Annotated in this window: 104 protein-coding genes and 4 tRNA genes (2 of these 108 only partly in view); 58 read left to right on the plus strand and 50 right to left on the minus strand. The window is 72.4% G+C overall.

Features of this window, described 5'->3' with window-relative positions; genetic code table 11:
* Nucleotides 1-389 carry the 3' portion of a ribonuclease Z gene (locus ACFUJY_RS25590; RefSeq protein ID WP_383303827.1) on the plus strand. The gene continues 520 nt to the left of window position 1, outside the view, so only the last 389 of its 909 coding nucleotides appear in the window; the start codon falls outside the window, past its left edge; its stop codon occupies nt 387-389.
* A gap of 41 nt (nt 390-430) precedes the next feature.
* Entirely contained in the window at nt 431-1,423 is a 993-nt protein-coding gene (locus ACFUJY_RS25595) for an adenosine deaminase (RefSeq protein ID WP_383303829.1), read from the plus strand.
* Here ACFUJY_RS25595 and ACFUJY_RS25600 read toward each other — a convergent pair.
* Nucleotides 1,387-2,742: an MFS transporter gene (locus ACFUJY_RS25600; protein ID WP_383303831.1), complete on the minus strand. Its 1,356-nt coding sequence runs from the start codon at nt 2,740-2,742 to the stop codon at nt 1,387-1,389. The genes ACFUJY_RS25595 and ACFUJY_RS25600 overlap by 37 nt on opposite strands.
* A gap of 301 nt (nt 2,743-3,043) precedes the next feature.
* Between ACFUJY_RS25600 and ACFUJY_RS25605 the strand changes: the two genes are divergently transcribed.
* The 7 genes from ACFUJY_RS25605 to era all read left to right on the plus strand — a co-directional run bounded on the left by ACFUJY_RS25605 (nt 3,044) and on the right by era (nt 8,964).
* Entirely contained in the window at nt 3,044-4,150 is a 1,107-nt protein-coding gene (locus tag ACFUJY_RS25605; RefSeq protein WP_383303834.1) for a PfkB family carbohydrate kinase, read from the plus strand.
* 122 nt (nt 4,151-4,272) lie between these two features.
* Nucleotides 4,273-5,325, plus strand: a complete 1,053-nt coding sequence (locus tag ACFUJY_RS25610) for a PhoH family protein (protein WP_143615732.1) — start codon at nt 4,273-4,275, stop codon at nt 5,323-5,325.
* Between the two features lie 9 nt (nt 5,326-5,334).
* The gene (gene ybeY, locus ACFUJY_RS25615) at nt 5,335-5,832 is read left to right on the plus strand and encodes an rRNA maturation RNase YbeY (RefSeq protein WP_383303838.1); all 498 of its coding nucleotides are present in this window, start codon (nt 5,335-5,337) and stop codon (nt 5,830-5,832) included.
* Nucleotides 5,829-7,121, plus strand: coding sequence for a hemolysin family protein (locus tag ACFUJY_RS25620; protein WP_383303840.1), 1,293 nt, complete (start codon nt 5,829-5,831; stop codon nt 7,119-7,121). The genes ybeY and ACFUJY_RS25620 overlap by 4 nt, the downstream gene beginning before the upstream one ends.
* A complete protein-coding gene (locus tag ACFUJY_RS25625) occupies nt 7,118-7,471 on the plus strand; it encodes an MmcQ/YjbR family DNA-binding protein (RefSeq protein ID WP_383303843.1) in 354 nt (117 codons plus the stop codon). The genes ACFUJY_RS25620 and ACFUJY_RS25625 overlap by 4 nt, the downstream gene beginning before the upstream one ends.
* A 61-nt stretch (nt 7,472-7,532) precedes the next feature.
* Complete coding sequence (locus ACFUJY_RS25630) at nt 7,533-7,895, plus strand: cytidine deaminase (protein ID WP_383303846.1); 363 nt, start codon at nt 7,533-7,535, stop codon at nt 7,893-7,895.
* Between the two features lie 94 nt (nt 7,896-7,989).
* Nucleotides 7,990-8,964, plus strand: a complete 975-nt coding sequence (gene era, locus ACFUJY_RS25635) for a GTPase Era (protein ID WP_383303849.1) — start codon at nt 7,990-7,992, stop codon at nt 8,962-8,964.
* A gap of 192 nt (nt 8,965-9,156) precedes the next feature.
* On the opposite strand, the gene ACFUJY_RS25640 is transcribed toward era, so the two are convergent.
* Nucleotides 9,157-9,423, minus strand: coding sequence for a protealysin inhibitor emfourin (locus ACFUJY_RS25640; RefSeq protein WP_383303852.1), 267 nt, complete (start codon nt 9,421-9,423; stop codon nt 9,157-9,159).
* A gap of 14 nt (nt 9,424-9,437) precedes the next feature.
* Nucleotides 9,438-10,514 (minus strand): M4 family metallopeptidase, encoded by a 1,077-nt coding sequence (locus ACFUJY_RS25645; RefSeq protein ID WP_383303855.1) that lies wholly within the window; start codon nt 10,512-10,514, stop codon nt 9,438-9,440.
* A 315-nt stretch (nt 10,515-10,829) separates the two neighbouring features.
* Here ACFUJY_RS25645 and leuA point away from each other — a divergent pair, with 315 nt between their 5' ends.
* From leuA to ACFUJY_RS25680, 7 genes are all read left to right on the plus strand, one after another.
* Entirely contained in the window at nt 10,830-12,617 is a 1,788-nt protein-coding gene (gene leuA / locus ACFUJY_RS25650; protein WP_383303858.1) for a 2-isopropylmalate synthase, read from the plus strand.
* A gap of 209 nt (nt 12,618-12,826) precedes the next feature.
* Nucleotides 12,827-13,504, plus strand: coding sequence for a TerB family tellurite resistance protein (locus tag ACFUJY_RS25655; RefSeq protein ID WP_383303861.1), 678 nt, complete (start codon nt 12,827-12,829; stop codon nt 13,502-13,504).
* A gap of 150 nt (nt 13,505-13,654) precedes the next feature.
* Nucleotides 13,655-15,754, plus strand: a complete 2,100-nt coding sequence (locus ACFUJY_RS25660) for an MMPL family transporter (protein ID WP_383303864.1) — start codon at nt 13,655-13,657, stop codon at nt 15,752-15,754.
* Between the two features lie 42 nt (nt 15,755-15,796).
* On the plus strand, nt 15,797-17,119 hold the full coding sequence (locus ACFUJY_RS25665) for a sensor histidine kinase (RefSeq protein ID WP_383303867.1): 1,323 nt from the start codon (nt 15,797-15,799) through the stop codon (nt 17,117-17,119).
* Nucleotides 17,116-17,787 carry a response regulator gene (locus ACFUJY_RS25670; protein ID WP_383303870.1) on the plus strand — a complete coding sequence of 224 codons (672 nt, stop codon included), beginning with the start codon at nt 17,116-17,118 and terminating at the stop codon, nt 17,785-17,787. The genes ACFUJY_RS25665 and ACFUJY_RS25670 overlap by 4 nt, the downstream gene beginning before the upstream one ends.
* A gap of 59 nt (nt 17,788-17,846) precedes the next feature.
* Nucleotides 17,847-18,593 carry a DNA repair protein RecO gene (gene recO / locus ACFUJY_RS25675; protein WP_073965270.1) on the plus strand — a complete coding sequence of 249 codons (747 nt, stop codon included), beginning with the start codon at nt 17,847-17,849 and terminating at the stop codon, nt 18,591-18,593.
* A 19-nt stretch (nt 18,594-18,612) separates the two neighbouring features.
* Nucleotides 18,613-19,431: an isoprenyl transferase gene (locus ACFUJY_RS25680; RefSeq protein ID WP_383303874.1), complete on the plus strand. Its 819-nt coding sequence runs from the start codon at nt 18,613-18,615 to the stop codon at nt 19,429-19,431.
* A gap of 42 nt (nt 19,432-19,473) precedes the next feature.
* Here ACFUJY_RS25680 and ACFUJY_RS25685 read toward each other — a convergent pair whose 3' ends face one another.
* The 4 genes from ACFUJY_RS25685 to ACFUJY_RS25700 all read right to left on the minus strand — a co-directional run bounded on the left by ACFUJY_RS25685 (nt 19,474) and on the right by ACFUJY_RS25700 (nt 22,665).
* On the minus strand, nt 19,474-19,908 hold the full coding sequence (locus ACFUJY_RS25685) for a Fur family transcriptional regulator (protein ID WP_383303877.1): 435 nt from the start codon (nt 19,906-19,908) through the stop codon (nt 19,474-19,476).
* 65 nt (nt 19,909-19,973) lie between these two features.
* Nucleotides 19,974-20,867, minus strand: a complete 894-nt coding sequence (locus ACFUJY_RS25690) for a metal ABC transporter permease (protein ID WP_383303879.1) — start codon at nt 20,865-20,867, stop codon at nt 19,974-19,976.
* Nucleotides 20,868-20,869: 2 nt separating this feature from the next.
* Entirely contained in the window at nt 20,870-21,652 is a 783-nt protein-coding gene (locus ACFUJY_RS25695) for a metal ABC transporter ATP-binding protein (RefSeq protein ID WP_383303882.1), read from the minus strand.
* Between the two features lie 56 nt (nt 21,653-21,708).
* Nucleotides 21,709-22,665, minus strand: coding sequence for a metal ABC transporter substrate-binding protein (locus ACFUJY_RS25700; protein WP_383303885.1), 957 nt, complete (start codon nt 22,663-22,665; stop codon nt 21,709-21,711).
* 143 nt (nt 22,666-22,808) lie between these two features.
* Here ACFUJY_RS25700 and ACFUJY_RS25705 point away from each other — a divergent pair, with 143 nt between their 5' ends.
* Both ACFUJY_RS25705 and ACFUJY_RS25710 read left to right on the plus strand, forming a co-directional pair.
* Nucleotides 22,809-24,191: a glycine--tRNA ligase gene (locus tag ACFUJY_RS25705; protein WP_383303888.1), complete on the plus strand. Its 1,383-nt coding sequence runs from the start codon at nt 22,809-22,811 to the stop codon at nt 24,189-24,191.
* A 236-nt stretch (nt 24,192-24,427) separates the two neighbouring features.
* Entirely contained in the window at nt 24,428-24,655 is a 228-nt protein-coding gene (locus ACFUJY_RS25710; RefSeq protein ID WP_383303892.1) for a DUF6243 family protein, read from the plus strand.
* 188 nt (nt 24,656-24,843) lie between these two features.
* Here the strand turns inward: ACFUJY_RS25710 and ACFUJY_RS25715 are convergent, their stop codons facing one another.
* Nucleotides 24,844-26,316 (minus strand): MFS transporter, encoded by a 1,473-nt coding sequence (locus ACFUJY_RS25715; protein ID WP_383303895.1) that lies wholly within the window; start codon nt 26,314-26,316, stop codon nt 24,844-24,846.
* Nucleotides 26,317-26,428: 112 nt separating this feature from the next.
* Here ACFUJY_RS25715 and ACFUJY_RS25720 point away from each other — a divergent pair, with 112 nt between their 5' ends.
* The gene (locus tag ACFUJY_RS25720; protein WP_383303898.1) at nt 26,429-27,319 is read left to right on the plus strand and encodes a helix-turn-helix domain-containing protein; all 891 of its coding nucleotides are present in this window, start codon (nt 26,429-26,431) and stop codon (nt 27,317-27,319) included.
* On the opposite strand, the gene ACFUJY_RS25725 is transcribed toward ACFUJY_RS25720, so the two are convergent.
* Together ACFUJY_RS25725 and bla are read right to left on the minus strand one after the other, a co-directional pair.
* Nucleotides 27,289-28,770: an MFS transporter gene (locus ACFUJY_RS25725; protein WP_383303901.1), complete on the minus strand. Its 1,482-nt coding sequence runs from the start codon at nt 28,768-28,770 to the stop codon at nt 27,289-27,291. The two genes, ACFUJY_RS25720 and ACFUJY_RS25725, sit on opposite strands and share 31 nt — an antisense overlap.
* Before the next feature lie 15 nt (nt 28,771-28,785).
* Nucleotides 28,786-29,703 (minus strand): class A beta-lactamase, encoded by a 918-nt coding sequence (gene bla, locus ACFUJY_RS25730; protein WP_383303903.1) that lies wholly within the window; start codon nt 29,701-29,703, stop codon nt 28,786-28,788.
* A gap of 154 nt (nt 29,704-29,857) precedes the next feature.
* Here bla and dusB point away from each other — a divergent pair, with 154 nt between their 5' ends.
* From dusB to ACFUJY_RS25745, 3 genes are all read left to right on the plus strand, one after another.
* On the plus strand, nt 29,858-31,006 hold the full coding sequence (dusB, locus tag ACFUJY_RS25735) for a tRNA dihydrouridine synthase DusB (protein WP_383303905.1): 1,149 nt from the start codon (nt 29,858-29,860) through the stop codon (nt 31,004-31,006).
* 417 nt (nt 31,007-31,423) lie between these two features.
* Entirely contained in the window at nt 31,424-34,135 is a 2,712-nt protein-coding gene (ppdK, locus tag ACFUJY_RS25740; RefSeq protein ID WP_383303908.1) for a pyruvate, phosphate dikinase, read from the plus strand.
* A gap of 446 nt (nt 34,136-34,581) precedes the next feature.
* Nucleotides 34,582-35,568 carry a transcriptional regulator gene (locus ACFUJY_RS25745; RefSeq protein ID WP_383303911.1) on the plus strand — a complete coding sequence of 329 codons (987 nt, stop codon included), beginning with the start codon at nt 34,582-34,584 and terminating at the stop codon, nt 35,566-35,568.
* Nucleotides 35,569-35,605: 37 nt separating this feature from the next.
* Here the strand turns inward: ACFUJY_RS25745 and ACFUJY_RS25750 are convergent, their stop codons facing one another.
* The 3 genes from ACFUJY_RS25750 to nirB all read right to left on the minus strand — a co-directional run bounded on the left by ACFUJY_RS25750 (nt 35,606) and on the right by nirB (nt 39,556).
* Complete coding sequence (locus ACFUJY_RS25750) at nt 35,606-36,529, minus strand: oxidoreductase (protein WP_383303913.1); 924 nt, start codon at nt 36,527-36,529, stop codon at nt 35,606-35,608.
* 73 nt (nt 36,530-36,602) lie between these two features.
* Nucleotides 36,603-36,962: a nitrite reductase small subunit NirD gene (gene nirD, locus ACFUJY_RS25755; RefSeq protein ID WP_018103288.1), complete on the minus strand. Its 360-nt coding sequence runs from the start codon at nt 36,960-36,962 to the stop codon at nt 36,603-36,605.
* Complete coding sequence (nirB, locus tag ACFUJY_RS25760; RefSeq protein ID WP_383303916.1) at nt 36,962-39,556, minus strand: nitrite reductase large subunit NirB; 2,595 nt, start codon at nt 39,554-39,556, stop codon at nt 36,962-36,964. The genes nirD and nirB overlap by 1 nt, the downstream gene beginning before the upstream one ends.
* Before the next feature lie 282 nt (nt 39,557-39,838).
* Here nirB and ACFUJY_RS25765 point away from each other — a divergent pair, with 282 nt between their 5' ends.
* Entirely contained in the window at nt 39,839-40,627 is a 789-nt protein-coding gene (locus ACFUJY_RS25765) for a sulfite exporter TauE/SafE family protein (RefSeq protein WP_383303919.1), read from the plus strand.
* 7 nt (nt 40,628-40,634) lie between these two features.
* Here the strand turns inward: ACFUJY_RS25765 and ACFUJY_RS25770 are convergent, their stop codons facing one another.
* The 4 genes from ACFUJY_RS25770 to ACFUJY_RS25785 form a co-directional block, all read right to left on the minus strand.
* Nucleotides 40,635-41,258 (minus strand): class F sortase, encoded by a 624-nt coding sequence (locus ACFUJY_RS25770; protein ID WP_383303921.1) that lies wholly within the window; start codon nt 41,256-41,258, stop codon nt 40,635-40,637.
* 99 nt (nt 41,259-41,357) lie between these two features.
* Entirely contained in the window at nt 41,358-42,164 is an 807-nt protein-coding gene (locus tag ACFUJY_RS25775) for a hypothetical protein (protein WP_383304149.1), read from the minus strand.
* A 381-nt stretch (nt 42,165-42,545) separates the two neighbouring features.
* A complete protein-coding gene (locus ACFUJY_RS25780) occupies nt 42,546-43,025 on the minus strand; it encodes a DUF5990 family protein (protein ID WP_383303924.1) in 480 nt (159 codons plus the stop codon).
* Between the two features lie 3 nt (nt 43,026-43,028).
* Complete coding sequence (locus ACFUJY_RS25785) at nt 43,029-43,829, minus strand: aminotransferase class IV (protein WP_383303925.1); 801 nt, start codon at nt 43,827-43,829, stop codon at nt 43,029-43,031.
* 95 nt (nt 43,830-43,924) lie between these two features.
* Between ACFUJY_RS25785 and ACFUJY_RS25790 the strand changes: the two genes are divergently transcribed.
* Complete coding sequence (locus ACFUJY_RS25790) at nt 43,925-44,548, plus strand: NADPH-dependent FMN reductase (protein ID WP_383303927.1); 624 nt, start codon at nt 43,925-43,927, stop codon at nt 44,546-44,548.
* A gap of 67 nt (nt 44,549-44,615) precedes the next feature.
* Nucleotides 44,616-44,957 (plus strand): divalent-cation tolerance protein CutA, encoded by a 342-nt coding sequence (gene cutA / locus ACFUJY_RS25795; RefSeq protein ID WP_383303930.1) that lies wholly within the window; start codon nt 44,616-44,618, stop codon nt 44,955-44,957.
* Between the two features lie 7 nt (nt 44,958-44,964).
* Here the strand turns inward: cutA and ACFUJY_RS25800 are convergent, their stop codons facing one another.
* The gene (locus ACFUJY_RS25800; protein WP_383303933.1) at nt 44,965-45,726 is read right to left on the minus strand and encodes a vancomycin high temperature exclusion protein; all 762 of its coding nucleotides are present in this window, start codon (nt 45,724-45,726) and stop codon (nt 44,965-44,967) included.
* Between the two features lie 131 nt (nt 45,727-45,857).
* Between ACFUJY_RS25800 and ACFUJY_RS25805 the strand changes: the two genes are divergently transcribed.
* The 6 genes from ACFUJY_RS25805 (at nt 45,858) to ACFUJY_RS25830 (ending at nt 53,473) form a co-directional block, all read left to right on the plus strand.
* Nucleotides 45,858-46,661: a Cof-type HAD-IIB family hydrolase gene (locus tag ACFUJY_RS25805; protein ID WP_383304151.1), complete on the plus strand. Its 804-nt coding sequence runs from the start codon at nt 45,858-45,860 to the stop codon at nt 46,659-46,661.
* 106 nt (nt 46,662-46,767) lie between these two features.
* On the plus strand, nt 46,768-47,556 hold the full coding sequence (locus ACFUJY_RS25810; protein WP_383303934.1) for a sirohydrochlorin chelatase: 789 nt from the start codon (nt 46,768-46,770) through the stop codon (nt 47,554-47,556).
* 36 nt (nt 47,557-47,592) lie between these two features.
* Nucleotides 47,593-48,915 carry a deoxyguanosinetriphosphate triphosphohydrolase gene (locus ACFUJY_RS25815; protein WP_383303937.1) on the plus strand — a complete coding sequence of 441 codons (1,323 nt, stop codon included), beginning with the start codon at nt 47,593-47,595 and terminating at the stop codon, nt 48,913-48,915.
* A gap of 89 nt (nt 48,916-49,004) precedes the next feature.
* A complete protein-coding gene (locus tag ACFUJY_RS25820; protein WP_383303940.1) occupies nt 49,005-50,264 on the plus strand; it encodes an NAD(P)/FAD-dependent oxidoreductase in 1,260 nt (419 codons plus the stop codon).
* A gap of 106 nt (nt 50,265-50,370) precedes the next feature.
* Nucleotides 50,371-52,278, plus strand: coding sequence for a DNA primase (dnaG, locus tag ACFUJY_RS25825; RefSeq protein ID WP_383303942.1), 1,908 nt, complete (start codon nt 50,371-50,373; stop codon nt 52,276-52,278).
* A gap of 151 nt (nt 52,279-52,429) precedes the next feature.
* Complete coding sequence (locus ACFUJY_RS25830; RefSeq protein ID WP_383303945.1) at nt 52,430-53,473, plus strand: RNA polymerase sigma factor; 1,044 nt, start codon at nt 52,430-52,432, stop codon at nt 53,471-53,473.
* Nucleotides 53,474-53,519: 46 nt separating this feature from the next.
* On the opposite strand, the gene ACFUJY_RS25835 is transcribed toward ACFUJY_RS25830, so the two are convergent.
* From ACFUJY_RS25835 to ACFUJY_RS25850, 4 genes are all read right to left on the minus strand, one after another.
* Entirely contained in the window at nt 53,520-55,451 is a 1,932-nt protein-coding gene (locus ACFUJY_RS25835) for an ABC transporter ATP-binding protein (protein WP_383303948.1), read from the minus strand.
* A complete protein-coding gene (locus tag ACFUJY_RS25840; protein WP_383303950.1) occupies nt 55,451-57,184 on the minus strand; it encodes an ABC transporter ATP-binding protein in 1,734 nt (577 codons plus the stop codon). Before ACFUJY_RS25840 ends, ACFUJY_RS25835 begins: the two co-directional genes overlap by 1 nt.
* A gap of 135 nt (nt 57,185-57,319) precedes the next feature.
* The gene (locus ACFUJY_RS25845; protein WP_383303952.1) at nt 57,320-58,765 is read right to left on the minus strand and encodes an FGGY family carbohydrate kinase; all 1,446 of its coding nucleotides are present in this window, start codon (nt 58,763-58,765) and stop codon (nt 57,320-57,322) included.
* 72 nt (nt 58,766-58,837) lie between these two features.
* Nucleotides 58,838-59,137: a YtxH domain-containing protein gene (locus ACFUJY_RS25850; RefSeq protein WP_383304153.1), complete on the minus strand. Its 300-nt coding sequence runs from the start codon at nt 59,135-59,137 to the stop codon at nt 58,838-58,840.
* Between the two features lie 180 nt (nt 59,138-59,317).
* Here ACFUJY_RS25850 and ACFUJY_RS25855 point away from each other — a divergent pair.
* The 4 genes from ACFUJY_RS25855 (at nt 59,318) to ACFUJY_RS25870 (ending at nt 61,228) form a co-directional block, all read left to right on the plus strand.
* Nucleotides 59,318-59,390 (plus strand) — tRNA-Asn (locus ACFUJY_RS25855).
* 5 nt (nt 59,391-59,395) lie between these two features.
* A tRNA-Asn gene (locus ACFUJY_RS25860) sits at nt 59,396-59,468 on the plus strand.
* A 166-nt stretch (nt 59,469-59,634) separates the two neighbouring features.
* Nucleotides 59,635-59,708, plus strand: a tRNA-Ile gene (locus ACFUJY_RS25865).
* Nucleotides 59,709-59,941: 233 nt separating this feature from the next.
* Nucleotides 59,942-61,228, plus strand: coding sequence for an MFS transporter (locus ACFUJY_RS25870; RefSeq protein WP_383303955.1), 1,287 nt, complete (start codon nt 59,942-59,944; stop codon nt 61,226-61,228).
* Nucleotides 61,229-61,233: 5 nt separating this feature from the next.
* Here the strand turns inward: ACFUJY_RS25870 and ACFUJY_RS25875 are convergent, their stop codons facing one another.
* From ACFUJY_RS25875 to ACFUJY_RS25890, 4 genes are all read right to left on the minus strand, one after another.
* Nucleotides 61,234-62,040 (minus strand): VOC family protein, encoded by an 807-nt coding sequence (locus tag ACFUJY_RS25875; protein WP_383303958.1) that lies wholly within the window; start codon nt 62,038-62,040, stop codon nt 61,234-61,236.
* 50 nt (nt 62,041-62,090) lie between these two features.
* Nucleotides 62,091-63,446 carry a carboxyl transferase domain-containing protein gene (locus ACFUJY_RS25880; RefSeq protein WP_383303960.1) on the minus strand — a complete coding sequence of 452 codons (1,356 nt, stop codon included), beginning with the start codon at nt 63,444-63,446 and terminating at the stop codon, nt 62,091-62,093.
* Entirely contained in the window at nt 63,439-64,899 is a 1,461-nt protein-coding gene (locus ACFUJY_RS25885; protein WP_383304154.1) for an acyl-CoA synthetase, read from the minus strand. The genes ACFUJY_RS25880 and ACFUJY_RS25885 overlap by 8 nt, the downstream gene beginning before the upstream one ends.
* Nucleotides 64,900-65,016: 117 nt before the next feature.
* The gene (locus ACFUJY_RS25890; protein WP_383303963.1) at nt 65,017-66,228 is read right to left on the minus strand and encodes a nitrate/nitrite transporter; all 1,212 of its coding nucleotides are present in this window, start codon (nt 66,226-66,228) and stop codon (nt 65,017-65,019) included.
* Between the two features lie 106 nt (nt 66,229-66,334).
* On the opposite strand from ACFUJY_RS25890, the gene ACFUJY_RS25895 reads away from it, so the two are divergent.
* Nucleotides 66,335-66,766, plus strand: coding sequence for an Lrp/AsnC family transcriptional regulator (locus tag ACFUJY_RS25895; RefSeq protein WP_383303965.1), 432 nt, complete (start codon nt 66,335-66,337; stop codon nt 66,764-66,766).
* Between the two features lie 9 nt (nt 66,767-66,775).
* Here ACFUJY_RS25895 and ACFUJY_RS25900 read toward each other — a convergent pair whose 3' ends face one another.
* From ACFUJY_RS25900 to ACFUJY_RS25915, 4 genes are all read right to left on the minus strand, one after another.
* Nucleotides 66,776-68,359 carry a GAF domain-containing protein gene (locus ACFUJY_RS25900; RefSeq protein WP_383303967.1) on the minus strand — a complete coding sequence of 528 codons (1,584 nt, stop codon included), beginning with the start codon at nt 68,357-68,359 and terminating at the stop codon, nt 66,776-66,778.
* Nucleotides 68,360-68,378: 19 nt separating this feature from the next.
* The gene (locus ACFUJY_RS25905) at nt 68,379-69,416 is read right to left on the minus strand and encodes a rod shape-determining protein (RefSeq protein ID WP_383303969.1); all 1,038 of its coding nucleotides are present in this window, start codon (nt 69,414-69,416) and stop codon (nt 68,379-68,381) included.
* A gap of 168 nt (nt 69,417-69,584) precedes the next feature.
* Nucleotides 69,585-70,160, minus strand: coding sequence for a hypothetical protein (locus ACFUJY_RS25910; protein ID WP_383303972.1), 576 nt, complete (start codon nt 70,158-70,160; stop codon nt 69,585-69,587).
* A gap of 26 nt (nt 70,161-70,186) precedes the next feature.
* A complete protein-coding gene (locus tag ACFUJY_RS25915) occupies nt 70,187-70,612 on the minus strand; it encodes a MarR family winged helix-turn-helix transcriptional regulator (protein WP_383303975.1) in 426 nt (141 codons plus the stop codon).
* Nucleotides 70,613-70,743: 131 nt separating this feature from the next.
* On the opposite strand from ACFUJY_RS25915, the gene ACFUJY_RS25920 reads away from it, so the two are divergent.
* From ACFUJY_RS25920 to ACFUJY_RS25930, 3 genes are all read left to right on the plus strand, one after another.
* Entirely contained in the window at nt 70,744-71,763 is a 1,020-nt protein-coding gene (locus tag ACFUJY_RS25920) for an NADP-dependent oxidoreductase (protein ID WP_383303978.1), read from the plus strand.
* A gap of 86 nt (nt 71,764-71,849) precedes the next feature.
* Nucleotides 71,850-72,278: an organic hydroperoxide resistance protein gene (locus ACFUJY_RS25925; protein WP_383303981.1), complete on the plus strand. Its 429-nt coding sequence runs from the start codon at nt 71,850-71,852 to the stop codon at nt 72,276-72,278.
* Nucleotides 72,279-72,331: 53 nt separating this feature from the next.
* Nucleotides 72,332-73,114, plus strand: a complete 783-nt coding sequence (locus ACFUJY_RS25930; RefSeq protein WP_383303984.1) for an EI24 domain-containing protein — start codon at nt 72,332-72,334, stop codon at nt 73,112-73,114.
* A gap of 12 nt (nt 73,115-73,126) precedes the next feature.
* Here the strand turns inward: ACFUJY_RS25930 and ACFUJY_RS25935 are convergent, their stop codons facing one another.
* Nucleotides 73,127-74,119: an aldose epimerase family protein gene (locus ACFUJY_RS25935; protein ID WP_383303987.1), complete on the minus strand. Its 993-nt coding sequence runs from the start codon at nt 74,117-74,119 to the stop codon at nt 73,127-73,129.
* 11 nt (nt 74,120-74,130) lie between these two features.
* Nucleotides 74,131-75,045 carry an SGNH/GDSL hydrolase family protein gene (locus tag ACFUJY_RS25940; protein WP_383303990.1) on the minus strand — a complete coding sequence of 305 codons (915 nt, stop codon included), beginning with the start codon at nt 75,043-75,045 and terminating at the stop codon, nt 74,131-74,133.
* A 278-nt stretch (nt 75,046-75,323) separates the two neighbouring features.
* Between ACFUJY_RS25940 and ACFUJY_RS25945 the strand changes: the two genes are divergently transcribed.
* The gene (locus tag ACFUJY_RS25945) at nt 75,324-75,818 is read left to right on the plus strand and encodes a DUF3145 domain-containing protein (protein ID WP_147972615.1); all 495 of its coding nucleotides are present in this window, start codon (nt 75,324-75,326) and stop codon (nt 75,816-75,818) included.
* A 132-nt stretch (nt 75,819-75,950) separates the two neighbouring features.
* Here ACFUJY_RS25945 and fabF read toward each other — a convergent pair whose 3' ends face one another.
* From fabF to ACFUJY_RS25970, 5 genes are all read right to left on the minus strand, one after another.
* A complete protein-coding gene (gene fabF, locus ACFUJY_RS25950; protein ID WP_383303993.1) occupies nt 75,951-77,213 on the minus strand; it encodes a beta-ketoacyl-ACP synthase II in 1,263 nt (420 codons plus the stop codon).
* Between the two features lie 77 nt (nt 77,214-77,290).
* A complete protein-coding gene (locus ACFUJY_RS25955) occupies nt 77,291-77,539 on the minus strand; it encodes an acyl carrier protein (RefSeq protein WP_164402572.1) in 249 nt (82 codons plus the stop codon).
* 62 nt (nt 77,540-77,601) lie between these two features.
* The gene (locus ACFUJY_RS25960; protein WP_164402573.1) at nt 77,602-78,633 is read right to left on the minus strand and encodes a ketoacyl-ACP synthase III; all 1,032 of its coding nucleotides are present in this window, start codon (nt 78,631-78,633) and stop codon (nt 77,602-77,604) included.
* 13 nt (nt 78,634-78,646) lie between these two features.
* Nucleotides 78,647-79,561, minus strand: coding sequence for an ACP S-malonyltransferase (locus tag ACFUJY_RS25965; protein WP_383303998.1), 915 nt, complete (start codon nt 79,559-79,561; stop codon nt 78,647-78,649).
* 89 nt (nt 79,562-79,650) lie between these two features.
* Entirely contained in the window at nt 79,651-80,850 is a 1,200-nt protein-coding gene (locus ACFUJY_RS25970; RefSeq protein ID WP_383304000.1) for a PucR family transcriptional regulator, read from the minus strand.
* Between the two features lie 173 nt (nt 80,851-81,023).
* Between ACFUJY_RS25970 and ACFUJY_RS25975 the strand changes: the two genes are divergently transcribed.
* Nucleotides 81,024-81,680 carry a pirin family protein gene (locus tag ACFUJY_RS25975; protein WP_383304003.1) on the plus strand — a complete coding sequence of 219 codons (657 nt, stop codon included), beginning with the start codon at nt 81,024-81,026 and terminating at the stop codon, nt 81,678-81,680.
* A 27-nt stretch (nt 81,681-81,707) separates the two neighbouring features.
* Here the strand turns inward: ACFUJY_RS25975 and ACFUJY_RS25980 are convergent, their stop codons facing one another.
* Nucleotides 81,708-81,887: a hypothetical protein gene (locus tag ACFUJY_RS25980; protein WP_383304005.1), complete on the minus strand. Its 180-nt coding sequence runs from the start codon at nt 81,885-81,887 to the stop codon at nt 81,708-81,710.
* 104 nt (nt 81,888-81,991) lie between these two features.
* A complete protein-coding gene (locus ACFUJY_RS25985) occupies nt 81,992-82,573 on the minus strand; it encodes a GNAT family N-acetyltransferase (RefSeq protein WP_383304008.1) in 582 nt (193 codons plus the stop codon).
* Between the two features lie 251 nt (nt 82,574-82,824).
* Between ACFUJY_RS25985 and ACFUJY_RS25990 the strand changes: the two genes are divergently transcribed.
* On the plus strand, nt 82,825-84,903 hold the full coding sequence (locus ACFUJY_RS25990; protein WP_383304011.1) for an alkaline phosphatase family protein: 2,079 nt from the start codon (nt 82,825-82,827) through the stop codon (nt 84,901-84,903).
* Nucleotides 84,904-84,915: 12 nt separating this feature from the next.
* Here ACFUJY_RS25990 and ACFUJY_RS25995 read toward each other — a convergent pair whose 3' ends face one another.
* Nucleotides 84,916-85,731 (minus strand): serine hydrolase domain-containing protein, encoded by an 816-nt coding sequence (locus ACFUJY_RS25995; protein WP_383304014.1) that lies wholly within the window; start codon nt 85,729-85,731, stop codon nt 84,916-84,918.
* 91 nt (nt 85,732-85,822) lie between these two features.
* On the opposite strand from ACFUJY_RS25995, the gene ACFUJY_RS26000 reads away from it, so the two are divergent.
* Genes ACFUJY_RS26000 through ACFUJY_RS26010 form a run of 3 tightly spaced genes read left to right on the plus strand, consistent with a single transcriptional unit; the run spans nt 85,823 to nt 87,795 of the window.
* Complete coding sequence (locus ACFUJY_RS26000; RefSeq protein WP_383304017.1) at nt 85,823-86,284, plus strand: MerR family transcriptional regulator; 462 nt, start codon at nt 85,823-85,825, stop codon at nt 86,282-86,284.
* The gene (locus ACFUJY_RS26005; RefSeq protein ID WP_383304020.1) at nt 86,284-87,300 is read left to right on the plus strand and encodes an aldo/keto reductase; all 1,017 of its coding nucleotides are present in this window, start codon (nt 86,284-86,286) and stop codon (nt 87,298-87,300) included. Before ACFUJY_RS26000 ends, ACFUJY_RS26005 begins: the two co-directional genes overlap by 1 nt.
* 48 nt (nt 87,301-87,348) lie before the next feature.
* Nucleotides 87,349-87,795 carry a VOC family protein gene (locus ACFUJY_RS26010; RefSeq protein WP_383304023.1) on the plus strand — a complete coding sequence of 149 codons (447 nt, stop codon included), beginning with the start codon at nt 87,349-87,351 and terminating at the stop codon, nt 87,793-87,795.
* Here the strand turns inward: ACFUJY_RS26010 and ACFUJY_RS26015 are convergent.
* The 5 genes from ACFUJY_RS26015 to ACFUJY_RS26035 all read right to left on the minus strand — a co-directional run bounded on the left by ACFUJY_RS26015 (nt 87,792) and on the right by ACFUJY_RS26035 (nt 93,190).
* Nucleotides 87,792-88,865 (minus strand): alpha/beta hydrolase, encoded by a 1,074-nt coding sequence (locus ACFUJY_RS26015; protein WP_383304025.1) that lies wholly within the window; start codon nt 88,863-88,865, stop codon nt 87,792-87,794. The two genes, ACFUJY_RS26010 and ACFUJY_RS26015, sit on opposite strands and share 4 nt — an antisense overlap.
* Nucleotides 88,866-89,009: 144 nt before the next feature.
* Complete coding sequence (locus tag ACFUJY_RS26020) at nt 89,010-89,693, minus strand: response regulator (protein WP_383304028.1); 684 nt, start codon at nt 89,691-89,693, stop codon at nt 89,010-89,012.
* A gap of 13 nt (nt 89,694-89,706) precedes the next feature.
* Nucleotides 89,707-90,936: a sensor histidine kinase gene (locus tag ACFUJY_RS26025; protein WP_383304031.1), complete on the minus strand. Its 1,230-nt coding sequence runs from the start codon at nt 90,934-90,936 to the stop codon at nt 89,707-89,709.
* 16 nt (nt 90,937-90,952) lie between these two features.
* Nucleotides 90,953-91,891: a DUF4429 domain-containing protein gene (locus tag ACFUJY_RS26030; protein ID WP_383304034.1), complete on the minus strand. Its 939-nt coding sequence runs from the start codon at nt 91,889-91,891 to the stop codon at nt 90,953-90,955.
* Between the two features lie 87 nt (nt 91,892-91,978).
* The gene (locus ACFUJY_RS26035; protein ID WP_383304037.1) at nt 91,979-93,190 is read right to left on the minus strand and encodes an alpha/beta hydrolase; all 1,212 of its coding nucleotides are present in this window, start codon (nt 93,188-93,190) and stop codon (nt 91,979-91,981) included.
* 307 nt (nt 93,191-93,497) lie between these two features.
* Between ACFUJY_RS26035 and ACFUJY_RS26040 the strand changes: the two genes are divergently transcribed.
* Nucleotides 93,498-93,881, plus strand: coding sequence for a peptidase inhibitor family I36 protein (locus ACFUJY_RS26040; RefSeq protein ID WP_383304039.1), 384 nt, complete (start codon nt 93,498-93,500; stop codon nt 93,879-93,881).
* Between the two features lie 80 nt (nt 93,882-93,961).
* Here ACFUJY_RS26040 and aceE read toward each other — a convergent pair whose 3' ends face one another.
* Nucleotides 93,962-96,703, minus strand: a complete 2,742-nt coding sequence (gene aceE, locus ACFUJY_RS26045; protein WP_383304042.1) for a pyruvate dehydrogenase (acetyl-transferring), homodimeric type — start codon at nt 96,701-96,703, stop codon at nt 93,962-93,964.
* 540 nt (nt 96,704-97,243) lie between these two features.
* Here aceE and ACFUJY_RS26050 point away from each other — a divergent pair.
* From ACFUJY_RS26050 to ACFUJY_RS26075, 6 genes are all read left to right on the plus strand, one after another.
* Nucleotides 97,244-97,681 (plus strand): DUF3052 domain-containing protein, encoded by a 438-nt coding sequence (locus ACFUJY_RS26050; RefSeq protein WP_018103344.1) that lies wholly within the window; start codon nt 97,244-97,246, stop codon nt 97,679-97,681.
* A gap of 213 nt (nt 97,682-97,894) precedes the next feature.
* Entirely contained in the window at nt 97,895-98,353 is a 459-nt protein-coding gene (locus ACFUJY_RS26055; protein ID WP_164402589.1) for a peroxiredoxin, read from the plus strand.
* 149 nt (nt 98,354-98,502) lie between these two features.
* Nucleotides 98,503-99,078 (plus strand): TerD family protein, encoded by a 576-nt coding sequence (locus tag ACFUJY_RS26060; RefSeq protein WP_164402590.1) that lies wholly within the window; start codon nt 98,503-98,505, stop codon nt 99,076-99,078.
* Nucleotides 99,079-99,237: 159 nt separating this feature from the next.
* On the plus strand, nt 99,238-99,813 hold the full coding sequence (locus ACFUJY_RS26065; protein ID WP_383304047.1) for a TerD family protein: 576 nt from the start codon (nt 99,238-99,240) through the stop codon (nt 99,811-99,813).
* A gap of 69 nt (nt 99,814-99,882) precedes the next feature.
* Nucleotides 99,883-101,010 carry a DUF475 domain-containing protein gene (locus tag ACFUJY_RS26070; protein ID WP_383304050.1) on the plus strand — a complete coding sequence of 376 codons (1,128 nt, stop codon included), beginning with the start codon at nt 99,883-99,885 and terminating at the stop codon, nt 101,008-101,010.
* A gap of 155 nt (nt 101,011-101,165) precedes the next feature.
* Nucleotides 101,166-101,900 (plus strand): Tellurium resistance, encoded by a 735-nt coding sequence (locus ACFUJY_RS26075; protein ID WP_383304053.1) that lies wholly within the window; start codon nt 101,166-101,168, stop codon nt 101,898-101,900.
* Between the two features lie 6 nt (nt 101,901-101,906).
* On the opposite strand, the gene ACFUJY_RS26080 is transcribed toward ACFUJY_RS26075, so the two are convergent.
* Nucleotides 101,907-102,722: a TerD family protein gene (locus tag ACFUJY_RS26080; RefSeq protein WP_383304055.1), complete on the minus strand. Its 816-nt coding sequence runs from the start codon at nt 102,720-102,722 to the stop codon at nt 101,907-101,909.
* 221 nt (nt 102,723-102,943) lie between these two features.
* Between ACFUJY_RS26080 and ACFUJY_RS26085 the strand changes: the two genes are divergently transcribed.
* The 4 genes from ACFUJY_RS26085 to ACFUJY_RS26100 all read left to right on the plus strand — a co-directional run bounded on the left by ACFUJY_RS26085 (nt 102,944) and on the right by ACFUJY_RS26100 (nt 108,162).
* On the plus strand, nt 102,944-104,107 hold the full coding sequence (locus ACFUJY_RS26085) for an HpcH/HpaI aldolase/citrate lyase family protein (RefSeq protein WP_383304057.1): 1,164 nt from the start codon (nt 102,944-102,946) through the stop codon (nt 104,105-104,107).
* Between the two features lie 62 nt (nt 104,108-104,169).
* Entirely contained in the window at nt 104,170-106,650 is a 2,481-nt protein-coding gene (locus tag ACFUJY_RS26090) for a phosphoribosyltransferase (protein ID WP_383304059.1), read from the plus strand.
* The gene (locus tag ACFUJY_RS26095) at nt 106,647-107,537 is read left to right on the plus strand and encodes an HAD family hydrolase (RefSeq protein ID WP_383304062.1); all 891 of its coding nucleotides are present in this window, start codon (nt 106,647-106,649) and stop codon (nt 107,535-107,537) included. The genes ACFUJY_RS26090 and ACFUJY_RS26095 overlap by 4 nt, the downstream gene beginning before the upstream one ends.
* Complete coding sequence (locus ACFUJY_RS26100) at nt 107,503-108,162, plus strand: O-methyltransferase (protein ID WP_383304065.1); 660 nt, start codon at nt 107,503-107,505, stop codon at nt 108,160-108,162. Before ACFUJY_RS26095 ends, ACFUJY_RS26100 begins: the two co-directional genes overlap by 35 nt.
* Before the next feature lie 124 nt (nt 108,163-108,286).
* Here the strand turns inward: ACFUJY_RS26100 and ACFUJY_RS26105 are convergent, their stop codons facing one another.
* The 3 genes from ACFUJY_RS26105 to ACFUJY_RS26115 form a co-directional block, all read right to left on the minus strand.
* Entirely contained in the window at nt 108,287-108,514 is a 228-nt protein-coding gene (locus ACFUJY_RS26105; protein ID WP_383304068.1) for a zinc ribbon domain-containing protein, read from the minus strand.
* A gap of 111 nt (nt 108,515-108,625) precedes the next feature.
* Nucleotides 108,626-110,077, minus strand: coding sequence for a hypothetical protein (locus ACFUJY_RS26110; RefSeq protein ID WP_383304071.1), 1,452 nt, complete (start codon nt 110,075-110,077; stop codon nt 108,626-108,628).
* 107 nt (nt 110,078-110,184) lie between these two features.
* A complete protein-coding gene (locus ACFUJY_RS26115) occupies nt 110,185-110,952 on the minus strand; it encodes a DUF4097 family beta strand repeat-containing protein (RefSeq protein ID WP_383304074.1) in 768 nt (255 codons plus the stop codon).
* A gap of 176 nt (nt 110,953-111,128) precedes the next feature.
* Between ACFUJY_RS26115 and ACFUJY_RS26120 the strand changes: the two genes are divergently transcribed.
* Together ACFUJY_RS26120 and ACFUJY_RS26125 are read left to right on the plus strand one after the other, a co-directional pair.
* Nucleotides 111,129-111,200 (plus strand) — tRNA-Val (locus ACFUJY_RS26120).
* A 92-nt stretch (nt 111,201-111,292) separates the two neighbouring features.
* Nucleotides 111,293-111,733: the start of a threonine/serine dehydratase gene (locus ACFUJY_RS26125; protein ID WP_383304156.1), read on the plus strand. The gene runs 534 nt beyond the window's last position; the window shows 441 of its 975 coding nt (coding positions 1-441); it begins with the start codon at nt 111,293-111,295; the stop codon falls past the right edge of the window.

The following is a 111,733-nucleotide window of genomic DNA, read 5'->3' on the forward strand; positions in this document are numbered from 1 at the left end:
GACGCCTCCAGCGCGAGGGCCACCTCGGCGGGACCACGCTCGCCGACGTGTCCGAGCCCAGGCGCGGACAGCGGTTCGCGTTCATCATGGACACCAGGCTCTGCGACGGCGTGTACGCCCTCGCCGAAGGCTGCGACCTGCTGGTCATCGAGTCGACGTTCCTCGACGCCGACCGGAAGCTGGCCGCCGACCACGGCCACCTGACCGCCTCCCAGGCGGCCCGGGTCGCCCGGGAGGCCGGCGTACGGCACCTCGTCCTGACGCACTTCTCGCAGCGCTATCCGGAACCGGAGGCGTTCGAGGCCGAGGCCCGGGCGGCCGGTTACGAGGGCGAGCTGACCGTCGCCCGGGATCTCATGCGCGTACCGGTCCCCAGCCGGCACGCGTAGCACCACGCACCACGCACCACCCCCACACGATTGAGACCACTGTGCACCTCCCCAAAGCCGAACTCCACCTCCACATCGAGGGAACCCTCGAACCGGAACTGGCCTTCGCGCTCGCCGCGCGCAACGGCGTGACCCTGCCCCACGCGGACACCGAAGCCCTGCGCACCGCGTACCTCTTCGAGGACCTCCAGAGCTTCCTGGACCTCTACTACGCGCTGATGGCCGTGCTGCGGACCGAGGACGACTTCGCCGAACTCGCCGACGCCTACCTCACCCGCGCCGCCGCCCAGGGCGTCCGCCACGCCGAGATCTTCTTCGACCCGCAGGCCCACACCGCGCGCGGCGTGCCCATCGGCACCGTCGTCGAGGGGCTGGGGCGGGCGCTGGAACGCAGCGAGGAGAAGCACGGCATCTCCACCCAGCTGATCATGTGCTTCCTGCGCGACCAGTCCGCCGAGTCGGCCCTGGAGACCCTGGAGGCGGCCCGGCCGCACCTGCACCGGATCAGCGCCGTCGGCCTGGACTCCGCCGAGGTCGGCCACCCGCCCGTGAAGTTCCGCGAGGTGTACGAACGGGCCGGCGAGCTCGGCCTGCGCAAGGTCGCCCACGCGGGCGAGGAGGGGCCGCCCTCGTACATCCGCGAGGCGCTCGACGTGCTGGGCGTGGAGCGGATCGACCACGGGCTGCGCTGCATGGAGGACCCGGACCTGGTGAAGCGGCTGGTCGCCGAGCGCGTCCCGCTCACGCTGTGCCCGCTGTCCAACGTACGGCTGCGCGCGGTCGACACCCTGGAACAGCACCCGCTGCCCGCGATGCTGGAGGCCGGGCTGCTCTGCACGGTCAATTCCGACGACCCCGCCTACTTCGGCGGGTACGTCGGAGACACCTTCCACGCGGTCCACGAAGCGCTCGGCCTGGACCGCGAGCAGCTGCGCACCCTGGCCCGCAACTCCTTCCGGGCGGCCTTCCTCGACCACGACGAGGAGCGCAGGGCGCGCTACCTGTCCGAGGTCGAGGCGTACGCGTTCGACTGACCGCCGCCCGCCGGGCCGGCCGTCCGGAAGGCGTTCCGGCCGAGCCGGCGGCGGCGCAGGGCCGGGATGCTGATCTCCGCGACGGCCTGCTCGGGCGCGCCCACCTTGGGGACCGCGCCGGGCACCGCACCCGTGGTGACCGCCAGCAGGGCCGCCGGCGCACCGCCCCGGCGGCGGACCGAACCCGGCACCAGCGGACGGCCGCCGACGTGCAGGGCGACGGCCGTCACCGGCAGCGCGACCAGCAGGGTCGCCGCGCCCAGGATCAGACCCATCCCCGGGAACTTGGCCTCCTCGGACAGCACACTGCCGAGCACCGGTCCGCAGGCGACGCCCACGGAGGAGGCGGACCCGGCGAGGACCGCCCAGCGGCCGCGTACGTCGAGGGAGGCGGCCAGACCGATCAGGTACGACAGGACCACCGGGTAGACGGTGTTCCACAGGATCTCGCCGGTCGCGAAGGAGCTGAGGCTCCCGGCGGACGAGCTGAGCACGATGCTCCCCGCGATGACGGCGGTGCCCACCCCGATCGGGACCGCGCGCCCCAGCTTCGAGCCCAGCACCCCGGCGCCCATCACACCGAGCAGCCCGGCGCCCAGCGCGGCGGCGAACACCGCGCCGATCGTCACCTCGGACAGCCCGACCTGGTCCACGCCGATCCGGCTGCTGACGCCCCACAGCGCGTTCTGCGCCATCGACCAGACGAGCATGCCGCCCGCGAGGACCAGTCCGGAGCGGCGGTGCGGCAGCCGGCCCGCCGAGGGGGTGGCCGGCCCGGCCGGGGACGAGCCGCCGAGCCGGGAGGTGGCCGGCCAGACCAGCAGCGCGACCAGAGCGATCGAGGCGAACGGCAGCCGGTGGCCGCCGCCCAGGTGCGGGACCGTCAGGTACAGGGCGCCCGCGGTCGCCGAGACGCTCAGCAGCCCCAGGGACGAGGTGCGGTGCGGGTCGCTCTGGGCGGCGATGCCCGCCGCCGCGACGGCGGTCGCCGTGCCGGAGCCGAAGCCGCCGACCACCGCGCCCGCGACCACCAGCGGCACGGTGCCGGCCAGTGCCGCACAGCCGTACCCCACCGCGCACAGGATCAGTCCCACGCGCGCCGGTCTGCACGGCCCGTACGTCTCCACGCGTCCCGCCAGGGAGAAGCCGGCGGAGGCGGAGCTGAGCAGCAGCGCGCTGCCGACCAGCCCGGCCTGGGCCGTGCTCAGGCCCAGATAGACGGAGAGCCGTCCCACGATGGTGGGGAGGAGATAGGCGGCGAGGTAGCCGGCGGTGAACACGGCGACCAGGGGCCACGCGGCGCGAGGGCGCGAGGACATGGGCGTTCCTGAGGACATGCCGAGAAGAGGCAGAAGGGAGGGGGGAAATACGAGAAATCGGCGCTTCCGTCGGGTACGTCTCCAACGGTGCTCGCGGGCCAATTTGTATCAAGTGCTCCCGGCTCACCGAAAGCCGGTCTTCTGTGATCTGGATCACTTTTGTGTTTACGTGGTTCATGGATGGGTAACCGCGCATGTTTACGCAGGTCAGCGACCGTGAACACACGCGCGGCGCGCACTCGTCCATCACCGCCGCGTATCGGGCACACTGGCCGCAACCGCCGCGACCGGGGAGTGCAAGGTGAGCGCTGACATTCCGCAGATCGACCCGCTGGACGGACTGCGCGCCCCGCAGGACCCCGACTGCGACGTCTTCCTCACCGGCACGGTCTTCCTGGACATCATCTTCACCGGCCTGGACAGCGCCCCCGTACGCGGCACCGAGTCCTGGGCGCGCGGCATGGGCTCCAGCCCCGGCGGCGTCGCCAACATGGCCACCGCGCTGGCCCGCCTGGGCCTGCGCACCTCCCTGGCCGCCGCGTTCGGCGACGACCACTACGGCGAGTACTGCTGGGACGCGCTCGAACAGGGCGAGGGCATCGACCTCTCCCGTTCGCACACGGTCCGCGGCTGGCACTCCCCGGTGACCGTCTCCATGGCGTACGAGGGCGAGCGGACGATGGTCTCGCACGGCCACGAGGCCCCGTCGCTCCCCACCACCGCCTCGCCCGAGGCCCCCGCCTTCCCCCGCTGCCCGCCCAGGGCCCGGGCCGCCGTCACCTCGCTGGTGCCCGGCCGCACCGAACCCTGGGTCGCGGAGGCCGCCGGCCGGGGGGCCCTGGTCTTCGGGGACGTCGGCTGGGACGAGACCGGGCGCTGGGACCTGGACTCCCTGAGCGGCCTGGAGCACTGCCACGCCTTCCTGCCCAACGCCGAGGAGGCGATGCGCTACACCCGCACCGACTGCCCCCGGGCCGCCGCGCACGCCCTCGCCGAACGCGTACCGCTCGCCGTCGTCACCCTCGGCTCCGACGGGGCCTACGCGGTCGACGCCGCCACCGGCACCGCCGCCGAGGTCCCGGCCATCGAGGTCGAGGCGCTGGACCCGACCGGGGCCGGCGACGTCTTCGTGGCCGGCTTCGTCACCGGCACGCTGGCCGGCTGGCCCCTCGCCGACCGCCTCGCGTTCGCCGGGCTGACCGCCGCCCTCTCCGTCCAGGAGTTCGGCGGCTCGCTCTCGGCCCCCGGCTGGGCGGAGATCGCCGCCTGGTGGCAGCAGGTGCGCACCTGCGCCGGGCAGGACCCGGCCGCGCTGCGGCGCTACGCCTTCCTGGACGCCCTGCTGCCGGCCGCCGCCCGGCCGTGGCCGCTGCGCCGGGCCCTGCCCACGATCGGTTTCCGCGCGTAGTCCCACCGCCCCGGAAAACCCTCTGGTGTTGTCGGTGCGGAGTCGTAGGCTTGAGGCACACGAGGTTTTCGAGCAGCGAGAACCCTGCAACGGGAGGTATGCGCAGGCCCGAGGGCCGGCCCATGACTCAGTCACCCACACAGCCGCAGGCGCGTGCCCACATCAGCATCCCGGCCGCTCACCCGATGGTGATGCTCCTGGGAGCGGGCGACTCGCTGCTGCGCGTGATCGAAGCGGCGTTCCCGGCGGCCGACATCCACGTCCGGGGAAATGACATAAGCGCGACGGGCAACGCGGCGGACATCGCCCTGATCCAGCGCCTGTTCGACGAGATGGTGCTGGTGCTCCGCACCGGGCAGCCGATGACGGAGGACGCCGTGGAACGGTCGATCGCGATGCTCAAGGCCACCGACAACGGCCAGGCGGACGGCACGGAGACGCCGGCCGAGGTGCTGACGCAGAACATCCTCTCCAGCCGGGGCCGCACGATCCGCCCCAAGACGCTCAACCAGAAGCGGTACGTCGACGCGATCGACAAGCACACGATCGTCTTCGGCATCGGCCCCGCCGGTACGGGCAAGACCTACCTGGCCATGGCCAAGGCGGTCCAGGCCCTCCAGTCCAAGCAGGTCAGCCGGATCATCCTGACCCGCCCGGCCGTCGAGGCGGGCGAGCGCCTGGGCTTCCTCCCCGGCACGCTGTTCGACAAGATCGACCCGTATCTGCGCCCGCTCTACGACGCCCTGCACGACATGCTCGACCCCGACTCGATCCCGCGCCTGATGGCGGCGGGCACCATCGAGGTCGCGCCCCTGGCCTACATGAGGGGCCGGACCCTGAACGACGCCTTCATCATCCTGGACGAGGCGCAGAACACCAGCGCCGAGCAGATGAAGATGTTCCTGACCCGGCTCGGCTTCGACTCGAAGATCGTCGTCACCGGTGACATCACCCAGGTCGACCTGCCGACCGGGACCAAGAGCGGTCTGCGCCAGGTGCAGGAGATCCTGGAGGGCATCGACGACGTGCACTTCTCCCGGCTCACCTCGCAGGATGTCGTCCGGCACAAGCTGGTCGGCCGTATTGTCGACGCGTACGAGAAGTACGACAGCAGCAAGGGCGAGCAGGACGGCGGGGGCCACCGGGGCCGCGGCCGTCACAACGGGAAGCAGTAGCAGCGCACCATGTCGATCGACGTCAACAACGAGTCCGGAACCGAGGTCGACGAGCAGGCGATCCTCGACATCGCCCGCTACGCGCTCGCGCGCATGCGGATTCACCCGCTCTCCGAACTCTCGGTGATCGTGGTGGACGCAGCGGCCATGGAGCAGCTGCACATCCAGTGGATGGACCTGCCGGGCCCGACCGATGTCATGTCCTTCCCGATGGACGAACTGCGTCCGCCGGCCAAGGACGACGAGGAGCCGCCGCAGGGGCTCCTCGGTGACATCGTGCTCTGCCCCGAGGTCGCGAAGAGGCAGGGCGAGGAAGCCGAGACCCGGCACTCCATGGACGAGGAGCTCCAGCTGCTCACCGTCCACGGGGTGCTGCACCTGCTGGGTTACGACCACGAGGAGCCGGACGAGAAGGCCGAGATGTTCGGCCTCCAGGCGGCCATCGTGGACGGCTGGCGCGGTGAGCGCGGCCTGACCGGCCCGTCCCCCGCCCCCACCGTCTCGTGAGCCTGCCCCTGATCTTCGGCGTCGTCCTGCTGGTCGTCGTCGGCTGGCTGGCCGCCTGCGCCGAGGCCGGGATCGCCCGCACGTCGAGCTTTCGGGCCGCCGAGGCGGTCCGTTCGGGCCGGCGTGGCAGCGCGAAGCTGGAACAGGTCGCGGCCGACCCGACGCGCTATCTCAACGTCGCCCTGCTGGTGCGGGTCGCCTGCGAGATGGCCGCCGGGGTGCTCGTCACGTACGCCTGCCTGAAGGAGTTCCCGGAGACCTGGGAGGCGCTGGCCGTCGCCATCGGCGTGATGGTCCTCGTCTCCTACGTCGCGATCGGCGTCTCGCCGCGCACCATCGGCCGCCAGCACCCGCTGAACACGGCGACCGCGTCGGCGTACGTGCTGCTGCCGCTGGCCCGGATCATGGGGCCGGTCCCGCAGCTGCTGATCCTCATCGGCAACGCGCTGACCCCCGGCAAGGGGTTCCGCAAGGGCCCGTTCGCCAGCGAGGCCGAGCTGCGGGCCATGGTGGACCTCGCCGAGCAGGAGTCGCTGATCGAGGACGAGGAGCGCCGCATGGTGCACTCCGTCTTCGAGCTCGGCGACACGCTCGTGCGCGAGGTGATGGTCCCGCGCACCGACCTCGTCTGCATCGAGCGCTACAAGACGATCCGGCAGGCGCTCACCCTCGCGCTGCGTTCCGGCTTCTCGCGGATTCCGGTCACCGGCGAGAACGAGGACGACGTCGTCGGGATCGTCTACCTCAAGGACCTGGTCCGCAAGACGCACATCAACCGGGACTCGGAGGCCGACCCGGTCTCCACGGCGATGCGCCCGGCCGCGTTCGTGCCGGACACGAAGAACGCCGGCGACCTGCTGCGCGAGATGCAGCAGGAACGCAGCCACGTCGCCGTCGTCATCGACGAGTACGGCGGCACGGCGGGCATCGTCACCATCGAGGACATCCTGGAGGAGATCGTCGGAGAGATCACCGACGAGTACGACCGCGAGCTGCCGCCCGTCCAGGAGCTGGAGAACGGCTGCTTCCGGGTCACCGCCCGCCTCGACATCGGCGACCTCGGCGACCTGTTCGGCCTCGACGAGTACGACGACGAGGACGTGGAGACGGTCGGCGGGCTCCTCGCGAAGGCGCTGGGCCGGGTCCCGATCGCCGGCGCGTCCTCCGAGGTCGAGCTGCCCGACGGGCGGCGGCTGCGGCTGACCGCGGAGTCCCCGGCGGGCCGGCGCAACAAGATCGTCACGGTGCTGGTGGAGCCGGTGGCTTCCGAGGAGGAGACGGCGGAATGACCCCGCAGCAGCTGAGGACCTTCTGCCTGAGCTTCAACGCGAGCACCGAGGAGTTCCCGTTCGGGCCCGAGGCGTCCGTCTTCAAGGTGCTCGGCAAGATGTTCGCGCTCAGCGCGCTGGACGCCCGGCCGCTGACGGTGAACCTCAAGTGCGACCCCGACGAGGCGGTCCGGCTGCGCGAGGAGTACGAGGCGGTGGTGCCCGGCTGGCACATGAACAAGCGCCACTGGAACACCGTCACCGTCTCCGGACTGCCCGACGCGAAGCTCCGCGAGCTGATCGAGGACAGCTACGACCTGGTGGTGGCGGGGCTGCCGAAGGCGGAGCGGCTGCGGCTCGACCGCCCCTGAGGCGCACCGGACCGGGGCTCCCGCCCGCCCCGGTCCGCGCCGGGCTTCGTATGCTCGGCACATGACTGAGAGCACCGGCACCACCGACCTCGGCGCCGAGGACCGCAAGATCGTCACCCTGGCGCGCAGCGCCCGCGCCCGCAACGGCGTCCCCGAGGGCGCGGCCGTCCGGGACGAGACCGGGCGCACCTATGTGGCGGGGACCGTGGAGCTGGAGTCGCTGAAGCTCAGCGCGCTGCGGACGGCCGTCGCGATGGCGGTGGCCAGCGGGGCGAAGTCCCTGGAGGCCGCCGCGATCGTCTCCGAGGCGGACGCCCCCTCCGACGAGGACCGGGCCGCCGTACGGGACCTGGGCGGACCCGGCACGCCGGTGCTGCTCGCCGGGCCGGACGGCCTGCTCCGGCTCAGCGTCACGGCCGGCTGACCCCCGTACGGGGCGGGGGCCGGGGCCCGTCCGGACCGGGCCCGGAGGCGGTGGCGGGCGCCTCGGTGCCCCGCCGCCCCCGCGATCGGGGACAATGGGCGCCATGAGCGTTCGACCTAACCCTGAAGCCGCCGCGCGGCAGGCCGAGAACCCCGCCCCCCACCGGGCCGGCTTCGCCTGCTTCGTGGGCCGCCCCAACGCGGGCAAGTCCACCCTGACGAACGCTCTGGTCGGCAGGAAGGTGGCCATCACCTCCAACCGTCCGCAGACGACCCGGCACACCGTGCGCGGCATCGTGCACCGGCCGGACGCCCAGCTGATCCTGGTCGACACCCCCGGGCTCCACAAGCCGCGCACCCTGCTGGGCGAGCGGCTCAACGACATCGTGCGCACCACCTGGGCCGAGGTCGACGTGATCGGCTTCTGCCTGCCCGCCGACCAGAAGCTCGGCCCCGGCGACAAGTACATCGTCAAGGAGCTCGCGGGCATCAGGAAGACGCCCAAGATCGCGATCATCACCAAGACCGACCTGGTCGACTCCAAGCAGCTCGCCGAACAGCTGCTGGCCGTCTCCCGGCTGGGCGAGGAGCTGGGCTTCGAGTGGGCGGAGATCATCCCGGTCTCGGCCGTCAAGGACCAGCAGGTCGATCTGCTCTCCGACCTGATCGCCCCGCTCCTGCCCGAGAGCCCGCCGCTCTACCCCGAGGGCGACCTCACCGACGAGCCGGAGATGGTGATGGTCGCGGAGCTGATCCGCGAGGCCGCGCTGGAAGGCGTACGCGACGAGCTGCCGCACTCCATCGCGGTGGTCGTGGAGGAGATGCTGCCGCGCGAGGACCGGCCGGCGGACAAGCCGCTGCTGGACATCCATGCCAACGTCTACATCGAGCGCCCCAGCCAGAAGGGCATCATCATCGGCCCGAAGGGCAAGCGGCTGAAGGACGTCGGCACCAAGTCCCGCAAGCACATCGAGGCCCTGCTCGGCACCCCCGTCTTCCTCGACCTGCACGTCAAGGTCGCCAAGGACTGGCAACGCGACCCGAAGCAGCTGCGCAAGCTCGGGTTCTGAGCGGCACCGCGAACCGGCGGCCGGAGGCCGACGCAGCCGCCCGAAGCCGCTGAGGCCCCCAGGGGCCGAAGGGTGCGAGGGGGGCCGTGGAGACGGGTCCCGAAGCAGCTGCGCAAGCTCGGGTTCTGAGCGGGGGGCTCCTCAGCCTCCCGTCTCAGGACTCCCCGACCCGCACCCGGCAGCCTCCCGGTCTCACGCGCCCTCCTTCAGGACGCGTGAGATCAAGGCGCGCTGGGCCTCGGTCAGGCGGGGGTCCGCGCAGTGCACGGTCCTGCCGTCGACCGTTATCCGGTAGCTGAAGCCGTCAGGGACGCCCCGGGACGCGGCGGCCTGGCCGTCGGCGAGCGCCGAGTCGGCCAGGGCCTCCCACTCCTGGGCGTCGGCCCGCCCGGAGGTGTCGATCTCGCCGTGGCGCGCGATGCCGGCGAAGCCGCCGGTCCTGCTCACCCGAATCCGCATGCGGTGTGTCCCTCCTAGTCGGTCGGAACGCCCACCTCCGACCACGCCTTGAGGACGGCCTCCACCTCGTCGCCCTCGCCGAAGCGGCTGCGCGCCGCCGCCACGGTCAGCCGGGCGAAGTCCGCGAATTCCGCGTCCACCGCCAGTTCACCACCTGTGAGCACATCGAACCAGAGCTGGCCCGCCCGCTCCCAGGAGCTGCCGCCCAGCGCGGTCGCCAGGAGGTAGAACGCGCGGTTGGGGATGCCGGAGTTGATGTGGACGCCGCCGTTGTCGTCGCCGGTGTGGACGTAGTCGTCCATGGACGCCGGCTGCGGGTCCTTGCCGAGCACGTCGTCGTCGTACGCCGTGCCGGGGGCCTTCATCGAGCGCAGCGCCACGCCCTGGACCCGGGGTGCGAGCAGCCCCTCGCCGATCAGCCAGTCCGCCTGGTCGGCGGTCTGGCCCAGTGAGTACTGCTTCACGAGGGAGCCGAAGACGTCCGAGACCGACTCGTTGAGCGCGCCGGACTGGCCGTAGTAGCTCAGGTTGGCCGTGTACTGCGTGACACCGTGGGTCAGTTCGTGGGCGATCACGTCGAGGGCGACGGTGAAGTCGAGGAAGATCTCCCCGTCCCCGTCTCCGAAGACCATCTGTTCGCCGTCCCAGAAGGCGTTGTTGTACTTCTCGTCGTAGTGGACGGACCCGATCAGCGGCAGTCCGTGACCGTCGATGGAGCGCCGGCCGTAGGCGGTGAGCAGCAGGTCGAAGGTGGCGCCGAGGCCCGCGTACGCGCGGTTGACGCTGGCGTCCTTCGTGGGCGGCTCGCCCTCGCCGCGCACCTTGGTGCCCGGCAGGTCCGTGCCGTGGCGGCAGTCGTACAGCGTGCGGTCGGGCTTGGCGGTGCCCTCGTCGTCCGGCTCGGCGGGGGCGGTGGGCCGGGCGACGGTCGTCATCTGGCGACGGGTGCGGCGGGTCGCGTCGGACTCCAGGGTGCGGCGGGCCGGATCGGCGAGGACGGGGTCGTCGGACTGGGACAGCTTGTCGAGGACGTGGGGCGGGACGATGGTGCAGAAGACGGGGTGGAACCCCTGCTGTGAACGAGGCTGCATACACACGACTGTGGCACTCCGTAAGTGCGCTGTCACTGCTTGCTATCGGGGTTGATGAAATGGAGTGATTGGTCACTGTTGAGCGTTTAGGTCGTCTCGTACGGGTAAGAGCGGCTGTCGATCCCGCATACTGGAACGGCACCCACGTCTCGGGCGCCCCTCGGCTAGTCTCGGCGCATCATGCGTTTCGGGCTGCTTCTTCTTAGCTGCCGCGGCGAGGGCCTGTAGTCGAGGCCGACCCCCTCCCCGCGGAGTCTGGTGTTGCAGTAACACAGTCGGCCGTCCCGGAGAAGGACACCCGAGGAGCCCCGCGCCATGACCGAAGTCAATCCCGCCCAGACCCCCGCCTCGCACGCCGTCGGCCGTCCCACGCCGATCACCAACGCCACGGTGCTGCAGAAGCCGTCCGGGATGCCGGTCCACAAGTACGGCCGCTACGAGGCCGTGGACATCCCCGACCGCACCTGGCCCGAGCAGCGGATCACCAAGGCGCCCCGCTGGCTCTCCACCGACCTGCGCGACGGCAACCAGGCCCTGATCGACCCGATGTCGCCGGCCCGCAAGCGCGAGATGTTCGACCTGCTCGTACGCATGGGGTACAAGGAGATCGAGGTCGGTTTCCCGTCTTCCGGCGAGACCGACTTCGCCTTCGTCCGCTCCATCATCGAAGAGGGCGCGATCCCCGAGGACGTGACGATCTCCGTCCTGACGCAGGCCCGCGAGGAACTGATCGAGCGGACCGTCGAATCACTGGTCGGCGCTCGACGCGCCACCGTCCACCTGTACAACGCGACCGCCCCGACCTTCCGCCGCGTGGTCTTCCGCGGCTCCCGCGAGGAGGTCAAGCAGATCGCGGTGGACGGCACCCGGCTGGTCATGGAGTACGCCGACAAGATCCTGGGCGACGAGACGATCTTCGGCTACCAGTACAGCCCCGAGATCTTCACCGACACCGAGCTGGACTTCGCCCTGGAGGTCTGCGAGGCGGTCTGCGACGTCTGGCAGCCCGAGGAGGGCCGCGAGATCATCCTCAACCTGCCCGCCACCGTGGAGCGTTCGACGCCGTCCACGCACGCGGACCGGTTCGAGTGGATGTCGCGCAACCTGACCCGCCGCGAGTTCGTCTGCCTGTCCGTCCACCCGCACAACGACCGCGGCACCGCCGTCGCCGCCGCCGAACTGGCCCTGATGGCCGGGGCGGACCGGATCGAGGGCTGCCTGTTCGGCCAGGGCGAGCGGACCGGCAACGTCGACCTGGTGACGCTGGGCATGAACCTGTTCTCGCAGGGCGTCGACCCGCAGATCGACTTCTCGCAGATCGACGAGATCCGCCGTACCAGCGAGTACTGCAACCAGATGGAGGTCCACCCGCGCCACCCCTACGCGGGCGACCTGGTCTACACCGCCTTCTCCGGCTCCCACCAGGACGCCATCAAGAAGGGCTTCGACGCCATGGAGGCCGACGCCGCCGCCCAGGGGAAGACCGTCGACGACATCGAGTGGGCCGTGCCCTACCTGCCGATCGACCCGAAGGACGTCGGCCGCTCCTACGAGGCGGTCATCCGGGTCAACTCGCAGTCCGGCAAGGGCGGCATCGCGTACGTCCTGAAGAACGACCACAAGCTGGACCTGCCCCGCCGGATGCAGATCGAGTTCTCCCGGATCATTCAGGCCAAGACCGACGCCGAGGGCGGCGAGGTCACGCCGACGCAGATCTGGAGCGTCTTCCAGGACGAGTACCTGCCCAACCCCGAGAACGCCTGGGGGCGCGTGCAGATCCGCTCCGGCCAGAGCACGACCGGCTCCGACGGCCGCGACACGATCACCGTCGAGGCGACCGTGGACGGCGCGGACACCGTGCTGACCGGCACCGGCAACGGCCCGATCTCCGCTTTCTTCGAAGCGCTGCAGGCCATCGGCATCGACGCCCGGCTGCTGGACTACACCGAGCACACCATGAGCGAGGGCGCGAGCGCCCAGGCCGCCTCGTACATCGAGTGCGCGATCGACGGAAAGGTGCTGTGGGGCATCGGCATCGACGCCAACACCACCCGTGCCTCGCTGAAGGCGGTCGTCTCGGCCGTCAACCGCGCCGCCCGCTGACCCGGCGCTCGAAAGGGCCCGGAGCCGTACGGTCCGCGAACCCCGCCCACCCGCTTCCGGGGGGCGGGGTTCGGCCATTCTCCGGGCGGTTGTGACCGGCGGGGTGCTGACGGCGCAACGGGGATGTGGTTAACATCACGTCGACACGGCAGTGTTGCCGGAGTGTTACGGAGGTGTGCGACGTGCGGTCAGCCCTGGGACAACGCGCCATGAAGCTGCGTATCTGCGGCATCCGTACGCTGTGGGACACCACCGGCGACGGGGAGTTCTTCTGCCCCGGCTGCGGCGGTGACCGCAATTACCGCCGTCTCACCGGCCGCCGCCGCTTCGCCGTGCTGGGCGTGCCCCTGCTGCGCCGCGGCACCACGGGCCCGGTGGTCGAATGCGCCGCCTGCCACCAGCACTTCGACCCGGAAGCGCTCGACCACCCCACCACCACCCGGTTCTCCGCGATGCTCCGGGACGCCGTGCACACCGTGGCCCTCGGCGTCCTCGCGGCCGGCGGCAGCACCTCCCGTACGGTCCTGGAGAGCGCCGCCGAGACCGTGCGCGGCGCCGGGTACGAGGACTGCACGCCCGAACAGCTCGCCACCGTCGTCGAGGTGCTGTCCGCCGACATCGGCCAGGGCTCCGCGTTCGACCCGGCGGCCGAGGCGTGCGGCGCGGCCCTCGCCATCGAGCTGCACGAGGCGCTGGAACCGCTCGCCCCGCACCTCGCCCCCACCGGGCGCGAATCGATTCTGCTCCAGGGTGCCCGCATCGCCCTCGCCGACGGCGCGTACAGCACCGCCGAGCGCGAGGTGCTGACCACCGTCGGCGGGGCGCTGAGGCTGTGCGCCGAGGACACCGCCCGGCTGCTCGCCGAGGCGGCGCGTACGCCCTCCTGAGCCGCTCCCGCCCGGTACTCCCCAGGGAGTAACGGGCCCGTCCCGCCTACCCGGGCAGTAGCCGGGAAGTCGGCCCCGGGCGCGACGAAGTTCCCCCGCCCCCACGGGAGTCTGGACCCGACCGGACACCCGTACGGAAGGGGCGCGCCCATGAGGACCGCGGAACAGGACAGCGGCACACGCACACGAACGGTGAGCCGGTGGCGGCTGCTGCCCTGGGCGGTCGTCGCGCTCTGGGCCGCCGTCCTGGCCGTCGCCGGGCCGTTCGCGGGCAAGCTGGCGGACGTACAGGTCGACCGGGCCGTCGACTATCTCCCGGCGAGCGCCGACTCCACCCAGGTCGCGAAGATCCAGGACGCGCTGCCCGGCGGCGAGTCCACCGACCTGGTCCTCGTCTACCACCGCGACGGCGGCCTCACCCCCGGCGACCGGGCGCGCGCGGCCCGCCAGACCGCCGAAGTGGCGAGCGGCCACACCCTCACCGCGCCCCCGCGCGCCGTGCCCTCCGAGGACGGCACCACGCTGATGTACCCGGTCTCCACCACCGAGCCCGGCCAGGACGACGAGGCCCGCACCGCGTTCGTGGACGACGTCCGCGAGACCGTACGCGGCGGCGACGGACTGGGCGTCGAGGTCGGCGGGCCCGGGGCGCTGTACGTGGACTCCAAGAAGGTCTACGACTCGCTGGGCGGGCCGCTGCTCTACACGACCGTCGGCGTCGTCGCGGTCCTGCTGATCCTCATCTACCGCAGCCCGCTGCTGTGGCTGGTGCCGCTCGCCGTCGCGGGCGTCGCCGACGCCCTGTCCATGGCCGTGGTCTACGGGGTGAACCAGGGCTTCGACGTCACCGTCACCGGCCAGAGCTCCGCCGTGATGACCATCCTCGTCTTCGGCGCCGGCACCGACTACGCGCTGCTGCTGGTCTCCCGCTACCGCGAGGAGCTGGTCCGCGCCGAACGCCCCCGCGACGCCATGGCGGCGGCGCTGCGCGGCTGCGGGCCCGCCGTCCTCGCCTCCTCCGGGACCGTCGCCGCGGGCCTGCTGTGCCTGCTGGCGGCCGATCTCACCAGCAGCCGGGGCATGGGCCCCATCGCCGCCGTCGGCGTGCTGTGCGCCCTCCTGGCCATGCTGACGCTGCTCCCGGCCGTCCTGGTCCTGCTGGGCCGCCGCGTCTTCTGGCCGCTCGTCCCCGTGTACGGCTCCGAGCCGCGCCGCCGCCGTTCGCTCTTCGCGGCCATGGGCGGCTCCGCCGGGCGCCGGCCGGTCGCGGTCCTCGTCACCGGCGGGGTGCTGCTGGGCGCGCTGTCGCTCGGGGTGTTCAACCTGCCCGGCGACCTCAAGCTGGAGGACTCCTTCACCACGAAGCCGGACTCGGTCACCGCGATGAAGACCCTCGCCGACGCCTACCCAGGCCGCTCCAGCCAGCCCGTCATCGTGACCACGCCCACCGGGGAGGCCCCCGGCGCGCTGGCCCGGGCCCGTACCACCGAGGGCGTCGCAGCCGTCGAGCGCGGACGCAGCGGCGGCGGGTGGACCGAAATCTCCGTCACCCCGGAGGCCGCCCCCGAGTCGGCCGGCGAGCGGGCCACCATCCTCGCCCTGCGCGAACGCCTCCCCGGCAGCCATGTCGGCGGGCCCAGCGCCCAGCAGATGGACCTGGAGAAGGCCGGAACCCGGGACCTGCGGACCGTCGTCCCGCTCGTCCTGCTCTCCGTCCTCCTCATCCTGATCGCCCTGCTGCGCAGCCTCGTCGCCCCGCTGCTGCTCGTCGCCGCCGTCGTCGCGGTCTGGGGCGCGGCCCTCGGCATCGGCGGCCTGCTCTTCGGACCCGTCCTCGGGCTGGAGGGCACCGACCCCGGGCTGCCGCTGCTCACCTTCGTCTTCCTGGTGGCCCTCGGCGTCGACTACGGCATCTTCCTGATGCACCGGGTCCGCGAGGAGGCCCGGGGCGGCGCGGAGCCCACCGACGCCGCGCTCACCGCCCTGCGCACCACCGGCGGAGTCATCGCGTCGGCCGGCCTCGTGCTCGCCGCCACCTTCGCCGTGCTGACGAACATGCCGATGACGGCCCTGGTCGAGATGGGCTTCGTGATCGCCGTCGGCGTCCTCCTCGACACCTTCCTGGTCCGCACCTACCTGGTGACATCGGCGAGCGTGGCCCTCCAGCGCCGGATCTGGTGGCCGGGCGCGCTCAGCCGCCCCGCCCCCGCCGGAGCGTCCAGGGAGCCCGAACTCGTCAGTGCCCCCTGACAGGCGCTGACAGAGCCCCGTCCCGTACCGGAGGATGGCTACGTGCCCCCAGCCACCGCCCCGGCCGCCCCCGCGGCCACCAGCCGCCGGGACCGCGTCCTGGCCGTCGTCAACCGCGACCCGATGCTCGCACCGCACCGGACGCGCAACGACGCCCTGACCGCCGCGGGCGCGGCGGCACTCGCCGCCGCCCTCGCCCTGTCCACCGGCGACGCCGGCACGCTCGGGGCGGCCGGCTGGGCGCTGCTCCTGGGCAGCGCCGTACCGCTCGCCTGGCGGCGGCGCGCCCCGGTGTGGATTCTGTGCGCCATGGTGCCGCTGCTGGCGGTCTACCACGGCACCCAGGACCTCCACTCGGCGCCGATGCCGCAGACCTGGATCGTCCTGTACACCGTGGCCGTCACCGGCCGCCCGCTGCGCACCCTGCTCGTCGGCGTGGGCGTCACCTCCGTGATGGTGACGGTCGTGCTCGCCCTCAGCGCCCACGACGTCCTCGAACTGCTGCGGATCTCCGGCTGGATCGTCGCGGTGCTGCTCTGCGGGGTCGACGTGCGCATCTACCGCCAGTACGTCGCCTCGGTGCTGGAGCGCGCCGAACGCGCCGAGCGGACCCGGGAGGAGGAGGCGGCCCGCCGGGTCGCGGAGGAGCGGCTGCGGATCGCCCGCGATCTGCACGACCTCCTCGCGCACAGCATCACCGTCATCGGGGTGCGGACCTCGGTCGCCTCGCACATCCTGACCGTCGACCCGGACCGGCTGGACCGGCGGGCCGTGGCCGCCGCGCTGGACGACATCGCCGACACCTGCCGGGAGGCCAGGGCCGAGCTCCGGACCACCCTCCAGGTGCTGCGCGGGTCCGGGCAGGAGGCCGGGGGAGCGGAGGCCGAGGGCCCGCTGCCCGACCTGGCCGCCCTGCCCGGCCTCGTACGGGCCGCCGAGGCGGCCGGGGCGCGGGTCGAGCTCGACACCACCGGCGTCCCGGCCGGCCGCCTCGCCCCGGCCGTCGGCGCGGCCGCCTACCGGATCGTCCAGGAGTCCCTGACGAACGCGGTACGCCACGCGGGCGCCGGGGCCCGGGTGCGCGTCCTCGTCGCCCCGGCGGCCGGGGCACTGCGGGTCTCGGTCACCGACGACGGCACCGGCCCGGTGGAGGACGGCACCGCGCCCGGGTTCGGGATCGTCGGAATGCGGGAACGCGCCCGCTCCACCGGCGGCACCCTCACGGCGGGCCCCCGCCCCGGCGGCGGCTTCGAGGTGTCGGCCCTGCTGCCTCTCCCGCCGGCGCCCCCGGGAAACCGGGCGGACGAGCCCGGCACGTACGCGCGTGAACACCCAACGGCACGGGAAGCGGAGACCACACCATGATCCGGGTACTGCTCGCGGACGACCAGACGCTCGTCCGGGCGGCCTTCGCGATGCTCGTCGGCTCCGACCCGGAGATGGAGGTGGTCGGCGAGGCCGCCACCGGCCTGGAAGCGGTCGCGCTCGCCCGCTCGGCCCGCGCCGACCTCGTCGTCATGGACATCCGGATGCCGGAGCTCGACGGCATCGAGGCCACCCGCCGGATCGCCGCCGACGAGGACCTGGCCGGGGTGAAGGTGCTGGTCCTCACCACCTACGACACCGACGACCACATCGTCGAGGCGCTGCGCGCCGGTGCCTCCGGCTTCCTGGTCAAGGACACCCGGCCCGCCGACCTGCTGGCCGCCATCAGAACGGTCGCGGCCGGTGAGTCCCTGCTCTCGCCCGGCCCGACCGCCCGCCTCATCGCCCGGGTGCTCAGCGCCCCGAGCGCCCCCGCCGGGCCCGGCCCCGAGGCCCTCGGCATGCTCTCCGAGCGGGAGTGCCAGGTCCTGGCCCTGGTCGCGCGCGGGCTCAACAACACCGGGATCGCCGAGAGCCTGGGCCTCAGCCCGCTCACCGCCAAGACCCACGTCAGCCGGATCATGGGCAAGCTGGGCGCCCGCGACCGGGCCCAGCTGGTCATCGCCGCCTACGAGTCGGGGCTCGTGGTGCCCGCCGGGGGAAGCTGACGGGCCCGCCTCACGGGGGCGGGCCCCGGGTGTCGGTGGCGTACCGGACAATGGGACGCATGAGCTTGTTCCGGGACGACGGCGTGGTGCTGCGCACGCAGAAGCTGGGCGAGGCCGACCGGATCATCACGATACTGACCCGGGGCCACGGCCGGGTGCGGGCCGTCGCGCGCGGGGTGCGGCGCACCAAGTCGAAGTTCGGGGCCCGGCTCGAACCGTTCTCCCATGTGGACGTGCAGTTCTTCGCGCGGGGCAGCGAGCTGGTCGGGCGCGGGCTGCCGCTGTGCACCCAGAGCGAGACGATCGCCCCGTACGGCGGCGGGATCGTCACCGACTACGGGCGCTACACCGCCGGGACCGCGATGCTGGAGACCGCCGAGCGCTTCACCGACCACGAGGGCGAACCCGCGGTACAGCAGTACCTGCTGCTGGTGGGCGGGCTGCGCACGCTGGCCCGGGGCGAGCACGAGCCGCATCTCATCCTGGACGCCTTCCTGCTGCGCTCCCTCGCGGTCAACGGCTACGCCCCCAGCTTCGACGACTGCGCCCGCTGCGGACTGCCGGGACCGAACCGTTTCTTCTCGGTGGCGGCGGGCGGGGTCGTATGCGGCGACTGCCGGGTGCCCGGCAGCGTCGTACCCTCGGCTGAGGCCGTCGCCCTGCTGAGCGCCCTGCTCACCGGCGACTGGGAGACGGCGGACGCGTGCGAGGCGCGTCATGTCAGGGAGGGGAGCGGGCTGGTGTCCGCGTATCTGCACTGGCATCTGGAGCGCGGGCTGCGTTCACTGCGGTACGTAGAGAAGTGACACAGGGAGACTGAAGCTCATGGCAGTACGCGGGATGCTCGGCGGCCGTAACCGGCGCGACTACAAGACCCCGGAACCGCACCCGTCCGGTGCCGTGCCCCCGAAGATCCCCGGTGAGCTGGTGCCCAAGCACGTCGCCATCGTGATGGACGGCAACGGCCGCTGGGCGAAGGAGCGCGGTCTGCCGCGCACCGAGGGGCACAAGGTCGGCGAGGGCGTCGTCATGGACGTGCTCAAGGGCTGCATCGAGATGGGCGTCAAGAACCTCTCGCTGTACGCCTTCTCGACGGAGAACTGGAAGAGGTCCCCGGAAGAGGTGAAGTTCCTGATGAACTTCAACCGGGACGTCATCCGCCGCCGCCGGGACGAGATGGACGAGCTCGGCATCCGCATCCGCTGGGTGGGCCGCATGCCCAAGCTGTGGAAGTCCGTCGTCCAGGAGCTCCAGGTCGCGCAGGAGCAGACCACGGACAACGACAAGATGACGCTGTACTTCTGCGTCAACTACGGCGGCCGGGCCGAGATCGCGGACGCGGCGCAGCGGATCGCGCAGGACGTCGCCGCCGGGCGGCTCGACCCGTCGAAGGTCAACGAGAAGACGTTCGCGAAGTACATCTACTACCCGGACATGCCGGACGTGGACCTGTTCGTGCGGCCCAGCGGCGAGCAGCGCACCTCGAACTACCTGATCTGGCAGAGCGCGTACGCCGAGATGGTCTTCCAGGACGTGCTGTGGCCGGACTTCGACCGCCGGGACCTGTGGCGCGCCTGTCTGGAATTCGCCCAGCGCGACCGCCGGTTCGGCGGCGCCGAGGAGGTCGCGGCCTCGGGGAGCTGAGCGGCCGGGCCGGCCGGGGACCCACCCCGGCCGGCCCGCCTGCTACTTCTCGCCGCCGGCGCAGTCCGCGCAGGTGCCGAAGACCTCGACCGTGTGCGCCACGTTGACGAAGCCGTGCTGGGCGGCGATGGTCTCCGCCCACTGCTCGACCACGGGCCCCTCGACCTCGACCGCCTTGCCGCACATGCGGCAGACCAGGTGGTGGTGGTGCTCGCCGGTCGAGCAGCGCCGGTAGACGGACTCGCCCTCCGTGGTGCGCAGGACGTCCACCTCGCCGGCGTCGGCGAGGGACTGAAGGGTGCGGTAGACGGTCGTCAGGCCGACCGAGTCCCCCCGGTGTTTGAGCACGTCGTGCAGCTCCTGGGCGCTGCGGAACTCGTCCACCTCGTCGAGTGCCGCCGCGACGGCTGCCCGCTGCCGGGTCGAGCGGCCGCGTACCGGAGCCGCATTCGTACCACTGATCGGCGCCGTCGCCACAGGAGCCTCCTCGTGTCGCCCGTACATCTGTCGGGCCATTGTGCCAGCCCGCCCCGTCCGGGGGGTCAGACCCGGACGTCGTCCGGCGCCGGGCGGGCCGCCGGTACTTCCAGGGTGCACCGCTCCGCCTCGGTCTCGCCGCGCCGGGCGCGGAGGCGGGCGAGCGGGGCGGCGAGCAGCGTCAGGACGACGAAGACCCCGATGGCCAGCAGCACGATCGTCGCGCCGGGCGGGACGTCCTGGTAGTACGAGGTGATGGTGCCGGACAGGGTGACGCCGACGCCGATGACGACGGAGAGCACGAACGTCACCTTGAAGGACCGGGTGATCTGCTGCGCGGCGGCGACCGGGACCACCATCAGGGCGCTGACCAGCAGCAGCCCCACGACCCGCATCGCGACCGTGACGGTCACCGCGGCGGTGACCGCGACGAGCAGGTTCAGCAGCCGCACCGGCAGGCCGGTCACCCGGGCGAACTCCTCGTCCTGGCTGACGGCGAACAGCTGCCGCCGCAGCCCCACCGTCACCAGCAGCACGAACGCGGCGAGCAGCGAGATCGCGGTGATGTCCTCGGACGAGACCGTGGACAGCGAACCGAAGAGGTACGAGGTCAGGTTGGCGTTCGAGCCGGTGTCGGAGAGGTTGATCAGCAGGACGCCGCCCGCCATGCCGCCGTAGAAGAGCATGGCCAGCGCGATGTCGCCCCGGGTGCGTCCGTACCAGCGGATCAGCTCCATGACGACCGCACCCGCGACGGCGACGGCGGTGGCCATCCAGACCGGGCTGGTGGAGAGCAGGAAGCCGAGGCCGACGCCGGTCATCGCGATGTGGCCGATGCCGTCGCCCATCAGGGCCTGCCGGCGCTGCACGAGGTAGATGCCGACGGCGGGCGCGATGACACCGACCAGTACGGCGGCGAGCAGCGCCCGCTGCATGAAGGGAGGGTCGAGGAATTCCATGGTCAGCTCAGCAGTCCCGTCCGGACGGGCTCGGAAGCCGCGTGGGGGTGTACGTGGTCGTGGCCGGGCAGGGCGTGCTGCCCGACGGCCTTCGGGGGCGGCCCGTCGTGCATCACACAGCCGTCGCGCAGGACGACCGCCCGGTCGATCAGGGGCTCCAGCGGGCCCAGCTCGTGCAGGACGAGGAGCACGGTGGTGCCGGCCGAGACCTGCTCGCGCAGGGTGGCGGCCAGGATCTCCTGGCTGGCCAGGTCCACGCCCGCCATCGGCTCGTCCATGATCAGGAGCTCCGGTTCGGCGGCGAGCGCGCGGGCGATGAGCACCCGCTGGTGCTGGCCGCCGGAGAGGGCGTTCACCGAGTCCTTCGCGCGGTCGGCGAGGCCGACGAGCTCGATGGCCCGGTCGACGGCGGCGCGGTCCGCCTTGCGGGGGAGGCCGAGCCGGGTGCGGGAGAGCCGCCCGGCGGAGACGACCTCGCGGATCGTGGCGGGCACGCCGCCGGCCGCCGTGGTGCGCTGCGGTACGTAGCCGACCCGGGCCCAGTCGCGGAAGCGGCGCAGCGGGGTGCCGAAGAGCTCGACGGTGCCGCCGGTCAGGGGGACCTGGCCGATGACGGAGCGGACGGCGGTGGACTTGCCGGAGCCGTTGGCGCCGAGCAGGGCGACGACCTCGCCCCGGCGCACGGTCAGGTCGACGCCGCGCAGCACGGGGCGCGCCCCCAGGACGGCGGTGGCGTCGCGTACGGCGATCACGGGTTCGCTGGCGGGGTGCTGGGGCTCGGGCATGAGCGCCTCCGGTGCTGCTGCGCGGGTCGGGCCGACGGGTGCGGTGGGGTCGTCGCTCACTTCGCGCCGAGCGCTGTGCGCAGGGCGGCGAGGTTGGACTTCATGACCCCGATGTAGTCATCGCCCTGGGAGCTGTCGGTGATTCCCTCCAGCGGGTCCAGGACGTCGGTCTTCAGGCCGGTGTCGCGGGCGACGGTCTTCGCGGTCTTGTCGCTGGCGAGCGTCTCGAAGAAGACGGTGGTGACCTTCTTCTCCTCGGCGATGGAGTGCAGGGCGCTGATGCGGGCGGGGCTGGGCTCGGCCTCGGGGTCGATGCCGGCGATGCCCTCCTGGACGAGGCCGTAGCGCTCGGCGAGGTAGCCGAAGGCGGAGTGCGTGGTGATGAACGTCTTCGTCGCGGTGTTCTTCAGCCCGGTCCGGTACGCGGTGTCGAGCGCACCCAGCTCCTCGACCAGGGCGTCGGTGTTCTTCCGGTAGTCCGCCGCGTGGTCCGGGTCGGTCTTCTCCAGGGACTTGCCGACGCCCTTGGCGACCTCGGAGTACTTCACCGGGTCCAGCCAGATGTGCGGGTCGGCGCCGGCCTCGTCGCCCTCGTGCTCGTGGCCGTGGTCGTGGCCGTGCTCCTCGCCGCCGGTCTCGGTGCCGTGGTCCTCCAGCGTGGTCAGCGTCGCGGCGTCGAGGGTGTGGGAGGCGCCGGACTGCTTGATGGCCTCGTCGACGGCGGGCTGGAGGCCCTTGAGGTAGAGGATGAAGTCCGCGTCGCCGAGCCTGCCGGTCTGCCGGGGGCTCAGCTCCAGGTCGTGGGGCTCCACGCCGGGCTTGGTGAGCGTGGTGACCGAGACGTGGTCGCCGCCTATGCGTTCGGCCAGGAACTGCATCGGATAGAAGGACGCCACCAGGTCCAGCCGGCCGTCGTTCTTGCGGTCGGCGGTGTCGGACGACGAGCAGGCGGTGAGGCCGAGGGCGACCGCGCCGGTGAGGGCGGCGGCCGGTATGAGGCGACGTATGTTCATGACTCTCATTTTCAACAAAAGTGGAAACGATTGTCAACAAGCGGGGTTCGCGGCCGGGACCGGTACCGATTTGATCGAAGGGGAGTGGCCGCCGGTAATCTGGGCCATTCGCCCGCCCGTTCCGTCGTAATGAAGAGAGCACCGTGGCCGCCGACAAGATCGACACCATCGTCAGCCTGAGCAAGCGCCGTGGCTTCGTCTACCCCTGCAGCGAGATCTACGGTGGTCAGAAGGCCGCCTGGGACTACGGGCCGCTGGGCGTCGAGCTCAAGGAGAACCTGAAGCGCCAGTGGTGGCGCTACATGGTCACCTCCCGCGAGGACGTCGTCGGCATCGACTCGTCGGTCATCCTGGCCCCCGAGGTGTGGGTGGCCTCCGGCCACGTCGCCACCTTCTCGGACCCGCTGACCGAGTGCACCTCCTGCCACAAGCGCTACCGCGCGGACCACCTGGAGGAGGCGTACGAGGAGAAGCACGGCAAGGCGCCCGCGAACGGTCTCGCCGACCTCAACTGCCCCAACTGCGGCAACAAGGGCACCTTCACCGAGCCCAAGCAGTTCTCCGGCCTGCTCTCCACGCACCTCGGCCCGACCCAGGACTCCGGTTCGGTCGCCTATCTGCGCCCGGAGACGGCCCAGGGCATCTTCACCAACTTCTCCCAGGTGCTGACCACCGCGCGCAAGAAGCCTCCGTTCGGCATCGCGCAGATGGGCAAGTCCTTCCGCAACGAGATCACTCCGGGCAACTTCATCTTCCGCACGCGCGAGTTCGAGCAGATGGAGATGGAGTTCTTCGTCAAGCCGGGCGAGGACGAGCAGTGGCAGGAGTACTGGATGGAGCAGCGCTGGAACTGGTACACCGGCCTCGGCATGCGCGAGGAGAACATGCGGTGGTTCGAGCACCCGCAGGAGAAGCTCTCCCACTACTCCAAGCGCACCGCTGACATCGAGTACCGCTTCCGCTTCGGCGGCAGCGAGTGGGGCGAGCTGGAGGGCGTCGCCAACCGCACCGACTACGACCTCACCGCCCACTCCAAGGCGTCCGGCACGGACCTCTCCTTCTTCGACCAGGAGAAGAGCGAGCGCTACACCCCGTTCGTCATCGAGCCCGCGGCCGGTGTCGGCCGCGCGATGCTGGCCTTCCTCCTCGACGCGTACAGCGAGGACGAGGCGCCGAACGCCAAGGGCGTCATGGAGAAGCGCGCCGTGATGCGCCTCGACCCGCGCCTGGCGCCGGTCAAGGTCGCGGTCCTCCCGCTCTCCCGCAACCCGCAGCTCTCGCCCAAGGCCAAGGGCCTCGCCTCGGATCTCCGGCAGAACTGGAACATCGAGTTCGACGACGCCGGCGCCATCGGCCGCCGCTACCGCCGCCAGGACGAGATCGGTACGCCGTTCTGCGTCACCGTCGACTTCGACACCCTGGACGACAACGCGGTCACCGTCCGCGAGCGCGACACGATGAAGCAGGAGCGCGTCTCCCTGGACCAGATCCAGGGCTACCTCGCCACCCGCCTGCTCGGCTGCTGACGCCCGCACCGCCGACCGGGGCCCCCGCTTCCGCGCCCGCCGCGGAACCGGGGGCCCCGTGCGTCCGGGGGCGGAAAACCGGGTGAGCCGGGCGCCCGGGGTGGGTACCGTCTTGCCCATGTATTCGTTCTTCCAGATCTACGAGTGAGAGCGCGGCGGGCCCGACCACCCGCCGCCCCCCGGATCGATCCGAGGTCGCACGAGACCTCACCCAGACCACACATTGGGAGAACCCCATGGCCAAGAGCCGCAACAACCTCCTCGGCGTCGGCGGACAGCGCAAGAAGCTGTCCCGCGCCGGGGCGCAGGGCGCCGGTCCGGCGCGCGACGCGGACCGCAAGTCGGCCGCCGACCAGAAGCAGGAACTGCTCCGCAAGATGCGGGAACGGGCCGCCGGCACCGGACAGCCCGACACCGCGAAGGCCGAAGAGGCGCAGGCCCCGGAGGCCCCGGAGCAGAGCTGACGCCCAGGCCCCAGGGCCCCGGCGGACGGACCACCAACGCCGGGCCCCGGGGGGGGGGGGGGGGCGGGGGCCCGGGGGGGCGCGGCCCGGGGCGCCCCGGCAGGTGGGGCCCCCCCCCGCCCCGGGCCCGCGGGGGCCCCCCCCCCGTGGCCGGCCCCCCGGGGCCCGGGTGCTTCCGGCTGCCGCCCCTACCCCACGGTGCGCGGCAGCCGCAGGCTCAGCGCGGCGGTCAGGGCGACCGCCGCCAGCTGGACGAGCAGCGTCACGATCAGGGCGTCCCGCATCCCCGACCCCGGCACCAGGGCCAGGAACAGCGAGCCGAGCGTCGCCACCCCCAGCGTCAGGGTCGCCTGCTGGGTCGTCGTCATCACACCGCCGCCCACCCCGGCCCGCTCCGCCGGCACGTCCGACAGGATGATGCGGAAGATGACGGGCAGCTGGAGGCCCTGGCCGAAGCCGGCGACCGCCATGCCGGGCAGCAGGCCCGCCAGACCCAGGTCCGGCCAGCCCCGCCACACGGTGAGCGCGAGCACCGCCACGCCCGCCGCCTGGATCAGCCCGCCGGCCGTCACGACCCGGCTGCCGTACCGCCGCACCAGCCGGGGACCGGCCAGCGACGCCGCGAAGAAGGCCACCGCCATCGGGGCCATCGACAGGCCGGACCGCGCCGGGCCCAGCCCCAGGCCCTGCTGGAGCGCGACCGCGATGACGAACATGAAGCCGCCGAAGCCCACCGAGAACGGCACCACGAGGGCGAGGCCGCGCCGCAGCGACTCCAGGCGCAGCAGGCTCGGCGGCACCAACGGGATGAGCCCGCGCCGGTCCGCCCGCCGCTCCACCCGGTAGAACGCCGCCGCCGCGAACGGGAACAGCGCGAGGGACACCCAGGTCCACAGCGGCCAGCCCGCGGCCCGTCCTTCGGTGAGCGGGGCCAGCAGCGTCAGCAGCGACACCGCGAGCAGCAGCGTGCCCGGTACGTCGACGGGTGCGGGGCGGTCCGCCCGGGTCTCCGGGACAGCGCGCGCCGCCAGCACCAGACCGATCGCCGCGACGGGCACGTTGACCAGGAACACCGACCGCCAGCCCGCGCTCTCGCCGAACACCGAGGAGAGCGGCGCGGCGGCGACCAGCGCCCCGCCCAGGATCTGGCCCGCGACCATGGAGAGCCCGGCCGTCGCCCCGTACAGGCTCATCGCCCGGGCCCTGCGCTGCCCGGAGGTGGCCGCCTGGATGGTGGCGAGGACCTGCGGCAGCATCAGCGCGGCCGCGGCGCCCTGGGCCACCCGCGCCCCGACCAGGGACCAGGCGTTCGGGGCGAGCCCGCAGGCCAGCGAGGTGAGCCCGAAGGCCGCGATCCCGGCCAGGAACAGCCGGCGCCGGCCGGCCATGTCGCCGAGCCGCCCGCCGAGGACGAGCAGCACGGCGTAGGCGAGCCCGTAGCCCGCGACGACCAGTTCCAGCAGGGCGGGGCCCGCCGCCAGGTCGTGGTCGATGGTGGGCAGGGCCACGTTGACGATGAAGAAGTCGATGAGGGGAAGGGCCGCGCCCAGCAGCACGGTGAACAGCCCCAGCGTGCCGAGCACCGGGGCGGGATGGTCGTGCCGCACCACCGGGGAGGCGGTGGCGCTGGCCGTTGTCGTGCGTACAGAGGATTCACTCACGCCACCGACGATCGCTCCGCCCGTAGCCTGGTACCAGAGTGTCTTTATCCTGGTACAAGTACCACCAGGCACCGGCCGTCCGGTGCCCGTGCCGGGCCCGCACCCTGGAGGAATGACGACGATGGCGACGCCCCTGACGCAGACGGCCGCCCCCGGCGGGAGCGAGCCCGATATCCGGCGGCACGAGCTCGCGAACTTCCTGCGCAGCCGCCGCGAACGGATCACCCCCGAGCAGGTCGGCCTCGCCCGGGGGCGCCGCCGGCGCACGCCGGGGCTGCGCCGGGAGGAGGTCGCCCAGCTCTCCGCGGTCGGCGTCACCTGGTACACCTGGCTCGAACAGGCCCGGGACATCCAGGTCTCACCCCAGGTCCTCGACGCCCTCGCCCGCGCCCTGCTCCTGGACCGCAGCGAGCGCAGCCACCTCTTCTCGCTCGCCGCGGCCATCGACCCGGCCCCCGGCACGGACTGCCCGCACCTCACCCCGGCCCTGCGGACCATGCTCCGGCAGCTGGAGCCGATCCCCGCCTGCGTGCAGAACAGCCGGTACGACATCCTCGCCCACAACCGCACGTACGGGCGGCTGCTCTGCGACCTGGAGGCGGTCGCTCCCGAGGACCGCAACGTCATGCTGCTCGCCCACACCAACGAGCAGTGGCGCGCCTCCGTCATGGACACCGCCGAGGTCACCCGCTACATCACCGCCAAGTTCCGCGCGGCGATGGCGGAACACCTCGCCGAGCCCGCCTGGAAGGAGCTGCTGGGCCGCCTGGAGGCGGCATCGGAGGAGTTCCGCGAGAACTGGGCCCGGCACGAGGTCGTCGGCGCGGGCAGCCGGTCCAAGGTCTTCCGCAACGCCTGGGTGGGGCTGCTCCGGGTGGAGGCCACCGACCTCTGGCTCGGCCCCTCGGCCGGACCACGCCTGGTCAGCTACGCGCCCCGGGACGACGAGACCTACGAGCGGCTGGCGCGCCTTCAGGAGCTGGTGCGCGCCGCCGAGGACTGAGCGGCCGGCGCGGCGGACGGCCCCTCCGCCGCCGGTTCCGCCAGCCGTTCCGCCGTCCGGCGGGCGGTGGACCGCGCCCACCGGCCGCTGCTCAGGGCGCCGATCAGCAGGACGGCGAGCCCGCAGCCGGTGACGATCCACCAGCCGGGCCGGCTCGCCGCCACGAAGCCGTCCGACCCGCCCGGGTCCGCCATCCCCGCCGCCAGGACCGCGCCGATCACGGCGACCCCGAGGGTCTGCCCGATCTGCCGGCTGGTGGAGGCGACGGCGGCCGCCACGCCCGCCTGGGAGCGCGGCATGCCGGAGACGGCGGTGTTGGTGATGGGCGCGTTCACCGAGCCGAAGCCCAGGCCGAACAGCACATACGCGGCGAACATCGAGACCGTCCCGGTCTCCGCGTCGAACGCCGCCAGCATCAGCCCGCTCATCGCCATCGCGCCGCCCGCTACCAGCAGCGGTATGCGCGGCCCGCGACTGGCCACGAGCCGCCCGGACAGCGGTGAGAGCAGGCACACCACGGCCGCCATGGGCAGCGTGTAGAGACCGGCGTCCAGGGCGCTCAGACCCCGGACGTCCTGGAGGTAGAGCGTGTTGAGGAAGAGGAAGCCGCCGAGCGCGGCGAAGGCGCTGACCGCGATGACGGTGGCCCCGCTGAACGGGACGCTGTGGAAGAACCGCAGGTCGATCAGGGGATCGGCGCGCCGGGGCTCGTACACCAGCAGCCCCGCCAGGGCCGCCACCGCGAGCCCCGCGAAGAGCAGGATCTCGGCGGAGGCCCATCCTTTCTGCGGGGCCTCGATGATCGCGTACGTCAGCGAGCCCAGCAGCGTGATCACCAAGAGCTGGCCCAGCGGGTCCGGGCGGCGGGCCCGCCGGGCGCGCGACTCGGGGACGTGACGCCAGGTCAGGAACAGGGCGGCGAGGCCCACCGGGAGGTTGACCCAGAAGATCGACCGCCAGCCCACCGAGTCGACCAGGCCGCCGCCGACGACCGGTCCGGCCGCCATCGAGATGCCGACGACCCCGCCCCAGACTCCGATCGCGCGGGCGCGCTCGCGGGGGTCGGTGAAGGTGTTGGTGATGATCGACATCGCGACCGGGTTGAGCATCGAGCCGCCCACGGCCTGCACCATCCGGAAGGCGATCAGCGCCTCCAGGCTCGGCGCCAGCGAGCAGAGCGCCGAGCCCAGGGTGAACAGGACCAGGCCCGCCATGAAGACCTTCCGCCGGCCGATCCGGTCGGCGGTGGAACCGGCGAGCATCAGCAGGGACGCGAGGACGAGCGTGTACGCGTCGATCGTCCACTGCATCCCCGCGACGCTCGCGTCCAGCTCCCGGCGCATGGCGGGCAGGGCGACGTTCAGGGCGGTGGTGTCGAGGCTGACGATCAGCAGGCTCATGCAGCAGATCGCCAGCACCAGCATCCGTCCCCGGTGGCTGAGCTCAGGCATCCATCGATAGTACGACTAACTAACGACTGCCGCCGCCAGGGCCTTCGCCACGTCCCGGACCAGCGGGTGGTCGCCCGCCGCGTCGGAGGCGCCCGCCGGCTTCGTCGTCAGCACCGCCAGGACCACCGGCGCACCCTCCGGCGTCCACGCGACGCCCACGTCGTTGCACGAGCCGTACGAGCCGCCGCCCGTCTTGTCGGCGACCGTCCACTCCGGCGGCAGCCCGGCCCGGAACCGCGTACCGCTCGTCCGGCAGTTCAGCAGCCAGTGGGTCAGCAGCTCGCGGTCCCGGCGCTCCAGCACGTCCCCCAGCACCAGCCGGGCGTAGTCGCGGGCGATCGCCGAGGGGGTCGTGGTGTCCGTGACCCGGCCCGGCTCGGCGGAGTTCAGCACGGGCTCCCAGCGGTCCAGCCGGGTCACGCGGTCGCCCAGGGAGCGGGCGAAGCGGGTCACGGCCTGCGGGCCGCCGAGCTCGCGCAGCAGCAGATTGCCCGCGGTGTTGTCGCTGTCGCCGATGGCGGCGTCGCAGAGCCGGGCGACGCTCAGCCCGCTCGCGATGTGCTCCGGGGTGTCGGTGACCGGGGAATCGGAGACGCAGTCCGCCTCCGTGTAGTGGATCACCTTCTCCAGGACCTCGCCGTCCCGGTCCAGATCCCGCAGGACGGCCGCCGCGGCGAGCGTCTTGAACGTGGACAGCATCGGGAAGCGCTCGTCGGCCCGGTGCCGCACCGCGACCCCGGTCGCCACGTTGTACGCGAACGCGCCGACGCGGGCGCCGTGCGTCCGCTCCAGCTCCCGCAGCCGGGCCGTCGTGGAGCCGGCCGCGGCGCGGGCGGTCCCCGCGCCGGTGAGCAGGACCCCCGCGGCGCCGAGCGCGAGCAGTCCGCGACGGCTGGGGGAGCCGAGAGTTAAGCGGGACATGGGCGTGGTCATGATGCATGTCTCCTTGATTCGCCAAGAACGTGTACCGGCCCGTCGCCGGAATCCCCACGCTACGGCGCGGGTCGGACAACGCCCCCTCCTTCCCCGCCCCGGCGGGGCGCGACCGCCCCCGGAGCAGTCTCCGGGGTACGGGACAATGGGAGCCATGACCACGCTCGCCCCCTCGCCCTCGCTGCTCCGCATCGGCCCGCACACCGTGCAGCCGCCGGTGGTCCTCGCACCCATGGCCGGCATCACCAACGCCCCCTTCCGCACGCTGTGCCGGGAGTTCTCGGGCGGCAAGGGGCTGTTCGTCAGCGAGATGATCACGACGAGGGCCCTGGTCGAGCGCAACGAGAAGACCATGCAGCTCATCCACTTCGACGCGAGCGAGACCCCGCGCTCGATCCAGTTGTACGGAGTGGACCCGGACACGGTCGGCAAGGCGGTCAGCATGATCGTCGACGAGAACCTCGCCGACCACATCGACCTCAACTTCGGCTGCCCGGTCCCCAAGGTGACCCGCAAGGGCGGCGGCTCGGCCCTCCCGTACAAGCGGCCGCTGCTGCGCGCGATCCTGCACGAGGCGGTCTCCCGGGCCGGGGACCTGCCCGTGACGATCAAGATGCGCAAGGGCATCGACGACGACCACCTGACCTATCTCGACGCCGGCCGCATCGCCGTCGAGGAGGGCGTCACGGCGGTCGCCCTGCACGGCAGGACCACCGCCCAGCACTACGGCGGCACCGCCGACTGGGACGCCATCGCCCGGCTCAAGGAACACGTCCCGGAGATCCCGGTGCTCGGCAACGGCGACATCTGGTGCGCGGACGACGCGCTGCGCATGATGCGCGAGACCGGCTGCGACGGCGTGGTCGTGGGGCGCGGCTGCCTGGGCCGCCCCTGGCTCTTCGGTGACCTGGTCAGCGCGTTCGAGGGGACGGGGACGCGGCAGGCGCCCACGCTGCGCACCGTCGCCGACGTCATGCTGCGCCACGCGACGCTGCTGGGGGAGTGGATCGGTGACGAGGCCCGGGGCGTGATCGACTTCCGCAAGCACGTCGCCTGGTACCTCAAGGGCTTCGCGGTGGGCTCCGAGATGCGCAAGAAGCTGGCGATCACCTCCTCGCTGGAGGAGCTGGGCTCCCAGCTCCGGGAACTGGACCTCGACCAGCCCTGGCCGGACGGCGCCGACGGGCCGCGCGGGCGTACCTCGGGCAACAACCGGGTGGCCCTCCCGGACGGCTGGCTGAAGGACCCGTACGACTGCGCGGGTGTCGGCGCCGACGCGGAACTGGACACCTCCGGAGGCTGACGAAGCGACCGACGAGTGGGGGCACTGCGTGCCCCCACTCGTCGTTTTCGCTCATCTGAGCGTCACCACCATCGAGTGATTCTCGCCACCTTGAGAGGTCCGATGCTCAGATGAGCGCGAAAACCGGGGTTGCACTTCTCAAAGGGTGGCACTGAGTGCCAGGTGTCCTTACTTTGATCGATCGACGCATCGATCACTTTCAGCCACCGAAACCCGGGTCCTGGTGTGCGCTGCGTCATCCTGCGTACGACTTCTGAACACGCCCTTCCGGAGGGCTATCGGGCTGCCGACTTTCGATCTGCTGGCGGACGGGTGGTTACGGCCGTACGACGCGCAAGTGGACGTACCCAGGCACCTTCGATCTGGGTATGTTCCTCGCCGTCAGGGCAGCCACCGCGTCTTCGAGGAGTCGAGACCGTGTCGGAAAACAAAGCTGTGCAGAAGTTCGTCTACGACTTCACCGAAGGCAACAAGGATCTGAAGGACCTCCTCGGCGGGAAGGGGGCCAACCTCGCCGAGATGACCAACCTCGGGCTCCCCGTCCCGCCCGGCTTCACCATCACCACCGAGGCGTGCAAGGTCTACCTGGACAGCGGTGAGGAGCCGGCCGCCCTCCGCGACGAGGTGAGTGCGCACCTCGACGCCCTGGAGGGGCGGATGGGCAAGAAGCTCGGCCAGGCCGACGACCCGCTGCTGGTCTCCGTGCGCTCCGGCGCCAAGTTCTCGATGCCCGGGATGATGGACACCGTCCTCAACATCGGCCTCTCCGACGCCTCCGTGGTGGGCCTCGCCGCCCAGGCCGGCGACGAGCGGTTCGCGTGGGACTCCTACCGCCGGCTGATCCAGATGTTCGGCAAGACCGTGCTCGGGGTGGACGGCGAGCTCTTCGAGGAGGCGCTGGAGGCCGCGAAGGAGGCCAAGGGCGTCAAGGTCGACGTGGACCTCGACGCGGGCGACCTGAAGAAGCTGGTCAAGGAGTTCAAGAAGATCGTCGCGCGGGACGCCGGCCGTGACTTCCCGCAGGACGCGCGCGAGCAGATGGACCTCGCCATAAAGGCGGTCTTCGACTCGTGGAACACCGACCGGGCCAAGCTCTACCGCCGCCAGGAGCGCATCCCCGGCGACCTCGGCACCGCCGTCAACGTCTGCTCGATGGTCTTCGGCAACCTCGGCCCCGACTCCGGCACGGGCGTCGCCTTCACCCGCGACCCGGCCAGCGGCCACCAGGGCGTCTACGGCGACTACCTCCAGAACGCGCAGGGCGAGGACGTCGTCGCGGGCATCCGCAACACCGTGCCGCTCGCCGAACTGGAGGCGATCGACAAGCAGTCGTACGACCAGCTGCTGAAGATCATGGAGACGCTGGAGACCCACTACAAGGACCTGTGCGACATCGAGTTCACCATCGAGCGCGGCCACCTGTGGATGCTCCAGACCCGGGTCGGCAAGCGCACCGCCGGTGCCGCCTTCCGGATCGCGACCCAGCTGGTGGACCAGGGGCTCATCGACGAGGCCGAGGCCCTCCAGCGGGTCAACGGCGCCCAGCTCGCCCAGCTGATGTTCCCGCGCTTCGACGACACCGCGAAGACCCAGCGGCTCGGCCGGGGCATCGCCGCCTCGCCCGGCGCGGCGGTCGGCAAGGCGGTATTCGACTCGTACACCGCCGTCAAGTGGTCCCGGTCCGGCGAGAAGGTCATCCTGATCCGCCGCGAGACCAACCCGGACGACCTGGACGGCATGATCGCCGCCGAGGGCATCCTCACCTCGCGCGGCGGGAAGACCTCGCACGCGGCCGTCGTCGCCCGGGGCATGGGCAAGACCTGTGTCTGCGGCGCCGAGGAGATCGAGGTCGACACCAAGCGCCGGCGCCTGACGGTCGGCGACATCGTCGTGGAGGAGGGCGACGTCGTCTCCGTCGACGGCTCCACCGGCAAGGTGTACCTGGGCGAGGTCCCCGTCGTGCCGTCCCCGGTGGTCGAGTACTTCGAGGGCCGGATGCACGCGGGCGCCGACGACGCCGACGAGCTGGTCGCCGCCGTGCACCGGATCATGGCGTACGCGGACCGGGTGCGCCGGCTGCGGGTGCGGGCCAACGCGGACAGCGCGGAGGACGCCCTGCGCGCCCGCCGCTTCGGCGCCCAGGGCATCGGCCTCTGCCGCACCGAGCACATGTTCCTCGGCGAGCGCCGCGAGATGGTCGAGAAGCTGATCCTGGCCGACACCGACCAGGAGCGCGAGACGGCCCTGGCGCAGCTGCTCCCGCTCCAGAAGGCGGACTTCATCGAGCTGTTCGAGGCGATGGACGGACTGCCGGTCACCGTACGGCTGCTGGACCCGCCGCTGCACGAGTTCCTGCCGGACATCACGGAGCTGTCGGTACGCGTGGCCCTCGCCGAGGCCCGCAAGGACGCCAACGAGAACGACCTCAGGCTCCTCCAGGCGGTGCACAAGCTGCACGAGCAGAACCCGATGCTGGGGCTGCGCGGGGTGCGGCTCGGCCTGGTCATCCCCGGCCTGTTCGCCATGCAGGTGCGGGCCATCGCCGAGGCGGCCGCCGCCCGCAAGAACGCCAAGGGCGACCCCCGCGCCGAGATCATGATCCCGCTCGTCGGCACGGTCCAGGAGCTGGAGATCGTCCGCGAGGAGGCGGACCGGGTCATCGCCGAGGTCCAGGCCGCCACCGGCACCGACCTCAAGCTGAAGATCGGCACCATGATCGAGCTGCCGCGCGCCGCGCTGACCGCCGGGCAGATCGCCGAGGCGGCGGAGTTCTTCTCCTTCGGCACCAACGACCTGACCCAGACGGTGTGGGGCTTCTCCCGCGACGACGTGGAGGCGTCGTTCTTCACCGCTTACCTGGAGAAGGGCATCTTCGGGGTGTCGCCGTTCGAGACGATCGACAAGGACGGCGTCGGCTCGCTGGTCAAGAACGCCGTCGCGGCCGGCCGGGCCACCCGGCCCGACCTGAAGCTGGGCATCTGCGGGGAGCACGGCGGCGACCCCGAGTCCGTGCACTTCTTCCACGAGGCCGGTCTCGACTACGTCTCCTGCTCGCCGTTCCGCATTCCCGTGGCGCGGCTGGAGGCCGGCCGGGCGGCGGCCGGGGCCCGGGCCAGCGACAGCCGCTGACGCGGAATTCCGGAGGCGGCGGCACCCTGTGCGGGGGTGCCGCCGCCTTGTCGTGCGCGACCGGGCGGCCAACGTTGTCATGTCCCGGTAAATGCGATGAGTGGCGCCCATGAGCGGCGCCCATTGCTTCGTTTAATGCGCAAAGAAATCGAGTTGAACGGACCGGGGTGCGGCCCGTGGATCCCCATCCACGGGCCGCACCCGGCTTACCCCCATCGAGTGCGGAGCCGCACCTTTGCCAACCGCCGCCGAACGAGCAAAACCCCCCACGGCCTTCACTCGCTCTTCCGGTGGCTCCGGAATCGCACCCGACGCCGTACAGCTTTTCGTCCGGCGGCCGGTCCCGGCGAGGCGTTTCACCTCTGGCCGAAACCCCGTGGTGACGTGCTGTTACGATTCGCATACTCTTGCGAGGGGGAATTGCAGGTGCAAGGGGTGGGAGTTCGGTGCTGCGTATCCATGTCTCCGGATGGGACCTTTCCCGGGTTCGGATGGCCTCCGGGCCGGACGCGCTGTGGGAGACCATTCTCAGCTTTCACCGGCTGAGGGACCGGAGGGCTTCCGCGGTCTTCGGGAAATGGCGCACCGAAACCCGCCCACGGTTGAGCGGTGAAGTACGTCTGCTGTCCGCGGTGGTCCCGCAGCGCGGCTATTTCCCCGACTTCCTGACGCCTTCTCAGGAAAACTCCGACCCGCTCGGGCTCGATGCCGGAATGGAGGCCGTGCGCGCCACTCCGCCCGACCGGCTGCGCGCCGAGATCGCCCTCCTGGGGGACCCGGGCGCCCGGCGGGCCGCCCGCCTCGGCCCCCTGCGCGAGGGCGCCGCCGAGCCCCTGGCGCGCCTCGTCGGCGCCTTACGGGACTACCACCGCGCCGCCGTGGAGCCGTACTGGCCGCACATCCGCTCGGCCGTCGAGGCCGACCGGGCGATCCGGGGCCGCGCCCTCCTGGACGGCGGCGCCGAGGAACTGCTCGCCACGCTGCCCCCGGTCATCCGGTGGCGGGCGCCCGTCCTGGAGGCGGACTACCCCGTGGACCGCGACCTCCACCTGGACGGGCGCGGGCTGCTCCTCCAGCCGTCCTACTTCTGCCGGGGCACCCCCGTCGTCCTGCGCGACCCGCTGCTCCCGCCGGTCCTGGTCTACCCGGTCGCGCACCCCGCCGCGCCCGCCTTCGCCGACCCGGGCCCCTCGCTCGGCCGGCTCCTCGGGCAGACCCGCTCCACGGTCCTGCGGGCCATCGGCAACGGCTGCACCACCAGTGAGCTGGCCCGGCGCGCCGGGGTCTCCCTCGCCTCGGCCAGCCAGCATGCCTGCGTCCTGCGCGAGGCGGGGCTCGTCCACACCCTGCGGCACGGCAGCTCCGTCCAGCACACCCTGACCCCGCTGGGCGGCTCGCTGCTGAGGGGCGGGGCGCCGGTCGCGGTCCCGTGACCCCTCCGCCGGTGAGGGCCGAGCCGGACCAAGGGCGCTACAGCCCCGGGTAGGTCACCCCGGTCAGCTGCTCCGAGGCCACCCACAGGCGCTCGCCCGCCACGTCCCCGCGCGTCCAGCCCGCCCGCCAGGACGGCCCGGGCGCGCCGCGCCAGCCCAGCACCCGGGGGCCGGTGAACGAGTCGGGGCGCACGCCCGGCGCGGTCGCCGCGTACAGCGTGGGCAGGGCGCCCGCCGACGCCGGCTGCGCGACGACGCGGTTGGCGATCCCCATGACCCGCTCCGCCGTCCTGCGTTTCTCCATCCGGGCCGCCGCCGTCTGGAGGTTGGTCGAGGCGTAGCCGGGGTGCGCGGCGGCGGCGACCAGTGCGCTGCCGGCCGCCGTGAGCCGCCGGGCCAGCTCGTGGACGAAGAGCAGGTTCGCGGTCTTCGAGCGGCCGTAGGCGGTCCAGCGGCGGTAGTTCCGCTCGCTGTTGAGGTCGCCCATGTCGATGTTGCCCAGGGCGTGCAGCCCGCTGGAGACGGTCACCACCCGGGCGCCCCCGGTGGCCAGCAGCTTCGGCAGCAGCAGCCCGGTGAGCGCGAAGTGCCCCAGGTGGTTGACGCCGAACTGGGTCTCGAAGCCGTCGGCGGTGCGCCCGTAGGGAAGGGCCATCACCCCCGCGTTGTTGACCAGCAGGTCGAGCCGGTCCGCCCGGAAGTCCTCGGCGAACGCGCGCACGGAGGACAGGTCGGCCAGATCGAGCGGGGCGAACTCGACGTCCGCGCCGCGCACCGCGTACCGGATGCGGGCCGCGGCCTCCTCGCCGCGCCGCTCGTCGCGGCAGGCGAGCAGCACCCTGGCTCCGCAGCGGGCCAGTTCGCGGGCGGTGACGAGCCCGATCCCGCTGTTGGCCCCCGTCACCACGGCCGTGCGGCCGCTCTGGTCGGGTATGTCGCGCGCGCTCCAGCCGTGGGTCATGGATCAAGCGTACGGCCGGGCGCGCGGACGGCCGGAAGCACCCGTTCGGGGTTCTCCCGGCCGGTGCGGCGCGTCAGTCCGCGCGTACCTCGAAGACCGGTACGGAGACCTCGTCGTCGTCCAGGCAGGCGCCCGTCGCCAGGTCGAAGCGCTGCTTGAGCAGGGGCGACGCGACGAACGGCTGTCCGCCGTCCGAGCCGACCAGGCCGCGCGAGAGGACGTAGGCCCCGGTGAACGGGTCGCGGTTGTCGATGGCGTACGTCCGCCCCGCCCGGTCCAGGAAGAGCGCGACCTGCCGGCCGTCCGGGAGGAGGGCGGCGACCCCGCGGCCGGGGGTGAGCAGCGAGCGGTCGCACACCGTGAGCCAGCCGTCCCCGGCGGCGAGCCGGACGGTCCGGGTGTCCTGCGCGGTCTCCAGCGTCTGCGTGGTCATCAGGAGGCGGTCCCTTCAAGAGTGCGGATGGCGAGAACCGGGCCCGCGAGGATGTCCAGGTCCGGCTTGACCTGGTCGCGTTCCGGGACGAACTTCACCGACGGGTCGGGGGCGTCGGGCGCGTTGACGAAGGTGACGAACCGGCGCAGCCGCTCGGGGTCGTTGATGGTCTCGGCCCACTCGTCGCGGTAGCCGCGGACGTGGTCGGCCATCAGCCGCTCCAGCTCCTCGCAGAGCCCCAGCTTGTCGTGCACGACGACGTCCCGGACGTGCTCCAGGCCGCCCTCGATGCGCTCCAGCCAGGCCGAGGTGCGCTCCAGCCGGTCCGCGGTGCGGATGTAGAACATCAGGAACCGGTCGATCAGCCGGACCAGTTCGGCGTCGGACAGGTCCTGGGCCAGCAGGTCGGCGTGGCGCGGGGTGGCGCCGCCGTTGCCGCCCACGTACAGGTTCCAGCCGCCGGCCGTGGCGATGATCCCGAAGTCCTTGCCCCGGGCCTCCGCGCACTCCCGGGCACACCCCGAGACCGCCGACTTCAGCTTGTGCGGGGCGCGCAGGCCCCGGTAGCGCAGCTCCAGGTCGATCGCCATCTTCACGGAGTCCTGCACGCCGTAGCGGCACCAGGTCTGCCCGACACAGGACTTGACCGTGCGCAGCGACTTCCCGTACGCGTGGCCGGACTCGAAGCCGGCGTCGACGAGCCGGGTCCAGATCAGCGGCAGCTGGTCGACGCGGGCGCCGAAGAGGTCGATGCGCTGACCGCCGGTGATCTTCGTGTAGAGCCCGAAGTCGCGGGCCACCTCGCCGATCACGATCAGCTTCTCCGGGGTGATCTCGCCGCCGGGTATGCGCGGCACGATCGAGTACGAGCCGTTGCGCTGGAGGTTGGCCAGGAAGTGGTCGTTGGTGTCCTGGAGGGCCGCCTGCTCGCCGTCCAGGACGTAGCCGCTGGCGCCGACCGTCGGGGCGAGCGAGGCGATGACCGAGCCGACCGTCGGCTTGCAGATCTCGCAGCCGTCGCCGCCGCGTGCCTCCTCCCGGCCGTGCGAGTCCAGCAGATCCGCGTACGAGGTGATCCCCAGGGTGCGCACGATCTCGTACAGCTCGCTGCGGGTGTACGCGAAGCAGCCGCACAGGCCCGCGTCGGCGCTCTGCGGGAGCAGCTGGCCGATCACCTTGACGCAACTGCCGCAGCCGGTGCCCGCCTTGGTGCACTTCTTCACCTCGGGCAGCGTGGTGTGCTCGCAGATCGCGCCCTTGGTGACGTTGTGGCAGGAGCAGATCACCGCCTCGTCGGGCAGCGCGGACGGGCCGAGCGCCACCGGGCCGCCCGCCCCGGCCGGGAGCACCAGCTGCTCCGGGGCCACCGGCAGCACGCTCCCGGTCATCGGGCGCAGCGTGCCGTACTGGTCGGCGTCGCCGACGAGGACCCCGCCCAGCAGGGTGCCGTCCGCCGCCATCACCAGCTTCTTGTAGACGCCGGAGCGCGCGTCCGCGTACACCACGTCCAGGCAGCCCTCGGTGGTGCCGTGCGCGTCGCCGAACGAGGCCACGTCCACGCCGAGCAGCTTCAGCTTGGTCGACAGGTCGGCACCGGTGAACGCGGCCTCCTGCCCGGCGATCACCTCGGCGGCCGTCAGCGCCATCTCGTAACCCGGCGCCACCAGCCCGTACACCCGGCCGTCCGAGGCGAGCGCGCACTCCCCGATGGCGAAGACCGCCGGGTCGGAGGTCCGGCACTCCTCGTCCACCACGATCCCGCCGCGCTCCCCGACCGCGAGCCCGCACTCCCGGGCCAGCTGGTCGCGCGGACGGACCCCGGCCGAGAACACCACCAGGTCCGTGGCCAGCGCGGACCCGTCGGAGAGCGCCATCCCGGTCACCGCGCCGTCCTCGTCCGCGGTCACCTCCTGCGTCCCGACCCCGGTGTGGACGGTCAGGCCCATGTCCTCGATGGTGCGCAGCAGCGCGGCGCCGCCGCCCTCGTCCACCTGGACCGGCATCAGCCGGGGCGCGAACTCCACCACGTGCGTGTCCAGGCCGAGGCCCTTCAGCGCACCGGCCGCCTCAAGGCCGAGCAGCCCGCCGCCGACCACCGCGCCGGTCGTCGCGTCCTTGGCGTACTCCTCGATGGCGAGCAGGTCCTCGATCGTCCGGTAGACGAAGCAGCCGGTGCTGTCCTTACCGGGGACGGGCGGCACGAACGGGTAGGACCCGGTCGCGAGGACCAGCGTGTCGTAGGCGAGGACCTCGCCGGACCGCGCGGTGACCGTACGGGCCGAACGGTCCACGGCCACCGCCGGGTCCCCGAGCCGCAGCTCGAAGCCGTGCCGCTCCATGAAGCCGTCCTCGACCAGCGACAGCTCGTCCGGGGTCCTCCCCGCGAAGTACGAGGTCAGCTGGACCCGGTCGTAGGCGGCGCGGGGCTCCTCGCACAGGACGACGACCCGGGCGGTCCCGGCGGCGCCGGTCAGACCGCGCTCGGCCAGGGCCTCCAGGAAGCGCTGGCCGACCATCCCGTGCCCGACGACCACGAGCGTCGGCACGGCGGCAGGGCCTGAGGTGGGGGCGGTCGGGGGAGTGGACACCGGCATCTCGGGGCCTCCGTCGTCGGGGAGCAGATTCGGCAGGGCCACAGGCGCCGGGCCTGTGTGCTCATGACCGGAAGCGTGGCCCGGCGGTGTTACCCGGCCGGTTCCCCGCTGTTTCCCGGGAGGAACCTTGCGCTCAGCACCCGCCGGAAAGCTCTGTGAGGCGGTCGCCGGAGGCCGGAAAAGGGGCCGTGTCCTGCGGAAACCTCAGAGTTGGCTCAACTTTCCGGGCACGGCCCCGGGACGGTTGGACGGTGCACGCGTCGGCTCCATAGGGTCGTGCTCATGCCGGACATCACTCTGACCACCCTGGTCGTGCTGTGCCTCGCCGCCGCCGCGGCGGGCTGGGTCGACGCCGTGGTCGGCGGCGGCGGACTGCTCCTGCTGCCCGCGCTGCTGCTCGGCCTGCCGCACCTGCCGGCCGCGCAGATCCTCGGCACCAACAAGGCGGTCGCCATCGTCGGCACCTCGGGCGCCGCCGTCACCTACGCCCGCAAGGCGCCCGTGAAGGTGGGCACGGCGGTCCGGATAGGGCTCGCGGCCCTGGCCGGGTCGATGACCGGGGCCTTCTTCGCGGCCGGGATCAGCAGCGAGGTGCTGCGTCCGGTGATCATGGTGGTGCTGCTCGCCGTCGCCGCCTTCGTGATGCTGCGGCCCCAGTTCGGCCGGGCCGCCGGGGACGGTGTCCCGCCGCCGGTCACCCGGGCCCGCAGGATTACCGCGATCGTCCTGGTGGGCGGCGGCATCGGCCTGTACGACGGGCTGTTCGGCCCCGGTACGGGCACCTTCCTGGTGCTCGCCCTGACCGCCGTGCTCCACCTCGACCTGGTGACCGCGTCGGCCACCGCGAAGATCGTCAACGTCTGCACCAACGCCGGGGCGCTGGCGATGTTCGCCTACCAGGGCAACGTGCTGTGGCAGCTGGCGGCGCTGATGGCGGTGTTCAACCTGGCGGGCGGTCTGCTGGGCGCGCGGATGGCGCTGCGCAAGGGCAGCGAGTTCGTCCGCGGGGTGCTGCTGGTGGTGGTGTTCTCGCTGGTGGCGAAGCTCGGGTTCGACCAGTGGCAGAGCTGAGCACCAACTAGCGCACGTCCGTGAGGTGGGCGTACGCCACCACGTTCCCCTGGTAGCCCGTGGCCTCGGAGTACCCGCCGCCGCAGGTGATCAGCCGCAGCGAGGCGTGCTCGGAGGCGCCGTAGACCCGCTGGTCGGGGAAGTCGTCGCTCTCGTACACCTCGATCGCGTCGAGCGTGAAGACGGCGGTGCGGCCGTCCTGCCGGTCCACCTCGACGGTGCTGCCCTTCTTCAGTGAGCCCAGGTCGTAGAAGACGGACGGGCCGTCCGCGTTGTCGACGTGGCCGGCGACGATCGCGGTGCCCTTGGCGCCCGGCGGCGTGCCGCCCTCGTACCAGCCGACGATGTCCGTGTTCCCGGCCGGCGGCACGTCCAGGCTGCCGTCCGCCCCGAGCCCGAGCCGCATCATCGGTGCGTCGACCCGGATGGCGGGAATCCGCAGCCGGACGGGCGCGGAGGGGCGCAGCGGCTCGGCGACCGGGGAGCCGGGCAGCAGGGCGGGCCCGGCGGCGAACGCCTGGGCGGCGGCCGGGCCGGGCGGGGTGAGCCGGGTGCCCGCGCCGTTCTGGATCAGCCAGACACCGGCCAGCGCCACGACGACGAGCAGCCAGCCCTTGGCCTTCTGGGACACGGTGGTCCTCCGGGGTACGGAAGCGGGAAACGGTCCCGTCCCGGTGGCGCGGGGCCACCGGGACGGACACCGGGCGGTACGGAGGGGTGGATGCCTCCGTCAGCCGGCGTCCCGCGTGCCGCTCGCCCGGCGACGCAGGAGCCAGGCTCCGCCGACGGCGGCAGCGGCGAGTACGCCGGCTCCCGCCGCGATCTGGGTGGTGTCCGGGCCGACGCTGCCGCCGACACCGGTCTTCACGTGCCCCGAGGGGGCGGTGGGGGCGGCCGAGGTGCGGTGCCCGGAGGGCGTCTCACGCCCGGACCCGGTCTCGTCACGCCCGGACCCCGTCTCGTCGCGGCCGGACCCGGCCGGGCGCTCGGTGGGCGTGGTGCGGCCGGCCTCGGCGGGGGCGTCCGGGACGAGACCGGAACCGGCGGCCTCGGCATCGAGACCGTCGAGACCTTCCGGGCCCACCGTGTCCTCGTCGCCGCCCAGGCCGTCGAGGTCGGAGAAGTCGTACGCGGGCGAGTCGGCGGTCCCGGCGGTTTCGGCGGGGTCCTCGGTGCCCGCCGCCCGGTCCGCGGCCTTCACCTCGATCTCGCCGGTGGCCTTCTTGCCGTTCGCGCAGTCCACGCCGATGCCGTACGAGCCGGGCGCGATGCCGCCCGGCACCCGGAAGGAGCCGGCCAGGGCCTCTTCGAGGGAGGCGGGCGCCAGCGGGAACTCCGGGGCGTCCAGCGCGCTCGCGTCGCCGGTGGCGGCGCCGGCGACGCCGCAGGCGGTGGTGTCCACGGTCACCGTGGCGCCCGGCGCGGCGCTGGCCGGGGTGATCCGCAGGGGTGCCGGCTCGTCCCCGTACGCGGACGGGGCGGCGGCGCCGAGGCCGAGCGCGGCGGCGGCCAGGGCCGCGGCGGCGGTGCCGGTCACGAGTCGGGCAGGACGGCGCATGGGGTTTCCTCCGAACCGGGGGCGCTGGCAGGTGTGTCCTGGCTCCGAGCCAACAGCCGGACCGGCCCCCATGCCTGCTGACACCGAGTCAGCTGTCACCCGACCGGCCCGGCGCGGCCTCCTTGCCAACCGGTTTCGTCGCAGGTCACAGGGGTGGCGGTGGGTGAGGTGCACGGCCTGCCCCGCCCTGGTGCCGTTCGGGTGACGGACCCGCCGGGCAATGTGGCGTACGTCACATGCGTGAGGCGAGGCTGAGCGGGAACACGCATCACAACCCCCCACGGGACGGTGTGCGCAGCCGCCCCCGGCCGACGCCCCCTCCGGACCCCTCCCCCCTGGGTCCGGAGGGGGCGGACTGCGTCAGGGGCGCTCCGGTGCGGCGGCCGACCACTCGACCACCGGCGGCCGGACGCGGGCGCAGAGCGGCCGCCCCCCGTCGTCCGAGAGCGGGAGCCGGGCGGTGAGGTGCCCCGAGCGCACGGCCGCCGCCAGGACGGCCGGCTCGACGTCGGCGAACATCAGCTTGGCCCGCCGGAACATCGTGAACAGGCCGTCCGCGTCGACCGTCCCCCAGGACAGGTACACGAAGCGCCCGCCGAGCCGGTTCTGCACGTATGGCCCCCGGACCGCGATCCCGTCCGCTTCCGCGGTCGCCGTGCACTCCAGGGTCCAGCGGGCACCGGGCGCGTCCCCCGGTGTCGGACCGAGGAGTTCGCCGGGGCGGTCCTTGCGCTGGACGCCCAGGTGGATGTTCTCGTAGCCGGGGAAGCCGGGCCCGGCCGGGCAGGAGCGGCCGGGCAGGCGTGATCCCTCGATGTGGAGCAGCAGAGGAGCCTCCATCGGTCAGAGCGCCTCGTCCGGCGCGCCGTCGTACGCCGCCGCCAGCCGTCGCATCAGCTCCGCGTCGACCGTGAACACGGTGTCGTCGATCCGGGCGACCGGGGCCATGCCCAGCGAGTTGGTGAGGAACGCCGACCGGAACGCCCCGAGGCCGTCCAGGGTCACGGTCCGGCGCGAGGACCGCAGCCCCGCGCCCGGGAGTTCGCGTTCCAGGACGCCCATGGTCACGCCGGACAGGGCCGGGGCCTGCGGCCAGGTGATCGCGGTGCCGTCCCAGAACCCGATGTTGGTGAACGCGCCCTCGGTCACCGAGCCGTCGGGCAGGGTCAGCAGCGCGTCGTCGAAGCCCGCGCGACGGGCCAGGTCCGCGTGGTACGTCTGGCCGAACTCGCCGGGCCGCTTGAGGTGCGCCGCGGTCCGGGCGAACGGGACGGACATCAGGGCCTTGGGCCCCGGGGGCATCCCGCCCGCCTCCCGCACCGTCACCATGACGGTCGTCGCGGTGCTCCCCGGCGGCAGATACGCGTGCACCCGCACCGAGGCGTCCGCCAGGCCCGCGCTCCGCCACGCGTGCCGGATCAGCCGGCGCACCAGGTCCCCGTCCAGGGGGAGCCCGAACAGCTCGCGGTTGGCGGCGTCCAGCCGGGCCAGGTGCAGATCCAGACCGCGCACCCGGCCCTCGCGTACCTGCATCGCCGTGAAATGGCCGTAGTTGAAGAAGAGCGCCCGGCGCAGATCGTCCTCGGTGGCGGGCCGGCCGTCGAACTCGGCGTACGGGAGGGCCGCCGCTGCTGGAGTCGTCATGCGGCCACGGTATGCGGCGGCCACCACCCGGCGGGAGGGCCCGGTTTCCCGCCGCGCTTGACCTCAACCATGGTTGATGTACGAACGTCTTCGCCATGGACCTCAAGACCGCGGAATCCACCGCCACCACCCTGCCCGCGACCGCCCCCCTGAAGGTGGCCGTCATCCTCGCCAGCAACCGCGAGGGCCGGTTCGCCCCCGTCATCGCCGACTGGTTCCTCGCCCACGCCGACGCCCATCCCGCGATCGGCACGGACGTGCTCGACGTCGCCGCCCTCGATCTGCCCACCGCCCTCTCCTACCGCCTGGAGCCCGGGGCCAGGGAGGTGCTGGCCGGCGTCTCCGCCCGGCTGGCCGAGGCGGACGCCTTCGTCGTCGTCACCCCCGAGTACAACCACTCCTACCCGGCGCCCCTGAAGAACCTCATCGACTGGCACCGCGACGAGTGGCAGGCCAAGCCCGTCGCGTTCGTCTCCTACGGCGGGGTCTCCGGCGGACTGCGCGCGGTCGAGCACCTGCGGCAGGTCTTCGCGGAACTGCACAGCGTGTCGATCCGCGACACCGTCTCCTTCCACAACGCCGGCGCCCAGTTCGACGACGAGGGCAGGCACCGCGACCCCGCCGGGCCGGACGCCGCCGTGAAGACGCTGCTCGACCAGCTCGTCTGGTGGGGCCGCGCGCTGCGGGACGCGAAGAGGGCCCACCCGTACGGCGGCTGATGGCGCGGCGGGCGGCGGGCCCCCACAATCGTGGGGGAACCACATACCGCTGCGAGGGGACGCCGAAGTGACCACGACACCGGCCTGGCTGACCGTACTGACCACGACGGACAGCGAGGAGAAGGCCAGGGCGCTGGCGCGGGGAGTGGTCGAGGCGCGGCTCGCCGCGTGCGTGCAGATCTCCGCGCCCGTCACCTCCGTCTACCGCTGGCAGAACGCCATCGAGGCCACCGAGGAGTGGCAGCTCTTCTGCAAGACGACGGCCGAGCGGTACGAGGAGCTGGAGGCCCACCTCCAGGAGGCGCACGACTACGACACCCCGGAGATCATCGCCCTGCCGGTTCTCCGGGGCAGCGCCCGCTACCTGGGCTGGGTCTCCGCCGAGACGGCCCCGGTCACCTCGGTCTGAGCCCGGGTCAGCGGCCGGCCGCCGCCAGCGCGTCGGCCACGCCCGGTTCCCGGGGGCCCAGGAAGTGCGGGTCCGGCTCGAACAGGGCGTCGAGCGCCGCCTTCCCCGCCGCGAACACCTCCCGCGTCCCGCCGTAGTACCAGGTGACGTCGTGCTTCGCGTCCACCTCGACCCCGTACGCGTCGATCCCCGCCGCCCGGCACAGCGCGATGGCCCGGCGGATGTGGAAGCCCTGGCTCACCAGCACCGCCCGGTCGACGCCGAAGATCTTCTTCGCCCGCACGCAGGAGTCCCAGGTGTCGAAGCCCGCGAAGTCGCTGACGATCCGGTCGTTGGGCACGCCCTTCCCGACCAGGAACGCCCGCATCGCGTCCGGCTCGTCGTACTCCACGCGGCTGTTGTCCCCGGTCACCAGGACGACCTTCACCTTGCCGTCCCGGTAGAGCGTGGCGGCCGTCCGCAGCCGGTTCGCGAGATACGGGGACGGCTTCCCGTCCCACAGCCCCGCCCCGAACACCACCGCCACCTGCCGGGCGGGCACGTCCTCGACGGTCCTGATCCGGGCATCGGCCACCACATGCAGCCAGGTCGCCGGCGCGAGGGCCAGCACACACGCGGCCATCAGCCCCTGCACGGCCCGCCGCCGTCCCCGACGGGTCCTAGGGCCTGTCGTCACACGACAGACCCTAGGCAGCCGGGGCCGCAGCCGGCGGACGGCCCTCGGCAGCCGGGCACCCCGCGTCCGTTCGCTTCCCGGTGTCCGCCGCATCCGTGCCCTCACTCGTCCGCCCCTGCTCCCGGGGCCGACCGCCCCTGCCCTACTGGACGATCCGACGGCCGAAAGGGTTCTCCACCCGGCCCGCGCGGTCCGCGTACCATCGGGCGATGTCACTCCCACGGTTGATCGCCTCCGATCTCGACGGCACCCTGCTGCGCGGTGACGGCTCGCTCTCGCCCCGCACCCTGCGCGCCCTGCGCACCGCCGAGGAGGCCGGGGCGGAGATCGTCATCGTGACCGCCCGGCCGCCGCGTTTCGTGGACCGGCTGGCCGGGGCCAACGGCCTCGTGGGCACGGCGGTGTGCAGCAACGGCGCCCTCGTCTACGACATGGCGAGCCGCAGCGTCGTCTCCTCGCAGGTGCTGCCCCTGACCGTGGCCCGCCAGGTCGCCACCGCGCTCGCCGCGGCCGTCCCCGGCGTCGGCTTCGCCCTGGAGACCGGCAACCAGGTCTACTACGAACCCGCCTACCGGCTGCGCCTGTCCGAGGACGAGGGCGCCGAACTCCCCGTCGCCTCCCTCGCCGAGCTGTGGCTCACCGACGCCCCCGTCACCAAGCTGCTCGCCTGGTCCGAACAGCTCGACGCGGACACCCTGCTCGCCGCCGCCCGTCAGGGGGCCGGCGACACCGTCCAGGTGACCCACTCCGGCGGGCGCGGGCTGCTGGAGATCAGCGCGCCCGGCGTCACCAAGGCCGGCGCGCTCGCGGTGCTCTGCGCGGAGCGGGGCATCGACGCGGCGGACGTCATCGCGTTCGGCGACATGCCCAACGACCTCACCGTCCTGGCCTGGGCCGGTACGGGCTACGCCATGGCCAACGCCCACCCGGCGGTGCTGGCCGCCGTGCCGACGCACGCCCGGACCAACGAGGAGGACGGCGTGGCCCAGGTCATCGAGCACCTGTTCGCGGTACGGGGGAAGGGCTGAGGGGCGCCGGTCTCCCGGCCGCCGGCCCGCTTCCCCGTGAGCCGCCGGAAAATCCCCGTGACCGGCACGCAACGCCCCGGCAACGTCCGTCCGCCACCATCACCCCATGCACCGCATCCGGCACCTCCCCGCGCACCCCCCGGCGCCCGCCGCCCCTGCCCTCGTCGCCGTCGCCCACGGCAGCCGGGACCCGCGCACCCCGCGCGCCGTGGCCGCCCTCCTGGACCGGGTCCGCGAACTGCGCCCCGGGCTCGACGTCCGCCTCGGCCACATCGAGCTCAACGCGCCGCTCCTGCCGGACGCCCTGCACGCCCTCGGCGCCGGCGAGGCCGTCCTCGTACCGCTGCTGCTCGGGCGCGGGCACCACGTCAAGCACGACATCCCCGCGTCCGTCGCCGCCGCCCCCGCCCTGCGGGCCCGGGTCGCCGCGCCGCTCGGGCCGCACCCGCTGCTGGTGGAGGCGCTGCACGACCGGCTCACCGAGGCCGGGTGGCACGCGACGGACCGGGGGAGCGCCGTCGTCCTCGCCGCCGCCGGGTCGCGCGACCCCGAATCGGCCGCCGACGCCCGGCACACCGCGCGGCTCCTGGGGGAACGGCTCGGCGGCGTGCCCGTCGTGCCCGCCTACGCCTCCGCCGCCTCGCCCACCGTGCCCGCCGCCGTGCGGGCCCTCGCCGCCCGGGGCCACCGCAGGATCGCCGTCGCCTCCTACTTCACCGCGCCGGGCCGCTTCGCCTCGGCCGCCGCCGCCCACGCGCCCTGGATCGCCGCCGCCCCGCTCGGCGCCCACCCCGCGCTGGCCCGGCTGCTCCTGCACCGCTACGACCAGGCGCGCGCGGCCGGAGCCGCCGCGTACGACATACCCATGAACACACGTTTCCCGGCCTCCGCCTGACCCGTCCTGTCGGTGCGGCGGATTACTGTCGGACCCATGAACGGCACGGACGGCACACAGCACCCCGGGACGGCGCCCTACGGCCCCGCCGACGCCGAGCGCTGGGACCCCGAGCCGGACAAACGCCCCGGCCGCACCGCCTTCCAGCGCGACCGCGCCCGCGTGCTGCACTCCGCGGCGCTGCGCAGGCTCGCCGGGAAGACCCAGGTCGTCACGCCCGGCACCCGGAGCCCCGCCTGGGACGCCAGCCCGCGCACCCGGCTCACCCACTCCCTGGAGTGCGCCCAGGTCGGCCGCGAGCTGGGCGCCGCCCTCGGCTGCGACCCCGATCTGGTGGAGGCCGCCTGCCTCTCGCACGACATGGGACACCCACCTTTCGGCCACAACGGGGAACAGGCGCTCAACGACTTCGCCTCCGACTGCGGCGGCTTCGAGGGCAACGCCCAGTCGCTGCGGCTGCTCACCCGCCTCGAACCCAAGCGCTTCGTCCCCGACACCCGCACCGGCGACCTGGTCAGCGTCGGACTCAACCTCACCCGCGCCGCCCTCGACGCCGCCACCAAGTACCCCTGGCCCCGGGACGCCCACCCCACCGACCCCGGCTCGCCCAAATTCGGGGTCTACGAGGACGACCTGCCGGTCTTCCACTGGTTCCGCCAGGGCGCCCCGCGCCACCGCACGTGCTTCGAGGCCCAGGTCATGGACTGGTCCGACGACGTGGCGTACTCCGTGCACGACTTCGAGGACGGGCTGCACGCCGGGCACATCGACCCCAACTGCCTGGAGGCCGAGCCGGAGCGCCGGGACATCTGGGACGTGGCCGTCGGCCGCTACGTCCCCGCCGACACCGACCCGCAGGAACTCGCCGACGCGCTCGACCGGCTCATCGCCCAGGAGTGGTGGCCGCACGGCTACGACGGGTCCGCCGTCGCCCAGGCCCGGCTGAAGGACGCCACCAGCCAGCTGATCGGCCGCTTCTGCCTCGCCGCCGAGACCGCCACCCGCCAGGGCCACGGCACCGGACGCCTCACCCGTTACGCCGCCGAGCTGGTCGTCCCGCGCGCCACCCGCAACGAGTGCGCGGTGCTCAAGGCCATCGCCGACCGCTACGTGATGCAGCGTGCCGAGCAGGAGGAGATCCGCGCCGACCAGCGCGTCGTCATCGCCGAGCTGGCCGCCGCGCTCACTGCCCGCGCCCCCGAGGGGCTCGAACCGCAGCTGCGCGCGCTGTACGAGGCGGCGCCCGACGACCGCGCCCGCAAGCGGGTCCTCGTCGACCAGATCGCCGCCCTCACCGACGCCTCCGCCCGCGCCCTGCACGCCCACCTCACCGGAGCGGGCGCCCGCCACCGGGAGTGACCTGATCGGGCCACACCCCCTTCCCCCACTACGCTGCGTGCGGGACGCTCGCAGTTGGCGCCGCGCAGCAAGCACCGAGGAGGCATCACGTGGTCGACGCACATCGGACGTTCGTCATCGTCGGCGGAGGGCTGGCCGGGGCGAAGGCAGCCCAGACGCTCCGCTCGGAAGGGTTCAGCGGCCGGGTCATCCTGATCGGCGACGAGCGCGACCATCCGTACGAACGCCCGCCCCTGTCCAAGGGCTACCTCACCGGGAAGGAGGACCGCGACAGCGTCTTCGTCCATGAGACCGCCTGGTACGCGAGCGCCGAGATCGAACTCCACCTCGGCCAGACCGTCACCGCCCTGAACCGCGAGGCGCGCACCGTGGAGACGGGCGACGGCACCGTCATCCACTACGACAAGCTGCTCCTCGCCACCGGCGCCGAACCCCGCCGCCTCGACGTCCCCGGCACCGACCTGGCCGGCGTCCACCACCTGCGCCGCCTCGCCCACGCCGACCGGCTGCGCAACGTCCTCGCCGCCCTCGGCCGCGACAACGGCCACCTGGTCATCGCCGGGGCCGGCTGGATCGGCCTGGAGGTCGCGGCGGCCGCCCGCGGCTACGGCGCCGAGGTCACCGTGGTCGAGCCGGAGGCGACCCCGCTGCTCCGGGTCGTCGGACCGGAGGTCGGCCAGATCTTCACCGAGCTCCACAGCGACCACGGCGTCCGCTTCCACTTCGGCGGCCGGCTCACCGAGATCGTCGGCCAGGACGGCATGGTCCTCGCCGTGCGCACCGACGACGGCGAGGAACACCCCGCCCACGACGTCCTCGCCGCGATCGGCGCCGCCCCCCGCACCGCGCTCGCCGAGGCCGCGGGGCTGGAGATCGCCCCGCGCGAAGCGGGCGGCGGCATCGCCGTCGACGCCTCGCTGCGCACCAGCGACCCGCACGTCTACGCCGCCGGCGACGTCGCGAGCGCCGCCCATCCGCGGCTCGGGACCCGGCTGCGGGTCGAGCACTGGGCCAACGCGCTGAACGGCGGCCCGGCCGCGGCCCGCGCCATGCTCGGCCAGGACGTCTCCTACGACCGGGTGCCCTACTTCTTCTCCGACCAGTACGACCTGGGCCTGGAGTACTCCGGCTGGGCCCCGCCCGGCAGCTACGACCAGGTGGTCATCCGGGGCGACGCGGGCAAACGCCGGTTCATCGCGTTCTGGCTGAAGGACCGCACCGTGCTCGCCGGGATGAACGTCAACGTGTGGGACGTCACGGATCACGTGCAGAAGCTGATCAGGGCCGGCAGGCCGGTCGACCCGGACGCCCTGGCCGACCCCTCGGTGCCCCTGGAATCCCTGGTCTGAGGGGCCCCGGGCCGGTGTGCGGGCACCCCCTCCCGCACCCCGCGCCGGCCCGGGACCACCCCCGCCCGCGCCGTTCCTGTCCGAGCTCACCCGTAGACTTCAACGCGTGGCAGGCAGGATCAATGACGACGATGTGAAGGCGGTGCGGGACGCGGTCCCGATCGACGCCGTCGTTTCCGAGTACCTCCAGCTGCGCAACGCGGGCGGGGGCAACCTCAAGGGCCTCTGCCCCTTCCACGACGAGAAGTCCCCCTCCTTCCAGGTCAGTCCGAGCAAGGGCCTCTTCCACTGCTTCGGCTGCCAGGAGGGCGGCGACACGATCGCCTTCGTGCAGAAGATCGACCACCTGACCTTCGCCGAGGTGGTCGAGCGGCTCGCCGCCAAGGCCGGCATCACCCTGCGCTACGAGGAGGGCGGCTACAACCCCTCCCACCAGCGCGGCGAGCGGATCAGGCTGGTCGAGGCGCACAAGGTGGCCGCCCAGTTCTACGTGGACCAGCTCAACGGCCCCGAGGCCGAGATCGGCCGCGCGTTCCTCGCGGACCGGGGCTTCGACCAGGCCGCCGCCGCCCACTTCGGCGTCGGCTACAGCCCGGCCGGCTGGGACCACCTCACCCGCTTCCTGCGCGGCAAGGGCTTCAGCGACAAGGAGCTGATCACCTCCGGCCTCTCCCAGGACGGCAGGCGCGGCCCCATCGACCGCTTCCGGGGCCGCCTGATGTGGCCCATCCGCGACACCGCGGGGGACGTCGTCGGCTTCGGCGCCCGCAAGCTCCGGGACGACGACAACGGCCCGAAGTACCTCAACACCCCCGAGACCCCGATCTACAAGAAGTCCCAGGTGCTGTACGGCATCGACCTGGCCAAGAAGGACATCGCCAAGTCCAGCCGGGCCGTCGTGGTCGAGGGCTACACCGACGTGATGGCCTGCCACCTCGCCGGGGTCACCACCGCCATCGCCACCTGCGGCACCGCCTTCGGCGGCGACCACATCAAGATCCTCCGCCGCCTCCTCATGGACAACGGCAGCGCCCGCGTGATCTTCACCTTCGACGGCGACGCGGCCGGCCAGAAGGCCGCCCTGCGCGCCTTCGAGGACGACCAGAAGTTCGCCGCCGAGACCTACATCGCCATCGCCCCGGACAACATGGACCCGTGCGACCTGCGCCTGGTCAAGGGCGACGACGCCGTCCGCGACCTGGTCGAACCGCGCACCCCGCTCTTCGAGTTCGCGCTGCGCCAGATCGTCGGGCGGTACGACCTGGAGACCCCGGCCGGCCGCGCCGCCGCGCTGGACGAGGCCGCCCCCGTCGTCGCCAAGATCAAGACGGGCAGCGTCCAGCGCGAGGTCGCCGTCCAGCTGGCCGGCTTCATCGGCATCCTGGACCAGGAGTACGTCGTCCACCGGATCAACCAGCTCGCCCAGTGGGCCCGCGGCCGGGGCGGCGACCGGCGCGGTCCCGCCCCCGCCGCCCGCGGCGGCGCCCGCCACCAGCAGGTCCAGGCCGCGCCCGTCCCCTCGGGACCCGCGCTCAACCTCCGCAGCCCCGCCCACCGCACCGAACGCGAACTGCTCAAGCTCGCCCTCCAGCGCCCCGAGCTGGTCGCACCCGCCTTCGACGCCTACGGGGCCGACGAGTTCACCGCACCCCCCTACACCGCCGTGCGCCAGTGCATCGAAGAGGCGGGCGGCGCCGAGCAGGGCCTCGCCGACAGCCGCGAATACCTCGTCCGGGTCCTCGACGCCACACCCAACGAGTCCGTCCGCAAGCTGATCACCGAGCTCGCGGTCGAGGTCTTCCACGGCAAGTCCATCGACGAGACCTACGCCGGGGAACACCTGGTCAAGGTCCGCCTGCGCGCCGTCGACCGCCGGATCAACGACGTCCAGAGCAGCCTGGCCCGCCTGGGCAGCAACGTGGCCCCCGACCACCTCGCCGCCGCGCAGAACGAGGTCTGGGTCCTCCAGCAGTACGCCCAGACCCTGCGCAACCACGGAGCCGCCGCCCTCTGACGCGGGGCTGTAACGGAACGGACTCAGAAAGTCACCGCACGCCCCTCGTGGCGGCTGTGTGTCGTACCCCACACTGGATGGCGGTGCCCTGAGTCATCGGAGCGCGGCCCCACCCCCGCGGTCCGGCAGCGATCACCTGGAGGTCGCCCCCGTGCAGACCCGGACCGTCACCGAAGCCGAGCGCGCCCCGGCCATCCCCCTACAGGCGCGGGCCGCGAACCACCCCGACGTGGTCATGGAAGAGCCCGACGAGCCCCCGGAGCCGCGCGGGAGACCGGAGGCCGGGCCCACCTCGGACCTGTTCCGGCAGTACCTGCGCGAGATCGGGCGCATCCCGCTGCTCACCGCCGCCGACGAGGTGGAGCTCGCCCGGCGCATCGAGGCCGGTCTGTTCGCCGAGGAGCGCCTCGCCCGCACCCCGGACCCCGACACCCGCCTCGCCGTCGACCTGGACCGGCTCGTCGTCATGGGCCGCACGGCCAAGCGCCGCCTCATCGAGGCCAACCTGCGCCTCGTCGTCTCCGTCGCCAAGCGCTACGTGGGCCGCGGCCTGACCATGCTCGACCTCGTCCAGGAGGGGAACCTCGGGCTGATCCGCGCCGTCGAGAAGTTCGACTACGCGCGCGGCTACAAGTTCTCCACGTACGCGACCTGGTGGATTCGGCAGGCCATGTCCCGCGCCCTCGCGGACCAGGCCCGGACCATAAGAGTCCCGGTCCACGTCGTGGAGCTGATCAACCGCGTCGTCCGGGTCCAGCGCCGGATGCTCCAGGAACGCGGCTACGAGCCCACGCCCGAGGAGGTCGCCGTCCACCTGGACCTGACGCCCGAACGGGTCGGCGAGATCCTGCGCCTCGCCCAGGAACCCATCTCGCTGCACGCCCCGGTCGGCGAGGAGGACGACGTCTCGCTCGGCGACCTCATCGAGGACGGCGACGCCGCGTCCCCCGTGGAGTCCGCGGCCTTCCTGCTGCTGCGCCGGCACCTGGAGGACGTGCTCTCCACCCTCGGCGAGCGCGAACGCAAGGTGGTCCAGCTGCGCTACGGGCTGGTCGACGGACGGCCCCGCACGCTGGAGGAGATCGGCCGTCTCTTCGGCGTGACCCGCGAACGCATCCGCCAGATCGAGTCCAGGACCCTCAACAGACTCCGCGACCACGCCTCCGCCGACCAGCTCCGCGGCTACCTCGACTGACGCGCGGGCGCGTCCCCCCGGGGCAGCCGCGGAGCGGCCGTACCGCTCAGTCGACCTCGGCGACCGCCTGGGCGAACTGCGCCGCGTACAGCCGGGCGTAGGCGCCCTTCGCGTCCAGCAGCTCGTCGTGCGTGCCCTGCTCCACGATCGAGCCGTTCTCCATGACCAGGATGACGTCGGCGTCCCGGATGGTGGAGAGCCGGTGCGCGATCACGAAGCTGGTGCGGCCGTGCGCCAGGCCCGCCATCGCCTTCTGGATCAGCACCTCGGTCCGGGTGTCGACGGAGCTGGTCGCCTCGTCCAGCACGAGTATCACCGGGTCGGACAGGAACGCCCGGGCGATGGTGATCAGCTGCTTCTCGCCCGCGCTGACCCCGGAGCCCTCGTCGTCGATCACCGTGTCGTAGCCGTCCGGCAGGGTCCGGATGAAGCGGTCGGCATGGGCCGCCCGCGCCGCCTCCTCGATCCGCTCCCGGGGGACGTCGCCGGAGGCACCGTAGGCGATGTTCTCCGCGATGGTCCCGCCGAACAGCCAGGTGTCCTGGAGGACCATGCCGATGCCCGAGCGCAGGTCCGCCCGGGACATCTTCGCGATGTCCACGCCGTCCAGCGTGATCCGGCCGCCCGTCACCTCGTAGAACCGCATCAGCAGGTTGACCAGCGTCGTCTTGCCGGCCCCCGTCGGGCCGACGATCGCGACCGTGTGGCCCGGTTCGACGTTCAGCGACAGGTCCTCGATGAGCGGCTTCTCCGGGTCGTAGCGGAACGACACGTGCTCCAGCGCGACGCTGCCGCGCAGGACGCCGGGGTGCTCGCCCTCGCCCTTCGCCGGGTCGGCCGCCTGCTCCTCGGCGTCCAGCAGCTCGAAGATCCGCTCCGCCGACGCCACCCCGGACTGCACCAGGTTGGCCATCGAGGCGACCTGGGTCAGCGGCATCGAGAACTGCCGCGAGTACTGGATGAACGCCTGCACATCACCGATCGACAGCGACCCGGACGCGACCCGGAGCCCGCCGACCACGGCGATCAGCACGTAGTTCAGGTTCGACACGAACATCATCAACGGCTGCATGATCCCGCTGTTGAACTGCGCCTTGAACCCTGCCTCGTACAGCGCCTCGTTCTGCTCGGCGAAGTCCCGCGCGGACTCCTCCTGCCGGCCGAAGACCTTCACCAGGGTGTGCCCGGTGTACATCTCCTCGATGTGGGCGTTGAGCTTGCCCGTCACCTTCCACTGCTGCACGAACTGCGGCTGCGAGCGCTTGCCGACCCTCGTCGCCACGACCACCGACAGCGGCACGGTCACCAGCGCGACCAGCGCCAGCAGCGGCGAGATCCAGAACATCATCACCAGCACGCCGATGATCGTCAGCAGGGAGTTGATGAGCTGGCCCATCGTCTGCTGCATCGTCTGCGAGATGTTGTCGATGTCGTTCGTCGCCCGGCTCAGCACCTCGCCGCGCTTGGCACGGTCGAAGTACGAGAGCGGCAGCCGCGACAGCTTGGTCTGGATGTCCTCGCGCAGCTGGAACACGACCCGGTTGATGATCCGGATCGACAGCCGCGTCGACACCAGCATCAGCAGCCCCGCGCCGACGTACACCGCCAGCGCCATCAGCAGGACGTCGCCGACCGCGCCGAAGTCGATGCCCTGCCCCGGCGTGAAGTCCACCCCGGACAGCATGTCGGCCAGGCCGCTGTTGCTCCTGCGCAGACCCTCGACGGCCTGCTCCTTGGTCGTCCCCGCGTCCATGGACCGGCCGATGACCCCGGCGAAGACCAGGTCGGTCGCCTTGCCGAGGATCTTCGGGCCGACCACGGAGAGCCCGACGCTGAACGCCACCGCGACCAGCATCACGTACAGGGTGTTCTTCTCGGCGGCGAAGCGCTTGAGCAGCCGCTTCGAGGACCCCTTGAAGTCCATGGACCGCTCGGTCGGCGCCCCGCCCGCCATCATGCGTCCGCCAGGCCCGGCCATTACGCGGCCTCCGCTTCCGTCAGCTGGGAGAGCACGATCTCCCGGTACGTGTCATTGCCGTCCATCAGCTCGTGATGGGTGCCGGTCCCGACGACCCGCCCCTCGTCCAGCACGATGATCCGGTCGGCCTCCCGGATGGTGGAGACCCGCTGGGCCACGATCACCACGGTCGCCTCGGCGGTCTCCCGCCCGAGCGCCGTGCGCAGCGCCGCGTCGGTCGCGTAGTCCAGCGCCGAGAACGAGTCGTCGAAGAGGTAGATCTCGGGGCGCTGCACCAGCGTCCGCGCGATCGAGAGCCGCTGGCGCTGACCGCCGGACACGTTGGTGCCGCCCTGCGCGATCGGCGCGTCGAGCCCCTGCTCCAGGCCCTGGACGAACTCCTTCGCCTGGGCCACCTCCAGCGCGTGCCACAGCTCCTCGTCGGTCGCGTCCGGATTCCCGTACCGCAGGTTCGTCGCGACCGTCCCGGAGAACAGGTACGGCTTCTGCGGGACCAGGCTCACCGTCTTCGCCAGCAGCGCCGGGTCCAGCGTCCGTACGTCCGCCCCGTCGACGAACACCTGGCCGTCCGTCACGTCGAACAGCCGGGGTACGAGCCCGAGCAGCGTCGACTTCCCGCTGCCCGTCGACCCGATGATCGCGGTCGTCTCGCCCGGCCGCGCCACCAGGTCCACCGCCCTCAGCACCGGCTCCTCGGCGCCCGGGTACCGGAAGTCCGCGCCGCGCACCTCCAGGTGCCCGTGGGCGCGCAGCTCGCGCACCGGCTCGACGGGCGGGACGACGCTGGACTCGGTCTCCAGGACCTCCTGGATGCGCTCCGCGCACACCTCGGCGCGCGGCACCATCATGAACATGAAGGTCGCCATCATCACCGACATGACGATCTGCATCAGATAGGCGAGGAACGCGGTCAGCGCGCCGATCTCCATGCCGCCGCTGTCGATGCGGTGCGCACCGAACCAGACCACGGCGATGGACGACACGTTCACCACGGTCATCACCGTCGGGAACATCAGCGCCATCAGCCGGCCCGTCGACAGCGCCACGTCGGTCAGCTCGGTGTTGGCGCCCCGGAAGCGCCCCTCCTCGTACGTGTCGCGCACGAACGCGCGGATGACGCGGTTGCCGGTGATCTGCTCGCGCAGCACCCGGTTCACCGTGTCGAGCCGCTTCTGCATCTGGCGGAACAGCGGGCGCATCTTCCGCACGATCAGGCTGACCGCGATCCCGAGGACCGGCACCACCGCGAGCAGCACCGCCGAGAGCGGCACGTCCTGGCCCAGCGCCATGATGATGCCGCCGACACACATGATCGGCGCCGACACCATGAGTGTGAACGTCATCAGGACCAGCATCTGTATCTGCTGGACGTCATTGGTCGTACGGGTGATCAGCGACGGGGCGCCGAACCGCCCGACCTCGCGCGAGGAGAAGGACTGCACCCGGTCGAAGACCGACGCCCGCACGTCCCGTCCGAGCGCGGACGCGGTGCGGGCGCCGATGTAGACGGCCCCGATGTTGCAGACCACCTGGGCGACGCTGACGACGATCATCACGCCGCCGTACTGGAGGATGTAGCCCGTGTCCCCGCGCACGACACCGTTGTCGATGATGTCCGCGTTGAGGGTCGGCAGGTAGAGCGTGGCGCAGGTCTGCAACAGCTGGAAGACGACCAGCACCGCGAGTGGTTTCTTGTACGGACCGAGATAGGCCCGCAGGATTTTTATGAGCACGCGTGTCTCTCGGAGTCGGCGTAGGGCGGGGGAGCCGACCCATCTTCCGGCACCGCTCGCCGGGACCGCGAACGTTTTTATTCAAGTCCAGGTCAAAAAACGGACCCGGTCCATAATTCCGCGGCCCCTCCGCACTCACCGTGTCGGGTCGAACGCTCCCGGGTGGATCTGGTCCCGCGTCGCGATGTACTGCTGGCGCACCGCCTGCCCCACGGCCAGTTCCTCGCCGGGCTCCAGCACCTGGGCCGCCGCGCCCTGCCAGGCCGGGGGAGTGCGCCCGTCGAGCGCCCCCTGAGAGACCCCGAGCGCCCAGGCGGCCTGCCGGGCCGCGCCCCGCGCCGCGTACTGGGCGGGCTGCGGCACGACCACCTGGGTGCCCAGCAGCGCGGGTGCCAGCTGCTGTACGGCGGGCAGCTCCGCCGCCGCGCCCAGCAGGAAGACCCGCCGCACCTCCACGCCCCGGCCGCGCAGCACGTCGAGCGCGTCCGCGAGGGAGCACAGCATCCCCTCGAACGCGGCCCGCGCCAGATGCTCCGGCTTCATCGACTCCCGCCGCAGCCCGCACAGCGTTCCGGCGGTGTGCGGCAGCTGCGGGGTGCGCTCGCCCTCCAGATACGGCAGGAGCACGAGCCCCGAGGAACCGGGCGTCGACTTCAGGGCCAGCGCGGACAGGGCGTCCAGCCCCTCCACGTCCAGCATCTCGGCGGTCCCGCGCAGCGCGCGTACCGCGTTCGACGTGTGCACCACCGGCAGGTGCATGCCCGTCGCGTCGGCGAACGAGGTGATCATCCCGGTCGGATCGGCCAGCGCCTCGTGGTGCACGGCCATCACGGAGCCCGAGGCCCCCAGCGACACGACCGCGTCCCCGACCCCGACGCCCAGGCCGAAGGCCGCCGCCATGGTCTCGCCGGTCCCGGCGGAGATCAGCAGCCCCTCCGGCGTCATCCCGGCGGCATCGGACGGACCCAGCACCTCCGGCAGCGCGGCCTGGTGCCCGAGCGCCAGCTCCACCAGGTCCGGCCGGTAGGACTCGGTCCCCGCCGACCAGTACCCGGTCCCGGACGCGGCTCCCCGGTCGGTGGTCCGCCGGGCCGGCCGCCCCAGCAGCTGCCACACCAGCCAGTCGTGCGGCTGGAGCACCGCCGCCACCCGCTGTGCCTGCTCCGGCTCGGACCGCGCCAGCCAGCGCAGCTTCGCCACCGGCTGCGCGGACTGCGGCACCGCGCCGACCGCCTCGGCCCACGCCTGCCGCCCGCCCAGCCCGTCGATCAGGTCGGCCGCGGCGGCCTGCGCCCGCTTGTCGTTGCCGAGCAGCGCCGGGCGTACCAGGTTGCCCTGGTGGTCCAGGGGCACGAGCCCGTGCTGCTGCGCGGAGACGCCGATGGCCTGCACCCCTTCGAGCAGCCCGCCGGTGGCGGCCTCACCGAGGGAGAGCAGCCATGCCTGCGGGTCGGCCTCGGTGGCCTTGGCCTCGACGGGGTGCGGGGCGTACCCCTCGCGCAGTACGGCGCCCGTGTCCGTATCGCAGACCACGATGTGTGTGAACGCGGAAGAACTGTCCAAGCCGGCGACTATGCCCATACACAGATTCTGCCGCACCCCCGGAGGTTTCCCGTACCGGTGGCGCGGCAGAAGTGACGGCGGAGGAGCCGGCTAGGTGTTGGTGGTCCCCCAGTCGTCCTCGGCGCCGTTCCCGCGTCCCCGCATGGACCGGACCCGGTCCGTCACGGACGCCGGCACCTTGTCGCCGACCTTCTCGCCCACGACGTGGTACGCCTTCCCCGCGAACTCCCGGCCGCTCTGGGCCGCCGTCTCGCAGGTGTTGCGCACGGCCGGGTTCTGGGCGAACTGGCGCGCGGACTTCTTCAGCTGCTCGTAACGCTCGCGCCCGGCCCGCGTGCCGAGCACGTATCCGAGGGCCATTCCGGCGATGAACGTGAGCCGGTACCGCATGGCTGCCACCCTTCCTTCGCTCCGTGCGACGTGTGCTGCCCGCCTACCCGCAGACGCCCGAGATCACCCCGGCCGATACCGATTGGCAAAGCACCCCCCTGCTTGCGCTAATGTATGTGTCGCAGCGAGCGCGCGCCGCCCGGCATCCGCCAGGCAGGTACGTTCGAGGCACCGCAGCAATCCCCTGTAGCTCAATTGGCAGAGCAGCCGGCTGTTAACCGGCAGGTTACTGGTTCGAGTCCAGTCGGGGGAGCGCGATCCCCTGTAGCTCAATTGGCAGAGCATTCGGCTGTTAACCGGAGGGTTACTGGTTCGAGTCCAGTCGGGGGAGCGATCGGAAGAGGACCCCTTCGGGGTCCTTTTTCGTGTGCCCGGAACCGGGCGGCGAGCAGCGCCGTCTTCATGGTCATCAACAGCCGGGCAGCCGCAGCGCGAGTTCGTATGACCGGCTATGCTGCGGCAGACGGTGCGCACACTTGTACGCGCCACGCCGAGACGGGGCGGTAGCTCAGCCGGTTAGAGCAGCGGACTCATAATCCGTCGGCCGTGGGTTCGAGTCCCACCCGCCCCACCGAGCAGAATCGATCTGACCTGCGAAAACGCAGTTTTGCGGCCGTTGTCCGTGCGGTGCTCGCCGCACGGGTGCGATGCTGGGCCGCTTTCGCTCGGCGGCGGTACCGTCACGCTCGCCTGACCTGACCTGACCTGACCCGCAGTGAGCCGGGACGGCGGTGCGGGGGTTGAGCCGTCGCACCGCCGGGCCGCCGGCCGGATCGCGTAGCAGCGTGGTCGATACCATTCCGCGTGACCGAATCGCTGACCGAATCCGATGCCGCTGCCGGTGAGCCGGTGGCCCGGGGGCGGATATTCGCCGACCTGACCCCGCTGCGGACCTCACCCGACTACCGGCGGCTGTGGTTCGGGAACACCGTGTCCTGGATCGGGCAGGGGATGACCGCGCTCGCGGTCTCGTTGCAGGTGTACGACCTGACCGGGTCGGCGTTCTCCGTCGGGCTCATCGGGGCGTGCTCGCTGGTGCCGCTCGTGGTGTTCGGGCTGTACGGCGGCGCCGTGGCGGACACCGTGGACCGGCGGAAGCTGGGGCTGGTCAGCGCGTTCGGCTCGTTCCTGCTGTCGGTGGCGCTCGTCGGGGTCACCGTGGCCGGGGTGGAGCAGGTGGGGGTGCTGTACGGGGTCGTCGCGCTCCAGGCCGTCTGCTTCGCGCTCAACTCGCCCGCCCGCAGCTCGATGATCGCCCGGCTGCTGCCGGCCGAGCAGCTGCCCGCCGCCAACGCGCTGAACTCCATGACCAGCACCACCGGCACGCTCGTCGGGCCCATGCTCGGCGGCCTCATCGTCGGCTGGTGGGGCTACCGGGCCGCGTACGGCGTCGACGCCGTCACCTTCACGGCGTCCCTCTACGCGATGTGGCGGCTGCCCTCCATGCTGCCCGAGCGGGACGGCGCGGCGGACCGCAGACGCGCCTCCGTGCTGGACGGGCTGCGGTTCCTCGGGACCCGGCCCAATCTGCGGATGACCTTCCTCAGCGACCTGTGCGCCATGGTCCTCGCCCAGCCCCGCGCGCTCTTCCCCGTCGTCGCCGTGCTCTGGTACGGGGGCGACGCGAAGACCACCGGACTGCTCGTCGCCGCACCGGCGCTCGGGGCGCTCCTCGGCGGAGTGTTCTCCGGATGGCTCGGGAGCGTCCGGCGGCACGGTCTCGCGGTCCTGGTCGCCGTCGCCTGCTGGGGCGCCGCCGTCGCCGTCTTCGGGCTGACCCGGCAGCTCTGGCTGGGCATCCTGTTCCTGGCGCTCGCCGGGGCCGCCGACACCACGTCCATGGTCTTCCGCAACACCATGCTCCAGGCGGCCGTGCCGGACGAGCTGCGCGGACGGCTCCAGGGCGTCTTCATCGTGGTGGTGGCCGGCGGGCCCCGGCTGGGCGACTTCCTCGCCGGGTCCGCCGCCGACCTGACCTCGCCCGGCCTCGCCGTGACCGGCGGCGGGATCGCGTGCGCCGTCGCCGTGGGGCTGCTCGCGCTGCGGTGGCCCGCCTTCGCCCGGTACGACGCACGCGCCCCCGAGGCGTGACGGGACTACGACTCCCGCTCCAGCTTCGGCATCTCGCCGGCCGTCGTGCCGCTGTCGAACACCGAGAACGGTGCGCCCTGCGGGTCCGTGAGCGCGGCGAACCTGCCGAACGGGATGGTCATCGGGCCGAACCGCAGCGTCGCACCCAGCGCCTTCGCCTTCTCCACCGCCGCGTCGCAGTCGTCCACCGCGAAGTACACGTTGATGTACGACGGCACCTCCGCCGGGAAGTCGTCCGTCATCCTCATGCGGCCCAGGACCGGGTCCGCGCCCAGGTCGTAGAGCGTGAAGTCGGCCCCGTCGTCCACCATGCGCTGCACGCCGTACCCGAAGACCGCCGGGAAGAAGGCGTCCGCCTTCTCCGGGGCACGGGTGAAGATCTCCGCCCAGGTGAAGGCGCCGGGGACCATGCCGGCCTCGAAGCCCCGGTGGCTGCCGGGCTGCCATACGCCGAAGGTCACCCCGCCCGGGTCGGTGGCCAGCACCATCGTGCCGAACTCGCCGACCCGCATGGGCTCCACCAGGACGGTGCCGCCGTTGTCGCGGATCTTCGACGCGGTGGCGGCCGCGTCCGGCGAGGCCAGGTACAGGCACCAGCCGGTCGGCATCCCGCCCGGGCCCGGCGGCATCAGCGCGGCGACCGCCTTGCCGTCCACCTGGGCCTGGGTGTAATTGCCGTACTCCGGCAGCGATGCGCCGAACGTCCAGCCCAGCAGCTCACCGTAGAAGCGTTTCGCGCCCTCCAGATCGGTGAACGTCGCATCGGCCCAGCACGGGGTGCCCTCGGTCGTCTCTGCGGGCATCGTGGTCATCTCCTCGTACGAGTGAACGCCCCCTGTTCACGCTAGTGCCGCGTCAGCCTTCACGCCCCCTGCCCGTCGGCTCGCGGGCCCGCCACCGAGCGGGCCACACCCAGGTCCACCAGGTCCTGCGGACGCAGCCGCAGTTGGCCGGCCGTCTCCCGGACCCGGTCCGGGGAGCGCTTCAGGATCGCGGCGGCGAGCTCCGGCGCGATGACGGAGAAATAGCTGTCCGGCGCGACGTGCGTGTTGTCCGGCGCGGCCAGCGCCAGCGCGCCGCCCGAGCCGCCCTCGCCGATCACCAGCGTCGTGACCGGGACCCGGGCCGCCGCCACCGCGGCGAAGGCGTCCGCGATGGCCGCCCCCGCACCCGCCCGCTCCGCCTCCGCGTCGTTGGCCGCGCCCGGGGTGTCGACCAGCGTGAGGACCGGGACGCCCAGGCGGTCGGCGAGCCGGATCACCCGGGCCGCCGTGCGGTACCCGGCCGGACGCGTCGCCGTACCGCACTGCGCCACGTACGCCACCGCACGCCCCTCGCGCACCCCGAAACCGCAGAGCAGCCCCGGGTCCGTGCCCCCGCAGCGGTCGCCGCTCAGCGGAAGGCGCGCGTCGAAGTAGGCGTCCAGATAGGCCCCGGCGCGCGGCCGGTCCGCCGCCCGCGCGCGGAGCACCGCGTCCCAGCCCGTCTCCGGCGGGTCCGTCGCCGCGAGCGCCGCCGGGACCGGGGCGGGGGAGGACGGGGTGTCCCGGTGGGCGAGCAGGCCGAGCCAGCGGCCCACCACGGCCGGCAGCTCCCCGGACGCCACGACCGCGTCGACCGAACCGGCCGCGAGCTGGCCCTCGGCGGTGTACGCGGCCGGGTCGGCGTCCGCCGGGCGCACCCGCGACCCGGCGAACCCGATCTGCGCCCCGGGCACCGCCAGGATCACGTCCGCGCCCGCGCCCAGCGTGGCCCAGCCGCCTCCGGTCGTCGGGTCGCGCAGCACCGCGAGCTGTGCCGGGCCCGCCGCCCGCAGCCGGGCCGAGGCGCGGGCCACCCGCTGGAGCTGGGTCAGCGCGATCATGCCCTCCTGCATGCGGCTGCCGCCCGTGGCGATGAGCGAGACGAGCGGCAGCCTCCGGGTGATCGCCTCCTCGTACGCCGCTTCGAGCCGGTCCCCGGTGCGCTGCCCGAGCGACCCGCCCAGGAAGCCGAATTCGAACGAGATCAGCACACAGGGGTGCCCGCCGACCGTGGCGGTGCCGTGGACGACGGACTCCTGCTCGCCGGTACGCGCCGTGGCCCGGGCCCGTGACTCGGCGTAGCCGGTCCAGCCGAGCGGGCCGTCGCCGGCGGTGCCCCCGGCGGGGGCGGGCAGCTCCGTGAAGTCGTCGGCGAGCGCGGCGATCGCCTCGCGCGCCGTCAGCCGCTCAGCCATGGAGCGCCCGCTTCATGATCTTGCCCAGGTCGTTGCGCGGCAGCGCGTCCAGGTAGCGGACGGTGCGCGGGCGCTTGTGCGGGGCGAGCTGGGCGGCGACGTGGTCCGCGAGCTGCTCGGCGGTGGGCGGGGCGGCCGGGTCGGCGGGCACCACCCAGGCCACGATCCGCTCGCCGAGGTCCGCGTCCGGTTCGCCGGTGACCGCCGCCTCCCGCACACCGGGGTGGTCGAGCAGCGCGTTCTCGATCTCGCCGGCGCCGATCTTGTAGCCGCCGCTCTTGATCAGGTCCGTCGCCTTGCGGCCGACGATGCGCACATAGCCGTCCGGGTCGAGCGTGGCCATGTCGCCCGTGCGGAACCAGCCGTCGGCGGTGAGCGCGGCGGCCGTCGCGTCGGGCCGGTTCAGATAGCCCGTGAACAGGTTGGGGCCGCGTACCTGGATCTCGCCGATCGCGTCCGCGCCGGTGAGCGGGGTGCCGTCCTCCTCGACCAGGCGCAGCTCCACCCCGCGCAGCGGCGGGCCGACCGTGCCGGGGCGCGGGGCGCCGTCGGCCCGTACGCCGGTGTTCATCAGGGTCTCCGTCATGCCGTACCGCTCGATGACCCGGCGGCCGGTCGCCGCCGCGATGCGCTCGTGGTCGTGGACCGGCAGTGCGGCCGACCCGGAGACCAGCAGCCGGGCGCCCGCCAGCGCCTTGGCGAGCCCGGCCGACGCGTCCGGGTCCGCCAGCGCCTCCGCGAGCCGGTGGTACATCGTCGGCACCCCGAACAGCATGGTGCCGCCCGCGCCCAGCTCCCGGGCCACGCCCTCCGGCGAGAACCGGCCCAGATGGCGCACCGAACCGCCCCGGCGCAGGGGGCCTAGGACGCCGAGGATCAGCCCGTGCACGTGGAAGAGGGGGAGCGCGTGCACCAGGACGTCGTCGGCGGTCCACCGCCAGGCGTCCTCCAGCGCGTCCAGCGACGCGGCGAGCGCCCGGCGGGGGAGGACGGCGCCCTTCGGCGGGCCGGTCGTCCCGGAGGTGTACACGACGAGCGCGGGGGACTCCGGGTCCGGCTCGGGGAGGGTGGCTGCGGGGGCGGTGTCCGGAGGCGTGGTGGTGACGTCGAGGCGTCGGAGACCGGCCAGTGCGGGTGGCAGCGCGTCGTCGGGTGCGGCGAGCACCAGTGAGGGCGCGCTGTCCGCGACGATGTGGGCCAGCTCGCGTTCCCCCGTCTTCGGGTTCAGCGGGACGGCCGGCACCCCGGCCCGGAGCGCGGCGACGACCGCGACGACGGTGGACGCGGTCGGGGTGGCCCAGACGGCGACCCGGCCCGCGCCGGTGAGGCGGGCCGCCAGGGCGTCCGTGATCCGGGCCAGCCCGGAGTAGCTGAGGGTCACGTCGTCGAACCGGACGGCCTCGCGAGCGGCTGCCGGACCGGACGCGTGCTGGAGTGCGGGCAGAAGTGGCATCACCCTGCGCACCCTAGAGCGCGGCACTGCCCCCGGCCCCGGAACCGGCGCGAATGAGGCCCGCTTCACGCCCCGGCGCGGCAGTCCGCCCCGCGCCCGGTGCGCGTGCCGCGCCCCTCACCCGTCCCCGCGCACGTTCCGCATGCGCCCGTACGCGTACACGCAGCCCGCCAGCGCCAGGTCGGACAGGAGCATGAAGCCGATCGAGTACGAGTCCTTCGCGCTGTAGATCGCGCCCATCACCAGCGGCGGCACGAACCCGCCGAGCCCGCCCATCGCGCCGACGATGCCGGTCACACTGCCCACCTTCGCCTGCGGGGTGACCTGCGAGACCAGCGCGAAGACGCTGCCGCTGGCCGTGCCCAGGCCCGCCGCCATGACCAGCAGCGCGACCGTGCCCGTCGGGTCCAGCCGCGGGTCGAAGGCCTGGACGATCGCCATCAGGGCGGCCACCCCCAGGGCCACCGAGGTGACGAGCGCCGGGTGGACGCGGTCCGACAGCCAGCCGCCGATCGGCCGGAAGATGACGGTGACCAGGGCGAACCCGGCCGCCTTGGTGCCCGCGTCGGTCGGCGTCAGCTCGTACCACGTCTTGAGATACGTCGGCAGGTACACGCCGAACGCGACGATGCCGCCGAAGCCGATCGCGTACAGCGCGGACAGCTCCCAGGTGACCCGCAGCCGGCCCGCCGCGCCCAGCCGGTGCGCCAGCGAATCCGTCGGCACCTTGCGGCCCGGGTGGTCGTTGATGAGCAGCCCGGAGAGCGCCGCGTACACCACGAGGGCGCCGGCGACCACCAGGAACGGCAGGTTGTCGCCGTGCTCGGCGATGCGCGGGGTGAAGTAGCCGGACAGTGCGACACCGCCCATGCCCATGCCGAAGACGCCGAGTGCGAGACCGCGTTTGGCGGGCGGGAACCACGAGTTGACCAGCGGGATGCCGATCGCGAACGTCGTGCCGCCGACGCCGAGCAGGAACCCGACGGCGAGCATCGCCCCGTACGAGTTCTTCGCCGGGATCAGCAGCAGCACCGGCAGGACGGTCAGCGCCGAGGTCAGCGGGAACATCAGCCGCGCCCCGAACTTGTCGGTCAGCGCGCCCACCGGAATCCGGCCCAGCGAGCCGACCAGCACCGGCACCGCCACCAGCAGCGACTGCTGGAACGAACTCAGACCGAGGCGGTCCTTGTAGTCCCCCGACATCGGCGCGATCAGGTTCCACGCCCAGAAGGTCAGCGTGAAGCCGATCGTGGCCATGATGAGGTTCCGGTACGCGGCGGAGCCCGGGGCCTCCACGGGTGCGGGTGACTGCTTCGCGGCTGTGTCCACACGGCCAGTCAAGGACGGCCGCGGACCGCGGGCCCGTCGGCCTGCTCCGTACGGGGGACAAGGTCCCGTTCTTCGCATATGGGGCGAAGCTGAGACAATGGGGACCATGGATCGTCTGGACAGGGAAATCCTCGGTGTCCTCCAGGAGGACGCCCGGATCTCGTACCGCGACCTGGGCGTACGGGTCGGACTCAGCGCCAACGCGGCGGCCGACCGGGTCCGGCGGCTGCGTAAGGACGGCGTCATCCGCGGCTTCACGGTGATCGTGGACCCGGCCGCCGACACCCGCACCGGGCTCGTCGTCTTCATCGACGTGACCCTGCGGATGGACACCACCAACGAGACCTTCGAACGGGCGGTGCTGACGCTGCCCGGCATCACCGAGGTGGTGCACGTGACGGGCGGCCACGACTACCTGGTACGCGCCACCGCCGCCGACACCGCGGCCCTGGACGCCCTCCTGCGCCGTCTCAAGCGCGAGGCGGGCGTCGCCCACTCGAACACCCGGGTCGCCCTGCGGGCCGGGCCCGGTCCGTGACCGGCGCCCTCACAGCGGCGCCTGCCAGGTCACCGTCTCCGCCCGCGTACCGTCCGGCTCGCGCCCGTCGTCCGCCACCGTGAGGCGGACCGCGCCCCGGCCGTCCGGCAGGGTGGCCGTCGCGTCCACCTCCACCTCGATCGCCGAGACCCCGGCCCGCCGGTGCGCCGCCGCCAGCGCGCCCCGCAGCGCCGCGAGCAGCCGCTCGCCGACCGGCTCCGCCACCAGCGCGTCCACCGCCCCGGCGAAACGCACCGACGGCTGGAAGCCGAGCACCGCCGCCGCGCCCCCGGTCTCCCGCAGCACCTTGCCCCGGAAGGTGGCGGGCGCCTCGGCGGGCGGCTGCTGGAGCGCGAAGATGGCCGTCCGCACCTCCTGGATCGTGGAGTCCAGCTCGTCCACGGCCGTCCCGAGCAGTTCCCCCGTCTCCCCGGCACCGGCCCTGCGGCGCGTCGACTCCAGCATCATCTCGGTGGCGAACAGCCGCTGAACGACCAGATCGTGCAGGTCCCGGGCGATCCGGTCGCGGTCCTCGTACACCGCCAGCCGCTCCCGGTCCTGCTGCGAGTCCGCCAGCACCAGGGCCAGCGCGGCCTGCGAGGCGAACTGGGCGGCCAGCAGCCGGTCCAGGCCGGTGTACGGGCGCGCTCCGCGCCGCCGGGGCAGGGCGAGCGTCCCGATGAGCCGGCCCCCGCTCTGCAACGGCAGCATCATGCTCGGCCCGAACCGCGACCGTACCGGCGTCGTCATCCGGGGATCGGTCGCCGAGTCCTCGATGAACACGGCCTCGCCACCGAGCAGCTGCTCCAGGACGGGGGAGCCGGGGGCGATCGCCGTGCCCACCAGACCGGCCGGGTCCTCGTGCGTCGAGGCGACCACGATCTCCATCCCGCCCGCGTCGGTCGGCTGGAGGATCACCCCGGCCGAGGCGTCGCTGAGCAGCCGCGCCCGCTCCGCCACCGTCGTCAGCGCGTCGGACGGGTTGGCGCCGGTGAGCAGGGTGTTGGTGACGGCCGCCGCGCCCTCGATCCAGCGGGCCCGCTGCCGGGCGCTCTCGTACAGCCGGGCGTTGCCGATCGCGATGCCCGCCTGCGCGGAGAGGACCTTCAGCAGCCCCGCGTCCGTCTCGGTGAAGTGCCCGGTGTGCTTCTCGGCGAGGTAGATGTTGCCGAAGACCTCGTGGTGCACCCGGATCGGGGCGCCGAGGAACGAGCGCATCGGGGGATGGCCGGGCGGGATGCCGGTGGCACGCGGATCGGCCGTCAGGTCGTCGGAGCGCAGCGGGCCCGGTGCGTCCACGAGTGCGCCGAGCATGCCGGTGTGCCCGTCCGGGAAGTCACCGATCGCTGCCTGCTCGTCCTCGGTCATCCCGCACACGTACAGCTCGCGGATCGTGCCGCGCCCGGGGTCCAGCACGCCCAGCGCCCCGTACCGGGCGTCGGTCAGGGCGGTCGCGGTGTCGATGATCTGCTGGAGCGTGGCCCGGAGTTCGAGGTCCGAGCCGACGCTCAGCACGGCCTCCAGGAGCCGGGGCAGCAGCGGCGACCGGGGCAGGCCGCGGTCCGGGTGCGCCCCCGGCGGCCGGTCCGTCATGTGCCGGTCCCGCCGCGGGTCAGCTCGCCAGCGGGTCGAGCACCAGGGGGCTGATCTCGCCCTCCATCATGGCGCCCAGGCCGAGGATCGCGCAGGTGTCGGGCCGCTCCGCGATGTGCACCGGCACGCCGGTCGCGTCCCGCAGCATCCGGTCGAGGCCGGGCAGCAGGGCGCTCCCGCCGACCATCATGATCCCGCAGTCAGCGAGGTCGGCGACCAGGTCGGGCGGGCAGTCCCGCAGCACCTTGCCCACACCGTCGAGGACGGCGGTGAGCGGGCGGTGGATCGCCTGCCGGATCGCGGCGGTGTCGACCTGGACGGACCGGGCGAGGCCGGTGGCGACGTCCCGGCCGTGGATCTCGGTGACCGAGGGGCCCTGCGCGGTCAGCCCGTTGCCGTGCAGGGCGAGCTGGAGGGGGCGCACGGACTGGCTCGGCAGCATCAGCTCGTGGTGCTGGCGCAGGTGCTGGATGACCGCGTGGTCGATCGCGTCGCCGCCGACCGGGAGGCGTACCGCCGTCACGATCGAGCCGAGCGAGAGCACCGCGATCTGCGTCGTCGCGGCCCCGCACACCATGATCATGGTCGCGGTCGGCTGCTCGACCGGGAGCCCGCTGCCGACGGCCGCCGCGATCAGGGTGTCGACCAGCTCCACCCGCCGGGCGCCGAGGCCGACCAGGGTCTCCACGGACGCCCGCCGCGCGAGCGGGTCGCTGTCGTGCGGGGTGCAGGCGGCGGCGCGCAGCCAGGGCTTGCGGCGCAGCTGGCGCCGGAGTTTCTCGCCGAGCAGGTGGCGCAGCATGCGCTGGGCCATCTCGATGTCCACGACGGTCCCGCCGGACACGGGCCGGGCCACCCGGATGTAGTCCGGGGTGCGGCCCGTCATCTGCTCGGCGAGCGCGCCCACGGCGATGAGCGAGCCGGTACGGGTGTTGACGGCGGCGACACTCGGCTCGTCCACGACGAGGCCGGGCCCCTTGACGTACACCCGGGTGCGGGCGGCCCCCAGGTCGACGGCGACGTGGCAACGGCGCAACTGCTCAAGGCTGACGGTCACGGCGGGTTCCTCCCGAGAGCGTTGAGGGCGACCGACGGACAGCCGGCTCTCCTGAAAGCCTGCGCCGTTCGGGGCCCCCGCGCCCGCTGGACTGAGCCGGAGGGGGGACCACCTGACGGCGTGTCGAGCGCGTCACGCGCGATCCGGCCGGTCAGGCGATCGAGGCCCTCAGCCCCCCGGAACCACCCGCTGCAACAACCCCCACGTGAACTCCGCGACACACGCACCCGCCCCGTCCCCCACCCCCAACGCCCACCGCGTCGGCGCGCTCCCCTCCATCGGCCGCGCCGGGGCGAAGGCCCGGGCGACCTCGTCCACCGTGCACGACCACGGCACCAGGTCGTCCACCGTCCGCAGCACCGGCACCGCCGCACCCCGCGCCCGTACCAGCCACTCGTTCCACACCGCCCCGCCCGGCGCCACCATCACCTCGAACCGGAGCTCCGGCCAGAGCGGAACCGGCCACAGCAGCACGTCGAACGCCAGGTCGCCGAGGACCCGGCGGCCTGTCGACTCCGGCTCGCCGAGCACCGACCGGTAGCGTCGCAACGCGCCCCGCCCGCGCGGCGCCCGGACCATGGCCTGCCACCGCCGGTTCGCCTCGCGCATCTCCGCGAGCGACGCGCTCAACTCGTGCCGGGCGTCCTCCACCAGACCCGGCTGGTGGTCCGCCATCCGGCGCAACAGGACGAGCTGGAACTCACGGGGCCCGAAGCGGGGCCCGGAAGGGGCGGCGGCGCTCATGGACCCCATCGTGCCCGGCCCGCCGCTCAGGCGCCCAGCATCCGCCGCAGCAGATCCCGCAGCACCGTCCGGTCCGCCGCGGACAGCCCCGCCAGCGGCTCCCGCGCGAAGTCCAGCGCGTCCCGCAGCTGCGCGGCCGTCGCCGCGCCCCGCTCGGTCGGCGCGGCCAGCTTCACCCGCCGGTCGGCCGGGTCCGGGCGCCGCTCCACCAGGCCGCGCGCCTCCAGCCGGTCCACGATCCCGGTCACGTTGGACGGCTCGCACTTCAGCTTCTGGGCGATCCTGCGCATGGGAAGCGGCTCGACGGACAGCAGTCCCAGGACCCGGGCCTGCGCGCCGGTGAGGCTGTGCTCGGCGGCGGCCTGGTCGTACTCCTCGTAGTACCGCGCGACGACGCTGCCGATGAGCTCGATGACTTCGAGGGTCAGGGGGTCTGTGCGCGAGGTGGCCATGACACCCAGGATACCCAGTTGCTTGACAACGTGAAATATCCAGGAGCATGGTTGTTTCAGGTAGTGAAGCTTTTCGGGCTTCCCTTGACACCCGCACCACCCGCACCCCACACCGAGGAGACCCCGAGCCCATGTCTGCAGCTCTTCCCGCTTCCGGCCGCGAATGGCACCTCACCGCCCGCCCGCACGGCTGGCCGAAGGCCGAGGACTTCGCGCTGCGTGAGGCCCCGGTCGCCGCCCCCGCCGAGGGCCGCGTCCTCGTGCGCAACCTGCACTTCTCCGTGGACCCGTACATGCGCGGCCGGATGAACGACGTGAAGTCGTACACCCCGCCGTTCAAGCTCGACCACCCGATGGACGGCGGCGCCGTCGGCGAGGTCGTCGCGTCGAACGCCGAGGGCTTCCAGGTGGGCGACCACGTCCTGCACGGCCTCGGCTGGCGCGAGTACGCGAGCGTCCCCGCCCAGCACGCGGTGAAGGTCGACGGTTCGATCGCCCCCCTCTCCGCCTACCTCGGCGTCCTCGGCATGACGGGGCTCACCGCCTACGCCGGCCTGTTCGACGTGGCGTCCTTCAAGGAGGGCGACGCGGTCTTCGTCTCCGGCGCCGCCGGCGCGGTCGGCAGCCAGGTCGGCCAGATGGCGAAGATCAAGGGCGCGTCCCGGGTCATCGGCTCCGCCGGCTCCGACGAGAAGGTCAAGCTCCTCACCGAGGAGTACGGCTTCGACGCCGCGTTCAACTACAAGAACGGCCCCGTCGCCGAGCAGCTGCGCAAGGCCGCCCCCGACGGCATCGACGTCTACTTCGACAACGTCGGCGGCGAGCACCTGGAGGCCGCGATCTCCTCGTTCAACGTGCACGGCCGCGCCACCATCTGCGGCATGATCGCCCAGTACAACGCCACCGAGCCCAGCCCCGCCCCGCGCAACCTCGCGCTGGTCATCGGCAAGCGGCTGCGCCTCCAGGGCATGCTCGTCGCCGACCACCAGGACCTCCAGCAGCAGTTCGTCCAGGAGGTGGCCGGCTGGCTGGCCTCGGGCGAGCTGAAGTACCGCGAGACGGTCGTCGAGGGCATCGAGAACGGCGTCGACGCCTTCCTCGGCCTGCTGCGCGGCGAGAACACCGGAAAGATGATCGTCTCCCTCGGCTGAGCCGCCCCCCGCACCCGTTAGGCTCGACCCAGGCCGCCGCGATCGTGGGCGCGAGTCGCGGCGCACCAGCAGAAGGAACACTCAGCGTGACCATTCAGGCCATAACCGTCGCGTACACCGCCGTCGCCACCGCCGAGAACGGCCGGGACGGCCGCGTCGCCTCGGACGACGGCAAGCTCGACGTCGTCGTCAACCCCCCGAAGGAGCTGGGCGGCAGCGGCGCCGGTACCAACCCGGAGCAGCTCTTCGCCGCCGGGTACAGCGCCTGCTTCCAGGGCGCACTGGGCGTCGCCGCCCGTCAGGAGAAGGCCGACATCTCCGGCTCCACGGTGACCGCGGCGGTCTCCATCGGCAAGACCGAGGCCGGCGGCTTCGGCCTGGAGGTCGCCATCACCGCGACCATCCCGAACGTCGACCCGGCCACCGCGCAGACGCTCATCGAGAAGGCCCACCAGGTCTGCCCGTACTCGAACGCCACGCGCGGCAACATCAAGGTGGAGCTCGCGCTCGCCTGACCGGCCCCGCGTTACTGAACCGAGCCCCGTCCGGGTCCCGTTAGGCTGACGCCATGCGTGATCTCGGGGCGGGGCTCGGTTTTCTGTTCAAGGGCCAGCGCTGGGTGTTCGGCCACGGCAAGTGGTTCGGCATAGGGCTGCTGCCCGGTCTGATCACCCTCGTGCTGTACGCGGGCGCCCTCGTCGGCCTCGGCTACGGCGCCGACGACCTGGTGGCGTGGGCGACGCCGTTCGCCGACGACTGGTCCTCGCCCTGGCCGGGCCTGCTGCGCAACACCCTGACCGTGCTGGTCTTCGTCCTCGGCCTGTTCCTGGCCGTGATCACCTTCACCGCGGTGACCTTGCTGGTCGGGCAGCCCTTCTACGAATCGCTGTCCGAGGAGGTCGAGCGCACCGAAGGCGGCACGGTCCCCGAATCCGGACTGCCGCTCTGGCGGGAGCTGTGGATCTCCGCCCGCGACAGCGTGCGCATCCTGGTCCGGGTCGGGCTGTACGCGGTCCTGCTCTTCGCCCTCGGCTTCGTGCCCGTGGCCGGGCAGACGGTCGTCCCCGTCCTCGGCTTCTGCGTCACCGGGTACTTCCTGGCCGAGGAGCTGACCGCCGTCGCGCTCCAGCGCCGGGGCATGGTGCTGAAGGACCGCCTCGCCCTGCTGCGCGGCCACCGCATGCGCACCCTCGGCTTCGGCGTACCGCTGGGGCTGGCGTTCATGCTGCCGTTCGTCGCGGTGTTCCTCATGCCCGGTGCCGTCGCGGGGGCGACCCTGCTGGCCCGGGACCTCGTCGGCGACGAAGCGGCGGACGACGCGGGCAAGGGCGAGACGGCCGCCGAGGACTGAGCGGCCACCCGCTCAGCGCACCGAGAACCCGTACACCGTCGTCGACGCGAACTCCTCGCCCGGCCGCAGCACCGTGCTCGGGAACTCCGGCCGGTTCGGCGAGTCCGGGAAGTGCTGGGTCTCCAGGGCGATCCCGGCGCCCGGGCCGAACGGCCGCCCGTCCAAGTGGTCCGCCGTGTACAGCTGCATCCCGGGCTCCGTCGTCGTCACCGTCAGCACGCGCCCCGACCCCTCGTCGTACAGCTCCGCCGCCGGGGCCGTGCCGTCGAGCACGAAGTTGTGGTCGTACCCCTCGGTCACCGGCCGGGGCTCGCGGAAGTCGAAGCGCGTGCCCTCCACCGGCAGGATCTCACCGGTCGGCAGCGACTCCGCGTCCACCGGCGTGACCGCCTCCGCCGCGATCCGCAGCCACTGGCCGAGCGCGCTGCCGCTGTCCGCGCCCGCGAGGTTCCAGTACGTGTGGTTCGTCAGGTTCACCACGGTCGGCGCGTCCGTCACCGCCCGGTACGCGATGCGCAGCGCCCCGCCCTCGTCCAGCGTGTACGCCGCCGTCACCTCGACGCGCCCGGGGAACCCCTCCTCGCCGTCCGCCGAGACGAGGGACAGCTCCACCCCGTCCGGGATCTCGCGCGCCTCCCACACCCGCTTGTCGAAGCCCCGCAGCCCGCCGTGCAGCTGGTTGCGGCCCTCGTTGCGCGTGAGGTGGTGCGTACGGCCGTCCAGCTCGAAGGACGCCCCGCCGATCCGGTTCGCGTACCGGCCGACGAGGGCGCCGAAGTACGGCGCCGTGTACTCCTGGTACGAGGCCAGGTCGGGCAGCCCCAGGGCGATCCCGGCCCGTACGCCGTCCCGGTCAGGCGTCTCGGCCGACTGCACGATGCCGCCGTACGTCAGGACGCGTACCCGCGTGCCGTCCCGCTCCAGCGTCCAGCGGTGCACCGCGGTGCCGTCCGCGAGGGTGCCGAAGTGCTCCGAACCGACCACCGTGCCCGAACTCGTCTCCATGATCAGCGACTCTACGCGGGCGGCCGCACCGCGGTGACATTCCGGTAGGCGATCTCGGCGAGCCGCGCCTGTCCGTTGCGGCCGGGGTGGAACCAGTCCCACTGGCTGAGCTGCTTGCCGGTGAACCGGTAGTCGAACACCGCCCCGCCGTCGTACCGGCAGCGCCGGTCCTTCGCGCACACCTCGCGCAGCACCTCGTTGTACGCCACGACCCGCTCCTGCACCGCGGTGCGCCGGGCCACCGCCGCCGCGCCCATGTCGTCCGCGCCGGACAGCATCGACTTGCAGATGCCCAGCTTCCAGATCTGCTTGCCCAGCGGGTTGGCGCGCCCCTGCGACCACAGCCGCTTCAGGTCCGGCACGCTCGACACGTACACCTGCGCCTTCGGCGCCCCGGCGCGCAGCTCGCGCATCGACGCCTCGAACGACGCCCTGAAGTCCGCCACCGGGGTCATCGACCGCACCGAGTCCCGGCAGGCGTCGTTGGCGCCGATCATCACGGTCACCAGATCCGGGTCCTCGTCCGCCGCCAGCGCCATCTGCTCCGGCAGCTGCGCCATCCGGGCGCCCGTCACCGCGTGGTTCCAGCTGTGGTCCGCCGCGCCGGTCGCGCCCAGGAGCCGTACCGCCAGGCTGCGTACCGAGCTGTCCGTGCCCGTCGACCAGGAGACCTCCGGGCAGTCGGCCAGCACCGAGCACGCGTCGAAGCCGCGCGTGATGGAGTCCCCGACCGCCGCGATCGACTTCGGCCGCGGGTCCCAGACCGGGCCCGCCGCCGGGGACGGACGGCGCTCGGCCGCCGAGCCCTTCGTCGTCCCGTCGGACCCCGAGCCGCAGCCGGCCAGCGCCGCCGAGCCCAGGCAGGCCAGGGCGGCCAGCCCCGCCAGCGCGGTGCGTGAGCGGTGCCGTACGGACCCATCCGGCATTGCCTGGTCTCCTCCTGTTCGTGCCCTGCCGCTCCGCCGGGTGAAGACTGAGCGAAGAAGGGCCCCGGGACCGACGGTACGTCACACCTCCGACACCGGGGCGCGGTAGCTTTTCCCCGTCGAACCAGTGGCTTTCGCGGCGCCCGGCTCCACTCGGGTGGCATCCGAACATCACACCGCGTCACATACTGTCGCTTTTCCGGAGAATAACTCCCGATGCTGTTTACTGATGACAGGCCGCTGGGGAAGGCGAACCTCGTCCCACACTGGAGGTCCCGGTGACGACACGTGGAGTCCTGTACGTTCACTCCGCACCGCGCGCGCTCTGCCCACACGTCGAATGGGCGGTGGCGGGAGTCCTCGGCGGGCGGGTGCAGCTCGACTGGATCAGACAGCCGGCCGCGCCGGGCACCTGGCGCTCGGAGTTCTCCTGGCAGGCACGGCCCGGCACGGCGTCCAAGCTGGCGTCCGCGCTGCGCGGCTGGGACCTGCTGCGTTTCGAGGTGACGGCGGAGCCGTCGCCCACGGCGGAGGGCGAGCGCTACAGCTCGACGCCGACGCTGGGCATCTTCCACGCCGTCACCGGAATGCACGGCGACATCCTGGTCCCGGAGGACCGCCTGCGCGCCGCGCTGGCCCGCTCCGCGGGCGGCGAGACGGACCTGGCGGCGGAGGTCGCCAAGCTCCTGGGCAAGCCCTGGGACGACGAACTGGAGTCCTTCCGCCATGCGGGCGAGGGCGCCCCGGTCCGCTGGCTCCACCAGGTCGTCTGATCCCGGGCAACTCAAGCCCCTCCGGCGATTGAGGAGCGGGGGCCCGGGGGCGGAGCCCCCGAACAGCACGACGAAGCCCGCACCCTCACACGGAGGGCACGGGCTTCAAAGCTGCGCGGACGCGCAAGCGCGTCAGACGCTGCGGAACGCCAGCACCACGTTGTGGCCGCCGAAACCGAACGAGTTGTTGATCGCCGCGATCGGCCCCTCCGGCAGCGCCCGGGGCGCGTCCCGGACGATGTCCGCCTCGATCTCCTCGTCCAGGTTGTCCACGTTGATCGTCGGCGGGGCCATCCGGTGGTGCAGCGCCAGGACCGTCGCCACGGTCTCGATGCCGCCCGCACCGCCGAGCAGGTGACCCGTCATCGACTTCGTCGCCGAGATCGCGACGTGGTCCAGGTCCTCGCCCAGCACCGCGCGCAGCGCCTTGACCTCCGCGAGGTCACCCTGCGGGGTGGACGTCGCGTGGGCGTTCAGGTGGGCGATCTCCGACGGCTTGAGGTCCGTCTGGTCCAGCAGGTTCTGCATCGCCGCGGCGATGCCGCGACCCGTCGGCTCCGGCTGCGCGATGTGGTGGGCGTCGGCCGAGAGACCCTGGCCCAGCACCTCGCAGTAGACCCGGGCGCCACGCTTCGCCGCGTGCTCCGCGGACTCCAGGACGACGACACCGGCGCCCTCGCCGAGGACGAAGCCGTCGCGGCCCACGTCGTACGGCCGGGAGGCCTTCTCCGGCTCGTCGTTGCTCTTGGACATCGCCATCATGTTGGCGAAGGCGGCGATCGGCAGCGGGTGGATCGCCGCTTCGGTGCCGCCGGCGAGGACCACGTCGGCGCGGCCGGTGCGGATCATCTCGACGGCGTACCCGATCGCCTCGGCCCCCGAGGCGCAGGCGGAGACCGGGGTGTGGACGCCCGCCTGGGCGTTCACCTCGATGCCCACATTCGCGGCCGGGCCGTTGGGCATGAGCATGGGCACGGTGTGCGGGGAGACGCGGCGTACGCCCTTCTCCTTCAGCACGTCGTACTGGTCGAGCAGGGTGATCACGCCGCCGATGCCGGAGGCGATCACCGAACCCAGCCGCTCGGGCTGGATCGTTTCGTCCTCACCGGCCTTGCCGGTGAAACCCGCGTCCGCCCACGCCTCGCGGGCCGCGATCAGCGCGAACTGCGCCGAGCGGTCCAGCCGGCGGGCGAGCGGACGGGGCAGGACGTCAGCGGGATCGACGGCCGCCAGGGCCGCGATCCGGACAGGCAGTTCGGCGAAACGTTCGCCCTCGAGAGGCTTGACGCCGGAACGCCCGGCCATCAGACCTTCCCAGGTCGATGCGGAATCGCCACCCAGCGGAGTGGTTGCGCCGATACCGGTGACGACCACGGTGCGATTGGTCGAGTTCACTGGAAAATCTTCTCCACGTGTAGGGGGTCGTGAATCAGCGGCGCCACCGCCGGGTGGCGACACACGAACCGGCTGGATCAGTCCTGGTGCTTGAGGATGTAGTCCGCGGCGTCGCCGACGGTCTTGAGGTTCTTGACGTCCTCGTCCGGGATCTTCACGTCGAAGCGCTCCTCGGCGGCGACGACGACCTCGACCATGGACAGCGAGTCGACGTCCAGGTCGTCCGTGAAGGACTTGTCGAGCTTGACGTCCTCGGTCGGGATACCGGCGATCTCGTTGACGATCTCGGCGAGACCCTCGACGATCTCTTCCTGCGTGGCGGCCATTTCGGCGCTCCTTCGATGTATTTCTGCTGGGTTCGGGCGTCCGGGCGAAAAGCCCGGTGTGCCTAGGGGAGAGTAACGACCGTCGCGGCGTAGACGAGACCCGCCCCGAAGCCGATGACGAGCGCGGTGTCGCCGCTCTTGGCCTGACCGGTCGCCAGGAGCCGCTCCATGGCGAGCGGGATCGAGGCGGCGGAGGTGTTGCCGGTGGTCTCCACGTCACGGGCGACCGTGACGCTCTCCGGCAGCTTGAGCGTCTTCACCATCGAGTCGATGATCCGCATGTTGGCCTGGTGCGGGATGAAGACGTCCAGGTCTTCCGGGGAGATCCCGGCCGCGTCCAGCGCCTGCTGGGCGACCTTCGCCATCTCGAAGACGGCCCAGCGGAACACCGCCTGGCCCTCCTGCGTGATGGCGGGGAACTTGACCTCGCCGCGGTCGTTGAGGGGCAGCTTCGTGACATCGCCGAGCTGGAAGTCGTTCCACGCCACGGTCTGCTTGATCGTCTCGGACTTGTCGCCCTCCGAGCCCCAGACCGTCGGGCCTATGGCGGGCACCTTGGAGGGGCCGACGATGACCGCTCCGGCGCCGTCGCCGAACAGGAAGGCGGTGGCCCGGTCGGTCAGGTCGGTGAGGTCGCTCAGCCGCTCCACACCGATGACGAGTACGTACTCCGCCGAGCCCTCGACGATCATGCCCTTGGCCAGGGTCAGTCCGTAGCCGAAGCCCGCGCAGCCGGCCGAGATGTCGAAGGCGGCGGGCTTGCCGGCGCCGACCTTGTGGGCGATCTCGGTCGCGATGGCCGGGGTCTGCTTGAAGTGCGAGACGGTGGAGACGATGACCGCGCCGATCTGTTCCGGGGCGATCCCGGCGTCCGCGATGGCCTTGCCGGACGCCTCGACGGACATCGCGGCCACGGTCTCCTCCTCGGAGGCCCAGTGGCGGGTCGCGATGCCGGAGCGGGAACGAATCCACTCGTCGGACGAGTCGATCGTCTCCAGGATGACCTCGTTGGGCACCACCCGGGTCGGCCGGTAGCCGCCGACCCCCATGATCCGCGCGTACGGAGCGCCCTGGCTGGGCTTGATCTTCGACATGCTCTCGGGCTCCTTAGGCGCCTGCGTGCTCAGCGATGAGCGCGCGGGCCGCGTCGAGGTCGTCGGGGGTCTTGAGCGCGAGCGTCGGAACGCCGGGCAGCGCCCGCTTGGCCAGGCCGGTGAGCGTCCCGCCGGGGCAGACCTCGATGAGCGCGGTGACGCCCATCTCCTTGAAGGTCTCCATGCACAGGTCCCAGCGGACCGGGTTGGCGACCTGGCCGACGAGCCGGGTGATGACCTCGTGGCCGGTGGCGACGGTCTTGCCGTCGGCGTTCGAGACGTACGTGACCGAGGGGGCGGAGACGTCCAGGTCCCCGGCCGCCGCGCGCAGCCGTTCGACGGCGGGGGCCATGTGGTGCGTGTGGAAGGCGCCGGCCACCTTCAGGGGCACCACGCGGCGCACACCCTCCGGCTTGTCCTCGTTCAGCGCGGCGATCTGCGCGGCGGTGCCCGCGGCGACGATCTGGCCGCCTCCGTTGACGTTCGCCGGGGTCAGCCCGAGCTTCTCCAGGTGCTTCACCGTGACCTCGGGGTCGCCGCCGAGCAGCGCCGCCATCCCGGTCTCGGTGACCGCGGCGGCCTCGGCCATGGCGAGCCCGCGCGTCCGGACGAAGCGGAGCGCGGCCTCCTCGCCGATGACACCGGCGAACGAGGCGGCGGTGATCTCACCGACGCTGTGGCCGGCGACGACGTCCGGCGCGGCGTCGAGCGCGGCGGCCGAGAGCAGACCGGCGGCGACCAGCAGCGGCTGGGCCACCGCGGTGTCGCGGATCTCCTCCGCGTCGGCCTCGGTGCCGTAACGGACGAGGTCGAGCCCGATGGCGTCGGACCAGGCCGCGACGCGGTCGGTGGCACCGGGGAGGTCGAGCCAGGGAGTCAGGAAGCCGGGCGTCTGAGCGCCTTGGCCGGGAGCGACGAGTACGAGCACCCTCACACTCTCTCTTGTGAACGGTCCGGAACACCCGTGGGGACAGGGACGAAGAACCGTAGGGGGAATTGTTGATGTCCGACAAAAGTCTAGGACTGCGTATCCCGGTCGGCCAGGCGCCCCAGGATCAGGGCGATTCGCAGAGTGAACGCCGAGCGCACATCGGAAGGTGACCAGCCGGTGACGTCTGTCACACGTCGAAGCCGGTAGCGCACGGTGTTGGGATGCACGAAGAGCATCCTGGCCGCGCCCTCCAGGCTGCTCGCCTGTTCCAGATACACACTCAGCGTCTCCAGGAGCGCGGAGCCCGCCTCTTCCAGCGGTCTGTAGATCTCCTCCACCAACTGCTCGCGCGCGGCAGGGTCGCCCGCCATCGCGCGCTCCGGCAGCAGATCGTCCGCGAGCACCGGCCTCGGGGCGTCCTGCCAGGCCCCGCACGCCTTCAGCCCGGCGGCTGCGGCCTGCGCGGACCGGGTCGCGGCCAGCAGGTCCGCCACCACCGGTCCGGCCACCACGGGGCCCGCCGCGTACGGTCCGATCAGGGCCTTCGCGACCTGGAGCGGGTTGTCGCTGCCGCCCGCGATGACGACCAGGCGGTTGCCGAGCACCCCGGTGAGGACCTGGAGCTTGGCGTGCCGGGCGGCGCGCCGGATCGCCTCCACGGTCAGCTCGCTGTCCCCGTCCGGGGCGGTGCCGAGCAGCACGCAGACGTGCTCGGGAGAGTTCCAGCCGAGGGCGGCGGCCCGGGAGACGGCGCCCTCGTCGGCCTCGCCGGACAGCACCGCGTTCACCACGAGCGATTCGAGGCGGGCGTCCCAGGCGCCCCGGGCCTCGGCCGCCTGCGCGTACACCTGGGCGGTCGCGAACGCGATCTCGCGGGCGTAGACGAGCAGCGCCTCCCGCAGCACCGATTCGTCGCCGGGCGCGGCGACCTCGTCGATCGCGGCCTCCATGACCTCGATCGTGGTCCGCACCATCTCGACGGTCTGCCGCAGCGTGATCGCCCGGGTCAGCTCGCGCGGGGCGGTCCCGAAGACATCGGTCGAGATCGCCTGCGGGGTCTCCGGATGCCGGAACCACTCGGTGAACGCGGCGATACCGGCCTGGGCGACCAGGCCGATCCAGGACCGGTTCTCCGGGGGCATCGCCCGGTACCACGGCAGCGACTCGTCCATGCGGGCGATCGCGTTCGCGGCCAGCCGGCCGGAGGACTGCTCAAGCCGCTTCAGGGTCGCGGCATGGCGATGGGCGTCGTTCGCAGCGGGCTGCTCAGGATCGGGTCGGGGCACGTAGACAAGACTGCCCTATCCGGACGCGCGCCCGGATGGCCGGGGCCGGTGGCGGCCGGCTCCGGGCCCGGAGCGCGGGCTTCCGGCGGCTCTCCGGCGCCCCTCGGGAGCGGTCGCGAGCCGGTTCCGCCGTCGGCGGGGCCGCGCGGGGGCCGGCGGGCTACCGTGGACGGGTGATTTCCGTACACCGCGCGGGCGACCGGTTCGAGGGCGGGGACGCGGCGGCCGGCATCGCGTCCCGGCACGCGTTCTCCTTCGGCACCTTCTACGACCCCGACAACCTCCGCTTCGGCCCGGTCCTCGCCTGCAACGAGGAGCGGCTGGCGCCCGGCGCGGGCTTCGAGGAACACCCGCACAGCCATACGGAGATCGTGACCTGGGTCGTCGAGGGCGAGCTGACGCACCGCGACTCGGCCGGTCACGCCACGGTGGTCCGGGCCGGTGACGTCCAGCACCTCAGCGCCGCCTCCGGCGTCCGCCACGTCGAACGCAACGACGCCGACCGGCCGCTGACGTTCCTTCAGATGTGGCTCGCGCCCCTGGAGCCCGACGGCGAGCCCTCGTACACGACCGTCCCGGGCATCGCCGACTCCACCCCGTACGCCCTCCCCGAGGCGGGTGCCATGCTCCACGTGCGCCGCCTCGCGGAGGGCGAGCGCGCGGCGGTCCCCGACGCCCCCCGGGTGTACGTGCATGCGGTGCGCGGCACGATACGCGTCGGCGCGGAGGAACTGGGGGCAGGCGACGCGGCCCGCATTACCGGGGAGACGGGGCTCGAACTGGTCGCGGTGGACGCGGCCGAGGCGCTGGTCTGGGAGCTGGGTCACTGACCGGGCGCCCCGGCCGCCGGCCCGGCGTCAGCGGGCGTGGTGCCGGGACACCTGCTGCCGCGGGATCTCGCTCAGCCGCGTGGGCGCCGGACGCCGACGGCTCCGGCCGGGGAACGCGTTGCGCCGCGCGGGCACCTTCGGGGCCAGGGCCACGAAGGCGAGCGGGGCGAGGACCGCGACGAGGATCAGCACGATGACGACGTTCATGTTCCTGCCTTTCGTCCGGTACTGATGGTCTGTCACTACTTGTCGTAACCGGAAATCGGCCCCGTAAACACGATGGGTGACGGAGATTCTTCTCTACGGGCGGCCTACCGCCGCCACATCGACCACATCGGCGGCCCCGACCGGAACGTCATCTCCTCGCGGACCTCGAAGCCGTGGCGGCGGTAGAACGTGAGGTTGCGGCTGTTGCTCGACTCCAGGAAGACCGGGCGGCCGTCCGCGTCCGCCCGTTCCAGCAGGCCGCCGAGGACCACCGAGCCGCGTCCCGTACCGCGGGCGTCGGCGTGGGTGCCGATGTACTCGACGTACCAGTGCGCGGGCCCGGCCGGGTGCCGGTGTTCCAGGGCGAGCAGGCGCCCGGCCGTGCGGGGGAGTTGCGCCCGGCTCGCCCGGAGCAGGGTGCCCGCGTTGCGCAGCAGGTAGGACGCCGGGAGCTTCCACGCGCCGGGCTCCGCCCAGACGGCCGCCACCGTGCGGTCCGCGTCCGTCCACACCCGGCCCGCCGGGATCTGCTGTGCCAGGTGCGCGGTGAACAGCAGCCGCAGCCGCCGGTCGCGGTCCCGGGGCATCAGCCAGGACCAGACCGGGTCCTCGGCGTACGCGCTGGCCAGCACGCCCGCGAGCGCGGGGACGTCGGACGCGGTGGCGCGGACTGTGTCGTCGGTCATGGGCGGGGAGCGTAGCGGCCCTCCGGGACCGGCGGCCAGCGTTCCGGCAAGACCGGCGGACCGGCCAACGGGGCACGACTTTCGGCTATCACCGTGCGGGATCTCGACTGCGTGCCGAGGCCATGTAAATCTGCCGGTGCCTCAGGAATACGTCCACGGTTCGCCCGCCGTTCGTACCGGCGGCCTAGCTTTCGCAGGCGCGCAGACGTCCCTCCCCCCTTGTGAACCACTCTCCCCCCAGAGGTGCCCCGATGACCCTTCAGATCAGCGAGATCCCGTGTGCGGACACCGAAGCCGATGACACCGGCGGGCTCACCAACGAGATGCGCATCAGCCGCCGCAGGATGCTGCAGACGGCCGCTGTGTCGCTCGGCGCCCTCGCCGCCGGTCCGGTGGCCGAGGCGGTCGGCGGCGTACAGGCAGAGGCGGCCGAATACCGCCTGCCCAGAGGCTTCAAGGGCGATATCTCCGACCTGAGGCACGTGGTGATCCTCATGCAGGAGAACCGTTCCTTCGACCACTACCTCGGCCAGCTGAAGGGGGCGCGCGGCCACGACGACAAGCAGGTCCTGACCTTCCAGGACGGCACGAACGTCTTCCAGCAGCGCGACGCCGACGGCGCCGTCGTGACGCCCGCCGTCTCGACCGCCACCTGGAGCGACAAGCACAGCTTCTACGGTGCCAACGGCGGGCGCTGGGACACCTGGGTGAAGGACAAGGGCGACCACTGCATGTGGTACTACACGCCCGACTACATGCCGTGGATGTACTCGCTCGCCTCGCAGTACACCGTCTGCGACATGAACTTCTGCTCGCTGCACGGCCCCACCATCCCCAACCGCTACTACCTGATGAGCGGCACGGCGGGCGGCGAGACCAGCAACGCCGGGCAGAACGACTACACCCGCCGCTGGACCACCGTCCCCGAACAGCTCCAGCAGGCCGGCATCGACTGGCGGGTCTACTCCGACAACAGCGGCAACGGCGTCGGCAAGAGCCTGCAGAGCGGATACGTCGGCGAGTACGGCTGCAACGTCACCAACAGCTTCGCCGCCTTCGACCCCCGCACCGCCGACCCGGCCGAGCTCGAACCGGGCACCGGAAAGGTCTGGAAGGCCAACTCCTTCGTCTACGCGGGCGCCACCACGCCCGACGACGACTCCGAGGCCAACCTGGACGCCGTCCTGCGCGACCTGATCGCCGCCTGCGAGCCGGGCGCCGAACACCCGCTGCCCGAGGTGTCCTGGGTGGTCATGCCCGCCGCGTGGAGCGAGCACCCGGGCTTCGACACGGTGCACGGCGAGCGGTACATGAACAAGGTGCTGCAGACCCTCCAGAGCAACGAGGACATCTGGAACCACACCCTCGTGATCATCACGTACGACGAGAACGACGGGAAGTTCGACCACGTCCTGCCGCCGCGCCCGGAGGCGGGCACCCCGGGCGAGTACTCCGGCACCACCCCGTACGGATTCGGGCCCCGCGTCCCGATGCTGCTGGTCTCACCGTGGACGCGCGGCGGCTACGTCGCCTCGGAGGTCTTCGACCACACCTCGACCGTGAAGTTCCTGGAGACCTGGGCCGCGCATCTCGGCAAGCCGTTCACCTGCCCGAACATCACCCCGTGGCGCCGCTCCATCGCCGGCGACCTGACCAGCGCGATCGACTTCGCGCACCCGCGCCCCGGCCCGGTCGTCATCGCCGACCCGGTCACCGGCACCCCGCCGAGGCCGCCCCGCGACCGGATGGAGCCGCGCGGACTCTCCTTCCACCCGCACGCCGTGCTCACCGAGGACCGGGCCGCCGGCACGGTGACCGCCGCCATGACGCTGACCGGCGGGCCGGAGGGCAAGGCGGTGAGCCTCCAGGTCTTCCCCGACCGGTACCTCCCGTTCGAGAACATCCCGCACACGGTCAGCGCGGCGGCCCCGCGCTCGTACACCTGGGACACGACCGCCACGGACGGCAGGTACGCCTTCTCGGTGTACGGCCCCGACGGGTTCCTGCGCTCCTTCGCCGGGCAGGTCGTCCCCGAGGACGCGAGCACCCGCCGCATCGGCCTGCCGCGCGTCGAGGCGCGGCTCGTCCGGGGCAGGCGGCCGGTGGTCCGCCTGGGGCTGCACAACGACGGCCGCCACCCCGTCCGGTACACCCTGGAGGCCAACGACTACGCGGGCGGCACCCGCAAGGTCACCGTCCCCGGCGGCCACTCCGCGGTCGTGGAGTGGCCCACCGAGCACGGCTACTACGACGTGGTGCTCACCGCCGACACCGGCACCGGCTGGACCCAGCGGTACGCGGGCCGGGTGGCGACGGTGAACGACCGCTGACCGGTGCCCCGGTCAGCCCGCCAGCTCCGTCAGCACCGCGTCGGTGAACGGCGGCCACACCTCGGCCGCCCACGGGCCGAAGGCCCGGTCGGTGAGCGCGACGCAGGCCGCGCCCGCCGCCGGGTCGACCCACAGGAACGTGCCCGACTGCCCGAAGTGGCCGAAGGTCGCGGGGGAGGAGGAGGCGCCGGTCCAGTGCGGGGACTTGGAGTCGCGGATCTCGAAGCCGAGGCCCCAGTCGTTGGGGTTCTGGTGGCCGTAGCCGGGGAGGACGCCCTTCAGGCCCGGGTGGACGACGGTCTGCGCGGCGAGCACGGTGCGCGGGTCCAGGAGGCGGGGGGCCTGCACCTCGGCGGCGAAGCGCGCGAGGTCGGCGACCGTGGAGACGCCGTCCTTGGCGGGGGAGCCGTCCAGCGTGGTCGCGGTCATCCCGAGCGGTTCCAGGACCGCCTGTCGGACGTACTCCGGGAACGGGATCTCGGTGGCCTTCGCGATGTGGTCGCCCAGCACCTCGAAGCCCGCGTTGGAGTAGAGGCGCCGGTTGCCGGGCGGGGCCATCACCCGGTGCTCGTCGAACGCGAGCCCGCTGGTGTGGGCGAGGAGGTGGCGCACGGTCGAGCCCTCGGGGCCCGCCGGCTCGTCCAGCTCCACGGCGCCCTCCTCGTACGCCACCAGCGCCGCGTAGGCCGCGAGCGGTTTGGTGACGGAGGCGAGCGGGAAACGGTGCGCGGTCGGGCCGTGCGTACCGGCGACCGTGCCGTCCGCTCGTACGACGGCCGCCGCGGCGGTGGGGACGGGCCAGTTCTCGATCATCGCCAGGCTCTGCATGCGTACGAGAGTAGATTCCACATCCCACCTGTCGGACACCGCACCCGGTGATGCTTGCTTCGAGTGCACTCCAACGTCATAGCGTGGAGGCATGACCGTGATGGAGACCACCGCGAGCCGGACCGACATCTGCGCCACCGCTCCTTCGGCGCACCCGCGCCCCGACGGGCAGGACCGCTACACGATCAGCGAGGTCGCCGTGTTCACCGGGCTGACCGCCCACACCCTGCGCTGGTATGAGCGGATCGGGCTCATGCCGCACGTGGACCGGTCGCACACCGGCCAGCGCCGCTTCAGCAACCGGGACCTCGACTGGCTCGCCTTCGTCACCAAGCTGCGGCTGACCGGGATGCCGGTGGCCCACATGGTCCGGTACGCCGAGCTCATCCGTGAGGGCGACCACACCTTCGAGGAACGCCAGGAACTGCTGGAGGCGACCCGCCGCGACGTGAAGACGCGGATCGCGGAGCTCCAGGACACCCTGGCGGTACTCGACTACAAGATCGACTTCTACGCGGGCGCCCGCAGGGCGCCGGAAGGGCACGGTGCCTGATGGCCGACCAAAAGATCGCCACCGTCGAACTCGGCCGAGGCGGCCCCCGGGTCGGGGTCCAGGGCCTCGGCTGCATGGGCATCAGCGAGTTCTACGGCGACACCGACGAGGCTTCGGCCCGCGAGACGCTGGAGACGGCGCTGGCGGCGGGCGTCACCCTCTTCGACACCGCCGACATCTACGGCAGCGGCGCCAACGAGACCTTCCTCGCGCCGTTCGTCGGGGCGCACCGCGACGAGATCACCCTCGCCACCAAGTTCGGCATCGAGCGGCGCGACGACGACCCGGACTACCGGGGCGTCAACAACAGCCCCGCGTACATCCGCAAGGCCGTCGAGGCGAGCCTGCGCCGCCTGGACACCGAGGTGATCGACCTCTACTACATGCACCGCCACGACCCCGCCGTCCCATTCGCGGAGTCCGTCGGCGCCATGGCCGAGCTGGTCGCGGAGGGCAAGGTCAAGCAGCTCGGGCTCAGCGAGGTCACCGGCGCCGAACTGCGCGAGGCGCACGCCGTGCACCCGATCGCCGCCCTCCAGTCCGAGTGGTCCCTCTTCAGCCGGGACGTGGAGCGCAGCGCGCTCGCCGCCGCCGCCGAACTGGGCGTCACGGTCGTGCCGTACTCCCCGCTGGGCCGGGGCTTCCTCACCGGGTCCTTCGCGGACGCGGGCAAGGACCTGGCCCCGGGCGACTTCCGCGCCTCGCAGCCCCGCATGACCGGCGAGAACGCGAAGGCCAACGCGGCGCTCCTGGAACCGGTCCGCAAGATCGCCGCCGCCCACGGGGCGACCGCCGGGCAGGTCGCGCTCGCCTGGGTGCAGCAGCGCGCCCAGGTCCACGGCATCGGCGTGGTCCCGATCCCGGGCACCCGCAGGAGCCACCGCCTCCTGGAGAACGTGGGCGCCACCCGCCTCACGCTCACCGACGACGAGCTGGCCCTCCTCGAACCGATCGCCGGGCAGGTCGCGGGCGACCGCTACCAGGACATGAGCCTGACCTCCCTCGCACGCGAGTAGCGCGCGGGTAGCGTCCGCATGGGGGACCCGGAGCGAGGAGGAGACGGCATGGCGATCCAGCGGATGGACAACGTCGGCATCGTGGTCGAGGACCTGGACGCCGCCATCGCGTTCTTCCGGGAGCTCGGCATGGAGCTGGAGGGCAGGGGCGAGGTCCGGGGCGGCTTCGCCGAACAGTGCACCGGCCTCGCAGGCACCCACTGCGAGATCGCCATGCTCCGGACCCCGGACGGGCACAGCCGCCTGGAGTTGGCGAAGTACCTCAGCCCCGCGCTGATCGACGCCCCGCGCGACCGCCCGCACAACGTGCTCGGCACGCACCGCGTCATGTTCGCCGTGGACGACATCGAGGACACGGTCGCCCGGCTGCGCCCGCTGGGCGGCGAACTCGTCGGCTCCATCGCCCGGTTCGAGGACAGCTACCTGCTCTGCTACCTGCGCGGCCCGGACGGCGTCATCGTCGGGCTGGCGGAGGAGCTGGGCGGGAAGGGCTAGGCAGGTGTCCTTCCGGTCCCGCCCCGCACGTACGTGCCTTCGGCGATCGCGGCGAAGGCCCTGAGCGACCGGGTGCCCGGCGCGAAGTAGCCGGTGTGCCCCTCCGCGTCGTCCGCGGGCACCCGGCGGGCGCCGAACCCCGGCGACGCGGGGTCCGTGCCGTGGCCGAGCCCGGCGAACTCGATGTGCGGGACCTTGCCGATCCAGTCGCCGGGGTCCTTCGCCGCCCACACCCGCGCCCCGGTGCGCAGACCGGCCACGCTGTCCGCGCGCATCCCGGGCGAGCCGAGGACCACCAGGTCGGCGACGCGCAACCGGTGCGCGGCCAGGCCGCAGACGACCGAGCCGTAACTGTGGCAGAACACCGAGGTGACGGGCGCCCCGGCGGCCCTCAGCCCGTCCGTGAACCGGACCAGCCGCACGGAGCCGGCCTCCGCCAGCGTCCCCCGTGCCGCGTCGAGCCCGAGGCCCACCGGTGTGGTGTACCCGGCCCAGGCGATCACGGCGGTGCCCGGCCCGGTACGGGCGTACAGCGACCTGGCCATGCCGGCCGGGGTGCCGTACACATCGGTCGTACGGTCGAACGTGCCGGCGTCGATGTCGGACCCGGGCACCACCACGGACACCCGCCGGGCGGTCGCCAGGTCGCCGAACACCTCCGCGACCTGGCCCCGGCCGCGCGGGTCGAACGCCAGGAAGCGACGGGCCGGGTCCTCGGCCAAGTGGGCGTAGCGGGGGTCGTGGGACGCCTTCAGGGCCAGGGCGTTGGCCCGGTAGCGCAGGGCGACGGGGGCGCCGTCGAGGTTGCCGACGACGAGCGGGTGCCTCGCGGCCAGGGCCTGGCGCCGCGCCTCGTCCAACCCCGCGAAGAACGCGGCGACCTCGGCGGGCGAAGCCTCCAGCGGGTCGGGCAGTTCGCGGCCCAGCGTGTGGTCGGCCCGCCAGGAGGCCGTGCCGGGCGGCGGGCCGGTCACCGCCTGCTGGGCGTTGCCCGACACCCAGCCCGCCGTCCCCGACACCACGGTGACCGCCAGCGCGGCCGTGACCAGGGTCCTCGCGTAACGCCGCATCCGCCCCGCCTCCCTCTCCGGCCGAACCGGCCGGTCCCCGCACGCCGTCCGGCGCGACGGGAGGAAGGTAGGAACGCGGTGCGTGCGCGGGAGTCACACCGGGGAGCCAACTGCCGTGTGATACCCGGGTAGGGGGCGGACGCGTCAGGCGGAGCCGGGGACGACGAGCCCCGCCTCGTACGCGAAGATCACCGCCTGCGCCCGGTCGCGCAGGGACAGCTTCGCCAGGACGCGCCCGATGTGGGTCTTCACCGTCTGCTCGGCGAGCACCAGCTTCCCGGCGATCTCCTGGTTCGACAGGCCGCGCGCGATGAGCTCCAGAACCTCCGTCTCGCGCGGCGTCAGCCCGTTGAGCCGGAGCGTCGCGCCGCTCCGGGAGGCCACCGAAGGCCCCTGCTTCGCGAAGTCGGCGATCAGGCGGCGCGTCACCGAGGGCGCCAGCAGCGCGTCGCCCGCCGCCACCACCCGGACCGCCGCGATCAGGTCCGCCGGGGGCGCGTCCTTCAGCAGGAAGCCGGACGCCCCGGCCCGCAGCGCCTCGTACACGTAATCGTCCACGTCGAACGTGGTCAGCATCAGCACCCTGGGCACATGGACCACGCCCGGCGGCGGGTCGAGGAGTGCGCGAGCCGCCGCGAGGCCGTCCATCTCGGGCATCCGGACGTCCATCAGCACCACGTCCGGGTGGACCCGGCGGCTGACCTCGATGCCCTGGCGCCCGTCCGGCGCCTCACCGACCACGTCGATGTCCGCCTGCGCCGACAGCAGGGCGGCGAACCCCGCCCGCACCATTGCCTGGTCGTCGACGATGATCACACGGATGGTCACGGTTCCTCCGGACTCAGGGGGTGTCGTCGGGCCCGGCCGGGGACAGCGGCAGCCGCGCGGCGACCCGGAACCCCCCGTCCGGCAGCGGCCCGGCGTCCAGTGAGCCGCCCGTCAACCGTACGCGCTCCCGCATCCCGACCAGACCGTGGCCCGTTCCCGCCGTCTCCAGCGGTGAAACGGGCTGTTCCGGTGGGTCGTTGACGACCAGTACCGTCAACTGCCCCCCCTCCGAGGTGACCGAGACCCGGGTCCGGGCACCCGGCGCGTGCCGGACCACATTCGCCAGCGCCTCCTGCACGATCCGGTACGCGGACAGATCGACGGCCGACGGTACGTCACCCAGGTCGGCGGCCAGCGAGAGTTCGGCGGGAAGCCCCGCCCGCACCGTCGCCTCCACCAGCTGCTGCAAGCGGCCGATCCCCGGCTGCGGGGTCCGCTCGCCCTCCGCGCCGTCACCGCGCAGCACCACGAGCAGCCGCCGCATCTCGGCCAGCGACTCCCGCGCACTCGCCGCGATCGTCCCGAACTCCTCGCGCGCCTCGTCCGACAGCTCCGGCAGCCGGTAGGGCGCGGAGTCCGCCTGGACGGTGATCACGGACATGTGGTGGGCGACCACGTCGTGCAGCTCCCGGGCGATCCTGGTCCGTTCCTCCAGCAGCGTCCGCCGGGCGCGCTCCGCCTCGTTGACGGTCTCCTGCTCGGCGAGCCGGCGCTGCGCGACGCGCCGTTCCCGTACCGCCGCGCCGATCACCAGCACCACGGCCGCGCACAGGGGCAGCAGCAGCGCGGTGCCGTCGCTGCGGTCCGCGCGGACCAGATGGAGGAGGAGGCTCGCCGCCCCGGTCGCCAGCCAGACCGCGACGAGAACCCGCCGGGACCTGCGCAGGGCCAGTGCGAGGAGCAGGAAGAGACAGGCGAAGAGCGGCGCCGGCGGCCACGGCCACACGTCGTACTCGCGGGCCGGCTGCCCCAGGATCACCAGCGCGCCCGCGATGTCCGCCGGGAAGACGATCCACCAGGCCCACAGAGGGCGGTGCACCATCAGCAGCAGAGGCCCGGCCTGGGTGACGGCGAGGGTGGTGGCCACCGCGCGGCCGACCCCGTACTGATCGACGAGATTGGCCAGGGTGACGGGGAGGAAGAGTGCCGTCAGGAGCACGGCGGCGGCCTGCGGCAGTAACCTCGTCCACCGCCGGGAACCGGTGGTGTGCGCGGGGGCGGAAGCGGGTATCGCCTCGGTCATCTCGGGCGGCGGCCGGCTAGAGCTCGGCCAGGAGCTGCGCCTTCTTGGCGCTGAACTCCTCGTCGGTCACCAGGCCCGCCCGGTGCAGCTCCCCGAGGTGGTGGATGCGCTCCGCGATGTCGGCCGGATCACGCCGGGCGGCGGCGGTGAGGGCGGTGGCGGCCGGCGGCGCGGACTGCTTCCTGCGTACGGATTCGAGGACGGCCGCCGCGAACGGCAGCGACTCGTGGACCGGGCCGTAGCCGAGCCCGAAGATCACCGCCGCGGGGTCCTGGTCGGCCCGGGCGGGCCTGGGTATCACCGGCTGGACGCCGGTGACCGTCCCGGCCGTCGCGGGAGCGGTGATCCCTCCGGACGCGGGGGCCGCGGCGTCCGAGGCCCTGGGCAGCAGCCGCAGATAGCCCTCCAGACCCTCCGGCGAACGCCACTCGACCCCGCACAGGTCGGTGACCGGGAACGTCTGGTCGCCGGCCTTCCACTTCTCCGACGAGGCGCCGGTCCAGAACCAGCGGAAGGAGATCCGCTCCCCGTCGAAGCCGGCCCGCCCGTCGTACGCCTTGAACTGCATCGGGGCCTCCGGGGCGGCGACCAGGAAACGGTCGGCGGGAACGCCCGCGTCCGCTCCGAGGCAGGACCGCAGTTCGTCCGCGTAGTACTCGGCAAGGGTCTCGCGGGCGGCGGGGAGCACCAGCCGGTACGGGTCGCAGCCGTCCTTCAGCTGTCCGGCGGCGGCTTCGAGGAGCGGGTCGGCCCCGGGGCGCGGGACGGCACGCAGCACCACCGTGCCCCGCCTGCCCGGGGTCAGCGTCACCGAAGACAGCGCCGCGTGCGGGACGCGGCGCTCACGGAGGCTCTGGAGGAGTCTCGGCGTGCGGATACCCCGTTCGTAGCGGATGAGCACGGAGTCGGCGTCGAACTCCCAGGTGGCATGAATTCCGGCCAGCACATCACCCATGCGCCTCATCGTATGCGGCACTTGCCCGCCCCGTCCCCTCTCGGAGTCGACCGCTTCCGGAGGCCGGAGGCGGTGTCTCTACGCGTGTCAGGCTGTCGTGTCGGCGTACACCCCGTCGTTGCAGGTGCTGTCGGCCGGCGCACAGGTCACCGACGTGTACGCGCCAATTCCGATCGCGGCGAAGTTGTCCAGGCTCTCGGTGCCCGGCTCGAAGTAGCCGCTGTGGCCGACCGCGCCGTCCGCCGAGACGACCCGGGCGCCGAAATCGTGGTCCACCGGATCGGCGCCGTGCCCGAGGCCGCCGAGCTCCAGGTTCGGCACGTCCTCGATCCAGTCGCCGCTGTCCCGCATCGCCCACACGTGCGCCCGGGTGTGCAGGTCTCCGGCGTTGTCCGCCCGCATGCCCGGACTGCCGGCCACGGCGATGTCCTCGACCCGGCCGGGCAGCCTGCTCGCGGCGACGCCGCACAGGACGGAGCCGTAGCTGTGGCAGAACAGCGAGACGGGCGCCGGTCCCGGGAGGGCCCGGACGAGCGCGTCGAGCCGGACCGCCCCGCGCTCGGCGAGGTTGCCGAGGGCGGCGTCCATGCCGATGCCGACGGGCGTGGTGTAGTCGGCCCAGGCGATGACGGCGGTGCGCACCCCGGGGCCCGCGGCGCGTTCGGCGGCGTACAGCGACTTGGCCATGCCGACGGGCGCGGCGTTGGTTTTGGCGCCGGTGCGTTCCAGGGTCAGCAGGTTCGTGTCGACGCCGGGCACGACCAGCGAGATGCGCCGCGCCCGGTCCAGGTCGCCGAAGACCTCGGCGGCGAGCCCGCGTCCCGACGGGTCGAACGCCAGGAAGTGGCGGTCCCGAGCGAGCATCGAGCGGAAGCGGTCCAGGCGGTGCCGGGCCTCGGCGCGGCCGGACGCGGAGAGTCTGGTGTCGTGGACGCGTTTGCGTTCGACCGCGCCGGCCTGTCCGATCGCCCGCCGGTTCGCGCGGTAACGGGTGGTGACCGGGGCGCCGTTGAGGTTCCCCACGACGAGCGGGTATCTGTCGGCGAGGTGGGCGCGCTGCCCCGGCGTCAGCGCGGCGAAGAAGTGCGCCAGTTTGTACGGCGGGGCGTCGGCGTCCGGCAGCGGCTGTCCCGCTATCGACCCCTTGGCCCAGGCGGCCAGCGCGAGCGCGCGGGAGTCGCCGGAGCGCTGGTGGTGCACGGCGGTCCAGCCGGTCGTCGCGAGCATCACGAATACGACCGCGACGGCGAGCAGGGCGCGCCAGGCGGTGAGCGTGGGGGAGGAGTCGAAGGAAGTCACTCCGGACCACCCTAGGAGACGGGCGGAGCCTGTTCGGGGACAGGGTGACCCAGATCACTCGACTGTGCGGAAGGACACGGCGATCGCCTCACCCTGTGTACGGCCTTGCGGCACGCTCCGCGCCCTTCGCGTCAACTCTGTGGGCACTGTCACCTTTCAGGGTGGACTCGACCCCCAACCCTTCCGATTACTCTCCGTAACAACGCAGGGTGGATCTCGGGCGGTCCACATCGGTGGGCGCCCGCATCGGCAGTTCCGTCACAGCTGTTCCGTCACAGCAGTTCCGTCACACGGGGGTTCCACTCACATGCGTACGACCGTCGCCGCAGCCGTCCTGGCCGTCACCGCCCTGTTCCTGTCCGCGCCCACCGGGGCCACCGCCCCCGCGAAGCCCGCCGCGCCCGTCCGGCTCGGGGACTGCGGGAGCGGGCAGCTGTGCCTCTGGGCACGGCCCGACTTCACCGGCGCCCGGCAGACCCATGAGCTGTCCACCATCGACATCGAGAGCTGCGTCCCGCTGAAACCCGGCACCACCGCCCAGGCCCTCGCCAATCGCACCGGGCGGCCCGTCACCACCTACCAGTCCGCCGAGTGCGCGGAGACCGGCGAGTTCGAGACGTACCCGGGCGGCGGCACCTGGCTGCCGCGCTCGCCGTACCAGGTGCGCGCCTTCAAGGTGTGGGAGAACTGACCGGCTCCGGACGCGCCGCGGGGCGGCGGCACCCTTCCCGGGTCCCGCCGCCCCGCACCGGGCCGGTCTCCGCGCCCACGTTACGCGTCGCCGCCCGCGGCCCCCGGATCGGCCGAGGCCACGTCCAGCAGCTCGTAGCGGTCGACCGCCGTCTTCAGCGCCGACCGGTCCACCTTCCCGTCCTTCGCCAGCTCCGTGAGCACCGCGAGCACGATCGACTGCGCGTCGATGTGGAAGAACCGCCGCGCCGCGCCCCGGGTGTCCGCGAACCCGAACCCGTCCGCGCCCAGCGACTGGTAGGCGCCGGGCACCCAGCGGGCGATCTGGTCCGGCACGGACCGCATCCAGTCCGACACCGCCACGAACGGCCCCTGCGCCCCGGACAGCTTGCGCGTCACGTACGGCACGCGCTGCTCCTCCTCCGGGTGCAGCAGGTTGTACCGCTCCACGTCCACGGCCTCGCGCCGCAGCTCGTTCCAGGAGGTCGCCGACCAGACGTCCGCCTTCACGTTCCACTCGTCGGCGAGGATGCGCTGCGCCTCGACCGCCCACGGCACCGCCACACCGGAAGCCAGGATCTGGGCCGGGATCTCGCCCTTCTCCCCGCCGCTGTAGCGGTAGACGCCCTTCAGGATGCCCTCGACGTCGACATCGGCGGGCTCCGCCGGGTGCTGGATCGGCTCGTTGTAGACGGTGAGGTAGTAGAAGACGTCCTCGTTCTCCTCGGGCGTCCCGCCGTACATCCGGCGCAGACCGTCCTGCACGATGTGCGCGATCTCGTACCCGAACGCCGGGTCGTAGGCCACACAGGCCGGGTTGGTCGACGCCAGCAGCTGCGAGTGCCCGTCGGCGTGCTGGAGCCCCTCGCCGGTCAGCGTCGTCCGGCCGGCGGTCGCGCCCAGCACGAAGCCGCGCGCCAGCTGGTCCGCCATCTGCCAGAACTGGTCACCGGTGCGCTGGAAGCCGAACATCGAGTAGAAGACGTACACCGGGATCAGCGGCTCGCCGTGCGTCGCGTAGGCGGAGCCCGCGGCGACCAGCGAGGCCGTGCAGCCCGCCTCCGAGATGCCGTCGTGCAGCATCTGCCCGGTCGGCGACTCCTTGTACGCGAGCAGCAGGTCGCGGTCCACCGACTCGTACTGCTGCCCCAGCGGGTTGTAGATCTTCGCGCTCGGGAAGAAGGCGTCCATGCCGAACGTGCGGTACTCGTCGGGCGCGATCAGCACGAAGCGCTTGCCGATCTCCTTGTCCCGCATGAGGTCCTTCAGGATGCGGACGAACGCCATGGTGGTGGCGATCGACTGCTGCCCCGAACCCTTCTTCGCCGCCGCGTACGTCTTGTCCTCGGGCAGATGCAAGGGCTTCGCGCGCACCACACGGGTCGGGACGTAACCGCCCAGACCCTTGCGGCGGTCGTGCATGTACTGGATCTCCTCCGAGTCGCGGCCCGGGTGGTAGTACGGCGGGTTGCCGTCCTCCAGCTCCTTGTCCGCGATCGGGATGTGCAGCCGGTCCCGGAACCGCTTCAGGTCCTCGGCGGTGAGCTTCTTCATCTGGTGGGTCGCGTTGCGGCCCTCGAAGTTCGGCCCGAGGGTCCAGCCCTTGACCGTCTGCGCCAGGATCACCGTCGGCTGGCCCTTGTGGGCCTTGGCCGCCGCATAGGCCGCGTACACCTTGCGGTGGTCGTGACCGCCGCGGCCCAGGTGCAGGATCTGCTGGTCGGTCATGTCCTTGACCATCTCGCGCAGCCTCGGGTCGTCCCCGAAGAAGTGCTCCCGGATGTACGCGCCGGTCTCCGTCGCGTACGTCTGGAACTGCCCGTCCGGCGTCGTGTTCAGCTTGTTGACCAGGATGCCCGTGCGGTCCTGCGCCAGCAGCGGGTCCCAGGACCGGTCCCAGACCAGCTTGATCACGTTCCACCCGGCGCCCCGGAACTGGGACTCCAGCTCCTGGATGACCTTGCCGTTGCCGCGCACCGGTCCGTCGAGGCGCTGGAGGTTGCAGTTGACGACGAAGGTCAGGTTGTCCAGGCCCTCCCGCGCGGCGATGGACAGCTGGCCGAGCGACTCCGGCTCGTCCATCTCGCCGTCACCGAGATACGCCCACACATGCGAGTTCGACGTGTCGGCGAGGCCGCGCGCCTCCATGTACCGGTTCATCCGCGCCTGGTAGATCGCGCCGAGCGGGCCGAGGCCCATCGACACCGTCGGGAACTCCCAGAAGTCCGGCATCAGCCGCGGGTGCGGATAGCTGGACAGCCCGTTCGGCGCCTTCGACTTCTCCTGGCGGAACGCGTCGAGCTGCGCCTCGCTCAACCGGTCCAGTAGGAAGGCGCGGGCGTAGATCCCGGGCGAGGCGTGCCCCTGGAAGAAGATCTGGTCGCCGCCCAGACCGTCGTCCTTGCCCCGGAAGAAGTGGTTGAAGCCGACGTCGTACAACGAGGCCGAGGACGCGAACGTGGCGATGTGGCCGCCCACGCCGATCCCCGGACGCTGGGCGCGCGAGACCATCACGGCCGCGTTCCAGCGGGTCGCGTTGAGGATCTTGCGCTCGATCTCCTCGTCGCCGGGGAAGAACGGCTCGTCCTTCGTGGCGATCGTGTTGACGTAGTCCGTGCTGCGCATCTCCGGCACGGCGACGCGCTTCTCGCGCGCTCGTTCGATGAGCCGGAGCATGAGATAACGGGCCCGCTCACGGCCTCGCTCGTCGACGGCGGCGTCGAGCGAGTCGAGCCATTCCTGGGTCTCTTCGGGATCGAAATCCGGGACCTGACTCGGAAGGCCGCCAATGATGATCGGGTTGCGATCGGATCCGGAAGCCACGCTGTTCCTTCGCTGTTCGGTGCTGCGCTTCGGGGCCTGTTACGGGAGTCCTGCCCCCGGACGTGAGGTACGTGTACGCCAACCCATCGTGTACCGCTGAAACGCGTACGTCATCTCTACCGAGAGGTAACCGCAAACGCGTCCCCGACCCGGCTCCGCCGGGGCGGATGGACGGCCGCCGAGTGGGTATCGGTGCAGGCAGAGGCTCTCGGACAGGATGGGGCAGGCAGGATGACCGGGGACGGAACGCAACCATACGCCCAAGGCGCGCAAGTGTTCCCAAAAGCTGCTCGGCTCCGAATGCCGGACCGAAACGGCATAAGCTGTCCAAGGACGTAGGACACGACAAGGAGTGGAGGAGGACGCGGGCCCTCGCAGGGAGCTGCCTGAAGGACGGCGACGTGACAGGAAACGTCCCCGTTTAGGCGGTCTCGCACGCTGGGTACTTGCGCGATCCGCCGCTCCCGTGTGGACTACGGCCAACGCCCCGCGCACGCGCGTGGCTGAAGCATTTTCCGAAACATGATCAGGAGGCAACCCGTGAGCGCGACCGCGGACCACGCGGAGGAGCGGACCAACCCGGCGGCACGCCTGGGGTTCGAGCCCGGACAGGTGGTCCAGGAGATCGGCTACGACGACGACGTCGAGCTGGAGCTCCGTGAGGGCATTGAGGCCATTACCGGCCAGGACCTCGTCGACGAGGACTACGACGACATCGCCGATGTCGTCCTGCTGTGGTTCCGCGACGAGGACGGCGACCTTACGGACGCGCTGGTGGATGCCATCGGTCTGCTCGAGGACGGCGGTGTGGTCTGGCTGATGACGCCCAAGACCGGCCGCGACGGATACGTCGAGCCGAGCGACATCAACGAGGCCGCCCAGACCGCCGGGCTCGCCCAGACCAAGAGCGTCAACGCGGGCAAGGACTGGTCGGGAAGCCGCCTCGTCACGCCCAAAGCGGCCAAGGCCAAGCGCTGACCCCACCAACCCCTGAAGGCCCCCGACAGGCATCACGCCGGCCGGGGGTCTTCGTACGTCCGGCTCGCACATCCGTGTCGCGGTTACCCGCCGGCGTGATCCGCGCGTACGCGGGAAGCTTTCCCGGGTGCCTCACCGGCGCCCGGGGGGTCTGCGTAGGGTGGGGGCCACCCGGACAGCCCAGCCCGGTGACGTAGCGAAGGGACGCGTTTCATGGCGATCGAGGTCGGCACCCAGGCCCCGGATTTCGAGCTGAAGGACAACCACGGCCGGACCGTGAAGCTCTCGGACTTCCGGGGCGAGAAGAACGTGGTGCTGCTGTTCTACCCGTTCGCCTTCACCGGCGTCTGCACGGGCGAGCTGTGCGCGCTCCGTGACGAGCTGCCCACGTTCGAGAACGACGACACGCAGCTGCTGGCCGTGTCCAACGACTCGATCCACACCCTGCGCGTCTTCGCCGAGCAGGAGGGCCTGGAGTACCCGCTGCTCTCCGACTTCTGGCCGCACGGCGAGACCTCGCGGGCCTACGGCGTCTTCGACGAGGAGAAGGGCTGCGCGGTGCGCGGCACCTTCATCATCGACAAGGAGGGCGTGGTGCGCTGGACGGTCGTCAACGGCCTGCCCGACGCGCGCGACCTCAACGATTACGTCAAGGCGCTCGGCACCCTCTGATCCGGATTCGGGCGGATCGCGGGCCGACCCAGGGCGGAAAGCCTGTTTGGGCCGGGAACCGGTCACTAGGATCCACTCGTTGATCGGATGTCAACACGACGTGGAGGCGCCGGCACCGGCCGGCCCCCAAGAAACCAATGGGAGGACTCGTGGGAGTCAGCCTCAGCAAGGGCGGCAACGTCTCGCTGACCAAGGCCGCGCCCAACCTGACCGCGGTCATCGTGGGTCTCGGCTGGGACGCCCGTACCACCACCGGCGGGGACTTCGACCTCGACGCCAGCGCTCTGCTGACGAATGCCGAGGGCAAGGTCGCCAACGACGGCAACTTCGTCTTCTTCAACAACCTCAAGAGCCCCGACGGCTCCGTCGAGCACACCGGTGACAACCTCACCGGTGAGGGCGAGGGCGACGACGAGGTCATCAACGTCAACCTGGCCACGGTCCCGGCCGACGTCGACAAGATCGTCTTCCCGGTCTCGATCTACGAGGCCGAGTCCCGCCAGCAGAGCTTCGGCCAGGTCCGCAACGCGTACATCCGCGTCGTCAACCAGGCCGACAACAGCGAGCTCGCGCGCTACGACCTGTCCGAGGACGCCTCGACCGAGACCGCCATGGTCTTCGGCGAGCTGTACCGCAACGGCGCGGAGTGGAAGTTCCGCGCCATCGGCCAGGGCTACGCCTCCGGTCTGCGCGGCATCGCGCAGGACTTCGGCGTCAACGTCTGACCTGCCCGGGGCCCCGGCCCCGGCACCAGCATTCCCGTCCGGCGCCGCACCACGTGCGGCGCCGGACGCGCTCGACGGACAGTTCTTCCGGCCGCACGGGTTCGGCCGGCGGGCTCCGTCCGGTACAAAGACGGTTCATCGACTCGGGGAGGACACACCATGGGCGTCACGCTCGCCAAGGGAGGCAATGTCTCCCTCTCCAAGGCCGCACCCAATCTCACCCAGGTGCTGGTCGGGCTCGGCTGGGACGCACGATCCACGACGGGGGCGGACTTCGACCTGGACGCCAGCGCGCTGCTGTGCCAGTCGGGCCGGGTACTCGGCGACGAGTGGTTCGTGTTCTACAACAACCTGACGAGCCCCGACGGCTCCGTCGAGCACACCGGTGACAACCTCACGGGTGAGGGCGACGGCGACGACGAGTCGATCATCGTGAACCTCGTGCAGGTGCCGGCCCATTGCGACAAGATCGTCTTTCCGGTCTCCATTCACGAGGCCGACAATCGCGGTCAGACATTCGGCCAGGTCAGCAACGCTTTCATCCGCGTCGTCAATCAGGCCGACGGACAGGAACTCGCGCGCTACGACCTCACCGAGGACGCCTCCACGGAGACCGCGATGATCTTCGGGGAGCTCTACCGCTACAACGGCGAGTGGAAGTTCCGTGCAGTTGGTCAGGGGTACGCATCGGGGCTCCGAGGCATCGCTCTAGACTTCGGGGTCAACGTTTCGTAAAGCCGCGCACGGCGCGGGGGAGCCCCGTGCACATCGGGGGAGACCCGTTACAACATGATGGGGTAGCCAGTGCTTCTGAAAACCTTCGGGTGGTCGTTCGCGATCACCGTGATCGGCCTGGTGGCCGCGTTCTTCTACGGGGGGTGGCAGGCGTTCGGCGTCGTGGCGATCCTTTCCGTCCTGGAGATCTCGCTGTCCTTCGACAACGCCGTTGTCAACGCCGGAATCCTGAAGAAGATGTCCGCCTTCTGGCAGAAGATCTTCCTCACCATCGGCGTGATCATCGCGGTCTTCGGTATGCGGCTGGTCTTCCCCGTCGTGATCGTGGCCATTACCGCGAGTCTGAACCCGATCGACGCGATCGATCTCTCGTTCAACGACCCGGACCGGTACAAGGAACTGGTCACGGACGCCCACCCGGCGATCGCCGCGTTCGGTGGCATGTTCCTGCTCATGATCTTCCTCGACTTCATCTTCGAGGACCGTGACATCCAGTGGCTGCGCTGGCTGGAGCGCCCGCTGGCCAAGCTGGGCAAGGTCGACATGCTGTCGGTCTGCATCGCGCTCATCGTCCTGCTGATCTCCGCGATGACCGTCGCCACCCACGCCCACCAGCACGGCGGCGGGCACGTGGACAAGGCGGAGACCGTCCTGCTCTCCGGTATCGCCGGGCTGATCACGTATCTCATCGTCGGCGGGCTCTCCGGCTACTTCGAGGACAAGCTCGAAGAGGAGGAGGAGCGCGAGCAGGAGGCCGAGGAAGAGGCCAAGAAGAGCGGCAAGAAGATCTCCGCGGTCGCCCTCTCGGGCAAGGCCGCCTTCTTCATGTTCCTCTACCTGGAAGTCCTCGACGCGTCCTTCTCGTTCGACGGCGTGATCGGCGCCTTCGCCATCACCAACGAGATCGTGCTCATGGCGCTCGGCCTCGGCATCGGTGCCATGTACGTCCGTTCGCTCACGGTCTACCTGGTCCGCCAGGGCACCCTGGACGACTACGTCTACCTGGAGCACGGCGCGCACTACGCGATCGGCGCGCTGGCCGTCATCCTGCTCGTCACCATCCAGTACGAGATCAACGAGATCATCACCGGTCTCGTCGGCGTCGTCCTGATCGCCTGGTCGTTCTGGTCCTCCGTCCGCCGCAACAAGGCGCTGGAGGCCGAAGAGGGCAACAGCGAAGTGACCGCCGGGGTGTGACCCGGTAGGAATTGAGGGAACGCTCTCTGCGGGGCGGCTCGTACGGCAACGGCTCCGGGACACACCCGGAGGCGGCCCGGAGCCGCCCCGCAGTGGTGCGTGCGTCGTATGCGCCGCGTGCGACGGGTGAGGGACCGAGAGGGGTGGGGTCGGGGATGGCGTTCTGGAACAGCCTGTGGCCGGGGCGGGAGACACAGTTCGAGTCGGGCAGCGCGGCCACCAACTCCATCGTGCTCACCCGGCGGCACGCCACGGTCTCGCTGACCAAGCAGGGCGCGCTGAGCGGCAACCTCCGCGTGAACCTGTCCTGGCGCATGCGCACCTCGGACATCGGAGGCCGCTCCCGGCAGAGCGGCCGGCTGCTGCGCCCCTTCAAGCTCTTCCAGCCGGAGGCCGTCCAGGCGCACACCCAGGGGATGGTCAACGTCGACCTGGACCTCGGCTGCATGTACGAGCTGGCGGACGGCACCCGGGGCGTGGTGCAGCCCCTGGGCAATCTGCTCGGCGACCTGAACGGGCCGCCCTACATCAGGCTGAGCGGCGACGACCGGTTCGGCGCCCCTTCCGGCGAGACGCTGTACGTCAACCTCGATCAGCGCGAGCACATCAAGCGGCTGCTGTTCTTCGTCTACATCTACGACCAGACGCCCGCGTTCGACCGCACGCACGCCAAGGTGACGCTCTACCCGGGCAACGGGCCGCGCATCGAGATCGAGCTGGACGAGCGCGCCCCGCAGGCCCGCTCCTGCGCGGTCTTCACGGTGGACAACATCAAGGACGAGCTGATCGTGCGCCGCGAGGTGAAGTTCGTCTACGGCTTCCAGTCCGAGCTGGACCGGATGTACGGCTTCGGCATGCAGTGGGGGCGCGGCTACAAGAGTCGCGCCTAGGCGACCTCACGGCCGTATGAACTGCGGACCCTGCGGCGGCAGCACGAAATTCGGGTCGGGGGCGGGCGCCGCCGCCGGAGCGGGCTGCGGATAGCCGTAGGCGGGCTGCGGGGAGGCCGGCTGGGGATAGCCGTACGCGGGCTGCGGCGCCGGGGCGGCGGCTGGCTGCGGATAGCCGTACGAGGGCTGCTGGTGCAGCACGGTCGCCTGCGAGTCCGGTCCGGGGGCCGGGGCGGGCGGGACCGAGGGCGGCGCCGTGGCGGGCGGCTGGGGCTCGGGCTCGGCCTCGTCGACCGAGATGCCGAACGCGGTCGCGAGGCCGATGAGCCCCGTCGGGTACCCCTGCCCGACCGCCCGGAACTTCCAGCCGTCCCCGCGCCGGTACAGCTCGCCGCAGATGATCGCGGTCTCCTCGCCGGTCTCCGCGCGCACGTCGAACACGGCGAGCGGTTCGCCGCCGGCCGCCGCGTCGTGGATCATGATGCGCAGATCCCGTACGGCCCCGAAGGCGGCCCCGTCCGAGGACGCGGCGATGACCACCTGGTCGACCGACGGGTCGAGCGCGTTCAGGTCGGCCTCGATGGTGTCCGTCAGGCCCTCGGGCAGGCTGCGCTTGGGCAGCCTGCGCACCAGGCCCGAGGGGTGGCGCGGCTGGTTGTAGAAGACGAAGTCCTCGTCCGAGCGCACGCGCCCGCCGGCGCCGAGCAGCAGGGCCGAGGCGTCCACATCGGGCACCCCGGCGCCCGGCGTCCAGCGCAGCACGGCCCGTACGGCCATGGCGTCGAGAGGGACGTTCGAGCCTTTCACCATCGCGTGCGTCATGCCGGTCATCCTGCCTGCTGGCCGCCCGTGCGGACAACGCGGGGGGCGGGGTCCGTGTCCCCGGTGCCGGGCGGATTCACCCACTCCGCCACTTTTGAAATTCGTGCGAAACGGTCATGACACCCGGAATTCACCCTCAGTGGGAACTGTCGACACCCGTTCGTACGTACTATTACCGGCCACACGTTGTCCGGTCGGTCAGAGAGTACGGGGGGAATTGCATGCGTCATTTCGGGCATGTTGCAGCTGCTGCGAAGGACGGGCTCTTCTTCCAGGAACCCTGTGCGTTCGACGCCGACTCGCCGGCCCCCCTCCTCGCCGCCGCCCTCGGCGCCACGCTCTACAGCCCAGCCACCCGCCCCCGCCTCGCCGACGACATCGTCAAGCTGGCCGGGCGCGGAGTCGTCTCGATGGTGCTGTGCCTGGAGGACTCGATCGACGACTCCGAGGTCGTCGGCGCCGAGGAGAACCTGGTCAGGCAGTTCGCCGACCTGGACGCGCGCCCCGTCGAACCGCCGCTGCTGTTCATCCGCGTCCGCGACCCGGAACAGATCACCGACCTGGTGCGCCGCCTCGGCGCTTCCGTCCGGCTGCTGTCCGGCTTCGTGCTCCCCAAGTTCACGCGCGCCCGCGGCGTGCCGTTCATGGAGGCCCTGACCAAGGCCGAGGCCGCCGCGGGCCGCCGGCTCTTCGCCATGCCGGTGCTCGAATCGCCCGAGCTCCTGCACCTGGAGACCCGCCGCGAAGCCCTCCGGGGCATCGCCGAGACGGTCACCGCACACCGCGACCGGGTCCTCGCGCTCCGCCTCGGCGTCACCGACTTCTGCTCCGCCTACGGACTGCGGCGCTCCCCCGACATGACGGCGTACGACGTCGGCATCGTCGCCCACGTCATCGCGGACGTCGTCAACGTGCTCGGCCGGGCCGACGGGACGGGCTTCACGGTCACCGGCCCCGTCTGGGAGTACTTCCCCCGCCAGGAGCGCATGTTCAAGACACAGCTGCGGAGCAGTCCCTTCCAGGAGAACCGGGCCGAGGCACTGCGCACCGCGCTCATCGCCCACGACCTGGACGGGCTGCTGCGCGAGATCGACCTGGACCGGGCCAACGGGCTGCTCGGCAAGACCTGCATCCACCCCTCGCACGTCGCCCCCGTGCACGCGCTGTCCGTGGTCAGCCACGAAGAGTTCAGCGACGCCCAGGACATCCTGCGGCCCGAGAGCGACGGCGGCGGGGTGCTGCGCTCCGCGTACACGAACAAGATGAACGAGGTGAAGCCGCACCGGGCCTGGGCCGAGCGCACCCTGCTGCGCGCCAAGGTCTTCGGCGTGGCCCGGGAGGACGTCGGCTTCGTGGACCTGCTGGCGGCCTGCCTCGCGGAGTGAGCGGGACGCGCGGGACGATCGGAGAGGGGCCCCGGCGCCGAGCACGGCACCGGGCCCGGCGGATGAGTGAAAGAGGGACGACGGACGTGGTGTGGTCGGGTAGCTGGGTGGCGGAGCGACTGGGCGTCGGGCTGGTGGGCGACGGGGAGCTGCGCGAGCTGCTGGGCCTCGCCCTGCGGCGCAACCCCAAGCGGGCACACCTGCTCGTGTCCAACGTGCTCGGCAAGCACGTGCCGCAGCGCCCCTCCGTGGTGTATGGAGCCGGCGTCGAGCTGGGCCGCCGGGTGCGGGCACTCCTCGGCGAGGACGGCGCGCGTCGCGCGGTCGTCGTCGGCTACGCGGAGACGGCCACCGGCCTCGGCCACTCGGTCGCCGACGGCCTCGGTGCGGCGCCCTACCTCCACTCGACCCGCAGGCCGGTGCCCGGGGTCGCCCGGGCGGGCGGCTTCGAGGAGGCCCACTCGCACGCCACCTCGCACCTGCTCCTGCCCGAGGACCCGGAGCTGCTGGCGGCGGACGGCCCCGGCTCGGCGCTGGTCCTGGTGGACGACGAGTTCTCCACCGGCAACACCGTCCTCAACACGATCCGCGCGCTCCACGAGCGCTACCCGCGGGACCGGTACGTCATCGTCGCCCTGGTCGACATGCGTTCACCGGCCGACCGGGGCCGCCTGACGGAATTCGCGGCCGAGATCGGCGCCCGCGTCGACCTGGTCGCCCGCAACACCGGCACGGTCACCCTCCCGGACGGCGTCCTGGAGAAGGGCCAGGCCCTGGTCGCCGAGCAGGAGGCCGCCGGGGACACCCCCCAGGACGCGCCCCCGCACCCCCGTCCGCACACCCGCCTCGACCTCCCCTGGCCCGTCGGCGTCCCCGACGGCGGGCGGCACGGCTTCACCGAGGCCCACCGCGCCCTCCTGGAGCCCGCGCTCCCCGCCCTGGCCGACCGCATCGCACACGCCCTCGGCGACGGCCCCCGCCGCGTCCTCGTCCTCGGCTGCGAGGAGCTGATGTACGCGCCGCTGCGCCTGGCCACCGCCCTGGAGGAGCGCACCGGCGCCGAGGTCCGCTACTCCACGACCACCCGCTCCCCGGTCCTCGCCGTGGACGACCCCGGCTACGCGATACGCACCCGGCTGGTCTTCCCGGCCCACGACGACCCGGCCGACGGCTCCGGCGAGCGCTACGCGTACAACGTCGCCGGTGCCGGCTTCGACGCCGTCGTCCTCGTGGTCGACTCCGCCGCCGACACCCCGGCCCTGCACGCCCCCGGCGGGCTGCTCGACCGCCTCGCCCCGCACACCGCGCAGGTCCTGCTCGCGGTGATCCCCTCGTACGTACCGGGGGCGCGCGCCCCCGAACGCCAGGAAGAAGCCCCCATGCAGCTCCCCGAGCCCCTCCGCGGCCCCGCGTTCTCCTCGTACGCGCCGGACGAGGTCGGCTGGCTGCTCCAGGACCTCTCGGACACCCGCCTCGAAGCGCCCACGGAGGAGCGCGAGGAGGCGATACAGAGCGGGGGCGCGCACTACGCGGAATCGCTCCCCGTCGAGTACCAGCCGTCCGCCGAGTACCAGGAACTGTTCAAGAGCGCCCTCACGCTGTCGGCCGCCCGGATCGCCCGCGCCGTGGGCACGGTCACCGAGACCGTCCTCGCCGAGCGCGGCCCCCGCCCGGTCCTCGTCTCGCTCGCCCGGGCCGGTACACCGGTCGGCGTGCTGATGCGCCGCTGGGCCCGGGCGCGGCGCTCCCTCGACCTGCCGCACTACGCCGTCTCCATCGTGCGCGGACGCGGCATCGACGCCAACGCGCTGCGCTGGCTGGCCGAGCACCACGACCCGGCCGACGTTGTGTTCGTCGACGGCTGGACCGGCAAGGGCGCGATCACCCGCGAACTGGCCGCCGCCGTCGCGGAGTTCGAGAAGGCCGGGGGAGTGGCGGGCTTCGACCCGGAGATCGCGGTGCTCGCGGACCCGGGCGGCTGCGTGCGCACGTACGGCACGCGCGAGGACTTCCTCATCCCCTCCGCCTGCCTCAACTCCACGGTGTCCGGCCTCATTTCCCGCACGGTCCTGCGCGCCGACCTGGTCGGCCCCGACGACTTCCACGGCGCGAAGTTCTACCGCGAGCTGGCCGGCGCCGACGTCTCCGGCCTCTTCCTCGACACGGTCGCCGCGCGCTTCGACGAGGTCGCGGACGCTGTGGACGCCGAGGTGAAGGAGCTCCTGGCCGCGGACCGGGCCCCCACCTGGGAGGGCTGGGCGGCCGTGGAGCGCATCAGCGAGGAGTACGGCATCCACGACGTCAACCTCGTGAAGCCCGGAGTCGGCGAGACCACCCGGGTCCTGCTGCGCCGCGTCCCCTGGAAGATCCTCGCCCGGCGCGGCGCCGGCCCGGACCTGGACCACATCAGGCTCCTGGCCGAGCAGCGCGGCGTACCGGTCGAGGAGGTCGACTCCCTCCCGTACACCTGTGTCGGACTCATCCACCCCAAGTACACGCGCGGGGCGACCGGCGCCGACGGCAAGGCGGTGGAGTCCGCGTGACGGCCTCCCCGGTCACCCTCGTCGCCAGCGACCTCGACCGCACCCTCATCTATTCCTCGGCCGCGCTCCAGCTCACCATGGCGGACGAACGGGCGCCCCGGCTGCTGTGTGTCGAGGTGTACGACCACAAGCCCCTCTCGTACGTCACCGAGACCGCCGCCGGACTGCTCACCGACCTGACCTCCGCCGCCGGCACGGTGTTCGTCCCGACGACCACCCGCACCCGCGAGCAGTACCACCGCATCCGGCTCCCGGGCGCCCCGGCCGAGTTCGCGATCTGCGCCAACGGCGGCCACATCCTGGTGGAGGGCGAATCGGACCCGGACTGGCAGCGGACCGTGGCCCGCCGGCTGTCCGACGAGTGCGCCCCGCTCGCCGAGGTCCGCGCCCACCTCGTCGCCACCGCCGACCCCGCGTGGCTGCTCAAGGAGCGCGTCGCCGAAGACCTGTTCGCCTACCTCGTCGTCGACCGCGCCGAACTGCCCCCGGAGTGGACGAAGGAACTCGCCGCCTGGGCGGAGCCGCGCGGCTGGACCGTATCGCTCCAGGGCCGGAAGATCTACGCCGTACCGCGCCCGCTCACGAAGAGCGCCGCCATGCGCGAGGTCGCCCGGCGCACCGGCGCCACGCACACCCTCGCCGCCGGCGACTCCCTCCTGGACGCGGACCTCCTGCTCGCCGCCGACCGGGGATGGCGCCCCGGCCACGGCGAACTCGCCGACGCGGGCTGGGACGCCGCGCACATCGAGGCCACCGCGGAACGGGGCGTGGCGGCGGGCGAGGAGATCCTGCGCCGCTTCCTGCGGGCCTCGAAGACCGGACAACCCGGCCGGGCGACCGTAGAGTTGGGCGATGACCAAGGGAAACTCCACCAAGATCACCGATGAGCTGTACGCGTACATGCTGGCGCACAACCCGCCGCTGGACCCCGTGCAGCGCGAGCTCGTCGAGACGACCTACGCGCGGCTGCCCGAGCACGCGGGCATGCAGTCGGCCGAGGAGCAGGGCCCGCTGCTCGCCTTCCTGGTCCGGCTCACCGGCGCCCGGCACATCGTGGAGGTCGGCACGTTCACCGGCTTCTCCGCCCTGGCGATGGCCCAGGCCCTCCCGGCGGACGGACGGCTGATCGCCTGCGACGTCTCGGAGGAGTGGACCGCCTACGGCCGTGAGGCGTGGGAGAAGGCGGGCGTGGCCGACCGCATCGACCTGCGCATCGCCCCCGCCCTGGACACCCTGCGCGCGATGCCGGAGGAACCCCACATCGACTTCGCCTACCTGGACGCGGACAAGGGCAACTACATCGCGTACTGGGAGGAACTGGTGCCGAGGCTGCGCCCGGGCGGGGTCGTCACCACGGACAACGTGCTGTTCCACGGACGCGTGACGGACCCGGACGCGACGGGCGCGGCGAAGGCCATCCAGGAGTTCAACGACCACGTCTCGGCGGACCCGCGCATGGACAGCGTGCTGCTGACGGTGTCGGACGGGCTGACGCTGTCGCGCAAGCGGTAGCCGCCCGGGGGCGGCGGGGCTCCCGGGCTCCCGGGCTCCGGCGCGTCCGGCGGGGCGGTGGTCCCGCACACCCGGGCGGCGGTGCCGCCGGCACTCCAGGCACCGCCCGGGATGCCGCCCGGGTTCAGCCGCAGCAGCCCCCACCGCAGCAGCCGCCCCCGCCCCCGCCACCGGCGGCGGGCGCGGGCCGGGAGCCGCCGCCCGCCGTACCGCCGACGGCGACGGTGGAGAGCAGCTTCACGGTGTCCTCGTGCCCGGCGGGGCAGGAGGCGGGAGCGGAGGACTCGGCCATGGGACGGCTGAGCTCGAAGGTGTCTCCGCAGGAGCGGCAGCGGTACTCGTAACGAGGCATGACGCCAGGATCGGCGACGGGCCCCTGACTGTCCACAGCGCGATGCCCCGGCGTCCCTCCGCGCCGGGGCATCGGGGCGCGGGCCCGCCGGGGCACGCCCCGCCCACGGCGTCAGTGGCTGCCCGCGCCGCGTTCCTCGCGGATGTCGGCGACGACGTCCGCGGCGGTCCGGCGCAGGCCCTCCGTCACGGTGAGGAAGTGCCAGTAGTCGGGGTGGCGGTTCTCCAGGGCCGTGATCGCCTGGTCCAGGCGGGCCACCGCGTCGTCCAGCGGCCGGGCGTGCCGCGGCTCGGGGGTGTGGCGCCCGGCCATGGCGAGACGCTGGGCGTCACGGATGGCGAACCGGGTGCGCTCGATCTCCTGCTGCGGGTCCTTGGCGACGTCGTCGAGCCGGCGCAGTCGGTCACCGGCGGCGGACACCGCCTCGTCGGTGGCGTTGAGCAGGGCCCGCACGGTGCTCAGCCGGGACGTGGCGTCGGCCCAGCGCTGCTCCTCCCGGGCCCGGGCCGCCTCCTTCAGCTTCTCCTCGGCCCGGCGCACATTGACCGCGGCCTGCTCCGGGACCGGCTGGAGGTCCTGCCAGCAGGCGGCGGAGAACCGGCGCCGCAGCTCGCTGAGGACGGGCTCGACGGACGCGGACCGGGTGGTCAGCGCCTGGGCGCGGGTGCGCAGGGTCACCAGCCGGCGATCGATCTCGGCGGCCCGCTCGGGCAGCTTCTCGGCCTCGGCCCGTACGGCTTCGGCGTCGCGCAGCACGCGGTCGGCGCGTTGCAGGGTCTCGGGCACGCCGTGGCGCCCGGCGCCCTGGTTGAGCTTGGTCAGCTCGGGGGCGAGGGCGGCGAGCCGGGCGGCGAGATCGTCCGCCCGCAGCCCGGACGCCCGCACCGCGTCGAGAGCGTTGCTCGCGCCGAGGAGCGCCTGTCGCGCACGCTCGACGGCGGGGGCGAGCCGGGCGAGCTGCGTCTCGGCGCTCCCGAGGAGCGGCCCGAGCCCGGCACCGAACCGGTCGAGCTCCCCCTTGACCCGTACCAGCTGCTCCTTGGCGGAGGTCAGCTCGGACCGGGCCCGGGACGCGACGGACGGTTCGAGGTCGTCGCGGTCGAGGTCATGGGCGTCGACCGCGGTGATGTACGCGTGACTCGCCTCGTCGATGCGCCGGCCGAGCGCGGCGAAGTCGTCCACGGCCTTGCGGGCGGCCGGCGAACTGTCGACCGCGGTGATCGTCTCGATGGAGATCTTGAGGTCGCGCTGGGCGGTGTCCAGCTCGTAGAACGCCTCGGCGGCCGCGTCCTTCGCCGCCTGCGCCTCGGCCCGCTGCCCCTCACCGCGCCCGCCGAACCACCGCCGCGTACCGCCGCCGGTGACGGCGAGGGGAAGGGCGACGGCGAGGAGGGGGAGGGGCGCGAGAACGAGAACGCACAGGTCACGCAGGCCCGAGGCGCGCCGGACGCGCGGGCCGGGGACGTACCGGCCACGCGGACTCGCTCCGACCCCACGACGCCGACTCCGCTCCCGTACCGCCCCGGCGACTCCCGCCTGCGGCTGCGCGTCTGTCGCCGTCACATGCCTCTCCCGTGCCGTTTCGCCCTGCCGGATACATTCTCCCACCAGTAAGGACGAACACACGTGCCGGTTAGTTCACGCCGGGGGCCGGTGACCGTGCGCCTTTCTCAGCCGGCGTGCCGGACGGCGACCCCGCCGTTGTCGCTGTGGGCCTTCACCACGTGCCGGCTGCTGTCACTGCGGGGCACCTTCACGTCGACGTGCCCGTTGTCGGCGGACGCGGTCACGGCGTACGAGGCCTTGCCGGCGGGCAGGGCGATGGCGATGCGCCCGTTGTCGCTGACGGTGTCCACGAGATCCGGGACGCGGTCGAGATCGAGGTCCACGGACCCGTTGTCCGACCGCGCCACCACCGACCGCGCGGAGATCCGCTCGCCCCGGACGGACCCGTTGTCGCTCTTCAGGTCCAGGGGCCCGCTGACGTCCCGGACGACGACGCCGCCGTTGTCGGAGGAGAGTTTGAGCGGCGTGGTGAACTCGGACGCGGTGATCTTCCCGTTGTCCGCGTCCACGGTCAGCGCCACCCCACGGGGCACCTTCACCTCGTGCCGTGCCTCGCAGTTGCTGATCATCGCCTCGCACTTCACGCGGAGGGTGAGTGTGTCCCCCTCCAGCCTCCACACGGGGTCCGGCCCGCTCCCGAGGACGACCCACCCGTCGACCCTCCGGGTCACCTGAACCTCGTCCACGTCGGCCGGAACGACGTCCACCACGGAGTTCTCCGCGTCGATGGTGAGCGCCTTCCCCTGGAACGCGAACGACTTGTGCTCGACGGGCGCGTCGTCCACGTCCGTGCTCCCGCACCCGGTGAGCGCCGCGACGAGCAGAACGGTGCCCCCGACGGCCAGGAACGCGCTGCGATTACGGATGGTCATGGTGATCAGGTCCCCCTGGGCCGGCGCTGCGATGTGCCCCCCACGGTAGGCAGCACCGCCCACCCCGGACGATCCGGACGGCTACCGTCTCCGGGGTGGGGCTAGCCCCCGTAACCCCCACCCGGAAGCGATTGTCGACATGCCCCACGAGCCATGTAACCTGTTCCTTCATCCACGGGTGCGTAGCTCAGGGGTAGAGCGCTGCTCTTACAAAGCAGATGTCGGCGGTTCGAAACCGTCCGCGCCCACCGGTACCGAGGGCCCTCAGTCACGCGGCTGAGGGCCCTCGGCATGCCGTTGGAGCGGCTGGTGCGGAGCGGTCGCTGTGGCCCGGGCGACATTGGAGGGGAACGTGCTGATCACCGTTGCGGATGTGGAAGCCGAGGCCGAGCGGATCGCCGCGCATGTCGTGCGGACCCCGACCGTGCCCAGCCCCGGGCTCTCCGCGCTTCTGGGGGCTCCGGTCACCGCGAAGCTGGAACTGCTCCAGCGCACCGGTTCCTTCAAGGCGCGCGGTGCGACGGCGAAGCTGCTCGCGCTCACCGAGGCCGAGCGTGCCGCGGGGGTCGTCGCCGTGAGCGGCGGCAATCACGGCATCGCGGTCGCGGAGATGGCCGGCGCGCTGGGCATCAAGGCGACCGTGGTCATGCCGCGGTCCGCCCCCGGCCGCGCCGTGGAGGTGGCCGAGGCGGCCGGGGCGCACGTCGTCCTCGCCGACACCATGGGCGGTGCCTTCGCTCTCGTGGACGAGCTCCGGGACTCGGGGCTCACGTTGGTCCAC

Source organism: Streptomyces sp. NPDC057249, assembly GCF_042669245.1.
Taxonomy (GTDB): domain Bacteria; phylum Actinomycetota; class Actinomycetes; order Streptomycetales; family Streptomycetaceae; genus Streptomyces.

Excerpts from the sequence above, each read along its gene's own strand:
- ACFUJY_RS25690 (WP_383303879.1), bottom strand. The coding sequence starts at position 20,867 with ATGGAATTCCTCGACCCTCCCTTCATGCAGCGGGCGCTGCTCGCCGCC.
- recO (WP_073965270.1), top strand. The coding sequence starts at position 17,847 with ATGAGCTTGTTCCGGGACGACGGCGTGGTGCTGCGCACGCAGAAGCTG.
- ACFUJY_RS26000 (WP_383304017.1), top strand. The coding sequence starts at position 85,823 with ATGACCGTGATGGAGACCACCGCGAGCCGGACCGACATCTGCGCCACC.
- ACFUJY_RS26105 (WP_383304068.1), bottom strand. The coding sequence starts at position 108,514 with ATGCCTCGTTACGAGTACCGCTGCCGCTCCTGCGGAGACACCTTCGAG.
- ACFUJY_RS26090 (WP_383304059.1), top strand. The coding sequence starts at position 104,170 with ATGAGTGAAAGAGGGACGACGGACGTGGTGTGGTCGGGTAGCTGGGTG.
- ACFUJY_RS25785 (WP_383303925.1), bottom strand. The coding sequence starts at position 43,829 with ATGACGACTCCAGCAGCGGCGGCCCTCCCGTACGCCGAGTTCGACGGC.
- era (WP_383303849.1), top strand. The coding sequence starts at position 7,990 with ATGGGCGCCATGAGCGTTCGACCTAACCCTGAAGCCGCCGCGCGGCAG.
- ACFUJY_RS26015 (WP_383304025.1), bottom strand. The coding sequence starts at position 88,865 with ATGCGGCGTTACGCGAGGACCCTGGTCACGGCCGCGCTGGCGGTCACC.
- ACFUJY_RS26100 (WP_383304065.1), top strand. The coding sequence starts at position 107,503 with ATGACCAAGGGAAACTCCACCAAGATCACCGATGAGCTGTACGCGTAC.
- ACFUJY_RS25895 (WP_383303965.1), top strand. The coding sequence starts at position 66,335 with ATGGATCGTCTGGACAGGGAAATCCTCGGTGTCCTCCAGGAGGACGCC.
- ACFUJY_RS25695 (WP_383303882.1), bottom strand. The coding sequence starts at position 21,652 with ATGCCCGAGCCCCAGCACCCCGCCAGCGAACCCGTGATCGCCGTACGC.
- ACFUJY_RS25660 (WP_383303864.1), top strand. The coding sequence starts at position 13,655 with ATGAGGACCGCGGAACAGGACAGCGGCACACGCACACGAACGGTGAGC.
- ACFUJY_RS25780 (WP_383303924.1), bottom strand. The coding sequence starts at position 43,025 with ATGGAGGCTCCTCTGCTGCTCCACATCGAGGGATCACGCCTGCCCGGC.
- ACFUJY_RS25875 (WP_383303958.1), bottom strand. The coding sequence starts at position 62,040 with ATGACCACGATGCCCGCAGAGACGACCGAGGGCACCCCGTGCTGGGCC.
- ACFUJY_RS25765 (WP_383303919.1), top strand. The coding sequence starts at position 39,839 with ATGCCGGACATCACTCTGACCACCCTGGTCGTGCTGTGCCTCGCCGCC.
- ACFUJY_RS25850 (WP_383304153.1), bottom strand. The coding sequence starts at position 59,137 with ATGCGGTACCGGCTCACGTTCATCGCCGGAATGGCCCTCGGATACGTG.
- ACFUJY_RS26115 (WP_383304074.1), bottom strand. The coding sequence starts at position 110,952 with ATGACCATCCGTAATCGCAGCGCGTTCCTGGCCGTCGGGGGCACCGTT.
- leuA (WP_383303858.1), top strand. The coding sequence starts at position 10,830 with ATGACCGAAGTCAATCCCGCCCAGACCCCCGCCTCGCACGCCGTCGGC.
- ACFUJY_RS25980 (WP_383304005.1), bottom strand. The coding sequence starts at position 81,887 with ATGAACGTCGTCATCGTGCTGATCCTCGTCGCGGTCCTCGCCCCGCTC.
- ACFUJY_RS25790 (WP_383303927.1), top strand. The coding sequence starts at position 43,925 with ATGGACCTCAAGACCGCGGAATCCACCGCCACCACCCTGCCCGCGACC.
- dusB (WP_383303905.1), top strand. The coding sequence starts at position 29,858 with ATGACCACGCTCGCCCCCTCGCCCTCGCTGCTCCGCATCGGCCCGCAC.
- ACFUJY_RS25920 (WP_383303978.1), top strand. The coding sequence starts at position 70,744 with ATGTCTGCAGCTCTTCCCGCTTCCGGCCGCGAATGGCACCTCACCGCC.
- ACFUJY_RS26075 (WP_383304053.1), top strand. The coding sequence starts at position 101,166 with ATGGCGTTCTGGAACAGCCTGTGGCCGGGGCGGGAGACACAGTTCGAG.
- ACFUJY_RS25800 (WP_383303933.1), bottom strand. The coding sequence starts at position 45,726 with ATGCGGCGGACACCGGGAAGCGAACGGACGCGGGGTGCCCGGCTGCCG.
- ACFUJY_RS25930 (WP_383303984.1), top strand. The coding sequence starts at position 72,332 with ATGCGTGATCTCGGGGCGGGGCTCGGTTTTCTGTTCAAGGGCCAGCGC.
- ACFUJY_RS25955 (WP_164402572.1), bottom strand. The coding sequence starts at position 77,539 with ATGGCCGCCACGCAGGAAGAGATCGTCGAGGGTCTCGCCGAGATCGTC.
- ACFUJY_RS26085 (WP_383304057.1), top strand. The coding sequence starts at position 102,944 with ATGCGTCATTTCGGGCATGTTGCAGCTGCTGCGAAGGACGGGCTCTTC.
- ACFUJY_RS25900 (WP_383303967.1), bottom strand. The coding sequence starts at position 68,359 with ATGACGGACCGGCCGCCGGGGGCGCACCCGGACCGCGGCCTGCCCCGG.
- ACFUJY_RS25655 (WP_383303861.1), top strand. The coding sequence starts at position 12,827 with ATGAAGCTGCGTATCTGCGGCATCCGTACGCTGTGGGACACCACCGGC.
- ACFUJY_RS25960 (WP_164402573.1), bottom strand. The coding sequence starts at position 78,633 with ATGTCGAAGATCAAGCCCAGCCAGGGCGCTCCGTACGCGCGGATCATG.
- ACFUJY_RS25990 (WP_383304011.1), top strand. The coding sequence starts at position 82,825 with ATGACCCTTCAGATCAGCGAGATCCCGTGTGCGGACACCGAAGCCGAT.
- ACFUJY_RS25750 (WP_383303913.1), bottom strand. The coding sequence starts at position 36,529 with ATGACCCACGGCTGGAGCGCGCGCGACATACCCGACCAGAGCGGCCGC.
- ACFUJY_RS25815 (WP_383303937.1), top strand. The coding sequence starts at position 47,593 with ATGAACGGCACGGACGGCACACAGCACCCCGGGACGGCGCCCTACGGC.
- ACFUJY_RS25700 (WP_383303885.1), bottom strand. The coding sequence starts at position 22,665 with ATGAACATACGTCGCCTCATACCGGCCGCCGCCCTCACCGGCGCGGTC.
- ACFUJY_RS26030 (WP_383304034.1), bottom strand. The coding sequence starts at position 91,891 with ATGGGTGATGTGCTGGCCGGAATTCATGCCACCTGGGAGTTCGACGCC.
- ACFUJY_RS25710 (WP_383303892.1), top strand. The coding sequence starts at position 24,428 with ATGGCCAAGAGCCGCAACAACCTCCTCGGCGTCGGCGGACAGCGCAAG.
- ACFUJY_RS25995 (WP_383304014.1), bottom strand. The coding sequence starts at position 85,731 with ATGCAGAGCCTGGCGATGATCGAGAACTGGCCCGTCCCCACCGCCGCG.
- nirD (WP_018103288.1), bottom strand. The coding sequence starts at position 36,962 with ATGACCACGCAGACGCTGGAGACCGCGCAGGACACCCGGACCGTCCGG.
- ACFUJY_RS25985 (WP_383304008.1), bottom strand. The coding sequence starts at position 82,573 with ATGACCGACGACACAGTCCGCGCCACCGCGTCCGACGTCCCCGCGCTC.
- ACFUJY_RS25880 (WP_383303960.1), bottom strand. The coding sequence starts at position 63,446 with ATGGCTGAGCGGCTGACGGCGCGCGAGGCGATCGCCGCGCTCGCCGAC.
- ybeY (WP_383303838.1), top strand. The coding sequence starts at position 5,335 with ATGTCGATCGACGTCAACAACGAGTCCGGAACCGAGGTCGACGAGCAG.
- ACFUJY_RS26005 (WP_383304020.1), top strand. The coding sequence starts at position 86,284 with ATGGCCGACCAAAAGATCGCCACCGTCGAACTCGGCCGAGGCGGCCCC.
- ACFUJY_RS26010 (WP_383304023.1), top strand. The coding sequence starts at position 87,349 with ATGGCGATCCAGCGGATGGACAACGTCGGCATCGTGGTCGAGGACCTG.
- ACFUJY_RS25915 (WP_383303975.1), bottom strand. The coding sequence starts at position 70,612 with ATGGCCACCTCGCGCACAGACCCCCTGACCCTCGAAGTCATCGAGCTC.
- ACFUJY_RS25600 (WP_383303831.1), bottom strand. The coding sequence starts at position 2,742 with ATGTCCTCGCGCCCTCGCGCCGCGTGGCCCCTGGTCGCCGTGTTCACC.
- ACFUJY_RS25645 (WP_383303855.1), bottom strand. The coding sequence starts at position 10,514 with ATGCAGCCTCGTTCACAGCAGGGGTTCCACCCCGTCTTCTGCACCATC.
- ACFUJY_RS25630 (WP_383303846.1), top strand. The coding sequence starts at position 7,533 with ATGACTGAGAGCACCGGCACCACCGACCTCGGCGCCGAGGACCGCAAG.
- ACFUJY_RS25845 (WP_383303952.1), bottom strand. The coding sequence starts at position 58,765 with ATGGGCATAGTCGCCGGCTTGGACAGTTCTTCCGCGTTCACACACATC.
- ACFUJY_RS25640 (WP_383303852.1), bottom strand. The coding sequence starts at position 9,423 with ATGCGGATTCGGGTGAGCAGGACCGGCGGCTTCGCCGGCATCGCGCGC.
- ACFUJY_RS26055 (WP_164402589.1), top strand. The coding sequence starts at position 97,895 with ATGGCGATCGAGGTCGGCACCCAGGCCCCGGATTTCGAGCTGAAGGAC.
- ACFUJY_RS25670 (WP_383303870.1), top strand. The coding sequence starts at position 17,116 with ATGATCCGGGTACTGCTCGCGGACGACCAGACGCTCGTCCGGGCGGCC.
- ACFUJY_RS25810 (WP_383303934.1), top strand. The coding sequence starts at position 46,768 with ATGCACCGCATCCGGCACCTCCCCGCGCACCCCCCGGCGCCCGCCGCC.
- nirB (WP_383303916.1), bottom strand. The coding sequence starts at position 39,556 with ATGCCGGTGTCCACTCCCCCGACCGCCCCCACCTCAGGCCCTGCCGCC.
- ACFUJY_RS25720 (WP_383303898.1), top strand. The coding sequence starts at position 26,429 with ATGACGACGATGGCGACGCCCCTGACGCAGACGGCCGCCCCCGGCGGG.
- ACFUJY_RS25910 (WP_383303972.1), bottom strand. The coding sequence starts at position 70,160 with ATGAGCGCCGCCGCCCCTTCCGGGCCCCGCTTCGGGCCCCGTGAGTTC.
- ACFUJY_RS25940 (WP_383303990.1), bottom strand. The coding sequence starts at position 75,045 with ATGCCGGATGGGTCCGTACGGCACCGCTCACGCACCGCGCTGGCGGGG.
- bla (WP_383303903.1), bottom strand. The coding sequence starts at position 29,703 with ATGACCACGCCCATGTCCCGCTTAACTCTCGGCTCCCCCAGCCGTCGC.
- ACFUJY_RS25885 (WP_383304154.1), bottom strand. The coding sequence starts at position 64,899 with ATGCCACTTCTGCCCGCACTCCAGCACGCGTCCGGTCCGGCAGCCGCT.
- ACFUJY_RS26040 (WP_383304039.1), top strand. The coding sequence starts at position 93,498 with ATGCGTACGACCGTCGCCGCAGCCGTCCTGGCCGTCACCGCCCTGTTC.
- ACFUJY_RS25835 (WP_383303948.1), bottom strand. The coding sequence starts at position 55,451 with ATGGCCGGGCCTGGCGGACGCATGATGGCGGGCGGGGCGCCGACCGAG.
- ACFUJY_RS26080 (WP_383304055.1), bottom strand. The coding sequence starts at position 102,722 with ATGACGCACGCGATGGTGAAAGGCTCGAACGTCCCTCTCGACGCCATG.
- ACFUJY_RS26025 (WP_383304031.1), bottom strand. The coding sequence starts at position 90,936 with ATGACCGAGGCGATACCCGCTTCCGCCCCCGCGCACACCACCGGTTCC.
- ACFUJY_RS25625 (WP_383303843.1), top strand. The coding sequence starts at position 7,118 with ATGACCCCGCAGCAGCTGAGGACCTTCTGCCTGAGCTTCAACGCGAGC.
- ACFUJY_RS25680 (WP_383303874.1), top strand. The coding sequence starts at position 18,613 with ATGGCAGTACGCGGGATGCTCGGCGGCCGTAACCGGCGCGACTACAAG.
- ACFUJY_RS25725 (WP_383303901.1), bottom strand. The coding sequence starts at position 28,770 with ATGCCTGAGCTCAGCCACCGGGGACGGATGCTGGTGCTGGCGATCTGC.
- ACFUJY_RS26065 (WP_383304047.1), top strand. The coding sequence starts at position 99,238 with ATGGGCGTCACGCTCGCCAAGGGAGGCAATGTCTCCCTCTCCAAGGCC.
- ACFUJY_RS25610 (WP_143615732.1), top strand. The coding sequence starts at position 4,273 with ATGACTCAGTCACCCACACAGCCGCAGGCGCGTGCCCACATCAGCATC.
- ACFUJY_RS25935 (WP_383303987.1), bottom strand. The coding sequence starts at position 74,119 with ATGGAGACGAGTTCGGGCACGGTGGTCGGTTCGGAGCACTTCGGCACC.